Raw genomic sequence first — 114,264 nt, forward strand, 5'->3', positions numbered from 1 at the left:
ATATAGCTTGGCTAATCGCCACACCGGATATTGTGGAGCTGCCGCCGCCCATTCCCTGCGCAGGACGTCCCACCATGGAAGAGTTAGGACTTGCGCGCACACTGCTTCCCTGGCTACGCCAGCTTGGCCAACCGCCGTTGAGCGCATTGAACGGCAGCCGGGCGATGCGCATGGGGCATTATCACGAACGCCTATGGCACACGCTGTTAAACCACGCACCGAATACACGGCTGCTGGCCCGCAACGTGCGTATCAGCCGAAAGCGCAATACGCTCGGCGAGCTGGATATGCTCTACCGAACGCGTGCTAACCCGGCACCGGTGCATTTGGAAGTGGCAATCAAGTTCTACCTGGGGCTGCCGGAGGGGCCTGGCGCTGCCACCAGCCAAAGCCGCTGGATTGGCCCCGGCGGGTTAGACAGCCTAGCGCTGAAGTGCGGCCATTTGCGCCGCCATCAATTGCCACTTTCCACCACGGCACCCGCGTTGGAAACACTCGCTCACTGGCTGACGCCACGGGACATTGGGGTTTCAAGTAGTGAGTTAGGCGAGCAGCTAACCCAGCGACTGGCAATGCCGGGCGTACTCTATTATCCCTGGCACGCGGCAATGCCAGCGCCCGAAGGCGCGACAGCCGATCACCGCCGTGGGACGTGGTGTTACTTACGCGATTGGCCTGCGCTGGCGGCGAGTGTAACCGAAAGGCCTGAAATGGCATGGCTGGAAAAACCTCACTGGCTAGCACCGCCCCTTCACAGCGCCTTTCGCCCGATGGCAGAACAGTTGCCCGCCATTTTCGAAAAGGTGCATGCCTGGCGCTCACCCCAGCAAGTGATGCTGTATTACCCGCAGCAGCAGCGCTATGAGCGGCTGTTTTTGGTGCCCGACAACTGGCCGCGCCAAGTACCTCTTCCGCCGGTAATACGCTAGCGACGATACGTTTAAACCACCACAAGGTTATCGCGGTGAATCAGCTCGTGGGCTTCCACGTAGCCAAGAATCGCTTCAATCTGGTGGCTGGGCTGGCCTGCCAACTGGCGCGCTTCATCGGCGCCGTAGTTAACCAAGCCCTTGGCCACTGAGGCGCCCTGCTCATCCACACACACCACCATATCACCGCGCTTGAAGCTGCCCTGCACATTGCGCACGCCGACCGCTAATAGGCTAGAGCCTTTATCGCGCAGTACTTTCACCGCACCGGCATCCAGTACCAGCGTGCCGCGCACCTGCAATTGCCCCGCCAACCAACGTTTGCGTGCCGCCATAGGCACTTGATCCGGGCGCAACAGCGTGCCTAACGACTCGCCCGCCATAATCCGGTTGATAACATCAGGCTGGCGTCCACTGGCAATCACCGTGACCGCCCCAGAGCGCGCCGCTAACTGCGCCGCGCGCACTTTGGTGGTCATACCGCCCCGCCCCAGCGCTCCCCCGCTTCCTGCCATAGCGGCTAGGCGCGGGTCGTCCGCGCGCCCTTCGGCAATCATCTGGGCGTTGGGGTTGTGCCGCGGGTCGGCGTCAAACAAGCCTTCCTGGTCGGTCAATAGCAGCAGCGCGTCCGCTTCCAGCAGATTGGCGACCAGCGCCCCTAGCGTATCATTATCGCCGAAGCGGATCTCGTCGGTTACAACGGTGTCGTTTTCATTGATTACCGGCACCACGCGCATCTCCACCAGCGTACGCAGCGCCGAGAGCGCATTCAGGTAGCGCTTGCGGTTGGAAAGGTCATCGTGGGTAAGCAAAATCTGCGCGGTGAGCATGCGATGACGGGCAAAGTGCTGTTCATAGCACTGAGTCAGGCCATTCTGGCCTACCGCGGCGGCGGCCTGCAGTTCATGCACGGCGCTGGGGCGCACCTGCCAACCCAGGCGCACCATACCTGCCGCCACGGCGCCTGATGAGACCAGCACCACTTCGACGCCCCGCTGGTGCAAGGCGGCGATTTGATCGACCCAGCCGCCAATGGCGGTTTCATCCAGCCCGCGCCCATCGTTGGTGAGTAGCGCACTGCCTATCTTCACCACTACCCGCCGTGCACGGCTCAACGCGCCGCGTCCTAGGATTTGCTCGTTACTTTCCATGCCACCCCGCCTCAATCCGACACTTACAAAAGGGGCCACGCGAACGCAGCCCCTTTTTTGCTTATCAACTTAAGCTTACTACTGAAGACACCCGCGCCATACCACTAAGGGGCGTATTCGACTTCAACTTCATAATCATCATCGTCAAAATCGTCATCATCTTCATCGTCACGCTTGCGACGACGACCCAGGCGCGCCTCGGTGCGCGCGACCGACTCCTCTTCCATTCGGCGACGCATTTCCTGCTCGCGCGCCAGCGCCTCTTCATCTTCGTTCTCTAGACGACGCTGCTCGGTCAACCAGCGGTAGGCCGCCTGCACCAGCTTATCGGTGCCATCGCTACTGATCGCGGAAATGCGGAATACCGGGCCTTCCCAATTCAGTGCCTGGATAATTGCCTGGGCGCGCTCTTCGCGCTCATCTTCTGGCAGCAGGTCGAACTTGTTCAACACCAGCCAACGGGGGCGCTCAGATAGCGCGGGGGAGAACTGACCCAACTCGTGAACAATCGCCTTGGCGGCCTCGACCGGGTCAGACTCATCGAACGGCGCCACATCGACCACATGAAACAGCAGCCGCGTGCGCGTCAGGTGCTTCAAAAAACGTAGCCCTAAACCAGCGCCTTCTGAGGCCCCTTCAATCAAGCCGGGTACGTCGGCCATTACGAAGTGCTCGTGCATACCCAGTTTCACCACGCCCAAGTTGGGTACCAGAGTGGTAAACGGGTAGTTGGCGACTTTAGGTTTGGCCGCAGACACCGAGCGAATCAGCGTGGATTTGCCCGCGTTGGGCATTCCCAGCAGCCCCACATCGGCCATGACTTTCATTTCCAGGCGCAGGTTACGGCGATCGCCTTCGGTGCCCGGCGTGGTGCGCCGCGGTGCGCGGTTGGTCGACGACTTGAAGTGAATATTACCCAGCCCACGTCGGCCCCCTTCGCCTACCAACACCACTTGACCAATGTCGGTCACATCGGCGATGACTTCCAGGGTATCTTCATCAATGACCGTGGTGCCCACCGGCACTTTGACGTGCAGGTCTTCACCGGCTTTGCCGCTCATCTGACGGCCCATGCCGCCCTGACCGTTTTGGGCCTTATAGAAGCGCTGGAATTTAAAATCGATCAGGGTGTTGAGCGCATCGTCACCAATCAGGTAAACGCTGCCGCCATGGCCGCCATCGCCCCCATCGGGGCCGCCCCTGGGCACATATTTTTCGCGGCGAAAGCTCAGACAGCCATTGCCGCCTTTGCCTGCCTCAATAATAATCGAGGCTTCATCGACGAACTGCATTGGATTCTCCCGGCCGCTTCCGCCGCCCTAATATGCACTACTTTTTTTCCAACTCGTTGCCCAACCCTTTATGCCCACCAGCATACTGATAAAGACATGGTGGTAAAAACATCGTGGTGAAGCGTATTGGAAAAGAGATTTAACCGACAAAAAAGCCCCGCCATAGCGGGGCCTTTTTCTCGTCACCAAACTTGCACAGTCACGAGCATAGCATTCGCCGTTTAGGCAGAAACAATGCTAACAAACTTGCGGTTTTTGGGACCTTTGGTCTCAAACTTCACAAAACCGTCGCTCAGTGCGAACAGCGTGTGGTCACGGCCTAGGCCTACGCCTGTGCCCGCGTGGAAACGCGTGCCGCGCTGACGCACGATGATGTTACCCGCAGTCGCCGCTTGGCCACCGAAGAGTTTTACACCTAAGCGTTTGGACTCGGAATCGCGACCGTTACGCGTGGAGCCAGCTGCCTTTTTATGTGCCATTGCAAAATCCTCCTAAGGGAATTGACCGCTTACGCAGAAATTCCGGTAATTTTGACTTCAGTGAACCACTGGCGGTGGCCCTGACGCTTCATGTGGTGCTTACGACGACGGAACTTGATGATGGTCACTTTATCGCCACGGCCGTGGGAAACCACCTCGGCAGAGACTTTAGCACCACTGATCATCGGCGCACCGATGTTGAAGTCATCGCCGTCTGCAACCATCAGCACTTCGTCAAACTCGATCGTTTCGCCGGTGGCGACTTCGATTTTCTCAAGCTTGAGCGTTTGACCTTCTTGAACGCGGTACTGTTTGCCACCGCTTTTAATAACTGCGTACATGTCGCTCTCCGGACTTGTCGTTAATGCCGCTTTCGGCAGCGCTCATCGCCTTACGCTCTTATCGACCTGCTGCGAGTGGCGCCCCTTTTGGAGCCATCTGACAGGGAGCATGATGAGTGGGTCGCGGATTATAACGACTATCTACGCTTACCGCAAGACCACAGGCCGTTGTCAATTGCTAAGTCCGTTAACGACTAAAGTGTAACCGTCGCTCGTATCTTGACGCCCAACAGGCAGCCCCATAGCATGACCCCAACACATGACCACATCTACTCCACAAATACGGGCGGCACTTACCGCCTCCATCTGCCGCGATGAACGGATTCCATGACCGCCAACGTCTCCTCAGCCCAGCCCGTCAGCCCAACGCCTTCACCGCTGCACGCCGTGGTGGCCGATGACTTCGCCGCCGTCAACCGCACAATTGTCGAGCAGCTCAATTCCAAAGTACCGCTGGTTGAAACCATCGGCCAGTACATTACCGAAAGCGGTGGCAAACGGTTGCGCCCTTTATTGGCACTACTGGCCGCCCGCTCGCTCGACTACACCGGCGACAAGCATATACCGCTGGCCACCTTAATAGAGTTTATGCACACCTCCACGCTGTTACACGATGACGTGGTGGATGAATCGCATATGCGGCGCGGCAAGAAAACCGCTAATGACGCCTGGGGCAATGCACCCTCGGTATTAGTAGGCGACTTCCTCTACGCCCGCTCGTTTCAGATGATGGTCGATGTGGGCTCGATGCGCATTATGGCGATTCTTTCCGGCGCCACCTGCATCATCGCCGAAGGCGAAGTGCTGCAGTTGACCAATATCGGCAACCCCAGTATTTCTGAAGAAGATTACTTCGAGACCATTTTGGGTAAAACCGCCATGCTGTTCGAAGCGGCTTCCCACAGCGGTGCGGTGCTGGCAGAAGCAACGCCGGAGCAAGAGCAAGCACTCCAGTATTATGGCCGCTACCTGGGTCTCGCCTTCCAACTGATTGACGACCTGCTGGACTACCAGGGCGACGCCGATGCCATGGGCAAAAACGTTGGCGACGATCTAGCCGAAGGCAAGCCGACGCTGCCGCTGATCCACGCCATGGAGCAAGGCACGCCGGAACAGGCCAAGCTGATTCGCCAGGTGATTCGCGATGGCGGGCTTGAGCAACTCGACGCCGTGCTGGAAATTATTCACGCCACCGGCGCACTCGACTATACCCGCCAGCGTGCCGAAGAGATGGCCGATAAAGCCTTACAGCAGTTAGAAGCCTTGCCACCCAGCGCCTACCGCGACAGCATGGCCCAGCTGGCTCGCTTAGCGGTTGATCGCCAAGCATAAAAATTGGTAGTTCGCGCCGCCGAGGACTTGAAAAAATACGTCTGGCTAAGTATGATCCACCTCCGTTGTTGAGCACAGCTCGACAACCTTCGGAATATAGCTCAGCTTGGTAGAGCGCTGCCTTCGGGAGGCAGAGGTCGTAGGTTCGAATCCTGCTATTCCGACCAAGAACACTATTAAAAACGGCCACTTAGCTAACACAGCAAGTGGCCGTTTTTGTTTGTGGTAGTTCTAGGTGACAGATAGTTAGCACTCACTGCTACTTCCTATTAAACGCGCCATTCAAAAATAAAATAGCCTGCTAACAACTATGCTACGATTGGCATTTATGCTTTGAACCCTTCTTCTCTTCTAAAGTGGGCCAAGACTATTAGCCAATTAACACACATTAAGGCCGTACTCCTTTTTGCCAGCACCATGACCGTGATGTCGGGGGCGATTATTGCGCCTGCGCTGCCGGGTATTAGCCGCCACTTCCCTGATCAGCCCCAAGTGATCATTCAACTGATCCTGACCATTCCAGCGCTGATGATTACGCTTTTAAGTCCATTAATGGGTTATCTCGCCGACCGTTTTGGGCGCAAGAAACTGCTTCTAATGATGCTGTGTATCTATGGCTTTGCTGGGGTATCAGGCTTTTTTATTGATCGTGTGGATTTGTTGTTAAGTTCACGGGCACTGATGGGCATTGCCGTGGCGGGCATCCTCAGCATTAGTACTACGCTGGTGGGTGATTACTTTGATGGTACCGAGCGGGTACGCTTCCTGGGCTTGCAAAGTAGCTGCATGGCGTTGGGCGGGGTTATTTTTATCAACCTTGGCGGACTCCTTTCTGACTGGAGCTGGCGCGGCCCGTTTTTACTCTACTTAACCGGCGTACTTTTACTGCCTTACGCTTGGGCAATTCTACAAGAACCCAAGTCCAGCGATGGAGCTGGCAGTAATACTGGCAGTGCGCCGGTGAAGGTAGATTATATGCGTACAGGCATTGGCTACCTTATTGCCATGATCAGTATGGCGATGTTTTATATGTTTCCAGCGCAACTGCCTTTTTTGCTCTCGCAACAGGGGCAAATCAGCGGTGTAGCGATAGGCATTGCACTCTCTATGTCAGCACTGACGGCCAGCATCGTGGCCTTTGGCTACGGCTACTACAAACCGTTTCTGTCGGTGATGACGATCTATGTCTTAGGGTTCTTGCTGGCGGCGACCGGCTTTTTAATCGTCGGCTTCACCCAAAGCTACGCCATGGCCATTGTCGGCGCGGCCATTTCCGGTTTTGGCCTTGGCGCCTTTATGCCGAATACCACCACGTGGTTGATGCGAATCACCCCGCAGCGTGTCCGCGGCCGAGTGTTTGGTGGCTTTACCTCGACCTTCTTTTTCGGCCAGTTTGTCTCCCCGGTGGTGGTCGCCCCGGCGGTCATCTGGCTGGATTCGCTGCGTAATGTGTTTACCGGCATGGCAGTGGTGTGCGGCCTGCTGGCCGTCGCCCTGATCGTACTGGGCAAGACGACGCTTAAGGCAGACAGCCAACTTTAACAGGCGGCGAGTACGCCGCCTGGATTCATGCGGGCGGGTGAATCAACCCAACGACACTGACCAGAATCAGCACTGCGCCCAGCACGCGAAAAAATAGCCCGGTGTCCGCTTTCAGCATATAGCGGTGGGCTTTCTCGCCCGCCAAGTGACCAATGAATGCACAGGGCAACAGCCACAGCTGGTGGATAAGCTGGAGGTCTACGCCTGCGATCAGGAACGAGACCATCTTGATGACCACCAGAATAAACCACAGCACAAACATGGTATCCCGCAGCTGCTCCTTGGCCACATGAGCAGCGAATACCGCCACAATTAGCGGCGCGCCAATCAGTGAAGTACCGCTGACATAGCCCCCGAGCGCCAGTAGCACGTAGTCGACATATTTGTTTTTACTCTTGAACGGTCTGTTGAGGACGTAGCCAATGGCATAAATGAACACAATGCCGAAAATAATGCTGGTCATGACTTGAGCGGGCAGCGTTAACAGCCCCACCACCCCAATCAGCTTGGGGATGATCATGATTTTCAGGGCTTTGAATAGGTACCTCCAATCGATATTGCTCTCAGGGGAATCGGCTCCCACACCCTCTTTCTGCAGTTGGCGATGGCCGTTCCAGGCAATCCAACTGGAGAAAATCAGCAGATGAATAGCAATAATCGGTAAGAACACCAGAGGTTCGTTTGTCACTAGCAGTAGGAACGGCAGCGCCAGTACAGCGCCTCCAAACCCTAGGCTGGTGCGCACAAAACCGCTCCAGGCAAATATCAGTCCGATCAGCGCATACTGGTACCAGAGTAAATCTGTCATAGCTCGCGTTAGGGTCCTAAATTATGGGTTGGGATTTCCCAGCGACCACCAGCTTGGCAATAGCGAGCGCACGCTGGCCTGGGCAAAACGATCATCCATTAATACCACAACGCCCTCATCTTCAGGACTGCGAATCACTCGCCCTGCGGCCTGCACCACCTTGATCATGCCGGGAATGCGGTAGGTATAGTCGTCACCTTGACCAAAGCGCGCGTTTAGCCGTGCTTTAAGCGCTTCGTTAAAATCGTTAAACGGCGGCAGACCCAGCGTGGCAATAAAAGCGCCAATCAGCCTATCACCGGGCAGGTCGATACCTTCCGCAAAGGCGCCGCCCAACACCGCAAAGCCGATGCCTTTTCCGCCGGGCGTAAAGCGCGCTAGAAACGCCTCCCGCGCTGCCTCGGGCATGCCACGGGTTTGGCTGAAAACGGGGACGCCTGGGTGCGCCTCGCGAAAGTGGTTCAGCGCGGCTTCCAGGTAGGCAAAGCTGCTGAAGAACGCCAAGTAGTGGCCTGGCTTGCGCTGATACTGCTGCGCCATGGCCGCCACCATCGGCTCAATCGACGCCTCTCGATCATGAAAGCGGGTCGAAATATCGCTGCGAATACGCACTTCAAGCTGGCACGCTGAGAAAGGAGAAACAACCTCGCGCCAGGGCGTATTCTCCGGCAAACCCAATAGATCCCGGTAGTAGTGAGCGGGATTTAATGTGGCTGAAAACAGCACCACGGAGTGCGCGGTGTTAAACCGTGCAGCCAGAAAGTCGGCGGGTATCAGGTTGCGCAACCCGAGCACTGCTCGCCCGCGGCCATGGCGAGTAATATCACACAACGAGTGCTCACCAAAGCGCTCTGCCAAGCGGCAAAACGCCAGCGCCTCAAACAGCAGTTCTTGAAGCTCAAAACTGGTTTGCTCGGGGTGCTCGCCAAGATAATCAGTGATGGCAGACCCTACTTGCTGAGCGGCGGCCACGAGCTTATCGGGCAGTGCCGTTAGCAGTCGGTAGGCTGGCTTGCCCTGACCACCCTCATTTTCCAGCCCCGCGTCTTTAACCACATTTTGCCACTGGCGGGCTAAGCGCCCCAAAGGCCCCGCCAGCGCTTTGGGTGATGACCGGCGTATCCGATTGAAGCGTTGCTGATCGAGCTTAGCGCTGTACATGCCGCGGGCGCGCTCCACCAGATTATGCGCTTCATCAACCAGTACGCCCGTTCGCCAATCGTTGGCCTGGGCCAAACCGTGCAGCAGGGCGTGGCTATCGAACCAGTGGTTAACGTCACCGACGATCATATCCGCCCAGCGCGCTAGTTCCTGGCTGAGATAATAGGGGCAAACATCATGGGCCAACGCCACCTCGCGCAGCGCTTCGCGATCCAGCCACCCCTCTTCCACCGCCGCTTGACGGGCAACAGGTAAACGATCGTAAAAACCGGCAGCGAGCGGGCAAGACTCGCCATGGCAGGCGCGATCGGGGTATTCGCAGGCCTTATCACGCGCCACCAGCTCAAGCACACGCAAGGGCTGGGCTTCATCGCTCTGGCTGGCGCGCAGCGTGGCGAGAGCATCCAACGCCAAACGACGGCCGGGGGTTTTCATGGTCAGAAAAGCGATGCGATCCAGCTGCTGTCGCGGCATCGCTAAAAGCATGGGGAACAGCGTGCCCAGCGTTTTACCAATGCCGGTGGGCGCCTGGGCGAGTAGGCAGCGCCCGGTGCTGGCGGCTTTATAAACGTCTTCGGCAAGTTCGCGCTGGCCGGGGCGGAATGCAGCGTGGGGAAAGCGCAGGGTTTGTAGGCCAGCGTTCCGGCGCTGGCGATGGTCCGCCTCCTGTTTCGCCCAGCTAAGAAAGCGGCGGCACTGGGAGGCAAAGAACGCCTGCAGCTCGGCGGCGCTGGCGTCTTGGCTCAGTAGCGTCTCTTTACCGCTGGCGATATCCAGATAAACCAGCGTTAAGGTGATCTGCTCAAGGCTTCGCTCAGCGCATAGCAGTGCGCCGTAGACTTTCACCTGTGCCCAGTGGAGGGCGCGCTGATTAGCTGACATGCGCTCCAAGCTGCCGCGATGGGTTTTAATCTCTTCCAGGCGAATAGCCACGGGGTCAAAACCATCCGCTCGGCCCGTGACGACCACTCCCTCAAAGACACCCGACAGCGGAAGTTCGGCAATATAGTCTGCTCCGCGTCGGCTAGCGACAAGGGAGTGCCCTTCGATGCCTTCCCGCGCGCTGGGCGCTGGGGTAAAGCGATGATCGAGATCCCCTTCACGGGCAGTGAAATCACACAGTGCCCGCACCGCCACGCGATAGGTCGTACTCATACCTCAAGCTCGTCGCTGGCGACCCAGCGCACGTAACACACTGCGACGGGCATCTCATGACGGTGAAAAAACGTCAGCCAGCGGCGCTGGTTATCCTGCAACCGATCACCGGGGCCTTTGACTTCGATCATCCGGTAGCGCGGTTCGCCAGCCGGCGCGTCAGGCATAAACTGAATCAAGTCCGGCAGCCCTGCCCGGTTGGCTTTCAGATCACCCAGCAGCCGCTCAAAACAGTGTCGAAGGTGCTCAGGTGGGATACATGCCAGTGCGAGCTCAATGAGCGCTTCATCAACGATTGCCCAGTGAACAAACGGCGATGAAAGGCCCGCTTTCTCGCGCCAAGTCGTCTGAATGACTTCGCGGTAGCTGCCGTCTTCCAAGCTCCCTAGGCATGCATCGAAAAGGTCACGCCGACGCGCCACAAAATCGTCGCGATACAAATCCGCTGGGCCATTATGAAAAGGGTGGAAGAAAGCGCCCGGCAGTGGTGCGAAGATTGCCGGCCAACAGAGCAAGCCAAACAGTCCCGTGATCAGGCTGTTTTCCACATAGCAGACGGGTGCCTGGGGTTCACTGAGGGTTTGAGCCACGGCGCGCTCAACGCTTTGCGGCCCAGGCAATTGCAAGTCCCAACGCTCATGGGCGGGCTCCGGGACACTCGGCGAAGCAGGTAGTTTAAGCTGTCGCCGCAAGCGTGGTAGCAGCCGCGCCAGTGCTTGGTGCTCTGTCTCATTGGGGCTGCTATTGAGTGCCTTGCTCGCCAATTCAAAAGCAGCCTGATGCTCGCCCTGCCTTTCCAACACCCGAAGCTGGCGTATCCGCGCTTCGCTGCTGCCCGAATCGCGATAAAGCGTCAGCGCCAGCGCTGCATCTCCGCTACGCTCTGCCTCTCGGCCCAACTGCAGCAGTAACCGTGCACGCCGCGTAGCGAGCCAACGGTTATCCGCGCGCGGCGGCACCTCAATATGTAGATCAGTGGGCAATTCTCCTGCATCAAGACGTTGACGCAGTTGATGGAGCGCTAAGTAGGTATCCACTTCCTGGCGCGATTGGAATGCGCGAGAGCGCAGCGTAAAGGGTACCGTCTCAAAGCGCTGCAGTCCCAGCTCGGTCAACACGAACTCCGCCCAGTCCTGGCGCAGGTTGCCAAAGAACATCAGCCGCAGCCGGTCGCAGGTCTCCATTACCTTGAGACGCACGATTTGATCGCTGGCATCAGGCCACCATGCTTGTAAGGGTGCGGTGTGTGGCAGTTGGCTCGTTAAGGTGTCGTAGAGCATAGTTTTAGCGCTAGACACGCTCAGCCCAGCGGCGTGAATCTCATCGGCTAAAATGTGGCGAAGCTCGGCGAGTCGCAGCTGGTTAAATAGCTCATCGACGCTAAGCGCTGGATCATTATCGACCCAGCCCAGCGCGACCAATGACGCTATCGCCTCAGCGCTGTCACCTACTTCGGTATAGCTTAATTTGCTGAGCCTAAACAGCTCACCTTTACGCATGACCATGCGCACCAGAAGCGCTTGAGAGGCCTGGGGCAAGCTTTCGAACTGCTCAAGAAAAGTAAGCTCTTCTGCAGCAAGCAGATCAGCATGGCGTTCTCCAACCCAAGCCAAAACGAAGCGAAAGTTCGTCAGGTAATAGAAGGGGTCGTCGAGGGAGGCGGTTGGCGTAACAAAAGCACTGTTCATTCATCCATTGTAACAGTGCTATCGTTTTGCCGTCATGGGGATTAACGGGCTTGGCTATGAAAGCGCTTTTACCCCACCCGGTGCTGCTTGAGCACGGTAAGGCTTCGCTCTTCTTCGCTTAATGCTTCTGTGCCTTGGGTTGGCACAGGCGCTTGGCGGGTACCGACTAGCACATACCATTCCGCTTCTGAAAGGTAGGTTTGGCACCAGCGGCCGAGTTCGGCGGCGCTCTCCTCGCGGCTAGAGTCGCCGCAGCGGTAGTCGTTCGCCAAATGAAGCAGATCTTGGCGGGCAGTACGCGCACGGGCATTGCCCCCGTGTACTTTTACCAGCGGGCAGCGTCGGTCATAGGCGGCGTTGGTTAACGCATTAAGCCAACGCTCCAATTCATGTGCCTGAATTCCACCATACACTGCCACGCTTGAGCTCCCTGCCCGTTGAAAGGGCAATAGCCTGCCCGATTTAGGGGCCGCTGTCACGGTTAACCTTTACCCTTATTTAAATGTAGTTCCAGGCCGTTTTATAGCGCCTGTTTAAAACCTTGTAACACGTTGACTACATTGACACCGATTTCATCTACCGCATAGCCTCCTTCCATCAGAAACACACAGGGCAAGCCCGCTTGCGCCAAACGTTCACCTAACAGAGTGAAGTCCGCGCTGGTAAAAGTGAAGGCACTTATCGGGTCGCCCTCAAAGATATCGACCCCTAGCGATACGATTAAACACTCGCACTCAGCGGCTTTCACCTGCGCCAACGCCTGCTCCAGTGTGGCCATCCATTTGGTCACGCTGGTACCGGGCGGCAACGGGTAATTAATATTAAAGCCCTCGCCCTTACCTTCGCCGCTTTCATCAGCGTAGCCCAAGTAATACGGAAAGGTTACCTCAGGGTCTCCGTGTAATGAGATAAATAGAACATCGTCACGCTTGTAGAAAATCTGCTGGGTACCATTGCCGTGATGAAAATCGACGTCAAGAATGGCGACCCGGCGCTTGCCTGCATCCAGCGCCCGCTGGGCGGCAATAGCGGCGTTATTAAAAAAGCAGTACCCGCCGAACTGATCAAACGCGGCGTGGTGGCCTGGCGGTCGGCACAGGCCAAAACTGGGTTCGCCGGTTTGTAGCGTATGCTCTACCGCACCCAACGCCACGTCTTTACTCGCCATCGCGGCTTCAAAGGTACCTTCTGAAATGGACGTTTCTGCTGCCAGCGCGTAATAGCCTAGCTGACCGCTAACAGATTGCGGAATGCGATCCCCCCGCATGGTTCGGGCGGGCCAAATATTGGGAATCGCCTCTCCCTCATGTCCAGCCGCTTGCCACGCTTTCCAGCAGTTGGCTAGAAACGTCACATACTCTTGATCGTGCACCGCTAGCACCGGTGCCAGCCCGTAGGCGGCGGGCGCTCGAATATCGCCAAGCCCAGAATGGCGGAGATGCTTTAGCACTAAATCCAGGCGTTCCGGGCACTCAAACGGGGTGACCAACGCGCCGTCATGTAGCTCTGTGCGCGCTTGTCGTAAGCGGCTGTCCTCTGAATAAAACGTCAGCATTCCGACTCCTTAATGGGCATCTAACTGAATAGGCCACTGTTTGGCCCAGCGGCGTTTTTGGCTCGGCGTTTGCTGCTTTAACTGATACTCAGCTCGGCTGGCAGCGGCGCGGTCTTCAAACGGCTCGGCGCCCAGCAGCGCAATGGGCGGATTAGCACGGGTATAACGCGCCCCTTTGCCCGTGCAGTGGGCTTGATAGCGCTTCGCGAGGTTATTGGTAATGCCTGTGTAAGTACCGCGCTGGCACTCCAGCAAATAGAGATACCACTGAGGTTCGGCTTTTCCAGGCTGGGCAATGCCACTATTCACCGCAACATACCTTCAATTTACGCCCGCTACCACATAAGCATGGGTCGTTTCGGCGTGGCTTTACGCGGGCAAGCGTCGGGGCGCCATCGATATACCACCAACGTTGTTGCTCTTTAACGAAGCGGGAAACCTCCTCTAATACATGCCACCCTTTTTGCTCTCGCCTTCGTTCATAAAAATAGGCCTTAAAATGAACATAGCCGCTATCTCCAAGCGGTGGCTCTGCTGAGACAATGGTTAGCGACTTCCACTCAGTATCGGGATCCTGCCCAAGTTCAGATGGCCGTGTGGTGGGGTGCCACGTGGCCAGTAGGTAGTCGCTTAAGCCTAATGCAAAGGCCGAATAGCGAGAGCGCATTAGCGCTTCAGGGGTAGGCGCTATCTCGCCTTGATGGTACCGGCCACAGCAGCTACTCAGCATTAAATCGCTACCACAGGGGCAACTTACATCAGTCGTGCGGGTCATAGCTTAGGCTCTTTAACGTCATCTTCTATAGCCTAACCGATACATCCTATGCGCGTCGCCCGACGTGTATCACTATTGTTTCGATTTTCATGCCACGTTAGGTATATAGTAGTGGGGCAATACATTCAGACGACGGAGTACGAATCACGATTGATCATTCTTTCCAAAATTTTTGGAGGTTCTCCTATGAAGGTCTTTAAACCGGAATGGCAGTGCACGTTTAGCGTAAACGAAGGCGCGGAAGAATCAGCAACTTGGAAAGAGAAAATCGCGTGGCGGCTCAGGGGAGTTGCGGATCGACTGGAAGGTGGCGGGCGCACGGTAAAAATCGATTACCGCGTGACGCCAGCCGTTAGCCCACAGGAAGTGGACACTTGCTTAGGCAAGGGCTTCGAAGTAACTCAGCGCCTGTTGACGCAGTTAGCCCAACAGCAGGCGTGCGAAGATGTGATGCGCCATGCAAAAGCTGAGCTGTTTGAACAACATCCTCAGCACTGAAATGGTAACGCCAAAAATCCCACCCCTTTAACCGGGTGGGATTTTTATTGGGTGACCATTAACTTCCTTCAGCAGGCCTTTCGAGCGCCTTACCCATTTTGGTTAGAAAATCCTCGCACGCTTCGAGCTGTTCAATATCGATATACTCATCGGGCTGATGCGCCTGGGCAATGCTGCCAGGACCGAGAATAATGGTTTGTAAGCCCTGGCCCTGGAACTGCCCTGCTTCTGTAGCGTAAGCCACCGCATGGTCGCAGCACCCTGCTGGCAAATGGTCTTTGGCTAAGCGAAGCACCTGGTCGTTATCGCGGTCGGCCAAGCCCGGCACTGTCACGTTTAGCGGCTCAGTGGTGATGTCAACGTGCTTACCTTTGGCCTTAAGTTCGCCGGTTAGCTGTTCACAAAACGTTTCAAAGCGCGCGTATATCTCATCGAAGGTGTCGGTCGGCAGGTGGCGAATTTCCCACTCGAACTGACACTCCCGCGCCATAATATTGATGGCCGTTCCGCCTTTGATTTTACCCACATGTAGGCTGGTGTGAGGCACGTTAAAGGCTTCATCAACTCGCCCCTCTTCGACCAACGCCGCCATGGTGTCTTCAATAAAGGTGACGAGTCTTGCCGCCACGTGAATGGCCGAGGTGCCTTGATTCACTTGGCTGCTATGGGCTTCCTGGCCAGTCACCGTAGTGCGCAGGTTGGTAGCGCCTTTCTGCGCGACCACAGGTTGCATGCTGGTGGGCTCGCCAACAATCACATGGGCGGTGGTGGAGTAGTGTTCGTAAAAGCGCTTAATAAGGCTGGGCGCACCCACGCAGCCGATCTCTTCATCGTAAGAGAAGCCAAGATAAATGGGCTGCTGCAGAGGCGCTTTCACCCAGTTAGGCACCATCGACAAGACACAGGCGACAAAACCTTTCATATCGCAGGTACCCCGCCCGTAGAACCGCCCATCATCACCGTCGCGCAGGGTGAAGGGATCGCTCGACCAAGGCTGTCCTGCCACGGGGACCACATCGGTATGCCCGGAAAGCATTACCCCTCCTGGGGCATCTGGGCCGATTCTTGCAATCAAATTGGCCTTGGTGCCGCAGGGGCTCATCACCCGCTCGGCGCTAACGCCAACCTCGGCCAAATAGCCTTCAACATACTCAATCAGCGCCAAGTTGGATTCGCTGGAGGTGGTGTCAAAGGCAACCAGTTTTTCGAGTAGAGCGATAGCGTGAGGCATTATGTTCTCTTTCCAAAATAGCTTTTCAGCAACAGCTTTTTAAAAATAGCTTACCGCTAACCCTAACACCCTCCCGACACTTCGCCTACTCCCCGTCATTAGCCATGAATGTCATCGCGTGTTCACCTCGCATTCATCAAAACGTCATCGTCACTTTCTACTGTTCAGTGCATCCAATAAAACTTAATAACACACTGCACACCTGATTAAGTTCAGGCCCACAAGGAGCTGTTATGTCTCGTTTATCACTACACGCGCTTGCTGTTGGGGTGGCGACTGCCAGCCTAAGTCTATCCGCCCAGGCCGCCACGGAAATTAGCTGGTGGCACGCCATGGGCGGCCAGCTCGGTGAAATCCTTGAAGGCATCACCGAGGATTTTAACCAGTCCCAAGACGAGTACCAGGTCACGCCCAGCTACCGCGGCACCTATGCCGAAACCATGACCGGTGCCATTGCCGCTTTCCGTGCAAACGAACAGCCACATATCCTGCAGGTGTTTGAAGTTGGTACCGGCACCATGATGAACGCCAAAGGCGCCATCTATCCGGTATATGAACTGATGGAAGAGCACGGTCGCGCTTTCGATAACGACGCCTTCCTGCCCGCCGTGGTCGGTTATTACACCGACACCAATGGCAACATGCTCTCTTTCCCGTTCAACTCTTCTACGCCAATCATGTACTACAACCGCGACGTGTTTGAAGAAGCGGGCCTTGACCCTGAGCAGCCGCCCGAAACATGGGAAGCGCTGGCCGATGCCTCTCGTCAAATCGTCGAATCCGGGGCGGCTAGCTGTGGTTTCACTTCTTCTTGGCCTAGCTGGGTAATGCTGGAAAACTTCTCTGCCATGCATAACTCGCCGCTCGGCACATTGGAAAACGGTTTTGGCGGCATGGAGACCGAGCTAAATTTCAACAATGAACTGGTCGCCCGCCATTGGGATAACCTACACGACTGGCAGGAAGAGAACATTTACCGCTGGGCTGGCCCCGGCACCGGTCCGGATTCCGAGCCGATGTTCTACTCCCAGGACTGTGCGATTTTCTTTGGCTCTTCAGCTTCCCGCGCCGATGTCGCCGCCAACTCAGAATTTGAAGTCGGCTTTGGGATGCAGCCCTACTACGACGACGTAGAAGGCGCACCGCAGAACTCGATTATCGGTGGCGCTACGCTCTGGACACTTCAAGGCCACAGCGATGATGAGTATGAAGCCGTTGCCGCTTTCTTTGAGTACCTCTCTCAGCCTGAAGTACAGGCAGAGTGGCATCAGCAGACCGGCTACTTACCCATCACCCAAGCCGCTTGGGATTTGAGCAAAGAGCAGGGCTACTACGAAGAGAACCCCGGTGCGGATATTTCTCTGCAGCAGATGACGCTCAACGAGCCGACCGAGAACTCGAAAGGCCTTCGTTTTGGTAACTTCGTACAGATTCGCGACATCATTTCCGAAGAGATGGAAGCCGTAATGACCGGTGGTAAATCAGGACAGGAAGCCGCAGACGACGCGGTAGAACGCGGTAATGCGCTGCTGCGTGACTTTGAATCCGCCAACCAGTAAATAAGCACTTACTTCGCCGCCTTCCCTTAGGGTAGGCGGCGCTTTCGTTTACATGCGAGCTGCCCATGCAAACTAAACGCATGACGTTTCCAGGGCGATGGCTGCCTTTCGCGCTGCTGGCGCCCCAGGTAATAGTTACTCTGATCTTTTTTATCTGGCCTGCGGGCCAAGCGCTGTACCAATCGCTACTGCGTGAAGACGCTTTTGGGCTGCGCTCTACGTTTGTGGGCCTGGAAAACTTTGCCCGTCTATTTCGCGACGGTAGCTACCTCAATTCGATGTCGGTGACCGCCATATTCGCTGTTGGCACCACGCTGGTATCAATGTCGGTGGCGCTACTGCTGGCTAGCACTGTGAACCGGATGATTCGTTCACGCAGCACCTATACCACGCTCCTCGTTTGGCCTTACGCCATTGCGCCTGCGATTGCCGGTGTTTTGTGGTGGTTTATCTTCAACCCTTCCATCGGCATCGTGCCCTATATGCTGGAAATGGTCGGTTACCAGTGGAACCACCGAAACTCGGGGAGCGACGCCATGCTGCTGGTAATTCTTGCCGCGGCCTGGAAGCAAATCTCTTACAACTTTCTGTTCTTTTTGGCGGGTCTACAGTCTATTCCGCAATCGCTCATTGAGGCAGCCTCAATTGATGGCGCCAGCCCTATCAAGCGATTCTGGACGATCATTTTCCCACTGCTTTCACCCACAACCTTCTTCTTGATGGTGGTTAACGTGGTGTACGCCATGTTCGACACCTTCGGCATTATCCACGCCACTACACAAGGCGGACCGGCTCAGTCGACCAATATCTTGGTTTACAAAGTTTACGCCGATGGCTTTGTAGGCCTCAATTTGGGTTCTTCCGCAGCTCAGTCGGTGATCCTCATGGTGATTGTGGTGGTGCTCACGGTGATTCAGTTCCGCTTTATTGAGCGGCGCGTGAACTATTAACAAACGTACTATTAAATCGGCCTCGTTGGAGTGTTGTCATGGTTGAAAATCGCCCATGGGCCAATTTTTTCGCCCATACCGTGTTAATCATCGGCGTCGCGCTGGTGGTCTTTCCGGTTTATATCGCCCTGGTGGCCTCGACCCAGGCGCCGGGTGAGTTAATGCGTGGCACCCTACCGCTGCTGCCCGGCAGCCATGGAATCGAAAACTATACCCAGATGTGGCAATCGGGCATATCGTCAGCGAACTCCCCGCCTGCCGCGCTGATGCTTTGGAACAGCTTTGTGATGGCCATGGCCATCACCGTGGGAAAGCTGTCCATTTCGCTACTTTCCGCCTTTGCGATTGTCTACTTCCGTTTCCGTTTTCGGATGTTCTTCTTCTGGCTGATCTTCGTCACCCTGATGCTGCCGGTTGAGGTGCGCATTATCCCCACCTTTCAGGTGGTCGCGGACCTTAATATGCTCAATAGCTTTGCCGGGCTGTCGATACCATTGATTGCCTCAGCCACCGCGACTTTTCTATTCCGTCAGTTCTTTATGACCATTCCCGAAGAGATGCTCGAAGCCGCCCGGGTGGACGGCGCCGGGCCGTTCAAATTCTTTAAAGACATATTAATGCCGCTCTCCGTGACTAACATCGCGGCGCTGTTTGTGATCATGTTCATTTATGGCTGGAACCAGTATCTCTGGCCACTGCTGATCACCACTGACCCCGACTACACCACCATCGTGATGGGCATTCAGCGCATGACCTCGGAAGAGAACCCACAATGGCATTTGGTGATGGCCGCAGTGGTGATGGCCGCGCTGCCGCCAGTATTAGTGATTCTGTTTATGCAACGCCTGTTCGTGAAAGGCCTGACCGAGACGGAGAAATAAGCATGGCCAGCATTACCTTGGAAGGGCTAAAGAAAACCTACACCGGCAACGTGAACGCGGTAAAAGGCATCGACTTACACATTGAAGACGGTGAATTCGTAGTGCTAGTCGGGCCTTCCGGCTGCGGAAAATCTACCCTGCTACGCATGGTAGCGGGGCTTGAAACCATTACCGAAGGCACGCTCAAAATCGGTGACCGAGTGGTCAATAAGCTAGAGCCCGCCGAGCGTGATATCGCCATGGTGTTTCAGAACTATGCGCTCTACCCGCACATGACGGTGTACAACAATCTAGCCTACGGCCTTAAAAACCGTGGGTTTAAAAAAGACGAGATTGAAAAGCGCGTGCGCATTGCTGCCAAGATGCTCGAGATCGAGGATTTTCTGGATCGCAAGCCGCGCAAGCTCTCAGGTGGCCAGCGCCAGCGGGTAGCCATGGGTCGCGCTCTGGTGCGCGAGCCTGCGGCCTTTCTGTTTGATGAGCCGCTTTCCAACCTGGATGCCAAACTGCGTGTGCAGATGCGCGTGGAGATCAAGCAATTACAGCGACGACTGAAAACCACCAGCCTCTATGTGACCCACGATCAGTTGGAAGCCATGACCCTGGGCGATCGCTTAGTGGTACTAAACGCCGGTCAGATTGAGCAAGTGGGCACGCCAATGGAGATCTACGCCCGCCCTGCCACCATGTTCGTGGCCGGCTTTATCGGTTCGCCCGCCATGAACATGCTGCCGGTGGATTACCTCAAAGCCCAGGGTGCCAACGGCCTGCTGGATAACCTGCCCGAAGGTACCGATATCGTCGGCATTCGACCGGACGATATGCACCTGGCGCCGCCGACTACGCCTTACCTAACTGTCGACTCTACGCTTGCGCTGTTTGAAGCCGCCGGTGCCGAAAGCCACCTGTACGTGACCCTCGCTGATAGCGACCAGCCCACGGTCATCCGCGTGTCGGGCCAGCCGCCGGTAGCCGAAGGCGAAACCCTGCGATTTTTTGTGACCCGGGACGCGCTGCATCCTTTCAACAGCGCCACGGGGAAACGCACAGGGGATTGAACGCCTCCCTCCCAAAAAACAAGTCAACGGAGAAACCATGCGCTACGTTTGAGATAAAGCTTACGGATCTCCCTTGATGAGTACTGAACCTGCATCCATTGATGACCTGTATCGTGAGCACTCCCGGCGCGTGCAGGCGACGCTGATACGCCTGCTGGGGGATTTTGAGCTGGCCGAAGAAGCCATGCAGGACGCCTTTATGGCGGCTGTTCAACAGTGGCCAGTTAACGGCAAACCTGATAACCCCACGGCATGGCTAATTCGCACCGGCTACCACTGCGGAATCGACCAAATCCGCCAGCGCAGTACTGCTCGCCGTCGGGCTCACTTGCTATTACCCACAGAGCGGTTACCTACAGAAGAGACGCTGGATCTTGAGCTAACGGCTATCGAAGACGACGCCTTGCGGCTGCTATTTACCTGCTGCCACCCAAGTTTGAGCATGGAAGCACGGATTGCCCTGACGCTTCGCGAAATATGCGGTTTGACCACTGAGCAAGTAGCCAGCGCGCTACTGATGAAGCCTCCGACGCTGGCTCAGCGTATCGTACGAGCCAAACGTAAAATTCGCGATGCGCATATTCCTTATGCCGTGCCTACCCAGGAAGAGTTACCCGAGCGCCTACCCGATGTGCTCCAAGTTATCTATCTGGTCTTCAATGAGGGCTACTCACGCAGCACGGGCGCCAGCGTGGTCGATATCAGCCTAACCCAAGAAGCCATGCGACTGGGCAATGAGCTGGCACGGCTACTGCCCCAGGGTGAGGTATTTGGGCTGATGGCCTTGATGCTGCTTAACAATGCCCGCCGGGATGCGCGCCAGGATAACGACGGAGAACTGGTGACATTGGATGCTCAGGACAGACGCCTATGGCACCAAGAGGATATCCACGTCGGCATAGCGTGGCTGGAACAGGCGCTGGCGCTCACCCCTACCGGGTACTACACCCTTCAGGCATCGATTGCCGCCGTACACGCCCAGGCCAGCCGCGCCGAGCAGACCGATTGGGGGCGTATCGTCAGGCTCTACGATGTCCTCTGCCGAGGTTTTCCATCCCCCATCCTGGCGCTGAATCGTGCGGTCGCCATTGCCATGAATGGTGCGCCCGACACCGGCCTGAAGTTACTCGACGACATCGCCCATCACCCGCAAATAAGCCGCTATCATCTCTTTCATGCCGCAAAAGCAGATTTACTGCGCCGCCAAGGCCAGCATGAGGCCGCACGTAACGCCTATCAGCAAGCGCTACTGTTGGCCACTCTGGAGCCAGAAAAACGGTTTTTGAACAGGCGATTGGCAGAGCTCGAAAATTCCCCATAAAAAAATGCTTAGGCTATGTCGATTCAAGACGATGCCAAACGACTAGAGAGAGTCACTACCCTGACCAACCAGGAGGCTCTCTCAATGAAATTCATGCTGATACGCCGTGCCGATGCCAATACAGAGAATGGTGCTATGCCATCCCAGGAAATGCTTGCCGCCATGGCTGCTTATAACCAGCGCATGACCGAGGCAGGCGTGTTTTTGAGCGGCGATGGCTTACATCCGACCAGTGACGGGTGTCTGATCCGGTTCAAAAACGGTGAGCCCACCATCATCCCCGGGCCTTTGTATCCAGCCAGTGAGCGTATTGCCGGTTACAGTGTGCTCGAAGTCCCCTCCCTACAGGCGGCCATTGAGTGGGCCCAGCAGTGGCCCACCCAGGATGCCGATGGCAACGTGACCCTGGAGCTGCGGCGCTACTTCTCGCTGGAGGATTTTGAGCCCGGCGCCGGACTCGAGCAGCACCGTAACCTTGCTCGTGTACCGAATGCCATGAACGTGCACGTTGCCTTTCCCGGCACCTGCGGGGAGGCCATGCAGTTCTATGCCGATGTCACCGGAGGGCAGCTGGAGTGCCTGCTGACCTATGCTGAAACGCCCGCAGTTGAACACTCACCGCCGGAACTCCACGACCGCATTATCCATGCTTCGCTGAATCTACGGGGCCGCCGCTTGATGGGCGCCGATATGGCGGCTGACTGCTATACACCACCGCAAGGGGTAGAGGTTCAATTGGAGTATCAGGATATCGAGCAGGCCGCACGAACCTTTGCTCAACTAGCGGAGGGTGGAAAGATCATCATGCCTTTCGAAGCGACCTTCTGGTCACCAGGGTTCGGCATGGCAACCGACCGTTTTGGCGTCGGCTGGATGATAAATGTCTCGTCAGACAACTGTCCCTTGACCACAGAAGGAGACTCCCCATGAAGTACGTTGCGCTGGTGTATTACCAAGAGCAGATTATCAACGCCATGAGCGAACAGGCATGGCAAGACCTCAATCATGAGTGTATCGCCGGGGTAGAGCGCTTGAGCACCAACGGCCACTACCTAGCCGGACAAGCGTTACAGCCAGTAGAAACCGCTACCACCGTGCGTGTACGCGATGGCGAGACGTTAATCTCCGATGGTCCCTTTGCGGAAACCAAGGAGCAGTTGGCCGGCTTCTACCTGCTCGAAGCCCACGACTTGAATGAGGCGCTGCAGCTGGCTAGCCGCATCCCACCAGCCCGGCTGGGCAGCATTGAGGTACGCCCCGTTCGAGAACTCTCCCCTAAAGCACAATAAAACAGTAATAGGAGAACAGCCATGAGCAAGCTTACACACCCTTATGTAGATGGTTTCGTCGCTGCCGTACCCAGCGCTAATAAAGATGCGTTTATTGAGCATGCCCGTGCCGCGGCCGTTGTATTCAAGGAGCACGGCGCACTGCGGATCGTGGAGTGCTGGGAAGACGATGTTCCCGAAGGGGAAGTGACCTCCTTTTCCATGGCGGTCAAACGCAAGGATGACGAAAGCATCATCTTTTCCTGGATAGAGTGGCCATCGCGGGCCGTCCGTGATGAAGGAATGGCCAAGGTCATGCAAGACCCGCGCTTGCAGATGGATGTTAATCCAATGCCGTTTGATGGCAAGCGACTCATTTTCGGTGGTTTTAAAAGTATCATTGATGAGGAGTGACAGGGCACCGGCCGACATAAAAGTTGGAAGCGCTATGCGTGAACCGCCGCCATGGCGCCTTCCAAGCCAATGTCCGACCGACTACCCGCCAACTGAATTTCGATAATCTTGTGCCAACCTACCCACCAGTAGCGGTTTCACTAAACGTTATTACTCATCCTCAAGATCCGCTATTAATGCTTTCATTTCTGCGATCTCTTCCCGCTGGGTCTCGATAATTGAGTCGGCGAGTTCACGTACGCGGGGATCGGTTATCTGAGCACGCTCACTGGTCAGAATGGCAATAGAGTGATGCGGAATCATCGCCTTCATATAGGAAACATCATCCACCGTCTGCTGGCTACGCACCAGCCACAGCGCCCCGGCAAAGACCACGATGCTGCCCACCAAAATAGCCAGGTTCACGCCCTTTTTGGAGTACATATCAAGCATGAAACCCAGCATGACCACTGCCATCGTGGCCCCCATGACAATAGCCATGTAAGTACGAGTTTCACTGAAAGTGACATGGTCTAGCTGGTAAGTGTTCAGGTACATCAACCCCAACATGATCACGGTCGCCGTCACGATCATAGCGCCGAAACGTAAATACATTTTCATCGCATTCCTCCTTGAACCAATTATCGGAGTTACGAGTGTAGATACCGATTCGCTATCCTGGCGAATGACAACGGTGCAACCAAAGGATGCTTTTCATGTCCCGCAACGATCACCAGGAAAGAAGCTCCCCATTGCTATGCCAAAACCCACCACTGTTATCTAGTGTCAGTGCTTCAATACGGGCAGCAATCCCTAAAGCAGCTTCTTGCGGGCTTATTAATCCACCAAAATTGACCATGCGTGTTTGCACATAGCCTGGGTGAAGCTGGGCTACCGCAATACCTTTGGGCTTCAGATCTACTGCCAGCGATTTACCAAACGCATTCAGCGCTGCTTTAGAGGCTCGATAACCATAGCGCCCACCGGAGTCGTTATCAGCAATTGAGCCCATTCGACTAGTGATATTGGCGATTTTGCTGCCTTCGGCAAGGTTGGGGAGCAGCGCCTCGACCACCCGCAACGGCGCATAGGCATTAATTTCCATCTGCTCTCGGATACTGTCGAGATCAATATCGCCAAGCGATTCATCACGCAGCATGCCTGCATTGTTAATTAACAGCGTGATCACTTGCCCGTCGAGCGCCGTTATCAGGCGGACGATATCATCTGGCTGGGTCACATCAATGCTCTCAATCACTTGATTAGCCACGCGTTCGAGCTCTTCCGACGACTGACGGCAAACGCCTATAACCTGCCACCCAGCGTCAAAATAGTGCTCTGCCAACGCTAAACCTACGCCGCGATTGGCTCCCGTAATTACCACTGTCGGCTTCATGTTTGTCTCCCTGTTGCCATTTATAATGCGTCCTACCCAGCCTAGGTGATAATCGCGCGATTGGCTTTCTGACAGTCATGGCATTGCCGTTCGTTATCATTCCTTACCACGTTGTCATCGCTTGTTCATCCATTTGACTCGGCAGTGTCATTCACTCTGCCCACACTGCATAAAAACGTGATAAAGGGATGGATCGCTTATGCGGCTCTGCATCGTCAGTGAAACATGGTCACCGGATATTAATGGCGTTGCCCATACGCTGAGCCGGTTAAGCTACGAACTTCGTCGGCAAGGAGTGCCGGTTGATGTTATTCGTCCTCGCCCAAGAACCCCTAGTCATGCAACGGGGGTGAACAGCGAACTGCAAGTGCAGCGCCTTGCTTTACCCGGCTATTCCGATGTTCAGGTGGGATTAGTCACACCCGCCACATTACGACGCTTTTGGGACCAACATCGCCCTGATGTTATCTACTTAGCAACCCAAGGCCCGCTCGGCTGGGCTGCTCGTCAAGCGGCACGGCGGCTCAATATCCCTCTAGTGGCGGGTTGGCACACGAACTTTGATCACTACTGCGAAGATTATGGTGTTACTTGGCTGGCATCGACCACACGGCGCTACCTTCGCTACTTTCATAATGGCTGCGACCTAACGTTAGTGCCTACCCATCAGCAAGCTAATACGCTTCAACAGCAAGGGATCCGGGATATCCATGTGCTTTCACGTGGGCTAGACGGAGAGCGCTTCTCGCCTGCTCATCGTGATACACAATTGCGCCAGCGCTGGGGCGTAGGCGAACATCAGCCGGTCGCACTTTATGTTGGTCGGTTAGCCGCCGAAAAAAACCTCACCCTGCTCCATGAAAGCCTTCAAGCCATGCGCGAAGTGCGTCCCGATATCGCTCAGGTCATCGTAGGCGACGGCCCTGCGCGGGCACAGCTGGAAAAAGCACTGCCGGACGCGCATTTCACCGGCTTCGTGGGGCAGGAATCGCTGGCTCGCCACTATGCCAGTGCCGATCTGTTTATTTTCCCCTCACTTTCAGAAACCTGGGGGAATGTGGTCGCAGAAGCAATGGCCAGCGGCTTAGCCGTGGTGGCTTATGAGCATGCTGCCAGCGCCGAACTCATTAATAGTGGCTATAACGGTATTACCGTTCCCGCTGGCAATAGCGCTGCCTTTCAGCAGGCAGCGGTCGAGCTGTGCCAGCACCCCGCTGACTACGCGCGCCTAGGTCGAGTAGCGCGCTTACGTGCACTTGAACAGAGCTGGACAGGGATTGCAGAGCAGTTTCTGCGTTATTTACACCAAGCCCAGGAGGCTCACCATGCGCCCGCGTCCGCTTGTCGTATTCGACCGTCTTGATTTACTAGAGTGGCAATTATGCCAGCGCATATCGCGGCTCTCGCTGTATCGCCCCTGGCGCATTACTCTGCAAGCTGCCAGCCGCTTAGGTGATTGGCCGGTATGGGTGCTGCTGATTCTGGCCCAGCCCTGGCTTCAACCAAACGGCTCGTGGCGGTTGATGCAGTACAGCGTTATTGCGCTGTTTGCCATAGCTGTATATCGCCTGGTAAAAACACGACTCTGTCGTGAGCGGCCCTTTATCACCTATAGCGAGGGCATCCTGTGCTGTGAACCGGCACGTGATCGTTATAGTTTTCCCAGCGGCCACACCATGCATGCGGTGATGTTTAGCGTATTAGTAGCCGCTCACACCCCCTGGCTACTACCGGTGATCCTACCGCTATCCCTACTGATTGCGATCTCCCGCGTCGGACTGGGGCTGCACTATGTGAGTGATGTACTGGCAGGCGCTGCATTGGGCTATGCCTTTGCCTTGGTCAGCCTTTATTGGATGGGGTAATGGCCGTTTTCTTCCGACTTATTTTTACCGCTTATTAACCGTGGGCTGGCTTGCATTTGGCTTGCTCTATTTCGAGCGTATGGTGCCTGAGCGAGGCAAAGGCCGTTGGAAGCACTAACGCAAAATGCCTGCTTACGCGGGCATTTTAGTTATTTTTAAATAATTGTTATGGTTAGAGCAGTTGGTTAAATGTCGGGAGGCATGTCATCGCGCTCGTCCATAGTGGCCATGAAAGATGTCTTAAACATCATATACACACCAACCCCCGAAAACCCTAAGAACAAAACAAACATGCATAACATCAATGCCATCGCCATAATCTTGTCCCTGGTCGTGTGCGGTCGTTACGTTGACGTTTTCTAACCGCTACATTTGGTTTTATCGAAAGGATAGACTAAAACACAGGTTTTATCTGTACGAGAGCTGTGTGTACAAAAGCGATGCAAAAAGCTAAATTTTAAAATATATAAAAATCAAGTACTTAAAATATTTTTCGCACGCAAAAAGACCACCCCGTTTTCACGAGATGGCCGTTTTGCACCGACTCCACTCCTTGGTCTGATGAACAGCGCCTCCTTGCGCTGCAACCAGTGAGTGGGCGGATTGTCCTTTAACTTAACTCCCTGTTTGTCTTTCGGCGTCCTGCCTTCCTTTTTTCTCTCAACCCACTCACTTAGTTACTAATAACAATTATCTAAACGGCTAGAGCTAAACAACTGAACTTCTACGCAACTACTCAGTAGCTGCAGGGACTGCGCCAAGCCATGCCAATAATCAACATTAATAATTAAAAACAATAACTTAAAAACAACAAACATCTCCAAATAGGCTAATTTCCCTGCACTTTTGATGTGTAGAACTGGCACATGCGACATAAGCACACGTTATCAAGACACATCTATCTAGCTGAAACACATTAAAATGATGGCGAAACGGCGCAACAGCGATTATTTTTGCTAACGAACCTTCCCACTTTGCTATAAAAAGGCTTTGCTTTAAAAAGTGTCCAGACAGCTCTATCAATGTTTGACGCACGCCCATGCCTTTGAGGAAACCGCTATGAAACGTACTATTGCGCTTGCCATACTCGTCATGACCACACTTCTGTTGGTAAGTGGTTGCAATACCATTCGGGGTGCTGGTGAGGATATCGAACAGGGTGGAGAAGCTATCCAACGCTCAGCGAGCTAAACGTGATGATGACTGTTTACTTATCCCACGGCCTAGAGAGCGGCCCAGGGGCACTTAAAATCCAGGCACTAAAAGGCGTTGCTGAAAAACTAGATGATTGTGAGCCCGTGGTAATGGACTATCGAGGCATGGCAGAGCCCCAGCAACGTCTTCAGCATCTTTTACAGGTGATAGCCGAGCGCGGTGATGACCCTGCCCACTGTGTACTGGCAGGTTCAAGCCTGGGCGGGTGGCTAAGCGCGGCCGTCAGCGCTCAGCAGCCCGTATTAGGCTGTTTTTTGTTAGCCCCCGCGTTAGGCATAGCCGCCTACCCTGAAACGTCGCCCACCATCCAGGCACGCCACACGCACATTGTTCACGGCTGGCGCGATGATATCGTTGCCCCTGAACCGGTGATTGAACGTGCTCGCCTGCAGCGGCTGTCGCTGAGAATGGTGGACGATGATCACCGCTTACACGCCAGCCTCGACACCATTTTGGTCGATTTTGAGCGCTTTCTATGTCAATGCAGCGCGGACTCTCAGAACGACGCATAACCGCTGACCAAAACAAACATTCGACACAAGCAACCAAAACCTATACAAATGGTGTACACCAAAACCAGATAGTGAGGAAATTGCTTATGTTTGGCATGTTTAAGCGCGACCCCAAAAAGAAACTCCAGCAAAATTATGAGCGTAAACTGCAAGCCGCGATGGAAGCGTCTCGTAACGGCGATATGCGCGCCAATGCCACCCTTACCGAAGAAGCTGAGGCGATATTGGCTGAGATTAAACGCCTTGAGCAGTAACGACTGCTTAGCCTTTACTCGTCAGCCAGTGCTGGCAGCAGCGTTTTTAATTTGCGGGTCAGTGTATTACGCCCCCAGCCAAGCAGTTCAGCGGCTTCACCTTTGCGTCCACCGGTATGCTTTAAAGCGGTTTCAATCAGAATCCGCTCAAAATCGGGCACCGCCTCTTCCAAAAGATGGGTATGGCCTTCGGCCAAGGCATGATCCGCCCAGTCGCGAAACGCCGTACGCCAATCGCCATGGGCGCTACTTTCGGAAGCGCTTGGCGAGCGCAGTTCCTGCGGCAAATCTTCAACCAGGATTTCACGCCCCGACGCCATCACCGTCAGCCACCGGCAGATATTTTCCAACTGCCGCACGTTACCGGGCCACGGCAAGCGTGTTAGGTGGGCTTCCGCTTCACTGGTCAGCACCTTGATATCGGTAGTCAGCTCTTTCGCCGCTTCGGCCAGAAAGTGTCGGGTTAAACGTGGTATATCTTCGCGCCTTTCAGCCAGTTTCGGCAGGTGGATACGAATCACGTTCAGGCGGTGGAACAAATCCTCCCGGAAGCGGCCGTCATCCACCAGCACTTCTAGATTTTGGTGAGTAGCGGCGATGATACGCACGTCCACTTTGACCGGCGTATGCCCCCCGACGCGATAGAACTCACCATCCGCCAGCACGCGCAGCAGGCGCGTTTGGGTTTCCGATGGCATATCGCCTATTTCATCTAAAAACAGTGTGCCGCCGTTGGCCTGCTCAAACCGCCCTTGGCGCTGCTGTGCCGCCCCAGTAAAAGCACCCTTCTCATGGCCAAACAGCTCCGATTCGATCAAGTCGCGAGGAATCGCCGCCATGTTCAACGCGATAAAGGGTTTACCGGCACGCGGGCTATGCTGATGCAGCGCCTGGGCAACGCGCTCTTTACCCGTCCCCGACTCCCCGTTGATTAACACCGTGATATGCGAGTGAGAAAGACGGCCAATGGCGCGAAACACCTCCTGCATCGCGGGCGCTTCACCAATAATCTCAGCGTTTAAGCCTTCCGGCACGGCGACCGGTCGTTGGCGTTCCCGGGCGTGGGCCACGGCGCGGCGCACCAGCGCCAGGGCTTCATCAACGTCAAACGGTTTAGGCAGGTATTCAAACGCCCCGCCCTGATAGGAAGCGACGGCGCTGTCTAGGTCGGAATGGGCGGTCATCACGATCACCGGTAGATCGGGATGCGCCTCGCGTACTCTCGCCATTAAGTCCAGGCCGTCGATGCCTGGCATACGAATGTCGGTGACCAGCACGTCGGGAGGGCTTTCCAGTAAACGCGCAAGGGCTGTATCTGCACGCTCAATACACTCAACATCGAGATCGGGCTGCGCCAAGGCGCGCTCCAGCACCCAGCGGATAGCGCGGTCGTCATCGACAATCACCACCCGCGCAACATCGGTACGTGTAGCCTCAGTCATGACGCTTCTCCGGTAAAATTATTACCAATGGAATCAGTAAACGAAATTCGGTATGTCCGGGTCGTGAGTCGCATTCGATCAATCCTTGATGTTGGTGCAAAATCGACTGGGCGATCGATAACCCAAGGCCACTGCCTTCTGCGCGTCCTGACACCATCGGGTAGAACAGCGTTTCCTGCAGCGTATCGGGAATGCCTGGGCCGTTATCAATCACCGAGACTTCACTGACTAAGCGGTGGCGTTCCGCCCCGAGGGTAAACTGTCGCCGGGCGCGGGTGCGCAATATTAAGGTAGGTTCAGGGGTTTGAGCATCGCTCATGGCTTGCACGGCGTTGCGTGCAACGTTGAGTACCGCTTGAATCATTTGAGATTCATCGCCGGAAAGGTCGGGCAAACTGGGGTCATAATCGCGGCTAATAACAACGCTGGGATGCTCGGCAATTAACAGCGCGCGTACACGCTCCAACACCCGGTGAATATTGACCGGCTCATGCTTAAGCACACGGTTAGGGCCCAGCATGGAGTCGACCAAGTCGCGCAGCCGATCCACCTCTTCCACAATGATATGGGTATATTCGCGCAGCGCCGGATCGTCTAAATCCCGTTCTAACAGCTGTGCAGCACCACGAATCCCGCCGAGCGGGTTTTTCACTTCGTGAGCAAGCCCACGGGCCAATATCTTGATGGTTTCTTGGCGAGTGGTCAGCGCCTCTTCACGCGAGATCTGCATTAACCGATCCCGCGGCTCCACTTCTAACAGTAACTCGTCGTCCGATAGCGGCGTTACAGTGTAGTCGACCGTCAGCGGCTCACTGTTCAGCGGCGTAATACGCGCTTCTCGCTGGGTGTAAGGATGAAACGCATCCCGCGCTTTAGCCAATACCTCATCGATGCTGTCAACACCGCCCAGAAGCGTATCTAGGCTGATGCCGTGAACGCGGCTTAAGCTAACCGCTAGTAAGGCTTCAGCGGCAGGGTTCATCCAGCGCACACGCAGCTCGCCGTCCAGCAGCAGTACCGCCGTGGTGAGATGTTCAAGCAAACGCTGATGCATGGTGGTGTCCTGAGAAATTACGTCTTCCATCGCCGTTGCAGACCTACAGGTGGATAATCAATGAGGGAACTGCAAAAAGCGCGCCAATTATGCATTTATGCCTAGTTGCACGGCTTGCGGGCATAGCAATAAAAGAAGATGGATCGTTTTAGCGCAATCACCGCGCCAAATGCCTCCACAACCGCACCAATTTAGTGCATTCGAGATTTTAACCACCCGGTCTAAGGAACCGTAATCGTCACTGCGGGCGTGCGGTGCTGTAAACGCTGGCTACTATCCAGTAGCTCTGCTTGAAGCTCGTGCTGCCCCGCAGGAAGCCCCGTTAACCAGAAAACATCACTGTGCAGCGCGGTCTGGCTAATCTCTCCATTCACTATCAGCCGCACTTGGTGGTCATCGCGCAGCGGAGGCGCAATAGCCACTTCCACCGCGGTGCTTCGCTCCGGCAGCCGTGCGCCTTGCTGGGGCAGTGCAATCGAAAAATGGTCATACGGCATAAAAGGCTGCCCTGGCTTGCCACGTGGGCGCCCAGTAGCGGGCGTGGCTACACTGGCCGTAGCTGCGCTTAACCCAGGCGGCAGGCTTGGCAACGGTGCCAATTCCAACGCCTCCCCGCCGCGGCCAGGGTTATCGGTAAACGTAACGTTGCCGTGCTCATCAATGACCCTGAAAACCGTTTGCCCAAAAGCCGCACCTGACATGATGGCCGCCCCGATGCCCAGCAAAGCGGCCATCAAGAAGCTGATCGTGTACGTGGTTAGCTTGCCCATACTGCTCCTCACACTTGTCACACCCTCAATAACGAAAAACCCCGCCGAAGCGGGGTTTTGATACTATTTTGATCAACTGCGTTTTGATCAACTGCGTCTTTATCAACTGTTACCACCGCTAGGGTGATGGTAGCAGTTAGGTGCTAAAAGCGCTGATTAGCAGCTGTAGTACATATCAAACTCGATGGGGTGCGTCGTCATACGGATACGCTCCACTTCTTCCATCTTGAGTTCGATGTAGGCATCGATCATTTCGTCGGTGAACACGCCACCTTCGGTCAGGAACGCACGGTCAGCGTCGAGGGCTTCCAGTGCTTGATCCAGGCTGTGTGCTACGGTCGGTACTAACTTGCCTTCTTCTGGCGGCAGGTCGTACAGGTTTTTATCCATTGCATCGCCAGGATGGATCTTGTTCTTGATACCGTCGATACCGGCCATCAACATGGCAGAGAATGCCAGGTACGGGTTGGCAGTCGGATCAGGGAAGCGAGCTTCAACACGCTTGCCTTTCGGGCTAGCGGTGTAAGGAATACGGATAGAAGCAGAACGGTTACGGGCACTGTAGGCCAGCATGACCGGCGCTTCAAAGCCAGGTACCAGACGCTTGTACGAGTTGGTAGAAGCGTTAGTAAAGGCGTTTAGGGCACGGGCGTGCTTGATGATGCCGCCGATATAGAAAAGCGCCATTTCAGACAGGCCAGCGTACTCGTCACCGGCGAACTGGTTCTCACCACCTTTCCAGAACGACTGGTGAACGTGCATACCAGAACCGTTGTCGCCTACCAGCGGCTTCGGCATAAAGGTCGCCGTTTTACCATACGCGTGCGCCACGTTGTGGATCACGTACTTCATTTCCTGCACTTCGTCAGCTTTCTTCACCAGCGTGTTGAATTTAACGCCGATTTCGTTCTGACCCGCGTTGGCAACTTCGTGGTGGTGAACCTCGACAGTCTGGCCAATCGCTTCCAGGGTGTTACACATCGCGCCACGAATATCGTGGAAGCTGTCAACCGGGGGAACCGGGAAGTAGCCGCCTTTAACGCGCGGGCGGTGGCCTAAGTTACCGCCTTCTACCTGGTTACTGGTCGCCCAAGCGCCTTCGTCAGACGTGATTTTGTACATGGAGCCCTGAATGTCAGACTTCCAATGCACTTCGTCAAAGATAAAGAATTCAGGCTCAGGACCGAAAAACGCAGTGTCGCCCAGGCCAGTAGACTCTAGATAAGCTTCAGCGCGCTTGGCGATGGAGCGCGGGTCACGATCGTAGCCCTGCATAGTGGCCGGCTCGATGATGTCGCAGCGCAGAACCAGCGTCGCATCTTCGGTGAAGGGGTCGAGATAGCCAGTGCCATCTTCCGGGCGCAGAATCATGTCGGATTCGTTAATGCCCTTCCAACCTTCGATAGAAGAGCCATCAAACATCTGGCCATTCTCAAAGAATTCTTCGTTCACATCGCGAGCAGGCACAGTCACGTGCTGTTCTTTACCGCGAGTGTCGGTGAAACGCAGATCTACCCACTTAACATCATGTTCTTCAATTAGCGCGAGAGTCTTGGCTGACATAGAGTCCTCCGGTATGAGCGTGGCTTAAAGTTAACGACTGTAAGCTACCGATAAATGTGTTGTTCGACAAAATACGCGCTAAACCGCACGTTTGTCATTCTTGTTCGCTCAACGTTTGCCTGACATTAGTGAACAAATCGCTCAGCGAGCATTTCAGACCGGCTATCGTTTTAGCACGTCGTAGGGCTTATGCCTACGGCCCGCTAGCCGCTTGCAAATATAATGCAGAGAACATGCCAACCCTGCACCAAGATGGCATAAAAAATCAGCAACCAATTGTTTTATAAACGTTAAAAAGTGGACAAGGATGCCTCTTGATGACGCATAGCAGCTAAATGCTGGTTCGGCAGCTGTTTAAAAAAGCCATAGCGCACCAATACAGGGCAAAAATAATGTTTTATGCGCCAATAAAGTGCATGAATAATAGTGAGCCCTCTTTTTTGGCTCGCAAGTTTTTTTACTTGCTACCCAAATAAGCCAGATACTACAATAAATTACAATTTGATAGATTTGCTCACAATCGGAGTCGGCAAATGGGGTCGGTTTGCTTTATCGTTGATGCCATGGTGACGGGTAACATGTTGCCACGCCACTTAAAATCCATACGTGATTCTGGCGTAGCCGACCACTTGCTGCCCATTTTGGTAACCAGCACGCAAGCCCATGCGCGTCTCAGCTCGATTGAGCAGCGCTACCACACTCATTGCTTGATCACCCCCAAGCTACCACTAGGCGCACGCCTCAATAAAGCAGCCTTTGCCAGCCAAGCTGAGTGGTTAATTATTGCGCTGCAGAAGCAGCCACTGCCTGCCAGCCTCTGGGGCTCACTCTACCCGCAATTGAACACCTACAACCTTGATGCCTTAATTGTTGGCCTTGCTCAGCCATCATTAGCCAAACGCATCCTGCGCCGCTTATTGGCAAGCACGCTGCTGTTACCGCCCTACATCGCCGTCAGGCGGGCCTGGCTTGAGCGCTTAGGTGGATTTGATCCCGAGCTGGATGACGCCAGCGCGATTGACGATTTTTTACAGCGTTTGCATGACTGCCCCACTCGCTTAAAAACGTACAGCGGCCGCTTGCTTAGCCAGGCTGCTGAACACACATCCGCCATGCTGCCCAACGACCCGGATCTCGCTTACACATCGAAGCGGTAAGCCGTGCCTTTCGATTTATGCACTCACATATTTCCATTACCGAACCTTCAAGCGCTTGCCAAACAGCATCGCTCCCAGTGTGGTGGTATTCGCCAATTTATTAAGGGCCACCGACCCGGCGAGTCCCACGACGATGAGTACCAGCGCATACACCCCAATCGGCAACGACAAAGGCTCAACGACCAGATCGGCAAGCACAAAGAACATGGGGTGGGCCAAGTAAATCCCAAACGAATACGCATTGATGTGGCGCACCCACAATGGCGCCGGGCGCCCAGCCAAATAACGCATGGCGCAAAGCGTAAACAGCACGAAAAATGGAATCACCCACACCTCTTTGGATGAAAACGCCAGCCAACCCGCAAACGTCGCCGCTATAATTAGCGCCACCAACAGCACCAACCACGCCGGGTGCGCCAATTGCTGCATCCAGGTGGGCCGCTCAGCGAGTACACCCTCTTGAGCTAGCGGGTAGTAGCGCACTAGCACCAGCGCCAGGAAAAACACATAGATCCACCCCAGCGGGGCGATCCACAGCAGGTAGCCGGGCAAATCAACATCAAACCAATAAGCCAGCCCCCAATACGCCATGCTGATAACGCAGGCACCCCACAACCATGGCACCGGATTCAATCGCCACAGCTGCCAGCGGGTAAACAGCCAATAAGCCACGTAAAACTGCATCGCAATGATCAAAAAATAGCCATGCCAGCCCGCATAAACGTAATACTCGATAGCATTAGCCACGAACCCCACCGGCTCATCCGACGCCTGTTGGCTTAACCATTCAGCGGTGGAATAAATAAAGCCATACACAAAGTACGGCACCATCACATACTTTACGCGCTGAATAAGAAACCCCTCCGGCACGGATTTATCGTAGCGAACAGCAAACACAAAGACCGATATAAACAGAAATATTGGCGTACCCAGCACCAGCGGCAGGCGCATTAAATCAGTGGCGACATTATCGAGGCGTTGATTGACGTGATCTAATAAATGAAACAAAAAAACGGCTATACAGCCGTAAGCGCGCAACCAATAGATCTCTTCAATTTTTCGCATTGGGCCTCCCGCCGCTACATACGCCTAACCTGCTATCCTGCATGGCTACTTTGTGTAACTGCTCGGCATAACGAGTCTGCATAGCTACGATGAACAACCAGTACCGCCGCGCTGTCCGACTTTATTAAACTAGTTTAATTCCGGAGAAAACGTGTTCATCCCAAAACCACCTTTCCTCTCCTACCGGTTTCGCACCCTACTCACCACTTTTATTGGGTGGCTAACACTCAGCGGCCACAGCTTGGCAAGCGACGTTGAGCATCATTATTTTTCCTCATCCACCCTCGGTTACGATTACCCTTATAGCGTGTATTTACCTGATAATTATGACACCCAGTCGACTACGCCCTATCCCGTCATTTACATGCTGCACGGCTCTTTTGGCACCGACCGCGACTGGGTTTCCCGCGGCAATTTACAACAGGTAGCCGACAGGTTAATTCGCGCAGGGCATATACCCCCGGCAGTTTTCATTATGCCCGGCAGCCGCAGCTGGTGGGTAGATGGCCATAACGAACCCGCCCGTAGCGCGTTTTTTAATGACCTAATGCCCCACGTGGAAGCTACCTATCGCGTTGGGCAAGAACGCCACCTACGTGGCGTAGCGGGGCTTTCCGCCGGTGGTTACGGTGCGCTTAACTTCGCCCTAGAACGGCCTGATTTATTTGCCGCCGTCGCGGCGCTTAGCCCCGCAAGCTACGCCCCCCTACCACCGCGCAACTCCTCCGCCTGGCGCCACCCAGCCTTTATTAATGACCAAGGGCAATTTGACCGCGAGCTTTGGGAAACCCTCAACTACACCGCCCATTTAGAAGAGTACCGCCTGCGTGTCACCCCCCGCGGCACCGATGAAGAAGGCGACCTTCCCCCCGTACCACTGTATATCAGCGCCGGGCGCAGCGACGTTTACGACGCAGAATTTCACGCCCGCTTACTCCGCCAAGCCATGGAGCGCATTCAACCCAACGAGGTACGGCTCGACCTTTACCCCGGCGGCCACACATGGCAGGTTTGGCGCGCCAGCCTACCCGCCGCGCTCAATTTCCTGTTTCAATACGTGGGGCAAACAAACAGCGTAGCGGGAATTGAAAAACAAGCTGAAACACAAGTTGAAACGCAAACTGAAGAACAGATTGAAGAGCAGAATGAAGAACAAGCCAATGAAGCGCGAGCAGAGGCAGCAAGCCCAGGCGGTTTAGAAAGCACCGCCAGCCCTGATGAAGTAAGCAGCTGAACGCACTACACTGAAGCAACATCCAACACGACAAGGAAGACCACAATGCATCAGCATATTGAATGGGACGAACCCGGCAGCGCCAGCGTAGCGGAATACTTTAAAAACGACCCCGACCACAGGGCACCCGACCCAGGCGATATTATTTCCGCACGTTTCCAGGGCATGATGGTACGCATCAAAGTAGAAGCCTACCGCGAAGATGACGCTGTCAGCATTGGCGAAGTTGTCGCCATTATCGACACCAGCGGCGGCCGCCACCAACGCCACAGCAAGCTCGAAGTCGGCCACATCGTACGGGTACCCGACGACAAACGCGCCATGGAAACACCGCCGAAAGAAGATTAACGCGTTAGCGCGTTCCTGATTTCAGTAACAGAGGCCATCCAACGCGATGGCTTTTTTGTGTGAATTTGAATAGCCAAGCAGCCATTCTTGAGTAGCGTAATCGCAACCACATTGATGGCCTTGCGATTACGCGCAGCAATACCAAAGGCACTTATCATATTTATTGCGGATGGGGAGACTCGAACTCCCACATCTTTCTGAGCTGCCTGAGCTACAGCGCAAATTAATCACCTAAGGTGGCAGGCAAACTATCCTCACACTCCGCGTTAGCAACAGTTAACAGAAGCCACCATGTAAATTTATACTCACTTCAATATTGTCGCCTGTTGTCTTCTTGCGTTTACACTAAACAAATGCAAAGTGGTTTAGCGGTTTTAGAGGAGTATCACTATGGCCGTACATTATGAACACGATGCCTATGCCTGGGCCCTGGAGCAAGCTGGGCTACTGCGGGCGGGGAAACTGGAGCAACTTGATCTTGAGCACCTCGCCGAGGAGATTGAGAGCATGGGCAAAAGCGAACGGCGCGCGCTGGTCAGCCAATTGGCTCGTCTGTTAATGCACCTGCTGAAATGGGATCACCAGCCCGAACGCCGCTCACGTAGCTGGCGGTTGACGATCATTGATGCCCAAGCCAAAACGAATCGCTTACTGAACGACAACCCCAGCCTAAAAGCATCATTACCTGAACTGATGAGCGAAGCGTACGAAGATGCACGCCGCGCAGCAGCGATTGAGACCGATAGCGAGCTGCACGCTTTTCCAGAAAAGTGTATGTACAGTTTCGATGAAGCGGTAACGTTTCAACCTGTCGAGCACTAAATCGCATGAAAGCAGTCAGGCCTAACCACTTACTCGCCCAATGCACGTCACTTGTAGCTTGGCATGAGCGCTAGCGCACCCCGAAAGCACCGCACAGCGATACTACCAGTACACATCTTAAATCTAGCAAAACTGCCTGGACGGCAGCGTACTCTCACCCATACTTCTGCGCTTCGTTGACGTTTACCTGAGCTACCTGGGCAGCGCACGAGCAGGATGCCTACGCCTGGGCGCTTGAACATTTCTGAGCTGCCTGGGCGGCAGCGCACGGCCAGCACTCAAGATGCCCTGCGCGACGAATTTTCTGAGCTGCCTGGGCGGCAGCGCACGGCCAGCACTCAAGATGCCCTGCGCGACGAATTTTCTGAGCTGCCTGGGCGGCAGCGCACGGTGAACAGCTTGGTGATGTGGGTTCGCCTTGTTTCTGAGCTGCCTGGGCGGCAGCGCACGGGCATTTGCGCGGCTGCTTGGTGGCGCGGGTTTTCTGAGCTGCCTGGGCGGCAGCGCACGAGGGAGGGGCCGTTGATTTGAATTTACCCTTTTTCTGAGCTGCCTGGGCGGCAGCGCACGACTACATTCGCGATACGGGCGGCAGCTTGTCTTTCTGAGCTGCCTGGGCGGCAGCGCACTCGGTGTTGACGCTGGGGATAGCCGCTGCTTTTTTCTGAGCTGCCTGGGCGGCAGCGCACAATTTCGCATCGGCACGCACTGAAATGGTTAGTTTCTGAGCTGCCTGGGCGGCAGCGCACGACCCCACTGGGTCGGCACGCCAATAGCGTCATTTCTGAGCTGCCTGGGCGGCAGCGCACTCTCGCCCGCCTCACTGGCCTGGCTTTCTAGCTTTCTGAGCTGCCTGGGCGGCAGCGCACTGGAGAATTCCCAGGCGGCGGGGGTGGTGGCGTTTCTGAGCTGCCTGGGCGGCAGCGCACAGGGCAACATCGAGAAGGCCGAAGCCTGGAACTTTCTGAGCTGCCTGGGCGGCAGCGCACATGGGCGTGAATCCCAACAGCGGCCGATTCCATTTCTGAGCTGCCTGGGCGGCAGCGCACGGCACCAAAGGCAAGATAGTCACGCCTGACATTTTCTGAGCTGCCTGGGCGGCAGCGCACGTCCCGCCCGCTGGCTTGCCCGACGACGTAGTTTTCTGAGCTGCCTGGGCGGCAGCGCACGCAGCTTGCCGAGCGCCTTCAAGGCTTCGTTCTTTCTGAGCTGCCTGGGCGGCAGCGCACGTTGAGCCTAGGAACTTGCGCGGGATGCCGGCGTTTCTGAGCTGCCTGGGCGGCAGCGCACATGGGCACGGTAGGCACCGGCAAAAGCCACCTTTTCTGAGCTGCCTGGGCGGCAGCGCACCCAACAAGCGGCCCATCATGTCCGACTTGAAATTTCTGAGCTGCCTGGGCGGCAGCGCACGGGGTGTAGTGAATGACGCATCAGGGTCAGATTTTCTGAGCTGCCTGGGCGGCAGCGCACTAACGCACGGTTGAATTGCTGCTTGGCCTCCATTTCTGAGCTGCCTGGGCGGCAGCGCACTTCGCGATGCGGGAGATTGACGGCATAAGCGATTTCTGAGCTGCCTGGGCGGCAGCGCACCTTAGCGAGCACTTGGAGTCTGCCGAGCTACTTTTCTGAGCTGCCTGGGCGGCAGCGCACCTTGGCGATCTGCAAAGCTGGCTTCCAGTTCCTTTCTGAGCTGCCTGGGCGGCAGCGCACGCTTCGTAGCTAACAGGATTGCGAGCTAGCTTTTTCTGAGCTGCCTGGGCGGCAGCGCACACGCCCGTAACCTGCGCAGCCACCTAGCGTCCTTTCTGAGCTGCCTGGGCGGCAGCGCACGCGATTAGCGGCCCGCCTTGCGCCCAGTCGATTTTCTGAGCTGCCTGGGCGGCAGCGCACGGCGCCAGCGCGCAAACCTTTGTGCTGCGCGTTTTCTGAGCTGCCTGGGCGGCAGCGCACGAGCTCATCAATGACCAGCTCATACGCGGGCTTTTCTGAGCTGCCTGGGCGGCAGCGCACCAAAGAAGCGAGGCGAACCTCCTACCCACATTTTTCTGAGCTGCCTGGGCGGCAGCGCACAGATGACAGCACCGCGCGGCAGGAACAGGAATTTTCTGAGCTGCCTGGGCGGCAGCGCACCGGGTGCTATTGTCCTTGTTGCTGAAGTACTGTTTCTGAGCTGCCTGGGCGGCAGCGCACTGCAAGCAGTGCGCGCGCCGTTCGTGCCAGAATTTCTGAGCTGCCTGGGCGGCAGCGCACAGGCCAACGCCGAACGTGGCACCGGTGTCGATTTTCTGAGCTGCCTGGGCGGCAGCGCACTAGGCGGTCGGCGGCGTCGACGAGGTCTATTTTTTCTGAGCTGCCTGGGCGGCAGCGCACTCGCAGGCCCAAAAACCCGCGCGCTACTTCATTTTCTGAGCTGCCTGGGCGGCAGCGCACCAGGTCGCCTGCCGACATCCAGATTTCATCGTTTTCTGAGCTGCCTGGGCGGCAGCGCACTGCAGTTCGCCCAGGCGCTGCTCGATGTGGGCTTTCTGAGCTGCCTGGGCGGCAGCGCACGCAGCTTATCCAGCACCTCTAACGAATCGTTATTTCTGAGCTGCCTGGGCGGCAGCGCACCCTTCCCGGTCTTTGCCCATCAGCACGCCAGCTTTCTGAGCTGCCTGGGCGGCAGCGCACGATCCCAAGAAGCGCTACTTTCGCGTGCGCACTTTCTGAGCTGCCTGGGCGGCAGCGCACAAGCAGCATGAAAAGGATCGCCGCTTCTTCCTTTTCTGAGCTGCCTGGGCGGCAGCGCACTGTTGGCATCACGGCGGTCCATCATTTGGGACTTTCTGAGCTGCCTGGGCGGCAGCGCACCGCAGAATGCGCACCATGACTTCACCGTCGCGTTTCTGAGCTGCCTGGGCGGCAGCGCACCGTTGGCCTTGAGGGCTTTTGCGTAGGGGTTGTTTCTGAGCTGCCTGGGCGGCAGCGCACCCGAAACGGCGGCGGTGTTCGCGGCCACCGATTTTCTGAGCTGCCTGGGCGGCAGCGCACCGTCGCGCCCGTAACCAGGGCAGGCGGGGCGTTTTCTGAGCTGCCTGGGCGGCAGCGCACTCACCCAACAGATCTAAAAAAGCGCGCTCGAATTTCTGAGCTGCCTGGGCGGCAGCGCACAACCGTAACCAGGGCGGTGTGAGGGCGAAGCCTTTCTGAGCTGCCTGGGCGGCAGCGCACCGTAGCAACTGTTCAATCTCAGCCAGGCTATTTTTCTGAGCTGCCTGGGCGGCAGCGCACACTGACGTTCGCGCGGCTGGCGGTACCGGAGATTTCTGAGCTGCCTGGGCGGCAGCGCACTGACAGGGCGCGCATGTCGCCGGTGTAGCCGTTTTCTGAGCTGCCTGGGCGGCAGCGCACGGTTCGCCCTGGCTGGGCGGCGAAGTGTTCGCTTTCTGAGCTGCCTGGGCGGCAGCGCACGCTGGACGGCGCCAGCGGGTCGCCTAGCTGGTTTTCTGAGCTGCCTGGGCGGCAGCGCACTTATCGCCAATTTGCAAATCGGCAGGGCGGCTTTTCTGAGCTGCCTGGGCGGCAGCGCACTACGAAACAATGCGCGAAAGACGCGCCCCGATTTTCTGAGCTGCCTGGGCGGCAGCGCACCGACCATGGATAGCCAAACAAAAACGGGCTCGTTTCTGAGCTGCCTGGGCGGCAGCGCACTGGCAGCATCGAGTTATTCCGAGTGACGTGGTTTTCTGAGCTGCCTGGGCGGCAGCGCACTTGGATTGTTAACGCCGATACGGCAGAGGAGGTTTCTGAGCTGCCTGGGCGGCAGCGCACTTCGTGCCAAAAGAAACTTTAACCCAGATCACTTTCTGAGCTGCCTGGGCGGCAGCGCACCCAACGGATCAGCGGCAGACGTACCGCCCCCATTTCTGAGCTGCCTGGGCGGCAGCGCACGACTACAACAGAGAGTAACCCCCTCTCTCTCTTTTCTGAGCTGCCTGGGCGGCAGCGCACGCATGCAGACTCGCAAAGCCATCGAGCATTTTTTTCTGAGCTGCCTGGGCGGCAGCGCACACGAAACGTCGGGTCCAATCGGCCTGGGTGTTTTTCTGAGCTGCCTGGGCGGCAGCGCACATAATTCACTAGGTGGTGAAACACCTGCACCATTTCTGAGCTGCCTGGGCGGCAGCGCACTCGGGTGACATTAGCACCGCCATCGACTGGATTTTCTGAGCTGCCTGGGCGGCAGCGCACAGGATCAAACTGGGTGCGGGAATCGATCATGATTTCTGAGCTGCCTGGGCGGCAGCGCACCCTGTCTCAGCGTCGTAACTGTCGCCGATCTTTTTCTGAGCTGCCTGGGCGGCAGCGCACTGCTCAATCAGGTCTTCGCACTCGGCTTGGTATTTCTGAGCTGCCTGGGCGGCAGCGCACGGTAGGAGGGGTATGCTTGTGCATATCAGGTTTTTCTGAGCTGCCTGGGCGGCAGCGCACAAACGGCCAGGCGGGGGTATCAGTTTTCGCTGTTTCTGAGCTGCCTGGGCGGCAGCGCACGATGATGCGCTATCAGCCGCACCCAAGCCGGATTTCTGAGCTGCCTGGGCGGCAGCGCACTTTGGAGCAATACGAGTGAAAAACTCCTCCATTTTCTGAGCTGCCTGGGCGGCAGCGCACTATCGCTCACGCATCCCCCTTAGCCATCATCTTTTCTGAGCTGCCTGGGCGGCAGCGCACAGCCGGTGCGTACTACCAGGCGTTTGAGGCAGTTTCTGAGCTGCCTGGGCGGCAGCGCACGTCACCGGCTTTGAGTTTAGTTTGCTGGATAATTTCTGAGCTGCCTGGGCGGCAGCGCACGACCCCACTGGGTCGGCACGCCAATAGCGTCATTTCTGAGCTGCCTGGGCGGCAGCGCACTCTCGCCCGCCTCACTGGCCTGGCTTTCTAGCTTTCTGAGCTGCCTGGGCGGCAGCGCACTGGAGAATTCCCAGGCGGCGGGGGTGGTGGCGTTTCTGAGCTGCCTGGGCGGCAGCGCACAGGGCAACATCGAGAAGGCCGAAGCCTGGAACTTTCTGAGCTGCCTGGGCGGCAGCGCACATGGGCGTGAATCCCAACAGCGGCCGATTCCATTTCTGAGCTGCCTGGGCGGCAGCGCACGGCACCAAAGGCAAGATAGTCACGCCTGACATTTTCTGAGCTGCCTGGGCGGCAGCGCACGTCCCGCCCGCTGGCTTGCCCGACGACGTAGTTTTCTGAGCTGCCTGGGCGGCAGCGCACGCAGCTTGCCGAGCGCCTTCAAGGCTTCGTTCTTTCTGAGCTGCCTGGGCGGCAGCGCACGTTGAGCCTAGGAACTTGCGCGGGATGCCGGCGTTTCTGAGCTGCCTGGGCGGCAGCGCACATGGGCACGGTAGGCACCGGCAAAAGCCACCTTTTCTGAGCTGCCTGGGCGGCAGCGCACCCAACAAGCGGCCCATCATGTCCGACTTGAAATTTCTGAGCTGCCTGGGCGGCAGCGCACGGGGTGTAGTGAATGACGCATCAGGGTCAGATTTTCTGAGCTGCCTGGGCGGCAGCGCACTAACGCACGGTTGAATTGCTGCTTGGCCTCCATTTCTGAGCTGCCTGGGCGGCAGCGCACTTCGCGATGCGGGAGATTGACGGCATAGGCGATTTCTGAGCTGCCTGGGCGGCAGCGCACCTTAGCGAGCACTTGGAGTCTGCCGAGCTACTTTTCTGAGCTGCCTGGGCGGCAGCGCACCTTGGCGATCTGCAAAGCTGGCTTCCAGTTCCTTTCTGAGCTGCCTGGGCGGCAGCGCACGCTTCGTAGCTAACAGGATTGCGAGCTAGCTTTTTCTGAGCTGCCTGGGCGGCAGCGCACACGCCCGTAACCTGCGCAGCCACCTAGCGTCCTTTCTGAGCTGCCTGGGCGGCAGCGCACGCGATTAGCGGCCCGCCTTGCGCCCAGTCGATTTTCTGAGCTGCCTGGGCGGCAGCGCACGGCGCCAGCGCGCAAACCTTTGTGCTGCGCGTTTTCTGAGCTGCCTGGGCGGCAGCGCACGAGCTCATCAATGACCAGCTCATACGCGGGCTTTTCTGAGCTGCCTGGGCGGCAGCGCACCAAAGAAGCGAGGCGAACCTCCTACCCACATTTTTCTGAGCTGCCTGGGCGGCAGCGCACAGATGACAGCACCGCGCGGCAGGAACAGGAATTTTCTGAGCTGCCTGGGCGGCAGCGCACTATAAGGATGAGAAAACCCGCGCCGCCATGCTTTTCTGAGCTGCCTGGGCGGCAGCGCACGCGGACGCCCTGGCTTGACCTACTTGCAGGACTTTCTGAGCTGCCTGGGCGGCAGCGCACTCACCTTCACGCACGAACAGCGCTGCCCGTTCTTTCTGAGCTGCCTGGGCGGCAGCGCACCCAAGAAGCAAGCCTATCTGGTGCCGCGTGATTTTCTGAGCTGCCTGGGCGGCAGCGCACATCCGCATCACGCCAGCAAAGCGCGGCGTTGATTTCTGAGCTGCCTGGGCGGCAGCGCACCAGGTTCCAGCGCTGCTTCTCGCTAAGGTTGCTTTCTGAGCTGCCTGGGCGGCAGCGCACCGCCATCAATGTGGAACGCACGCAGCTTCTCTTTTCTGAGCTGCCTGGGCGGCAGCGCACGTACCGTGTCCTATTGCCAAATGGCCTTGAATTTTCTGAGCTGCCTGGGCGGCAGCGCACTTTTACAAAGTTGACCATGACGCCTTAGACGATTTCTGAGCTGCCTGGGCGGCAGCGCACACCTGCGTACAACAAGCGGCCTGCTTCACTCATTTCTGAGCTGCCTGGGCGGCAGCGCACCCATTGCTTTGGCATTGATCACGCTTTCCAGTTTTCTGAGCTGCCTGGGCGGCAGCGCACGGGGAATTGGGCGCGTAGCTGCTCGGGTAGCTTTTCTGAGCTGCCTGGGCGGCAGCGCACTGCTCACGGGGATCTGCCGGGTCTCGCCGTTGTTTCTGAGCTGCCTGGGCGGCAGCGCACATCCTGCGCAGCCACAAGCCAGGCATGCGCATTTTCTGAGCTGCCTGGGCGGCAGCGCACACACCGCTTTCGCCAAAGGCGCGCGGGTTTTCTTTCTGAGCTGCCTGGGCGGCAGCGCACTGGGGCGAGATAAGGATGGTTATCTGCGCGTTTTTCTGAGCTGCCTGGGCGGCAGCGCACCGAACGCGCGGACGCCCCGCTAGACACCGTCTTTTCTGAGCTGCCTGGGCGGCAGCGCACGATACTGAGGACTGCGTGGTGCGCCACTGCATTTTCTGAGCTGCCTGGGCGGCAGCGCACGCATCACGGTCAGACCTATGGCGATTCTGCCTTTTCTGAGCTGCCTGGGCGGCAGCGCACCGGGCGCTGCCCCAGTCGTTGGCGTACTGCTGTTTCTGAGCTGCCTGGGCGGCAGCGCACGCGCTCGAAGGCATTAAACAGGGTGGTCGATTTTTCTGAGCTGCCTGGGCGGCAGCGCACGCGATTGAGCGTGAGTATTGCGCTCGCTCCCTTTTCTGAGCTGCCTGGGCGGCAGCGCACAAAGAAGCGCTGACAGGCGGGCGTGTCACCAATTTCTGAGCTGCCTGGGCGGCAGCGCACTTCAACGTGCGGGCGTGGAGCTTCCCGACGAATTTCTGAGCTGCCTGGGCGGCAGCGCACCAAAGGAGCGCGGTAATGAAGGTTTACTACGTTTTCTGAGCTGCCTGGGCGGCAGCGCACGGTTATACAATGTACCACATAACACACGCATATTTCTGAGCTGCCTGGGCGGCAGCGCACTCGAAAGGGTCTGTAACTTCCTTCACGGTGATTTTCTGAGCTGCCTGGGCGGCAGCGCACTAGAGCATACCAAAATTAATGTGCTGATTGTTAAAGAGCTTTAGCCGAAAAAAGCGGTATCACCCTTTTCAGAGTGACACCGCTAAGTGGTTGATTATTGGTGGCCAATTTTCATGCTAGAAAAAAGGGTCAAAACCAGGGCACCGTGGCGTTGGGGCTTAGGCCGTAATGGCTAAACGTGCCTTCCGTTGCAGAAGCCAACGGTTTGCTATGTTCAATAAACAGGCTAAAACGCTGCTGGGTGGAGCGGCTATTGATCTGCACAAAGGGGAGCTCAATGCGTCGTTCAGCCAACTTGGCATAAATCTTCCGCGCCTCTGCTTCTGAAATATCATGCCGTTTGGCGTAACGTTTGGCCCGGCTTTCACTGCCCGTATTAAATTGCTTACGCGCCACGTTTATATGCTGAGTATTTGCAGGTACCGCAAGCACTTCGCTCACCTGGGTGTGGTCGCGCATACCGGTTAGCCAGTCCGCTCTCATTAGCTGCTGCAAACGTGCTTGCGTGCCATGCAAGCGAAGGTGATCGCCCAGTGTGCGAGCGCGAACACCGTGCTTATAGCCTGGGAAACTGGCGCCTACATCTTCGGCATGTAAATCAAACAGCGCCCGGTGCAGCTTGTTATAAAGCGCGCCCATTAACATTGCCGGGGCAAAGTCAGGATCGGGCCTTAAACGAATGTCGATATAGTGATCCATGGTTTACCCCGCTTCGCCGAATACACCACCGCGAATCAGGGTCGCCATCACAAAGTGCTGATCTTCCTTCGTAGGCACTTGGTCCTTGATCATCCAGTTATCTAGGAGTGAATAGAAATCAGCTTTCTGCTTGGGCTGGCGGTACGCTTTACCCTGCGTGGTCACTGAGCCATACGGCTCAACGGCAATCGGCCCAAGATCATCATCGTTTTCATTGGGGTACCAGGTGTCGATGGTACGAATGGCGTTACCCAACTTTTGCGAGTGAATACCGGCAATGTTGCTGACGTGATAAATCGTTTTGCTCTTATCACCCCGGCCCCGCTCAAGAATCAGCTCTTGTGAAGGAAACACTTCTTGGCCACTGCCCACGCGCACATAGGCCACTACCTCTAGCAGTAAGTGCTGTTCCCCCACCAACGCGGCGGCGATAACACCGGCGAGTTCTTTAAGCTCGGCGGTCTCCTCAAAGGCCCGCAACGAAAGCGACAGTGCATCAAACGTCCACTCTTTGGTGGCTTTACCCTGCGCCAATTGGCGAACGCTTACCTCGACTTGCTCAGCGCCCATGCGGTTACGCCACAGAAAGCGGCCATTAGCGAGGTTATTGGCATAGCGATGCGCCAGCTCGCCGAAGCCTTGCGCTTGTTTATACTCGGCAACTGCCTGTTCCAGCTTGGCTTGGTACTCGGCGTTATTACAGGCCGAAGGCGTTCCGGCACCCGCCAATACGCGCAGCGTAAAACGAGCAACTAAGGTGTCTGCATCGTGGGGCAGCGTGGCGACATCCACCGTTTGCAGGTTGGGATTTTCAATCGCTGCGTCTAGCTTAGCGGGGTCTTGGTCTTTGGCTTTCAGGCGGTTGGAAATGGTGCCGCGCACCGACTTTTCGCGCACTTCTACCGGCTGCCACTGCTGATTATCTTGCCGCTTTTCCCAGCTGCTGGCGTAAAGCAGGGCATCGGAAGGATCAAGCTTGCGTTCAAAGGCGAGGACGGAAGCGGTTTTAAGGGTATCGTTTTTAGCCATGATAGAGCTCCTGGTTTACTGGGCAGTGGCGCGAAGGTGGTAATCGTTATTGAGTCGGTAAAGTCCCGCTTCTTCGTCGTTATCAACGTACCAAAGCAGGTCTTCCGGTTGCTTCATGCGGTGGGGGCTGACCCACTCGCCAATGGAGTAGAGGCTTTCAACAAAGCGAAACTGAGTCTTGGCATCGCGAGCATTGGCCACTTCGCCGGGATTAAATAGATCGGAAATAGCGCCGTAACCTACAGGGATAGGCACCAGCCAGCCGCGATAGGGGCGCTGAGCCTGCCAAACGGGCTTCTCGTTGGATTCACCTTCATTTTCCAGGGCGCAGTGGTGATTGAGCCGTGAAAGATCCAGCCACGCATCCAGCAAACTGGCATCCGGGTTCTGCTGTTGCAGCGTCTGGTGGTGCTCGGCGAGGTAGTCATCGCGCAGGGTTAGCGCAAAGCCCGGCAGCCAGCGCCGTTTTAGGCGTTCGAACTGCTTTTGCCGCTTTTCTTCATCGTCATCAAGCGCGACCCATTGCGGGCGTTGCTTGTGGCTTGGCACGGCGCGGTTAGGGATGACGCTACCACCGGCAATACGCATACCTGCAACGATCTCACTGATTTGTTTGGCAATCTCATCATGCTCACTTTCTGCCGCGGCTGAATCAATCGTGAAGATCAGCGTGATATCCAGATGGATGCGCCCTTCTTCTACAATCGCTGCCGTTCCGCCAGTTTTATCCACTGGATTACGGGTGAGATGAAAACCACGGATATAGCCGCCTTCAGTGGCCTGGGCTTCAAAGTCATGGCAGATAACGCCGACGTTACCGAGCGAAACGTTGATGCCTGCTGCATAGAGTTTGCGTTCCAGGGCGTGCATCAATCCCACAAAAGCACTCATGGCAGGAAAGCCCCAGGTCATTGGGCTGGAAATCGCATTAGCGTTTTGTACCCGCAGGCGTGGTAAAACCAGGAGGTTTTTCACTTCACTCATCGTCATCACCTCCTGGCAGGTTGGTTAAGTCTTCCATTAGGTTTTCCATCCAGCGGCGGTCACGATCTAGCAGGCGTTGATGGGTGGCATCTTTTGCCAGCGTTTTCTGCCAGTGGCGAAATTCCACATCACCTAATGGGAGCTTTTCACCCAACGCAGCATTGAGCCAGTTAGCAAAGCGGTGGCGAATCTCGTCTGCCCACTCCACGCTGTTTCGTGCTTCACGAAAAGCGGCATCTTCCTCGGCACGGCCAGGATCTAACCAAAAGGCTTCTTCGGCGACCAATTCGCATTTTTCATCCGCACTCCACCCGGCAGGTAGGCTGTGCATTTGCATGGCAAACAGCGCCAGTTCATCCATCAGCATGGCGGTGTAGTCATCACGTAAATCGCGGGTGTGCATGTCGGTAGAGGGGTTGGTCTCCAGAAAGCGCTTGAGGTCTTTAACAAGGGCGCGCACTTCTGAGCGGCTGCCAAATACGCCTGGATGGGAGAAAACCGATGCTACTTTTAGCGGTGGGCGAATATCACGGACATTCCAACTGGGCGGAAGCGACGCCAACAAATAGTTGTTACCGCCCCGCTCGCTATTCAGCTGCGAGATATTTTGCGGCTTGGTGCCGCCCATTTTTTGTACGGCCAAGTTGGGGTAGCTGTGAACGGGTTGCTCAGCGTAGTTGCCCTCCCGTTTAGCTTTACGTGCCTCTTTAGCCTCTTCGCTAAAGCGGTCATGGTTAATGGTTTGAAATACGCGGTGGGCCAGCGAGGTGGCATAGAGCGGTGCTAATAGATGAAAATTCTCGGCATCACTTTCTACGTCTGCGGCATCATCACCTACCAGCCAGTAGAGCTGTTTGCCTCGGGTATGTGAGGCGTGCTCGCCACGCGGTTCGGTAATCGCCGCAAAGGCGCTGATCCACGCCTGGGCTTGTTCGGGGTTATCGCTTAACGCTTTGGCAAACTCGCTATCATTTTCTAGCGCACGCTCAAGCAGCGATTTTCCCTCGAGCTGCAGCTTCAAGAACTTATAAACATCCAAGGCTGCGGCGTTCCCCACCACATCGCCCGCAAAATTAGCGGGTAGTACATGACTGCCAACAAGGTTGTGGGTATGTAGCGATTCGGGCGGAGCGTAAAGGTTGGAGCCTTTGGCATCGGGGTGGATAGGTTTTAGCGAGTGGGTGACGACTTGCAGTTGACCAACGCGCCTTGCCGCATCGTTGATCCAGGTATCGAATTGGAACTGTTCAACCAGTGCTTGGTATTTTGGATCGTCGGGAGCTAGCTTTTCCGCCTTGGTATCGAAGCGATCTTTTAAAAAAACTTCGACTAATGTTCGGAGTTGCTGCCAACTTCCACTAGGAATGGTAGGCATTATTTATCCTTACGAATTTGGGAATCACTGAAATTCGTGCCAAAATAAGCCCCGAGGCAATACGCCTCGGGGCATCTGGCAGGCCGATCTAAAAATCGGCCTCAAAATATTATGTTTACATGATAGCCAATCATGCTCAGATTCCTCCTATCTGCTCTGACCCTGCAGATTTGGGTAACGACGATATACGAATGTGTTTCAAGCTAGCCAAGGAGGTGTGCGACCACCCCTTGGCTAAATTGATATTAGGGCACCACTCTAAAATTATCAACCAGTTTATTAATTAGTGTAATTAAAATAGAAAATGACTTTGACTGCCCGTGCCACTACCATATTTTTGTTGCCGCCCAGGCAGCTCAGAAAAGTTTCTTAATCAGAGTAACTTACGCTGCCGCCCAGGCAGCGGGCCGGTGTCTATCACCGGCCTTCATTTACTCCGCCAAAATCCCAGCACCGGGTGATATCCCCAGCGTTGGTTTCTAGCCGAGGCGGTTACCGTGCCGAAGGTGCGAGCGGCGCGATCAAGGGAGATATCCAAGTCTTCTGCCAAGTCAGCCAGGGCTGTTAAATAGTCGTTGGCTCCCCAGGGCTGAATCCGCTCGCCCTGCTCTTTTGTCAGGTCTATCCGCACCAGCAGGCTCTCCTCCACCAGAACGTAGAGCTTTTCACCTCGCCTTGCGCCATCGTCTACGCGGTGTAGTGTCCAGGTTTCTCCTCCCTCATCGGGCAGCAGCGCTAGGGTTATTTCAGGTTCGAGCTGCTTGCGAAATGGGTCACGCTGAATCAATACACCGGTTAAGTGCACCTGTGGTACGGCGTACCAACTATAGGCCCCCAGCGGTGGTGGCTTGGGCTGCTTGCCAAGCCTGATCTCTTTTTTGGTTAACGGTTCGGCGGGCTGTTCGATCATCAGTTGATGCAGCCGCTCATGCTCCAAATCGACGAGACTTTCTTTAGCGTGCAGCACTTCCCGCGCCAGCACGCGCGGGCGGGCATCTATCACCTGGTACTCATCTTTAGTTAACAGCGTGGTAAGTGAGTGGCTATTAAGTTTCCAGGCCATCTTCGTTTCGAAGCCTGGCTTATGAAAAGCGGGCTCATCCGCGCGCTCCAGGTGTTTTAGATTGGTCTCTAGCAGCAAAATATTGGCCACTTCACAGGCCTGCTCGCGGTGTCGGCGCACCCGGCCCGCTAGTTGGATAATTGAGCGCATGGAAGAAGGCTCGACAATGGCCCAGTCATAATCGTGGTCGCGGCCCACTTCGGTGACCGGCGAGCCCAGCACGATAAACAGGTGGTCGTTTTCTTCGCTGCTATCCAGCAGGCGGCGGATATCGGGCTGCTGAAACACGCGCTCGGGCTCGGCCCGTTGCAGCGTTTTATCTAACCGGCGCTCAATCTCCGAGCGCATCACCAACGGGTGGCGCGAGTGGTAAACGCAGAGGTGAATGCGCACACCTTCTGGCGCGCCCTGCTGAAACAGTGCCCTGGCCACATCCACCAAGGGGTCGATATTGGCCATGCGAATCAGACCGAAACTGACGCGCTTGCTGGTGTGGGGGTCAACGGAATGATGCTGCTGGTGCATCGCCAATGCATGTTCGCGTAGCAGCGTTGCAACTGCGGGCCTGATTTCTTCTGGCCGTTTACCCAACGCTGGCAACGCTAAAATATCGCCACTGCGTCGCACCGGGCTGGAGGCTAAGCGCTCTAGCCGGCGCTTGGCAAAAGCCTGATGTGTCGCCTTGAAGGTCTCGCTACTGGCGCAGTTTTCATGTTGGCGGTCGTGCTCGTCGAACCAGGCGCAGCAGATATCGACCGCCAAACCCGGTTCGCCTCGGTGGCGTTGAAAGGCTTCGCGACCGCTGCGGTAGGCTTCATACAACCCTTCGACCAACGCGGGCGGCAAGGTGGCCGATGAAAGCAACACCCGTGATCCCAAAAGTCCCGCCCAATTGACGAGCCGAGTAAGCGCGGGCAGGTCGTTAATATCGAAATCGTCGATTTCATCGAGGACTAAATCACTACTCATCAGGCGCAGCATTGGCACGATTTGCCGACCGCCGCGCGTGCTTTCCGTGGCGGGCACCAGGTGGTCAACGGTACATACCAAAATAGGTGCGGCGGTTAGCGCTCGGGTGCCCGGTTCATCGTTCAGTCGGCGCAGTACGGGGTGGCTATCAAAATTGCCATCAAACACCACGTGGGCGTCTTCTTCGATAAGTGCCTGTTTAGATGCCGAGCCACTGGCTTCGGCCTCTTGCTCGTAGTGCGCAAACAGAGCTTTATTGGCGCTGCCGCCTACGCGCACGGCGAGTTCATCTTCACCCAGATTCAGACGCTCACGAAGGGCTTGACCAGTTTGCAGAGTCAGCGTGCGTAACCCCAGCGCAATGCTAAAGCGCGCGCCCTGCTGAGGGTCGGCCAGCGCGTACATAATGCGCCCATTCGCCAAGGTTTTACCGCAGCCGGTGGATGCCATATTGATGCCAAAGAAGCCCTGGCGCTGGCTGCGCGCTCTAAGCGATTGGGCCAGATCAAAGGCTTTATCCTGCCAGCGAAAGCGCGGGTGACTGCTGCGCTTACGAAAACCTTTATGGCGGGCTAAACGGGGCAAGTGGCTGTCGACGCTAGGCAGCGCACGGGCGACCGCGGCGGCGTGCTTTTCGACGCCAAGAATATGCTCATCCAATGGCTGATTGGGTTTGCCGGTTTTGCGCACGGTATTGGCAACCAGTGGATAGTTGGACTCACCACGCACTCGATGCAGTGGGTCTTCCAGGCTTGAGTAGTGGTGATCGGCCAGCATTAAACTTAGCCGCGCTAAGTGCATGACGTAGTGACTCTCCAACCAATGGCCATCTTTGTCCAGCCGCGCCTGTAAACGCGTGGCAAGCTTTGTGGCGCGTTCCCTCCAGCGTGTTGTGCTAACGGGTAACCCGCCACTAAATTGCCAGTAGGGCGCGATGCGATTTGGGTCTTGCGTCTCAGGAATTTCGTTCCACTCGGCGCTAATCGACTCAAATAACGCAGGCAGTTGCTCGGCTTGCAGGTTGATGCTTCCACCCCAGCGCCTGGGAATATCGTTATCGTACGACGGCGGCTTTAAGGGCAGCCGATGGTGACTAAGTACTAGCCAACCAAGCGCAGCGGCAAGCGGCGGCAAATGACTAAACACCGCTGAAGTAGCCTCATCCAGACCATCACGCTCTAACCCCTCCAACCAGTCCTGCTCTTGATAGTCACCTTCGGCCAGGCGCGCCAGCCAAGTGGCATCGTCGTCATTACCCACAAATGCCTGAAACAGGCGTAGCGATATCCACTCATGACGGTATAAGTTGCGGCCTTCCAGCTTGCCCTTAAGCCGTAGCTGAAAGGCGTCGCAAGCTTTTCCCAGGTCGTGCAGTAGCGCAGCTAGCGCGGTGAGCAGGAGAATATCTTCACCGCTATGCCAGTCGTTTTCATCGCGACGACGCAATATATCTCTGGCGGTGGTATTGGTTGGCACTGCGCCATTGATATTAAACCTTGAAGCATCCCCCACTACCCACATCAGTTCGCTGTGGTCGTGACCACGAATCCAGTGGCAGGCGACGGCGGTGTTTTTGCGGGCTTTTTTACGCAGCAGTTTGCGCAGTGTGTCCAGCCCGGCCTGGGTGATCGGCGTTTGCCAGGTGCGGTCGCCCCGGCGTTCGGCAAACTGATCAAGGATGCGGCGCGTTTCTTTAAGGGCGTTTTTGTTGCACTGGGAAATCAACAGCACGTTCATGCTTCGCCACCCCCCGACTCTTGCCCTAGCTCTTGGGCGACTTCCTTGAGCGTATCAATCATAAAGTCGAGGGATTCGGTGCGCGTTAAGCGCTCGATGCAGGCTTGGCGAAATTCCTGCTCTTCATCGCCGCGCATGGCGGAAATAAATGCCTGGGGCAGAATCACCGCGTCTTTTACCAAGTCGGCTACATCAAACACCAGCCCGCCCCGGCGGGTTTTACCGTGGAGTACCGCAAGCCCGTGAGGAATCCCCAGCACCCAGGTGGCGGTCGCCGCCAGGCCGTAAGCAAGGTAGTTGCCGTGATCAAGAAATCGGTTGGCAGGGTCAGTGCCCGAGCCGCGTTTGGCACGGGTGAAGTCCCCGTAATCAACGGCATTCACCGCCAGCTTGAACAGCGTTTTGGTTAAACGTGCTTCTAGGGTCAGCAGGTCAACGGTGCTGGGGGCTTGGGTAATCGCTTCGCGATGATGGGCAAGGGCACTCTGCAGGTGATCAGTGGATATACCAAAGCCTGCATCTTTCATAACACGGCTGGTCCACAGCGCTTCGATACGGGCAAGTCGCGCCTGCTGAAACGCCCGGGCGGCATCCAGGCGCTTTACATCATCGAACCAAAAGCGCACCCAGTATTGCAGGTACTCCGTGGGCCGGTACTCGCTTTGCGGGGTCAGCCAGGCGACATCTACATCGACCTCATTGGCAGCAAATAATGGCGTACCGCCGCCGCCGCAGAACCCAACTAATACGCCTGCCTTGGCAAGCTCGCGCATGGCTGCCTGGGTAATCGAGGTGCCGGTGCCCAGCAGTATCGAGGTGGTGTTGGCAATGGGGATATTCCAATAGCGGGATTTGCTGCCTTCATCGGTGACGTACTCTACGCGGCCACCATTCACCAACACTCGACAATGCTGAAGGTAATAGAGGTTAGCGCGCTTGGAATGAAGAATGGTTTTTAGGTCATTGGGCGAAAAGTCATCCATGCGGCGCTCCTGGTTATCGTCTCTCCTCATCTAATCATTCTTTATGAGCAAACACCATGAATCTTAGTCATACTTCGCTTCGTGTTATTCCACGCTAGCCAGCCGCGAACGCCGTGCTACGCTTAGCGCTATTGATCCCGTTAATAGGCACTTCCTTATGCATGCTTTTCGTCTTCTCTCCGCGCTGGTTACGACGCTGGTGATTGCCCTACCTGTCTCTTTGCAGGCCCACGCACAAACCCAGGCTCAAACCGGCGGGCAGTGGAGTGAGTACGATGATGTGTTTGAGGATGGCGCGCGCCATGCGCATGTTTGGCAGTGGGGCTGGACAGGCATTTACGGCACTAGCCTGGCAGTGAATGCGTACCAGTCGAGTGAGGCAAACGACGCGGATGACCGTTTTGATGCGCGAGTGGGGGTGGTGAAATCTGCGCTGGCGCTGGGCGGTATGCTGACCGACCGCCAGCCGCACCCGGCGGCGTTGGCCGAATATGAGCGTTTGAAAGCCAGCGGCGAGCTAAGCGGTGTGCAGGCGTTGGGGTTACAGCTTTCCCAGGCGGAACGTGAGCGGCGCGGCTGGGGCGCTCGCGTGGGCTCATTGGTGGTTAATGGTGTGGCGGGGGCGGTAATTGCTGCCGATGGTCGTGAAAGCGATGGCGCCATCAACTTCGCGACGGGCATGCTGGTCAACGAGCTACAGATTTGGACACAGCCGAATCAGGCGACCTCTGCGATTAATCGCTTCCAACCCGCTAATCTATCGCTGGGTCCGATGACTATTCCTGGTGAATATGCACTCCATGTAGGGCCACAGCAGCTTGGTGCTACCTGGCGCTACTAGGTTTTTACGCCAACTGCCTGCGCCAATCTCCCCCACTTATTTGTGACTCTAAAAAGCGCTGTCGGCAGTTTTCGGCTAGCGCTTTTTCGTTGTCAGCGCGGCATTAACGCGTAAAATATTCAGCAATTTTTTGGCTTTTCCAAATGTTATGTTATAACCTATTTGAAATTACACGAGGCCGCCTGATGAGTGAGCATACGCACCGCCATAACAAGGAAGGTCCTTGTCACTTCTCCTTGATGTCATTATCGGCTGTTAAACGGCTGTTGTTTGTCACCGTGCCGTTGTTGGTGCTTTGGTGTTTGGTGGTTTGGGCTGGTGGGTGGCTAGGATGAGTCAGCGCTCTTTATCACGCTGTCAGTTGCATAATCTGCATTTGGCTCAAGCGCGCCGCACGGTGCTTGAACACCTTGAGGGCGACTTTCAACCGGGCGCCATTACCGCGCTGATCGGCGCTAACGGGGCCGGTAAAAGCACGCTGATTCAGGCGATTATGGGTGAACTGCGGCCGATTAACGGTGAAGTGGTTTGTACGGTACCCAAAGAGCGCCGGGCGTGGCTGCCCCAACAGTTGGCGTTAGACCTGACCTTCCCGATGAGTGTGGAAGAGCTGGTGATGACTGGCAGTTGGCCCAGCCACGGCGCGTTAACCGGCTACTGTGCAGCGCACTATCGCAAGGGTCGCGAGATCATGGCGCGGCTGGGGATCTCGCACTTGGCCCACCGCCCCTTGGGCGAGCTTTCCGGTGGTCAGCGCCAGCGCGCACTGATCGGCCGCACACTGATGCAGGAAGCCGAACTGCTGCTGCTTGATGAGCCGTTTGCCAACGTGGATAGCGAGACCGTGGATATTTTGATCCGCATCCTGCGCCAGATGGCGGACGACGGCGCGACGATTATTGTCGTGCTCCACGATATGGATCACCTGCAACGCTTGGCCGATGAAGTGTTGATGCTAAACGGCGGCCATGGCCGTTGGGTCGCGCCGAGTGCGCTTACTGATCACCATTCACCCGCGCAAGTGGTGCCGTTTACTCTCGGAGGTCGTCATGCTGGATCTGCTTAATGCGTGGCTGATCAGCCCCTTCGATTACGGCTTTATGCGCCGTGCGGTGGTGGGTGGTTTGGCGCTTTCGCTGGCCGCCCCGCCGCTGGGAGTGTTTTTGGTGCTGCGCGGCATGAGCCTGATTGGTGACGCCATGGCCCACGCCATTCTGCCGGGCGTTGCGCTGGGGTTCCTGCTGGCAGGGTTTTCGCTGCCGATCATGAGCATTGGCGGGGTACTGTTTGGCTTAATGGTCGCGCTGCTGGCAGGGGCGGTCTCAAAAATGGGCGGCCAGCGCGAAGATGCCGCCATGGCGAGCTTCTTTATCATTTCGCTGGCCGCCGGTGTCATGCTGATTTCGATTGGCGGCAGCAGTGTAGATCTTACCCATGTGCTGTTTGGCTCGATTCTGGCAATCAACTCCACCGCGCTACTACTGATTGCAGGCATCAGCACGCTGATTGTGGTGACGCTGGCCATCGTGTTTCGCGCATTAGTGGTGGAGTGTTTAGACCCGCTGTTCTTACGCGGCCAAAGCCGCCGTAGCGGTTGGGTGCACAGCGTGTTTTTGGGGTTACTGGTGCTGAACTTAACCGCCGGCTTTCAAACCCTGGGCACGCTAATGGCGGTGGGCTTGATGATGCTGCCTGCTACCTCCGCACGCTTTTGGAGTAAACGGCTTGAGGGGTTGATCGGCATCGCGATTGTACTGGCCATGGTGGCGAGTACTGGCGGCCTGCTGCTCTCTTTCCATCTGGATATTCCTTCTGGCCCGAGCATTATTCTGCTGGCCGGGGCGGGGTATCTGTTTTCGGCCCTGTTTGGTCGCTATCACAGCTTGGCAGCCAAGCTGCGGCGTAAGACAACGCCATTGGCCGTGGAGCAAGGGTCTTAATCGTCCCTATTTATACTTATCGTAAGGAGTGTTGCATGTCGCTTGCCTATTTATCCTATCGGCCGTCGCGCTGGTTAGTGGGTGTTTCCGCCCTGCTGGCACTGCCTGCCGCTATCGCTGATGAACGCGTTCAGGTGGTGACCAGTTTCTCGATACTGGCGGATATGGTGGAAAACGTAGGCGGCGAGCATGTTGAGGTGACCTCGCTGGTGGCTGCCGACGGCGATGCCCACGTCTACTCCCCCAGCCCCGGAGACGCCCGCTCTCTAGCGAACGCGGATTTGGTGGTGTTCAACGGTCTGCTGTTTGAGGGCTGGATGGAGCGTTTGATTAGCGCCAGCGATTATTCAGGTGCACTGGTCACCGCGACGGATGGCGTTGAACCACTCTCTTTCGCTGAGCATGAAGACCATGACGAGCACGGCCATGAGGAGCATGGGCATGACCAGCACGCTCACGAAGAGCAGGATCATGAAGAGCATGGGCATGACGACCACGCCGATCACGACCATGGTAATGAAGACCCGCACGCTTGGCAGGATATGCAGCAAGCCGAGGTGTATGTCGCCAATATTCGTGACGGTTTAATCGCCGCGGATGCCGATAACGCCGATGCTTACCGCGCCAATGCGGAGCAGTATTTACAGGAAATGGTCGAGGTAGACGCCGAGATTCGTGCGCTAATTGATGAGATTCCGGCTTCCACCAGCGTGATTACCGGCCACGACTCCTTTGGCTACTTTTCCAGCGCTTACGGGGTGAACTTTCTCTCTCCGGTGGGGCTTTCGACCGAAGCCGACCCCAGTGGCGCCAGCATGGCCGCGCTAGTGGATGTGATTGCGCAGGAGAACGTACAGGCGCTGTTTCATGAGAACATGACCAATCAGTCGATCATCAACCAGCTCGCCGAAGAGACCGGCCTGCCGATCGCCGGTACGCTTTACGCCGATGCATTGACCGCAGAAGGCGAAGCCAGCACTTACCTGGGCATGATGCGCCACAATGCCCGTGTGCTGCATGATGCGTTAGCAGAGCCCGGATATATAAAGCCCGGTCATGACGATCATGAGCGTGACCACGATGACCATGACCACAGTGAGCATAATCACTAAGCCGATAGGGTTATAAACGCTGCTCACGTCGTGATAGATATGAGCAGCCATATCACCAATCATCTTTATCACGCTCTTTGCGGCTGGCCATACCCCTAACTTACTTGCCGCACCCACTACCACAGGATCTTGGTATGCGTAAGTTAGTAGCGGTAACAACCTCCTTTCTCATGACCAACTCACTCCTGCTCGGCAGCGCTGCCTGGGCGCTTGAAACAGCCGATAGCGACGCAGTTGAAGCGCTGGTGAACGAGACTATCGCCCCACTGATGGATGAGCACCGCATCCCGGGCATGGCGGTCGCGCTGAGCATCAACGGCCAGCAGCACTACTTTAATTATGGCCTCGCCAATCAAGAAGCGGGGATTCCGGTCGCCGATGAGACGCTGTTCGAGCTGGGCTCCATCAGTAAGATTTTCACTGCGGCGTTAACAGGCTACGCGCAGGCCAGCGGTGCGCTTTCGCTTTCCGACGCGGCCAGCGAGCACCTGCCTGCCCTTGAAGGCAGTGCCTTCGATGAGATCACATTGCTGGAATTGGGCACTTACACCGCGGGTGAACTGCCGCTGCAGTTTCCCGAGGCGGTTAACAACGAAGCGGCAATGGTCGACTACTATCGCCAGTGGCAGCCTGAATCCACGCCTGGCAGTCATCGGCTCTACTCCAACCCGAGCATAGGGCTGATGGGGTATTTAACCGCCCAACGTCTCGGAAAGCGTTATGCAGCATTGATGGAGGAACATCTCTTCTCACCGTTAGGGCTTGACCACAGTTTTTACCAAGTGCCTGAAGCACAGCAGGCGCACTACGCTTACGGTTACTCGAAAGAAGATGAGCCGATTCGGGTGAACCCCGGCGTATTGGATGCTCAGGCTTACGGCTTGAAATCAACTGCTGCAGATGTGCTCACTTTTGTGGAAGCCCACATGAATGACTCAGCGCTGGAAGCCCCCCTACGCCAAGCCCTGACGGCCACGCGCACGGGGTACTTTGAGGTCGGCAATATGACCCAGGGGCTGGGCTGGGAAAGCTACGCCTACCCAGTAACGCTTGAGCAGCTGCTGGCAGGTAACTCACTTGAGATGATATTAGAGCCCAACCCTGCCAACCGCTTAACGCCCCCTTTAGCCCCTCGGCAAGAGGCGCTTTATAACAAGACCGGCTCAACCAACGGCTTTGGCGGCTATGTGGCTTTTGTGCCCAGCGAGCAGATCGGCATTGTGATGCTGGCTAACCGTAACTACCCCAATGGTGCCCGCATAGAAGCAGCGCACCAACTGCTTACCGCACTGGCAGAAGCCCACTGAGTCTCTCTCGCTTAAAACAGTCTAATGCCGCCGTTGGCGGCATTTTTTATGGCATCATCGCTAAGATCAAACAACCTAAAGTTGCATTTTTCGCTGTCAATAAGGAGACTATTACTCCTCCCCGATACTTACCTTCACTGCGAAGAGCCCTTTCCCATGCGTCTAAACGCCGATTTTAGCCACTTTGCCTGTGTTACCCCGGAAGAGTATCAGTGGGTCGATTCCCCCAGTGCGGGGGTCGAGCGCATGATGTTTGACCGAATTGGTGATGAAGTTGCCCGTGCCACCAGTCTTGTTCGCTACGCGCCTAATACGCAATTTGAGCGGCATACCCACGGCGGCGGCGAAGAGATCCTGGTGTTGGAAGGCGTGTTCGCCGATGAGCATGGGCGCTACCCAGCCGGCAGCTACTTACGAAACCCCATCGGTACCGGCCACACGCCACAGATTGGCGAGGAAGGCGCGCTGATTTTTGTCAAACTGCACCAGTTTGACCCCAACGACACGCTCCAGCTGGCGGTACCTGCGCATCGGCTTCCCTGGCAGCCGGATCGTCGCCCGCGCATTGCCTACAAGATGCTGCACACCTACAAGCAGGAGCGCACCAGCCTGGAACGGTGGTCGGCGGGCACCTCCATCACTTACCCCACGCTGCTGGGCGGCCTGGAGTTTTTGATTCTTGAAGGCAGCCTAAGCGATAGCGAGCATAGCTACACGGCGGGCACCTGGTGTCGCTACCCCAGCGGCGCAGCCCCTGCACTCACCGCCGGTGAAAATGGCGTGATGATGTACCTCAAACGCGGTCATCTGCCGCCCGCATAGCTTAGTGCTTAGCTTCGTGATAAGCCCAGAAACGGCAGCAGCGTAAGAGCCGCAATAAGCCCCACGGCTAACAGCACCAGCACCACCTGCAGCGGGTGAGCGGCCAAGCGATGCCACAATGTTTCCGCGTCGCCCCGCTCAACCGCTGCTTGATGCTCACGCTGGACGCGGTCAAGGCGCTCCGCCTGATAGGCGTCTAGCGCGGCGATAGCCGCATCATGCTGATGTGGATTACGTAGCCAGATAGCATCGACCCCCAGGCGGAAAAAGCCCGCCTGGGTTTCATAGGTATCAAAGCCATGGTCGGCCAACAGGTCACGCACTTCCATGGCCTCTTCGTCGGTAACGTGGCGCAGCCGGAACAGTAGTTCAGCCATTGGCGTGCCTCATGCGTCGCTTTTACCCGCCATCAGGTCTGCCTGAATTACTTCGATCCAGTAGCCATCCGGGTCCTTAACGAAGATAACATCCTTCATTTTGCCCTGATCAGCGCGTTTTACGAAGGTGACGTCGTGCTCGTCAAACCATGCCTGTGCCGCTGCCAAATCCGGCACGTTAAAGCAGATGTGCCCAAAGCCCTGGGGCTCGGCATTGCCATCGTGATAGGCGAAATCTTCCTGGTTTTCAGTCCCCCAGTTGTGGGTCAATTCCAACAGCCCCTTCTGGCTAAACGTCCATACGGTACGCGCGTCAGTCTCTTCCGGCACGCTGTCGCTCGGCTCCACGTTGGCTAAAAAGTAGAGCGAGAACTGCATCTCCTCGAAATCCAGCCGCCGCAGTACCTGCATGCCAAACACTTTTGAGTAGAACGCCAGCGCCCGCTCGGGGTCTTTGACCCGCAGCATGGTGTGGTTTAAACGGAATCCTTGGGTTTGAGGCGGTGTATCGACGACACCAGGATGCTGCTCACCTTGAAAACTCATCACGCTCTCCTGTCGCTAATACTGTTCATTGACTCTATTGAGCCTCACATACCGCTTACCATGGGGGCTTTATTGCCAGAATGCTAGCCCTTACAAGCACGTAGGCAGTGTCGTATCGGGGCACCGGTAAGCGCACTAGCAATCCTAAACAAAAACCCTACACTTATTATCCATAAGATTTACAAAAGAAGTTCCCGCCACATGATCGATGCCCCTGATTGAGGGCGTCCTTCAGGAGGTTTTTATGACTGCGATTGATATGACGCTGGGTGATCACTTAACCCTCAAGCAACTTTCCAATGCGCTTCACAACGGCTTTTCGCCCATTGTTGAAGTGGAGTCGATGGATGGGATTTACAGAGTGCGCTTTCATCACGCTAACGGCGTGTCTGACCTCAGTGATAACAAAGGGCACGTCAGTACTTTTCTCGGCACGGGTGAAATCCGCGATACCTTAGGCCAACTTGGCTTGACCCACGGCGTGCTGACCTTCGCTGACCAGTGCGGTGACGAAATGATTGGGATAGAGGGGAAAGCCATAACGCCTGACGAGATGCTCACCTACGGCACGCGTATTTCGTTTCGTTAGATTGCCATCGTCTGTATCCAGGGGTTTACAGGGCTACTCCAGGCAAGGATAGTAAGCGCTCGACAGGGGCGCCCTCCGTTACGGTTGGGCTGAGACGCACCCTTTGAACCTGAACCGGATAACACCGGCGTAGGGAGTCATGGTACCGCTTACCACCTCCCCGCCGGGAGGATGCTATGACCCTACCTCCGCTTGGCGATTACCTTGCAACGCTGCGCGCAGTGACACCGTTAGTCCATTGCATGACCAATTATGTCGCCATGAACAGCACGGCCAACCTGTTGCTAGCCACGGGCGCGTCACCCGCAATGCTGCATGCTCCAGAGGAAGTGGCAGAGTTCACCGCTATTTCTGCCGGGCTGTCGATCAACATTGGTACCATCTCTGCCCACTGGGCGGACGCGATGTTGACCGCAGCGGCCACCGCCAGCCAGCACTCGATTCCCTGGGTATTAGATCCTGTCGCCGTTGGCGCGACCCGCTATCGACAATCGCTGTGCACGCGGTTACTCGCGTTAAAGCCTAGCGTGATTCGTGGCAATGCCTCTGAAATTCTGGCGCTTAATGGGTTAGCCAACCAAGGCCGCGGCGTGGACTCGACAGCTGCCGCCGACCAAGCCATAGACGCAGCGATAGCGCTAGCGCAAAAACATGGCTGCGTTGTCGCGATGACCGGTGAAAGCGACTGGGTGACGAATGGCACACAGCACTATCGTATTAACGGTGGCCACCCCTTAATGCCCCGTGTCACAACGTTAGGCTGCGGCCTTAGCGCACTGGTCACCGCCTTTGTTGCGGCCAACCGTGAAGCCCCGCTGGAAGCCACCGCCGCGGCGCTAGGCTGCTTTGCCGTCGCTGGCGAGCGGGCGGGCAGTACTGCTCAGGGCCCAGGCAGTTTCCAAGTCGCTCTGCTGGATGCGCTTTATCAACTTACCCCTGACGACCTCTCTGCTCATACTCAGTTGGAGTCACTCCATGCCGTATGATCTATCGCTTTATTTGGTGACCGACACTGCGCTTTGCGACGATTATGGCCTAGAGCAGACGGTTGAAGCAGCGGTAAGAGGTGGTGTGACCATCGTGCAGCTACGCGATAAGCATGCCAGCGATGAACAGATGGTTACTCAGGCCAAGCGGCTAAAAGCACTGCTGGCAGGCACCGGGGTGCCGCTCATCATTAACGACCGTTTACAGGTAGCGCTAGAGAGTCAGGCAGATGGCCTGCATGTCGGTCAGAGCGATGCCGCTGTTCAGGAAGCACGCCGAGCGCTAGGTGAACAGGCGATTATTGGCCTGTCGATCAATACCCTCGCTCAGCTCCAAGCGGCGCCCATGGCGTTAATTGATTACGTTGGCATTGGGCCCGTGTTTGCAACAGTGAGCAAACAGGACCACGCCCAGCCTATCGGCTTTGGCGGCTTGGCTTCGCTGGTCAAAGCGTGCCCACTGCCCAGCGTGGCGATTGGTGGGTTGAAAGCTGAGCATGCCATTAGTGTGCAGCGGGCGGGAGCGAACGGATTAGCGGTGATTTCAGCCATTTGCGGCCAACCCGATCCTTTCCAGGCGGCACGCGCCTTTCAGGTCGCTGCTGCGTCATGAACCAAATAGAGCATATCGTTGCTTTCGTGCGAGTCGCCGAGCTGGGTAGCTATACCCGGGCAGCTGAAGCACTCGATATTTCGCGTACCCGCGTGTCGCGTCAGGTCATGGCACTGGAGAAGGCACTCGGGGCGCGACTGATACAGCGCACTACGCGTCGCCTGCATCTCACGGAAGCAGGAGAGCGCTATTTAATGCGCGCCCAGGGTGTGCTGCAAGCGCTCGATGAAGCCGCTGCTGAAGTTGGCCAAGGTACCAGCGATGTGCGCGGCCGTTTACGCGTAAATGGGCCCATGAGTTTTGGTACCCGCTACTTAACGCCACTCGTCACCCAGTTTATGCTTACCCACCCGGCGCTTGACGTGCGCCTGGACCTTAATGACCGTCGCGTTGATCTACTTGAAGAGGGTTATGACGTGGCGATCCGTATCGGCAGCCTGCCCGACTCCAGCCTGGTGGCACGCCGCCTGACCCGCTGCCGTTTGCTGTTTTGTGCCTCCCCTGAGTATCTTGCCACCCACGGCGAACCCGTTAGCGTTAACGACCTTAATGAGCACCGCTGCCTGCGATATCGTAGTGGCCAGCAGAGCGCTGACTGGCAAATTGCTACGCAGTCTTTGACGGTTAATGGCCCACTGGAGAGCAATAATGGTGATGTACTGACCCAGGCTGCTGAAGCGGGCTTAGGCATCGCACAACAGCCCAGTTTTCTGGTCACGGAGAGTATTGTCAGCGGGCGGTTAGTGCCGATTTTAACCGACGAGCCCGCGGTGCGGCTCGACGTTCACGCGCTCTACCCTGCCCGGCGGTATCTGCCCGCCAAGGTGGAGCGCTTTATCGATCTGCTTACCGAGGCGTGGGGAGATCCACCTATTTGGGAACAGGCGATTGGATTGTCGCCTATTACGCAACAGTGATGTGCATAACGCGCTGATTATCTCACCCTGGCCTAGCTGTAAAGTAGCTCCATCAACCACACAGATGGAAGCTCCTCAAATGACGACTCAATCATCACTTACGGCCACTCCCTCTCTACAGCCTTATGCTATTACGCTTCTGCGCATCAGCCTCGGCGTTATGGCCCTCGCTCACGGTTTGCTCAAAGTGTTGGTATTTACCGTACCGGGTACGGTCGGCTATTTTGAGTCACTGGGTTTGCCGGGGGTCTTAGCCTACTTAACCATTGCTGCTGAAGTGGGCGGTGGGATAGCCCTTCTGCTCGGCGTATACACTCGCTGGGTAAGCCTAGCACTGGTACCGGTACTGCTGGGTGCCGCTTGGGTACACTTGGGTAACGGTTGGATGTTCTCGAATGCTGGTGGCGGTTGGGAATTCCCGGTGTTTTGGACGCTGGCCCTCATTACTCAAGCGGGTTTAGGAAGTGGTCACTGGGTGTTAAACCGTCGCTTCGCCTAACCTCATCACCGGCGCTTGCTCCACCGCAAGCGCCGGTACTACCGTGGAGATCTACCCATGTTACCTAGTCTATTTATTTCCCATGGTTCACCCATGCTGGCGCTGAATAAAACATCTGCCCATACGTTTCTGCGTGAACTTGGCAGTCAGCTCTCGCCTAAAGCGGTGGTAGTGGTTTCGGCGCACTGGGAGAGCAGCGAGCTACAGGTCAGTAGCAGCGCCAAACCGAAGACGATTCACGATTTTGGTGGCTTTCCGCAGGCGCTTTTTGATTTGCAATATGCCGCCCCTGGCGACCCTGAACTGGCTGAACGGCTGGCCGTGTTGTTGGGCGCCAAACCGGTAGAGCGCGGCTTCGACCATGGCGTTTGGGTGCCGCTCTCGCTAATGTTTCCAGACGCTAATGTACCTGTCGTTTCATTATCGCTGCCGGTGCGCTGGAGCAGTGCGCAGCTTGCGGCACTCGGTGAACAGTTATCGGTACTTCGGGATGAGGGCATTTTGGTTATCGGCTCGGGCAGCCTGACCCATAATCTATATGAACTGATGGCGCAAGATAGCCCAATGCCCGGTTGGGTAGATGAATTTGCGCGCTGGGTACACGATCACCTGATCGCCAATGACCGTGAGGCGTTGCTAAATTGGGAGAACGCCCCTAGCGCGCGGAAGAATCACCCCACGCCAGAGCACTTTCAACCCTTGCTGGTCGCGATGGGCGCTGGCGGTAACGCCACCCAGCTACACAACAGCGTGGAACACGGCGTACTGGCGATGGACGTTTACCAGTTCGCTTAAGCGTACTGCTAGGCAGTAGGGCGGCGTTTAAGGGTGGTGCGGCGGTCGTGATACGCGACCGCTAATCCGCTGCCCATAATCAGGGCGCTGCCCACCCAGACCCAGAGGTCGGGCATTTCCCCCCAAAACCACCAGCCGAGAAGCACTGCCCAAAGCATCGCCGTGTAATCAAACGGGGCGGCAATGGCGGCTGGGGCGTACCGAAACGCCAGGGTAATAAAGGCGGTCGCCGCAACGCCGAAGATTCCAGAAGTGAAAAAACCGACCCAGTGCCAGGGCTGGGGGGGTTGCCATACCCATGGCAGCGTTAAGCCGGTTACCACGAGTGGCACAAAAGTCATATAAAACAGCATTGCCCATAAGTGTTCACGGGCGCCGTAGCGACGTGCGGTAATCATCATCAACGCATAAAAGAGCGCCGCGGCGACCAGCACCAGCGCGCCTAGCTGGAAGGCATCACCGTTAGGGCGAACCACAATCAGCACACCCACAAACCCGACTAACGAGGCGATCAGTACCGGTGGGTCGATACGCTCTCCTAGCAAGGGCACCGACAGGAGGGTGACAAATAACGGTGCCACAAAGGCGATTGCCGTCGCTTCCGCCAGGGGCAACAGCGTTAATCCCCAGACGAAACAGACCATGGTGGCGGTATAGATCAAACCACGCAGCAAATGAACGCCTGGGCGTTTCGTCCGTAGTTTGCGTAAACCACCCGCAAAATGGGCAAGCAGCGCAATCATTGGTAGCGAGACTAAAGCACGGAAAAAAATAATCTGCAGCGGCGAATGTGTCTCGCCTAACCACTTGGAAACGGCGTCTCCCAGGGCGAGAAAAAGAACCCCCATACACATGCAGAGTATGCCCTTCAGTGAGGTGGTCACCGCTCTCTCCTTAGTTGTTGTTAGCCGGTAATCGCCAGCCAATTGCTTAAAAGCAAAAACCCCGCCCAATAACGAGTGGCGGGGTGATACGCACTTGGGTCAGCGCTTGAACCAACGCCAGCTTAACCAGCTTACAAGCTGGCGTTAACGACCATACAGTCCATCCCCTGGGAGTGCAGTTCGCGACACGCTTGACGGGCGCGCTGTTCATCCAACGCCATTAAGCGAGCGCGGTAAACCGGGTTCTGGCCCTCTACGGTGTCGATAGCCACACGACCACCTAAACTTTGCGCAATACGCTGAGCCGCCTGTTGCGCCAATTGACGAGCCTGGGCCTCCTGGCTAAAGGCGCCTACCTGAACTCCCCAGCCGCCGCCTGTTTCATTGACAGACGCAAGCTGACGTTCGCGCTCAATAAAGGCCTGCAAAGGGTCGGGCTGCGGCATCTCGCTTTCAGGCGTGGGGCGCTGAACGCTGGTTATATCGGCCAACTGTTCTTCAAGGTCCACGGCGGGCGTTGAAGCGGCAGTGTTCGCGGAGGGCGAAAGCGTAGTCGTTTCTACGACGGCCAATAGCGGCTGACGTGGTTCAGGTGTTGGTGGGGAAACCGGCTGAGCGGGAGGGGCAAAGGCCATAAACTCTTGTGAAAAGGTGGTGTCGGCCACCCAGCTACGTTGATCACGTAGTGAAGCTCGCAAGAAGCTGCGGTCCAGCAAATTGGCCATATGGGTATCACGCGACTGAGATGAAAAACCGCCCATCACCACTGCCACTAATCGCCGATTACCGCGCACTGCAGTGGTCGCCACATTAAAACCAGACGCTCTAATAAATCCAGTTTTCAGCCCATCAGCGCCAGGATAATCACGCACCAGACGGTTGTGGCTGGTATGCCGTGTGCCGCGGTAGGTAAATTCCTGGAGACCGAAGTAGTGGTAGTACTGAGGGAAATCCTGCATTACGCGTACTGAGAGCGTCAACATATCCCGTGCGGTGGTGACTTGGCCGTCATCAGGCAAGCCAGAAGCATTGCGGAAGGTGGTCGCGTGCATGCCGAGCTCGCGCGCCTTGGTGGTCATCATCTGTGCAAAACGCGCTTCGCTACCGCCTAGTGCTTCGGCAACCACCGCGGCAACATCATTAGCCGAGCGAACCGCTAGCGCACGTATGGCCGTGTCGACGGGGATAGAACTACCTGCAGCAAGCCAGAGCTTGACGGCTGGCTTTGCTGCTGCAAAACGGGAAACCGGCAAGGGCTGATCTAAACGCAACGTGCCCGCTTCCAGCGCTTCAAAGGTCAAATACAGGGTCATCATTTTGGTCAGCGAAGCAGGATAACGCTGATCGTCAATATTTTCAGCGTAAAGGACTTCGCCATTATCCAAATCCACCACAATGCCTGCATAGCGTGGATTGTCGGCGTGAGCATTGGAGACCATTGCCAGCATGAGCAGCAAAACCACACTCAATGACCATACCGCTGATGCACCGCCAACGGCGATCTGTTTTACCCTCGCATACATACCTGCCCCTTGCTTGTTATCAACGTACTGTGACTGATCCATGGCCTCACTACCATGCCATATTCAAGGTGCAACGCAAGGCTTTCCCTGCTCTGCACGGCCATGCTAGGTACTTTTAATAATAAGCTGAGTATATACGGAGTTAGGCTTAGAAAAAGAGAAGTTACATACGTATCAAAAGAAGATGAATATATGCCATAAAAAAACCGACCCACTGAGGGGTCGGTTTTCGATCGCTACTAAAAAAACCTAGCGCAGAAAATTACTCTTCTGCAGCGGCTTCTTCAACAACCGGACGGTCAACTAGCTCAACGAACGCCATAGGTGCGTTGTCGCCGGTGCGGAAACCGCACTTAAGAATACGGACGTAACCGCCCGGACGCTCGGCATAACGCGGACCTAGTTCGTTGAACAGTTTGCCGACGGCTTCTTTAGAGCGCGTGCGGGCAAATGCCAAACGACGGTTTGCAACGCTATCCTGCTTAGACAAGGTGATCAGCGGCTCGATAACGCGACGCAGCTCCTTGGCTTTAGGCAGGGTTGTCTTAATGACTTCATGCTCGACCAGCGAGACAGACATGTTCTTGAACATGGCCTGACGATGCGAGCTGGTGCGATTCAGATGACGACCACTCTTACGATGACGCATGGTTGTAATTCCTTACCAAACTGGGACTCAAGTCGACGCTCACGCGGAGGCTTTGTCGTCCTTCAGGCTTGCCGGAGGCCAATTTTCCAACCGCATGCCAAGGGACAAGCCGCGAGCCGCCAATACGTCTTTGATTTCATTCAAAGATTTCTTACCGAGATTCGGTGTCTTCAACAGCTCAACTTCTGTGCGCTGGATAAGATCACCGATGTAATAAATATTCTCGGCTTTTAGGCAGTTCGCGCTGCGAACGGTCAACTCAAGATCGTCTACGGGGCGCAATAGAATTGGATCAACATGATCCTCTTCCTCTTCGACTTCCTGTTCTTTATCAGCTTCCAGGTCGACGAAGGCGGCCAGCTGCTCTTGCAGGATGGTCGCACTGCGACGGATAGCCTCTTCCGGATCCAGGGTACCGTCGGTTTCCAGATCGATAATTAGCTTATCGAGATCGGTGCGCTGCTCAACACGAGCGGCTTCAACCGAGTAGGAAACACGGCGGACAGGGCTGAAGGTGGCATCCAGCTGCAGGCGGCCAATGGCACGGGTCTCTTCATCAGAGCCACGCGCGTCAGCCGGTTCGTAGCCACGACCCAGCGCTACCTTAAGCTGAATTTTCAGCTCGGCACCTTCATTGACATGAGCAATGATGTGGTCCGGGTTGACGATTTCGACGCTATGATCAAGCGCAATGTCGCCAGCGGTGACGACGGCTGGGCCCTGCTTGTTCAGCGTGAGCACCGCCTCATCGCGGCTGTGCATCTTGATCGCAACATCTTTCAAGTTCAGGAGGATTTCAATGACATCTTCCTGCACCCCTTCGAGCGCACTGTATTCATGCTCGACGCCAGCAATTTCAGCCTCTACCACGGCACAGCCGGGCATAGACGAAAGCAGAATGCGACGCAGTGCATTCCCCAGGGTGTGACCAAAGCCACGCTCGAACGGTTCGAGCACGATTTTGGCGTGATGTGCGCTGATTTCTTCGACCTTGATGTCGCGAGGACGTAGAAACTCTGTCACTGAACGCTGCATATGAACACCTTTCAGGCTGCCAAACGGATACTTGGTACTCGGTACGACCTGGCGCGGGCGTTACACCCGCACCAGGTTGACAAGAAACAGAAAACTGCTTACTTGGAGTACAGCTCGACGATCAGGTTTTCGTTGATGTCGGCAGACAGGTCACCGCGTTCAGGCAGAGCCTTGAAAGTGCCTTCCATCTTCTTGGCGTCGATTTCGATCCAAGCGATATCGCCACGGTTGGCCGCAATGGACAACGCGCTTTGAATACGTGCTTGGTTTTTCGCCTTTTCGCGAATGGAAACAACGTCACCCGGCTTCACTTGATAGGAAGCTACGTTAACGGTGCGGCCGTTCACGGAAATCGCCTTGTGGCTGACCAGCTGACGCGCTTCAGAGCGAGTCGAGCCGAAGCCCATGCGGTAGACGACATTATCCAGTCGGGATTCGAGCAACTGCAACAATACTTCACCAGTCGCGCCTTTCAGGCGAGCGGCTTCTTTGTAGTAGTTACGGAACTGTTTTTCGAGTACGCCATACATGCGACGTACTTTTTGCTTCTCGCGAAGCTGCAAGCCGTAGTCTGAAAGACGTTGACGACGCTGGCCGTGTACACCCGGGATTTGCTCGGATTTACACTTTTTCTCGAAGGGAGTCACACCACTCTTCAAAAAGAGGTCGGTGCCTTCACGACGAGACAGTTTGCACTTCGGTCCAATATAACGAGCCATGAATCTGTCTCCTTAAACGCGGCGTTTCTTCGGCGGACGGCAGCCATTATGGGGAATGGGCGTCGCGTCTACGATGCTTTGCACGCGGAAGCCGGCGGCATTCAGTGCACGCACGGCGGATTCACGACCGGGTCCTGGACCTTTAACCAGTACGTCTACGTTTTTCACACCATACTCGGCTGCAGCAGTTGCTGCACGTTCGCTTGCCACTTGAGCAGCGAACGGGGTGCTCTTGCGAGAACCACGAAAACCCGAACCACCGGCAGTCGCCCAAGAAAGAGCGTTGCCCTGGCGGTCTGTGATCGTCACGATCGTGTTGTTAAAAGAGGCATGGATATGCGCAATCGCGTCCACTACCTGCTTTTTAACCTTTTTACGGTTACTACGCGGGTTAGCCATGTTGATGTCTATTCCTGTCTTTACGCCAGAACGTGCGTGTTATTTGCGGATCGGCTTACGCGGGCCCTTACGGGTGCGCGCGTTAGTCTTAGTCCGCTGACCACGCAGCGGAAGACTACGACGATGACGCAGACCACGGTAGCAGCCTAAGTCCATGAGACGCTTAATGTTAAGCGTGACATCACGACGAAGGTCGCCTTCTACGGTGTACTTGCCAACTTCAGAACGCAGGGTGTCGACTTCTTCAGAAGACAGGTCCTGGATCTTGGCATTCATGGCAATACCGGCTGCTGCACAGATGTGCTCAGCACGGGTACGGCCAATCCCGAAGATATAGGTCAGCGAGATCGCCGCATGCTTGTTGTCCGGGATATTGACGCCTGCAATACGGGCCATCAGCTTACTCCGAAATTTGAGCGGCTTGCTCGTTTATTCATCTACAAAAGGCGCAACAGCATACCCCTTTTAGCGCCCTAAGGCAAGGGGTATGCTGGCACCGCTTAATACAACCCAGGGGGATTAACCCTGGCGTTGTTTGTGCCGTGGTTCGCTGCAGATGACGCGGACAGCGCCATTGCGACGAATGATCTTGCAGTTACGGCACATTTTCTTTACGGAAGCTCGAACTTTCATCGATCTTTCTCCAAAAACCGGCTCGCGGCACGCCCCCTCACTAACTTAATAGGGGTGGGCGGCGCCTCAGCGCATGATACCGCCGCTACCGTAGCCTTTCAGGTTGGACTTCTTCATCACTGAGTCATACTGATGCGACATGAGATGCGATTGCACCTGGGCCATGAAGTCCATGATGACCACGACTACGATTAACAACGAGGTACCGCCGAAGAAAAACGGCACGTTCCACGCCACAATCAAGAACTGGGGCATCAAGGAAACCGCAGTGATATACAAGGCACCGAACAGGGTCAGACGTGTCATGACCTTGTCGATATAGCGAGCGGTCTGCTCGCCGGGGCGAATGCCCGGCAGGAAAGCGCCTGACTTTTTAAGATTGTCAGCCACATCCTTGGGGTTGAAGACCAGCGCTGTGTAAAAGAAGCAGAAGAATACCACTGCCGCCGCGAAAAGCAAGATGTAAAGCGGTTGACCTGGGCCTAATGCCTGAGATGCACGCTGCAACCACTCCATACCTTCACCGGCACCTACCCACTGACCGATAGAGGCCGGGAAGAGCAGAATACTGGAGGCAAAAATCGCCGGAATAACGCCAGCCATGTTGACCTTCAAAGGCAGGTAGCTACTTTGCCCTGCATACATCTTATTGCCCACTTGACGCCGGGGGTAGTTCACCTTGAGGCGGCGTTGGCCACGCTCGATGAAAACCACGAAGGCGACAGTCGCAATACCTAACGCAGACAACGCTAACAGCGGCAGAACATTCCAGGCCCCTTCATTACGGGCAAGCTCGAAGGCTTGGCCCACGGCACTGGGTAGTCCAGCGACAATACCGGCAAAGATTAGCAGCGAAATACCGTTGCCAATGCCCTTCTCGGTAATCTGCTCACCTAGCCACATCATAAACACCGCGCCTGATACGAACGTAATCACGGCGGTGAAGTAGAAGCTAAAGTCAGCGCTGTACGCGATGCCTTGGCTAGCCAGGCCGACGGACATACCGGTTGCCTGGACAAATGCCAGTATCACCGTGCCGTAGCGGGTGTACTGGCTAATCTTGCGGCGGCCAGCCTCACCCTCTTTCTTGAGCTGCTCAAGATGAGGGGAGACCGCAGTCATGAGCTGCATGATAATCGACGCCGAAATATAGGGCATGATACCCAGGGCGAGGACACTCATGCGCTCCAGGGCGCCACCCGAGAACATGTTAAACATGCCTAGGATGGTTCCCTGTTGCTCCCTAAACAAGGCAGCAAGCTGGTCAGGATTGATACCGGGAACGGGAATGTGGGCACCAATACGGTACACCACGATGGCGAGGAGCACGAAGCGCAAACGCGCCCACAGTTCACTCAGACCGCTGCCCATCGCCGGCATTTTTCCTGACTTGGCCATTTAGTCCTCTACCTTGCCGCCAGCGGCTTCGATCGCTTCACGGGCACCTTTGGTGACCTTGATTCCGCGAACGGTAACCGCCGTTTTCAATTCGCCAGAAAGGATAATCTTCGCGTGTAGCGTAGCATCCTTCAGCACGTTGGCTTCTTTCAAAGATGCCATGGTGACTTCGCCACCGGCAACTTTAGCAAGCTCAGCCAGGCGTACTTCTTCAGAGACCAGCGACTTCGCAGACGTAAAGCCGAATTTCGGCAAACGACGCTGCAAAGGCATCTGACCGCCTTCGAAACCGGGCTTAACACTGCCGCCACTACGTGATTTCTGACCTTTGTGGCCACGGCCACCGGTCTTACCAAGACCGGAACCGATGCCACGACCCACACGCTTTGCAGCGTGTTTGGAGCCCGGAGCCGGGCTTAGGTTATTGAGTTTCATGGATTACTCTCCCTCAACGCGCACAAGGTAAGTTACCTTGTGGATCATGCCGCGTACGGCAGGGGTGTCTTCCAGTTCAACCGTATGACCGATGCGACGCAGGCCCAAGCCTTTCATAGTAGCCTTGTGCTTGGGCATAATGCCGATGGTGCTGCGGATCTGGGTAACCTTGATCGTTGCTGCCATGGTGCCTTACCCCGTGATCGCTTCGACAGACAGACCGCGCTTGGCGGCCACGTCTTCCGGTGCTTGCATGGAGGAGAGACCTTTAACAGTCGCTCGCACCACGTTAACCGGGTTGGTGGAACCGTAGCACTTGGCCAGTACGTCGTGGACACCGGCAAGCTCTAGTACAGAGCGCATGGCGCCACCGGCGATGATACCGGTACCTTCGGAAGCCGGCTGCATGTACACCTTGGAAGCACCGTGACGGGCTTTGACCGGGTACTGCAGCGTATGGCCAGCAAGGTTCACCTTGACCATGTTGCGACGAGCTTGATCCATCGCTTTCTGGATCGCGACAGGCACTTCACGTGCTTTGCCACGACCGAAACCGACACGACCTTTACCATCACCAACGACGGTCAGTGCGGTGAAGCCGAAAATACGACCACCCTTGACCACCTTGGCGACGCGGTTGACCTGCACTAACTTCTCTTGCAGATCACCGCTTTGCTGTTCGTTCTTCGCCATCGTAAAACCCTTTAGAATTCCAGGCCGCCTTCACGTGCGGCGTCGGCCAGCGCCTTGACGCGGCCGTGATACTTAAAGCCAGCACGGTCGAAGGCCACCTGGGTGATGCCTGCTTCTTTAGCGCGTTCAGCAATCAGAGCACCTACTTTAGAGGCCGCATCTGAGTTGCCGGTCGCACCCTCGCGCAGTGCTTTGTCCAGCGTAGAAGCACTGGCTAGCACTTTGCCACCATCCGGCGAGATAATCTGCGCATAGATGTGACGCGGGGTACGGTTGACGCACAGGCGATACACGCCCAGCTCGCGGATCTTCGCGCGAGCGCGGCGGGCACGACGGAGACGAGATTCTTTCTTCGCGTTCATAACCCTGCCTTACTTCTTCTTGGCTTCTTTGCGACGCACCTGCTCGTCGGCGTACCGTACACCCTTGCCTTTATACGGCTCGGGCGGACGGAAAGCGCGGATTTCCGCGGCGCACTGACCGAGCTGCTGCTTGTCCGCGCTTTTCAGCACGATCACGGTGTTCTTCGGCGTTTCCGCTGAGACACCTTCAGGCAGTTCGTAGTCGACCGGGTGCGAGAAGCCCAGTGAAAGATTGAGCGTCTGGCCCTTAGCTTGGGCACGATAACCGACGCCAACAATTTCGAGAGTTCGTGTAAAACCCTCGGATACGCCCGTTACCAGGTTCTGAACTAAGGCGCGGGTAGTACCGGCCATTGCCCAGCTCTTGGCAGACTCACTCGGGGCGAAGGTCAGCTGGCCATCTTCTTGATTAACCACTACATCAGAGTGGATCGTCATAGATAGCGTGCCCTGGCCGCCTTTGGCGGTCAGCTGGTCGGCATTGATTTTAATGTCAACGCCGGCAGGCACTTTAACCGGATATTTCGCTATGCGGGACATTCCAGCCTCCTAGAATACGGTGCAGATGACTTCGCCACCGACACCCGCTTGGCGCGCGGCACGATCGGTCATGACACCCGTTGACGTGGTGACAATCGCGATACCGAGACCATCGGCGACCTTAGGCAAGTTGTCCTTACCCATGTAACGGCGCAGGGACGGCTTGGAAACCCGCTGAATATGCTCAATGACCGGCTTACCCTCAAAGTACTTGAGAGTGATGGTTAGCTCAGGCTTAACACCTTCGGCAACCGTAAAGTCGGCAATGTAGCCTTCTTCCTTTAGCACTCGGGCCACTTGTACTTTCAGCTTGGAGGACGGCATGGTAGCCGTCTCCTTGGTGGCCATCTGCGCATTGCGGATACGGGTAAACATATCCGCCAGAGTGTCTTGCATGCTCATTTAATGTGCGCTCCTGATGATACTACGTGGCGTTACCAACTGGACTTTTTAAGACCAGGAACGTCGCCACGCATGGCGGCTTCACGCAGCTTGTTACGGCCGAGGCCGAACTTGTTGTAAAAACCGTGCGGACGACCGGTGATACGGCAGCGGTTACGCTGACGTACCGGGCTTGAGTCACGCGGCAATTGCTGCAGCTTCAGCGTCGCCTCGAAGCGGTCTTCCTCAGACGTGTTCACATCCGAGATGATTTTCTTAAGCTCTGCGCGCTTGGTGGCATACTTTGCCACCAGCTGCGTACGCTTAAGCTCACGCTCTATCATACTTTTCTTAGCCATGATCCAACCCTTATTTCTTGAAGGGGAAGTTCAGTGCGGTTAGTAGCGCACGACCTTCCTCGTCGGTTTTGGCGGTAGTAGTGATAGTGACGTCCAACCCTCGGATACGATCGATCTTATCATACTCGATCTCCGGGAAGATGATCTGCTCACGCACACCCATGGAGTAATTGCCGCGACCGTCAAAAGACTTCGGGTTAAGACCACGGAAGTCACGCACGCGGGGAATCGCGATGTAAACCAAACGGTCCAAGAAGTCCCACATGCGCTCAGCGCGCAGGGTCACCTTAATACCGATTGGCCAACCTTCACGTACCTTAAAGCCCGCGATGGACTTACGTGCCTTGGTCACCAACGGTTTTTGACCAGAGAGCTTCTCTAGATCGCCGATGGCATTGTCAATCAACTTTTTATCGTTGACTGCTTCGCCGATACCCATGTTCAGAGTCACTTTCGTGATCCGGGGTACCTGCATAACGTTGGCATAGCTGAACTCTTCTTTGAGTTGAGCTGCTACCTCGTTTTGATAACGTTCTTTCAAGTTCGCCATTTTGCTACCCGACTCGCGTTAGGCGTCGATCTGCGTCTGCGTCGACTTGTAGATACGTACCTTGGTACCGTCTTCCTTCACTTGGAAGCCGACGCGATCCGCCTTACCGGTCTCCGAATTGAAGATGGCTACGTTGGACGCGTGAATCGGAGCCTCACGCTCGACGATACCGCCCTGATTTCCCGCCATGGGATTTGGCTTGGTGTGACGTTTAATCATGTTCACACCGGACACCAAGAAGCGGTTTTCTAATACCCGCTTAACGGTGCCACGTTTGCCTTTATCCTTCCCGGCGATGACGATGACTTCATCGTCACGTTTGATCTTTTGCATATCCGCCTCGCTCCTTACAGCACTTCAGGCGCTAAGGAAATGATCTTCATGAACTTTTCATTACGAAGTTCACGAGTCACCGGCCCAAAAATACGGGTACCGATGGGCTGTTCGTTGGTGTTATTCAACAAAACTGCCGCATTTCCATCGAAACGGATGAGCGAACCGTCGGGACGACGGACGCCACTACGGGTCCGGACCACGACCGCTTTTAGCACCTGGCCTTTTTTGACCTTGCCACGCGGAATCGCTTCCTTAACCGTGACCTTGATGATATCACCAACGCGAGCGTAACGACGGTGTGATCCGCCTAACACCTTGATGCACTGCACCCGGCGCGCTCCGCTGTTGTCGGCGACATCCAGCATTGTCTGAGTCTGAATCATCGGTTTTCTCCAAACCTAATCTGACTGCACTGATTGACAAGCCTTGGGATTACCCCTTGGCGTGTTCAACCACCTCGACCAGCGTCCAAGCTTTTTTCTTGGAAAGCGGACGGCACTCTTGAATAGAGACCGTATCGCCTGCCTTAGCCTGGTTCGCCTCATCATGGGCGTGCAGCTTGGTGGAGCGCTTAACGTATTTTCCGTAGATCGGGTGACGCTCGCGCCGCTCGATCATGACGACGATGGACTTGTCCATCTTATCGCTCACCACTTTACCGGTGAGCGTACGCTTTGTGTTTTCTTCGGCCATCTCAATCACCTGCCTTCTCGTTGAGCAAAGTCTTAACGCGGGCGATATCCCGGCGGACCTGCTTGAGCAGATGAGTCTGGCTCAGTTGGCCAGTGGCCTTCTGCATGCGCAGGTTAAACTGCTCGCGGAGGAGTTCGAGGAGTTGCTCCTGGAGCTCTCCTGCGGACTTTTCACGAATTTCCTGGGCTTTCATCACATCACCGTCCGTTTCGCAAAGGTGGTGGATAAGGGCATTTTCTGTGCGGCAAGCTCAAACGCTTCACGAGCGAGCTCTTCCGACACGCCTTCAATTTCATACAGGACCCGACCCGGTTGGATCTGGGCAACCCAGTACTCAACAGAACCTTTACCTTTACCCATACGAACTTCGAGCGGCTTCTTGGAGATCGGCTTATCAGGGAATACGCGGATCCAAATCTTACCGCCACGCTTTACGTGACGTGTGATCGCACGACGGCCTGCTTCGATCTGACGCGCAGTGATGCGGCCGCGACCAGTAGCTTTAAGGCCGTATTCCCCGAAGCTGATCTTGCTTCCGCGATGCGCCAGGCCACGGTTGCGGCCTTTCATCATCTTGCGGAATTTCATACGCTTGGGCTGTAACATCGACTCGCTCTCCCCTTACCTGGAACCTTTCTTCTTGGGCGCGTTGCCGGCAGGCTGTTTGGCCTTGGCACGTACTTCCTCGATACCGCCGAGGATTTCACCCTTGAAGATCCACACTTTGACGCCGATAACGCCATAGGTGGTGTGAGCTTCGTAAGTGGCGTAGTCGATATCCGCACGCAACGTGTGCAGCGGAACGCGACCTTCGCGGTACCATTCGGTACGTGCGATTTCAGCGCCACCAAGACGACCTGACAGCTGAATCTTGATGCCACCAGCGCCAAGACGCATTGCGTTCTGTACCGCGCGCTTCATAGCACGACGGAACATAACGCGACGCTCAAGCTGACCCGCTACGTTAGCAGCGACTAGCTTGGCATCCAGCTCCGGCTTGCGAACTTCTTCGATGTTCACATGCACGGGAACACCCATCATCTGGGTGAGATCGCGACGCAAACGGTCGACATCTTCACCTTTCTTACCAATCACGATACCCGGACGGGCAGTGTGAATGGTGATGCGGGCATTGTTCGCCGGACGCTCGATGTGGATGCGGCTAACAGAGGCGCTTTTAAGACGCTCTTCCAGGAAGCTACGCACTTCGAGATCGTTATTGAGCTTATCGGCGTAAGCGCCGCGCTCAGCATACCAGACAGAAGCATGGTCTTTGACGATGCCCAGTCGAATGCCTGTTGGATTGACTTTCTGACCCATCGGTCGACTCCTACTTCTCGGCTACCTTGACGGTGATGTGGCACGTGCGCTTCAAGATACGATCCGCACGCCCCTTGGCACGCGGCTTGATACGCTTGAGCGTCATGCCCTCATCGACGCAGATGGTCGAGACACGCAGCTCGTCAATATCCATGCCGTTATTTTCTTCCGCATTTGCAATCGCGGATTGCAGCACCTTCTTAACCAGCTTGGCAGCCTTCTTCGGTGAGAAGGTCAGCAGGTCGAGTGCCTCGGCGACAGGTTTACCGCGCACCTGGTCAGCCACCAAACGGGCCTTCTGGGCGGATAAACGAGCGCCAAGCAGCTTAGCTGTGACTTCCATCTCTCAATCCTCTCTGGCTTACCGTTTGGCTTTTTTATCCGCCGCATGCCCGCGATAAGTGCGAGTAGCAGCGAATTCGCCCAATTTGTGGCCAACCATTTCCTCGGAGACGTGCACCGGGACGTGTTGGCGACCATTATGGACCGCGATAGTGAGGCCTACCATATTGGGCAGGATCATAGAACGACGCGACCAAGTCTTAATTGGTTTGCGATCGCTCTTCTCCACTGCAGCCTCTACCTTCTTCAAAAGATGAAGGTCAATGAAGGGACCTTTCTTTAGTGAACGTGGCACAGCCGTTACCTCTTAATGTCTTGGCAATTTAGATCAACGCGTCTTATTACGACGACGAATGATCAGCTTGTCGGTGCGCTTGTTCTTACGCGTCTTGTGACCCTTAGTCGGCACACCCCATGGGGATACCGGGTGACGACCACCACTGGTGCGGCCTTCGCCACCACCGTGTGGGTGATCGACTGGGTTCATCGCGACACCGCGAACAGTCGGACGCACGCCTCTCCAGCGCTTCGCACCGGCCTTGCCAAGTTGACGCAGGCTGTGCTCAGAGTTGCTCACTTCACCCAACGTCGCGCGGCACTCGGCCAACACTTTACGCATTTCGCCAGAGCGAAGACGCAAGGTGGCATAGTTACCTTCACGAGCAACCAACTGGGCGCTTGTACCGGCACTGCGAGCAATCTGCGCACCTTTGCCCGGCTTGAGTTCGATGCAGTGCACCGTAGAACCCAGCGGAACGTTACGCAGCGGCAAGGCATTGCCTTTCTTGATTGACGCGTTAACACCAGATTCCAGCACGTCACCCGCGCTGACACCTTTCGGTGCAATGATGTAACGACGTTCACCATCGGCATACTTCAGCAGTGCAATGTGCGCACTGCGGTTGGGATCGTGCTCCAGGCGCTCAACGGTGGCAGGAATGCCATCCTTGGTACGCTTGAAATCGATCAACCGATAGTGGTGACGATGACCACCGCCCACGTGGCGGGTGGTGATACGACCGTAGTTATTCCGGCCGCCGGACTTGGACTGTTTTTCCAAAAGCGGTGCATAGGCACGGCCTTTAAACAGTTCCTCGCCAACGATCTTGACGACGTGGCGACGACCGGCGGAAGTGGGTTTGGTCTTGACGATTGCCATTATCCGTACTCCTGCCCTTATTCGGCGCCAGAGAAGTCTTCGAGCGTTTCACCCGCAGCCAGGGTCACATACGCTTTGCGGTAACCCTTACGCAGGCCAACGCCGTTCGCAGTACGCTTTGTTTTACCCTTCATGTTCAGAACCTGAACACTACCGACCTTTTTGCCGAAGAGTGCTTCAACGGCCTTTTTGATCTCGGGCTTGGTAGCATCAGATGCTACCTTGAAAACGTACTGGTTGCGCTCGGCTGCCATTGCGGCCTTTTCGGTCACGTGCGGCCCAAGCAGAACCTTAAATACGCGTTCCTGGTTCATGCCAGCTTCTCCTCGAATTTACGCAGGGCGGAGACGGTAATCAGGACCTTATCAAAGGCTACCAGGCTTACCGGGTCAGCTGCCGCGACATCCACCACGTCAACGTGGGGAAGGTTGCGTGCGGCCAAATAGAGCTTCTCGTCGATTTCTTCAGTGACGATCAACACTTTTTCAAGGTTGAGCTCTTTCAGCTTGGCAGCTACCTGCTTGGTCTTAGGCGCATCGACGACGAACTCTTCAATCGCGACTAAACGCTCTTGACGTACCAGCTCAGACAAGATGGAGCGCATCGCTGCACGGTACATCTTGCGGTTAACCTTCTGGGTGTAGTCTTGCGGACGCGCCGCGAAGGTTACGCCACCACTACGCCATAGCGGAGAGCGGATGGTACCGGCACGTGCACGACCGGTGCCTTTCTGACGCCACGGCTTCTTACCACCGCCACGAACGTCGGAACGACTCTTTTGTGCGCGGGTTCCCTGACGACCAGCCGCCAAATAGGCAGTGACAACCTGGTGAACAAGCGCTTCGTTGAATTCTTTGCCAAAAGTGGCGTCGGCTACTTCAACGGTACCCGCGCCTGCAGCAAGATTCAGATTCATTGGTAATTATCCCCTTCAGCCTGCTTTCACGGCGCTGCGAACGATAACGTCACTACCGGGAGCACCCGGTACGGCGCCTTTAATCAGCAGCAGGTTACGCTCGGCGTCGACACGGACGATCTCAAGGCTCTGCACGGTGCAACGGGCGTTACCCATTTGACCGGCCATCTTTTTGCCTTTGAAAACGCGACCCGGAGTCTGACACATGCCGATAGAACCCGGCGCGCGATGCGACAGAGAGTTACCGTGAGTCATGTCTTGGGTACGGAAATTCCAGCGCTTAACAGCACCCTGGAAGCCTTTACCCTTAGAGGTGCCAGTCACGTCAACCATTTGACCAGCTTCGAAGAGGGATACGGTGATTTCGCCGCCCACTTCAGGAATTGTTTCGCCTTCTGCAAGACGAAATTCCATCAGTGCACGACCAGCTTCAACACCCGCCTTGGCAAACTGACCCGCTTGCGCTTTGGTGAGGTGCTTCGCTTTGCGAGAGCCAGATGTGACCTGAATCGCTGCGTAACCGTCAGATTCGACAGATTTAACGCGTGTAACACGATTAGGATCAACTTCAATAACGGTTACGGGCACAGACGCGCCGTCTTCGGTAAAGACACGGGTCATCCCGGCCTTTTTACCGACTAAACCGATAGTCATACTCAGTCTCCTATAGTGTACGGGGCTATCACCCGCTATGGCTGCCCTTTCCAGAGCATTCCACTAGCACATTGTATGGCGCCTCACGGCGCGGCGGCTGCTGCTCATGCCAACTCTTTATAAAGAGCGATGAGCGCTGGGCCGCAAAGTGACTAGTGTAATTAGTTGAGTTTGATTTGCACGTCTACGCCTGCGGCGAGATCAAGCTTCATCAAAGCGTCAACAGTTTTCTCGGTCGGCTCAACAATGTCGAGCACACGCTTGTGCGTACGAATCTCATACTGGTCACGCGCATCTTTGTTGACGTGCGGCGAGATCAGGATGGTGTAACGCTCGCGATTGGTCGGCAGCGGGATCGGGCCACGAACCTGAGCACCAGTACGCTTAGCAGTTTCAACAATTTCCGCTGTGGACTGATCGATCAGGCGATGGTCGAATGCTTTCAACCGAATGCGAATCTTTTGGTTCTGCATTTGCCTTAAACTCCAATGGATGTCGACGGCGCGAGCCGTCTACCCACGCATTCAAAGGATGCGCATTATAGGCACGCCAAAAGCCCATGTCAAACATTTGCTGTTGGTGCGCAGAAAAGGGGGCTCATCAGAGCCCCCTTCATCATTCAAGCATGTAGCTTACTTGACGATCTTGGCCACAACGCCAGCACCGACAGTACGGCCGCCTTCACGAATAGCGAAGCGCAAACCTTCGTCCATTGCGATCGGAGCGATCAAGGTAACAACCATCTGAACGTTGTCACCCGGCATGACCATTTCAACGCCTTCCGGCAGTTCACAAGTACCGGTTACATCGGTGGTACGGAAGTAGAACTGGGGACGGTAGCCCTTGAAGAAAGGCGTGTGACGACCACCCTCTTCTTTGGACAGTACGTAAACTTCTGCTTCGAAGGTAGTGTGCGGGTTGATGGTGCCCGGCTTGGCCAATACTTGGCCACGCTCGACGTCATCACGCTTAGTACCACGCAGCAGGGCGCCAACGTTCTCACCAGCACGACCTTCGTCGAGCAGTTTACGGAACATTTCAACACCGGTAACGATCGTTTTGGTGGTGTCGCGGATACCCACGATTTCCACTTCTTCGCCCGCTTTAACGATGCCGCGCTCTACACGACCGGTAACAACAGTACCGCGACCAGAGATAGAGAACACGTCTTCAATCGGCATCAGGAACGGCTGGTCGATAGCACGCTCCGGCTCAGGAATGTACTCGTCCAGAGCTTTGATCAGGTTAGCTACCGCAGTAGTACCCATGCCGTTCTCATCTTCACCGTTCAGCGCCATCAAGGCAGAACCAGTGATGATCGGCGTGTCGTCGCCCGGGAAGTCGTACTGGTCTAGAAGTTCGCGAACTTCCATTTCTACCAGCTCGAGCAGCTCTTCGTCATCGACCATGTCCGCTTTGTTCAGGAACACAACGATGAACGGTACGCCAACCTGACGAGACAGCAGGATGTGCTCGCGAGTTTGCGGCATCGGGCCGTCTGCGGCAGAACATACCAGGATCGCGCCGTCCATCTGCGCAGCACCGGTGATCATGTTCTTGACGTAGTCAGCGTGTCCTGGGCAGTCAACGTGAGCGTAGTGACGCTCTTCAGACTGATATTCCACGTGGGAAGTAGCGATCGTGATACCGCGCTCGCGCTCTTCAGGAGCGTTATCGATGGTATCAAATTCACGCCAGTCGCCGCCGAAAACCTCAGCAGACACGCGGGTTAGGGCCGCTGTCAGAGTCGTTTTACCGTGGTCGACGTGACCAATGGTGCCGACGTTGACGTGCGGTTTGGAACGTTCAAATTTTTCCTTAGCCACTGCTATAACCTCTTTACGTTAGCTAACGGTTAACCGTTTTGATTGATGACGGCTTCAACGACGCTGGAGGGCGCCTCGTCGTACTTCGAGAACTCCATAGAGTAGCTCGCACGGCCCTGGGTTTGTGAGCGCAGATCGGTTGCATAACCGAACATCTCGCCCAGTGGCACCGTTGCACGAATGACTTTACCAGAAGAAGAGTCATCCATGCCCTGCACCAAGCCGCGACGACGGCTCAGGTCGCCCATGACGTCACCCATAAATTCTTCGGGGGTCACGATTTCGACCTTCATCACCGGCTCCAGCAGCACGGCCTTGGCCTTCCTGGCACCTTCTTTCACTGCCATAGAAGAAGCAATCTTAAACGCAGTCTCGTTGGAGTCCACGTCGTGGAAGGAGCCGTCGAACAGCGACACTTTAACGTCGATCATCGGGTAACCCGCGATGACACCGTTTTTGAGCTGCTCGTAAGCACCCTTCTCAACCGCGGGAACGTATTCCTTCGGAACCGCACCACCCACGATCTCAGAGTTGAACTTGAAGAACAGTTCGTCTTCGCCTTCACCCTTCTCTTCTGCTGTCAGCGGCTCGATACGCAGCCATACGTGACCATACTGACCACGACCACCGGACTGACGCACGAACTTGCCTTCTTGCTCAATGCTGCCGCGAATCGTTTCGCGATAGGCAACCTGCGGCTTACCGATATTGGCTTCAACCTTAAACTCGCGACGCATACGGTCAACGAGGATGTCCAGGTGAAGCTCACCCATACCAGAAATAATCGTCTGGCCGGTTTCTTCGTCGGTTTTAACCTGGAAGGAGGGATCTTCCTGAGCAAGCTTGCCCAGAGCGACACCCATCTTCTCTTGGTCTGCCTTAGATTTAGGCTCTACAGCAACCGAGATAACCGGATCCGGGAACTCCATACGCTCGAGAACAATTTTGTTATCGATGTCGCACAGGGTATCACCGGTGGTGACGTCCTTGAGACCGATACAAGCGGCGATATCGCCCGCCAGTACTTCTTTGATCTCTTCACGGGAGTTGGCGTGCATCTGAACGATACGGCCAACGCGCTCCTTCTTCTGCTTAACGGAGTTATAAACACCGTCGCCAGATTTCAGAACGCCCGAGTAGACGCGGATAAAGGTCAGCGTACCAACGAAGGGGTCGGTGGCGATTTTAAATGCCAACGCCGCAAACGGTGCACTGTCGTCCGCTTCACGGGTATCAACGGTGCCGTTTTTATCATCCAACTCACCTTCGATCGCCTTAACTTCTGTCGGCGAAGGCATGAATTCGATAACGCCATCCAGCACGGCCTGAACACCCTTGTTCTTAAAGGCAGAACCACAGGTAACCAGAACGATATCGTTAGCCAGAGTGCGCGCACGCAGACCAGCTTTGATCTCTTCAATCGTTAGCTCGCCGCCTTCAAGGTATTTCTCCATCAGCTCATCAGAGCCTTCGGCAGCAGCCTCGACCATCTCTTCGCGATACTTTTCTGCTGTTTCTTGTAGCTCAGCAGGAATATCCACGAGGTCATAGGTCATACCCAGACTTTCTTCATCCCACAGGATGGCTTTCATCTGAATAAGGTCGATAACACCTTTAAAGTCCTCTTCCGTGCCCCAGTTAATCTGGATCGGCACAGCATTAGCACCCAGACGCTCTTTCAACTGGTCGACAACCATGAAGAAATCAGCACCGGTACGGTCCATTTTGTTGACAAAGACCATGCGCGGCACTTCGTACTTATTGGCCTGGCGCCATACAGTTTCGGTCTGCGGCTGAACGCCGGAAGAACCGCACAGTACAACAACCGCGCCATCAAGTACGCGCAAAGAACGTTCAACTTCGATCGTGAAGTCAACGTGCCCTGGGGTGTCGATAATGTTAATACGGTGCTCAGGGAACTGCTTGTTCATGCCCTGCCAGAAACAGGTAGTTGCAGCTGAGGTGATAGTGATACCACGCTCCTGCTCCTGCTCCATCCAGTCCATGGTCGCAGCACCGTCGTGCACTTCGCCCACTTTGTGGGAAAGGCCGGTGTAGAACAGTACCCGCTCAGTCGTCGTAGTCTTACCCGCGTCAACGTGAGCGACGATACCGATATTACGATAGCGATTTAGTGGAGTCTTGCGTGCCACGGTGAAACTCCCGTTTGTTGGCGATGCTCGTTAATTTAGCGACGTATGCAAGCGAGGCTTATGCGTCCGCCGCTACCACTGCATGGTAGCGGCTGGGTATTGCAACTAATGCGTTGCAACAACGCGACTCAGCAAACACTTCGCCATGCTGAACAACGTGCATATAAAAACCATAAAGCCGTACTTAAAAACGCCGTGCTTAGAAACGCAGTTTCTAGAAACACCGATTTTAGAAACGGTAGTGCGAGAAGGCCTTGTTGGCTTCTGCCATGCGATGCACGTCTTCGCGCTTCTTAACGGCAGAACCTTTACCTTCCGCGGCATCCAGCATTTCGCCTGCTAGACGCTGCACCATGGTTTTCTCACCGCGACGACGCGCCGCGTCTACCAGCCAGCGCATTGCTAGCGCTTGGCGACGAGACGGACGTACTTCAACCGGCACCTGATAGGTCGCACCACCAACGCGGCGCGACTTCACTTCGACCATGGGCTGGATGGCTTCCAGCGCTTTGTCGAAGATCTCCAGCGGATCTTCTTTACTACGATCGGCAACCTTGTCCAACGCACCGTAGACGATACGCTCAGCTATGGACTTTTTGCCGCTGACCATCAGGTGGTTCATGAACTTCGCCAGACGCTCACTTCCGAACTTAGGATCCGGCAGGATTTCGCGTTTAGCTACTACTCTTCTTCTAGGCATGATAAGCCCTCAATTAAGGATCTTTCAGGTAAACCCGGAACTCATGAGCTTGTACTAAGACAAAGCGTCGCCCGACCTTACTCTTATCAGACCGTCAAATTCGTGATAATCGCTACTCAGCACACCCAATAAAATCGGCCATGCTATACAGCTACCCCAGCCTTATTAGGACTTAGGACGCTTAGTACCGTATTTAGAACGACCCTGACGACGATTTTGAACGCCAGAGGTGTCAAGGGCGCCACGAACGGTGTGATAACGCACACCTGGTAAATCCTTTACACGACCGCCACGAATCAAAACGACAGAGTGTTCTTGAAGGTTGTGACCTTCACCACCGATGTAAGAAGACACTTCGAAACCGTTGGTAAGGCGCACACGGCAAACCTTACGCAGGGCCGAGTTCGGCTTCTTCGGGGTAGTAGTGTAAACGCGCGTACATACGCCGCGCTTTTGCGGACAGGCCTGCAGCGCGGGCACGTCACTTTTAGTGACGGGGCGCTTGCGCGGCTTGCGCACTAGCTGATTAATCGTTGCCATGGTGTTTAGCTGACTCCAATGGTTGCCTTGTCTTTCAACAAGTAGCCTTTTTAACAAATACGTGCAGCGGATGCGGGCGCACCCACCCCACTGTTAAAGGCTGCGCATTCTAAAGGCTGACCCTAGGTGCCGTCAAGCCTTGCTGGCGGTTTTACCAGCAAGGTGACGTTTTTAGGTCAGCAACTTATGCTACTTACTAATTTTACTGCTTGTTTTAAGCACCAAATTTACAGCTCGTCGTCAGAGTCGAGAGCGGTTAACTGGGCACCTAGCTCCTGCTCTACCTCGGTCGCCGAGGGATTGAACAGTTGCTCAACGCCTTCGCGCTTGCGACGACGTTCTGCGTGGTGAGTCAAGCCAGTACCTGCCGGTATCAGACGACCCACTACCACATTCTCTTTTAGACCGCGCAGATAGTCACGCTTGCCGGTCACCGCTGCTTCGGTCAATACGCGGGTGGTCTCCTGGAAGGAGGCCGCGGAAATGAACGACTCGGTGGCCAAGCTGGCCTTAGTAATACCCAGCAACATGCGTTGGTACTTGGCTGGGAATTTCTTCTCTTTTTCAAGACGTTCATTCTGTTCCAGCACACGCACAAGCTCGGCTTGATCGCCCGTGATGAAATCAGAGTCGCCTGAATCAGCAATCTCTACCTTACGCAGCATCTGACGCACAATCACTTCAATGTGCTTATCGTTGATACCAACGCCCTGGAGACGGTAAACGTCTTGTACTTCTGCCGTAATGTACTTGGCGAGCTCCTCAACACCCAATAAACGCAGGATGTCATGGGGGTTGCTCGGGCCATCAGAAATGACTTCCCCCTTCTCAACCGTTTCGCCTTCAAAGACGGCAATTTGACGCCACTTCGGAATCAAGGCTTCAAACGGATCGCCGGATTCCGGGGTAATCATCAGGCGACGCTTGCCTTTAGTCTCTTTACCAAAGCTAACGACACCGCTGATTTCCGCCAGGATAGACGACTCTTTCGGCTTACGCGCCTCAAACAAGTCAGCAACGCGTGGCAGACCACCGGTGATATCTTTGTTCGCCGAGGCTTCTACCGGGATACGGGCAACGACTTCACCCACACCGATAGTGACACCATCGTCGACCGAAATAATCGAGTTGCCTGGCAGCAAGTACTGCACCGGCGTGTTGGAACCGGATACGGAAACATACTCACCAGCGCTGTCTTGCAGCATAACCATCGGGCGCTTATCGCGACCAGCCATGGGGCGCGCTGCAGACTCGATCACCTCAATAGAGGACAAGCCAGTCATCTCATCGACGCTACGGTGCATGGTGACACCTTCGTCAAGATCGATGAACTGCGCCTTACCCTCTACTTCGGCAACGATCGGGTGCGTGTGCGGGTCCCACTTGGCGACTATGGCACCGGCATCCACGACGTCACCGTCGCGTACCGAGAGTTCGGCGCCGTAAGGCAGCTTGTAGTACTCGCGTTCACGACCATGGTCATCCGCAACAGCCAAGGCGCTCGAACGAGAGACCACCACTAGCTTGCCGTCACCACGCTCAACATGCTTGATGTTGTGCAGGCGAACCTTGCCGCCGTGCTTCACTTGTACGCTATCCACGGCTGATGAACGCGATGCTGCGCCGCCGATGTGGAAGGTACGCATGGTCAGCTGGGTACCCGGCTCACCAATTGACTGGGCAGCGATAACGCCGACAGCTTCACCGATGTTGACCTGGTGGCCACGGGCCAAGTCACGGCCGTAACAGGAGGCACACACGCCATGTGCGGTCTCACAAGTAATCGTGGAGCGTACGATAATTTCGTCGACGCCCATGGTGTCGAGCTCTGCACACCACTTCTCGTCGAGCAATGTCCCTTTAGCGATCAATACTTCGCCGCTGCCCGGATGCACGACATCCTGCGCAACCACGCGACCTAGTACACGCTGGGAGAGCGGTACAATGATGTCGCCGCCCTCGATGATCGGATGCAGCGTCAGGCCATTTTCAGTACCACAGTCCACTTCAGTGATAACCAAATCCTGCGCCACGTCGACCAAACGACGCGTCAGGTAACCGGAGTTGGCCGTTTTCAGAGCCGTATCCGCCAGACCTTTACGTGCACCGTGGGTCGAGATGAAGTACTGAAGTACGTTCAGACCTTCACGGAAGTTGGCAACGATCGGCGTTTCGATGATCGAGCCATCCGGCTTGGCCATCAGGCCACGCATACCGGCCAACTGACGAATCTGTGCAGCCGAACCACGCGCACCAGAGTCGGCCATGATGAAGACGCTGTTGAACGAATCTTGCTCAACCTCGTTGCCATCACGATCGATAACGGTCTCTTTCGAGATGCCGACCATCATCGCCTTAGCGACTTTATCGTTCGCCTTCGACCAGATATCGATAACCTTGTTGTACTTCTCACCCGCTGTTACTAGGCCAGAAGAGAACTGGTCTTCGATCTCTTTAACTTCGGCTTCCGCCGCGTCAACGATTTCGGTTTTCGCTTCGGGGATAACGAAGTCGTTAACACCGATAGAGGCACCGGACCAAGTCGCCAAGCGAAAGCCGGTGTACATCAGCTGGTCAGCGAAGATGACGGTCGGCTTAAGGCCGGCACGACGATAGACTTCGTTGATCAGGCTGGAGATCGCCTTCTTCTTCATCGGCTGATCGATCAGCGCGAAGGGGACACCTTCCGGAAGAATGCGGAACAGCAGTGCACGGCCTACCGTCGTATCGTAAATACGGCGGTGGAAGCTGCGCTCGCCGCTCTCTTCTTCGATATCGATTTCGTCCAGACGCACTTTGACCCGGGCGTGCAGCGATACAGACTGGGTACCAAACGCGCGCTCGACCTCGTTAAGGTCAGAGAACACCATGCCTTCGCCTTTGGCGTTGATCTTTTCGCGGGTCATGTAGTAAAGACCCAGAACAACATCTTGCGACGGCACGATGATCGGCTCGCCGTTAGCGGGCGACAGCACGTTGTTGGTGGCCATCATCAGCGCACGCGCTTCAAGCTGGGCTTCCAGGGTCAGCGGTACGTGTACCGCCATCTGGTCACCGTCAAAGTCGGCGTTGTAGGCGGCACATACCAGCGGGTGTAGCTGGATCGCTTTACCTTCGATCAACAGCGGCTCAAACGCCTGGATACCCAGACGGTGCAGCGTGGGTGCGCGGTTAAGCAGTACCGGGTGTTCGCGGATAACATCGGCGAGGATGTCCCACACTTCCGGCAGCTCACGCTCGACCATCTTCTTGGCGGCTTTGATCGTTGAGGCGTAGCCCAGCGACTGCAGCTTGGAGTAGATGAATGGCTTGAACAGCTCGAGCGCCATTTTCTTGGGCAGACCACACTGGTGCAGGCGCAGGGTCGGACCGACGGTAATCACCGAACGGCCCGAGTAGTCGACGCGCTTGCCCAGCAAGTTCTGACGGAAACGACCCTGCTTACCTTTGATCATGTCGGCGAGCGATTTCAGCGGACGCTTGTTAGAGCCCGTGATCGCGCGGCCACGACGACCGTTATCCAGCAGTGCATCGACTGCTTCCTGCAGCATCCGCTTCTCGTTGCGCACGATAATATCCGGTGCATTGAGATCCAGCAGACGCTTCAAGCGGTTGTTACGGTTGATCACACGACGGTAAAGGTCGTTGAGGTCAGAGGTCGCGAAACGGCCACCGTCCAGTGGTACCAACGGACGAAGGTCCGGCGGCAACACGGGCAGCACTTCCATAACCATCCACGCCGGCGCATTGCCAGAGTGGTAGAAGGCTTCCAGCAGCTTCAGGCGCTTAGAAAGCTTCTTGATCTTAGTTTCAGAGTTGGTCTGCGGAATTTCTTCACGCAGGTGGTTAATCTCTTCTTCCAGATCGATATCTTTGAGTAGCTCTTGAACGGCTTCGGCCCCCATACGGGCATCGAAGTCATCGCCGAACTCTTCTAATGCTTCGAAGTACTGCTCATCGTTGAGCAGCTGACCACGCTCCAGCGTGGTCATGCCGGGATCGATGACGACAAAGCTTTCGAAATACAGCACGCGCTCGATATCACGCAGGGTCATATCGAGGAACATGCCGATACGCGACGGCAGTGACTTCAGAAACCAAATGTGTGCCACCGGCGAGGCGAGTTCGATATGCCCCATGCGCTCACGGCGCACGGCAGCTTTGGTCACTTCAACGCCACACTTTTCGCAAATAATGCCGCGGTGCTTCATGCGCTTATACTTGCCGCACAGGCACTCGTAGTCCTTTACCGGGCCAAAAATCTTGGCGCAGAACAGACCGTCCCGCTCCGGTTTAAAGGTACGGTAGTTGATGGTCTCAGGCTTCTTCACCTCGCCAAATGACCAGGAGCGAATCATGTCCGGCGACGCCAGGGTAATCTTGATCGCGTCAAACTCTTCGGACTGAGACTGCGATTTGAGTACTTTCACCAAATCTTTCATGTGACGGCTCCTAGCTCTCTAACTCGATATCGATGCCCAGCGAGCGGATTTCCTTCACGAGTACGTTGAAGGATTCCGGCATGCCTGCCTGCATGGTGTGGTCGCCATCCACGATGTTTTTATACATCTTGGTGCGGCCTTCGACGTCGTCCGACTTGACGGTGAGCATCTCTTGAAGCGTGTAAGCGGCGCCGTAAGCTTCCAACGCCCACACTTCCATCTCACCGAAGCGCTGACCACCGAATTGTGCCTTACCACCCAAGGGCTGCTGGGTAACCAGCGAGTAAGAACCGGTAGAACGCGCGTGCATCTTGTCGTCTACCAAGTGGTTAAGCTTCAACATATACATGTAGCCGACGGTAACCGGACGATCAAAGGCGTCACCGGTACGGCCATCGAATAGGGCCATCTGACCCGACTCAGGAATGTCTGCCAGCTTCAGCAGGTGCTTGATTTCGTGCTCTTTGGCACCGTCAAACACCGGTGTGGCCATTGGCACACCCCCTTTGAGATTCTTCGCCAGAGCGATGATCTCATCGTCAGTCAGGGAATCGAGATCTTCAACACGCGTACCTTGCGTATTGTAAATCTGCCCCAGGAAGTCACGAATCTCGGCCACTTGCTGTCCGCGCGCATCGCGCAGCATGGCTTCGATCTTGACGCCCAAGCCACGTGCCGCCATACCCAGGTGAGTCTCAAGGATCTGACCAACGTTCATCCGCGACGGTACGCCCAGCGGGTTTAGCACCACATCAACCGGCTCGCCCTTCTCGTCAAACGGCATATCTTCGATGGGCATAATCGCCGAGATAACACCTTTGTTACCGTGACGACCGGCCATCTTGTCGCCTGGCTGGATGCGACGCTTAACGGCCATGTAGACCTTGACAATTTTCAGCACGCCCGGCGCGAGGTCATCGCCCTGGGTCAGCTTGCGCTTCTTATCTTCAAAGCGCTCATCCATCTCTTTACGACGGATTTCAAGCTGCTCATCGGCCTGAGCCAGCAACTCGTTGTATGACTCATCCTGCATACGCAGTTTGAACCACTGCTGACGCGGCAGCTCGTCGAGGTACTCCTCGTCCAGCACGTCGCCTTTCTTAAGGTTCGGGCCACCGTTAACCGCCTGACCATCCAGGGTACGCTTTAGACGCTCAAAGGTAGCGTCTTCAGCAATGCGGTAGGTCTCCTGAAGATCCTTACGCACCTCATCAAGCTGCATGCGCTCAATGGTCAGCGCGCGGGAGTCTTTATCAACGCCGTCGCGGGTAAACACCTGTACGTCGATAACCGTACCTTTCATGCCGGTGGGGGCACGCAGGGAGGTGTCTTTAACGTCAGACGCTTTCTCGCCGAAGATGGCACGCAACAGCTTCTCTTCGGGCGTCAGCTGGGTTTCACCCTTCGGCGTTACCTTACCGACCAGAATGTCGCCGGGGCCGACTTCAGCACCGATGTAAACAACGCCCGCTTCATCCAGCTTGGAGAGCGCAGACTCGCCCACGTTCGGAATATCAGAGGTAATCTCTTCAGAACCCAACTTGGTGTCGCGAGACACACAGGTCAGTTCCTGAATGTGGATCGTAGTGAAACGGTCTTCTTGAACAACCCGCTCGGAAAGCAGGATGGAATCCTCGAAGTTGTAACCGTTCCAGGGCATGAACGCGATGCGCATGTTCTGACCCAGTGCAAGGTCACCCATATCAACAGATGGGCCGTCGGCGAGGATATCGCCACGCGCCACATTGTCGCCAGGCCGCACGATGGGGCGCTGGTTCATACAGGTGTTCTGGTTCGAGCGGGTGTACTTGGTCAGGTTGTAGATATCAACACCGGCTTCACCGCCGATAATTTCATCTTCATTAACCCGCACCACGACACGACGCGCATCAACGGAATCAATAACACCGCCGCGATTGGCCACCGCACAGACGCCGGAGTCACGGGCAACAAAGCGCTCCATGCCCGTACCTACCAGCGGCTTATCAGCACGCAAGGTCGGTACCGCCTGACGCTGCATGTTAGAACCCATCAAGGCGCGGTTGGCGTCATCGTGCTCCAGGAACGGAATCAATGCCGCTGCAACGGAGACGACCTGACGTGGCGATACGTCCATTAGCGTCACTTGCTCAGGACGCATAAAGGTCGTTTCACCGCGGTGACGTACCTGAACCAGGTCATCACTTAGCTTGTTGGACTCATCTACCGCTGCTGACGCCTGGGCGATAACAAAGTCGCCCTCTTCGATCGCCGAGAGGTGAACGATGTCGTCAGTCAACTGGCGGTCAACCACTTTACGGTACGGCGTTTCAAGGAAACCGTAGCTGTTAGTGTGGCTGTAGGTTGCCAGCGAGTTAATCAGACCAATGTTCGGGCCTTCTGGCGTTTCGATCGGGCAAAGACGTCCGTAGTGCGTGGCGTGAACGTCACGTACTTCGAAGCCAGCGCGCTCACGGGTCAAACCACCGGGGCCGAGTGCAGACACACGACGCTTGTGGGTAACCTCAGAAAGCGGGTTGTTCTGATCCATAAACTGCGAAAGCTGGCTGGAACCAAAGAACTCTTTCACCGCCGCCGCGACCGGCTTGGCGTTGATTAAGTCTTGCGGCATCAGGCCTTCGCTTTCCGCCATGGAAAGACGCTCTTTGACGGCACGCTCTACGCGCACCAAGCCAACGCGGAACTGGTTTTCGGCCATTTCGCCTACACAGCGAATACGACGGTTACCCAGGTGATCGATATCGTCAACGTCACCGAAGCCGTTACGGATATTGATCAGCTCGCGCAGCACATCCAGGATGTCTTTGCGATCCAATACGCCGGAGCCGGTGTCAGTGTCACGACGCAGACGACGGTTGAACTTCATGCGGCCAACGCCCGACAGGTCGTAGCGGTCCTCAGAGAAGAACAGGTTGTTAAACAGCGTCTCGGCGGACTCTTTGGTCGGCGGCTCGCCTGGGCGCATCATGCGGTAAATTTCGACCAACGCTTCAAGCGCGGAGTTAGTCGCATCCAGACGCAAGGTGTCGGAGATGAAAGAACCGCAATCAAGGTCGTTGGTGTACAGGGTTTCAATCAGCGCAATGCCGCCCTGAGCCATACGTTCGAGCACTTCCGGGGTGATCTCGGTGTTGCACGGGCAGATCAATTCACCGGTCTTCGTATCGATTTGATCTTTAGCCAGGGTTTTGCCGAACAGGTACTCCATCGGCACATCCAGACGCTCAAGGCCGGCTTTTTCTAGCTGGCGAATGTGCTTCTGGGTGATACGACGCCCTTCTTCAACAATCACATTACCTTCGCCATCCTTGATGTCGAAAGTCGCCGTCTCGCCGCGCAGACGCGACGGTACCAGCTCCACAGAGAAACCGGATTTCTCGATGTGGAAGACGCTGGTTTCAAAAAACTCAGCAAGAATCTCTTCGGTGTTCATTCCCAGCGCACGCATAAGTACCGAGGCCGGCAGTTTGCGGCGACGGTCAATACGTACAAAGACGTTGTCTTTAGGGTCGAACTCGAAGTCTAACCAGGAGCCACGGTAAGGAATCACGCGGGCTGAGTAGAGCAACTTACCAGAGGAGTGGCTCTTACCTTTGTCGTGATCGAAGAACACACCGGGCGAGCGGTGGAGCTGGGAAACGATAACCCGCTCAGTACCGTTAATAACAAAGGTACCGTTCTCGGTCATCAGGGGGATTTCCCCCATGTAGACTTCCTGCTCTTTGATATCTTTAATTGCTTTGTTCGAGGAGTCGCGATCATAGATGATCAAGCGAACCTTAACACGCAGCGGGGCGGAATAAGTCACGCCGCGCAGCTGACACTCCTTGACATCGAACGCCGGCGTGCCGAAACGGTAGCTGACGTACTCAAGCGCCGCATTGCCGGAGAAGCTCTCAATCGGAAACACGGACTTAAACGCCGCGTGTAGACCAATTTCGTGACGCTCGTCGGGCGAACGATCTTGCTGGAGGAAGTCGTAATAGGAATCAAGCTGGATCGCCAGCAAGTAAGGCACATCCATCACTTGGGGCAGTTTGCCGAAATCCTTGCGGATGCGTTTTTTCTCAGTATATGAGTAAGCCATCTGTATTCCCCAGCTTGTTCACCATGGGTGACCGATGCGTGGTCATCGCTGCCCGGCGGGCTTCGTCAGACACAGACAGCAAGCTCCTAAATCGGTAGCTCGCCGTCGAAAATCTAGTTCGATAACTCAGTCGTCGATAACACTGTCGTAGATCACACTATTTCTACGTTTCTGTTGTTTCTGCTGTATGCAAACAGCACTGCTGCCTTTATATATCAAACATCAGTAACAACAGAAAAAGGCCGGCAGCGGGATATCCCGCCGCCAGCCGTGGAAGCTTACGCAGCGCGTAAAGCCGTCCGCACAAGTTTTACTTGAGCTCGACGGTTGCGCCCGCTTCTTCCAGCTTAGCTTTAGCTGCTTCAGCGTCGTCCTTAGACAGACCTTCTTTGATGGTCGCCGGAGCGCCGTCAACAGCACCTTTAGCTTCTTTCAAGCCAAGGCCAGTGATCTCACGTACTGCTTTGATCACGTTAACTTTCTTGTCGCCAGCAGCGGTCAGAACGACGTCAAATTCAGTCTGTTCTTCAGCTACTTCGCCGCCAGCAGCAGGACCAGCCATGACGGCAGCCGCTGCAGAAACGCCGAATTTCTCTTCCATTGCTTCGATCAGCTCGACAACTTCCATTACGGACATGTCGGCTACAGCATTGATGATATCGTCTTTAGACAGTGCCATTGTTTCATTCCTAACTTTGCGGGAGTCTCGGTCAGCCGAGAACTCAGGATTCATTGCTCGGTTCAGGCAGCGTATCGATCAGATCGTTCACGCCGCCTGCAAGAAACACTGCTTAAGCAGCTTCGGCTTCTTGCTTCTGGTCGCGTAGTGCGGCCAGAGTACGAACCAGCTTGCCAGCGGAGGCTTCTTTCATTACCGACATCAACTTGGCAATTGCTTCGTCGTAAGTCGGTAGGGTTGCCAGACGGTCGATGTCAGCAGCCGGAATCAGCTCACCTTCGTAGGCCAACGCTTTTACTTCGAAGTTCTTGTCCGTTTTAGCAAACTCTTTGAACAGACGAGCGGCAGCGCCCGGATGATCAGTAGAGAAGGCCAACAACGTAGGACCAACGAAGCTATCGTTTAAGCACTCCCACTGAGTGCCCTCGAGAGCGCGGCGAGCCAGCGTGTTACGAACAACACGTAGCTCTACACCATTCTCACGTGCTTGCTTGCGCAGATCGGTCATTTTACCAACCGTAACGCCGCGAGAATCAGCAACTACGACGGAGAGTGCGCCCTTGGCCGCTTCACTGACCTCGGCAACAATCGCTTTCTTGCCTTCAAGTGCTAGTGGCACAGTGATCACTCCTTCGTGCCGGAACCCAGGAAGGTTCCGGTGGTTACCATCTCTTCCCGCGTCTTATTGCAAATAACGTATTGCAACGCGGGAAGCCTTGGGGATGGTGCTCACCAGAAAGCCGTTTAAGCTTTAACCAACTGGCGGCCACACCATCTGCGCAGGCGCTTCTGAGGCAATTAAGCCGCGCTTGTATGTACCGTAAAGCGTACTTGCCAAGCGCGGCACCTGCGGTCTTTGACGATGCCCCGGCAGTTTTAACAACCAAACGGGGGACCGCAAAGTTCTTGCTCAGTTTTTACTACAAACTTCTTACTTCAAACCTGTTACTTCAAACCTATCGATCTTTTGTCTTACACGAAAACAGACTTGTTTTACGCGAAGGAAGTGTGATCGATGGTCAAACCCGGACCCATAGTAGTGGACATGGTCATTTTCTTAAAGTAAATGCCTTTCGACGCGCTCGGCTTGAGGCGTTTCAGGTCAGCAACCAGTGCTTCAAGGTTGCCGTTAATCGCGGCAGCATCAAAGTCCACTTTACCCAGGGTAGTGTGGATAATGCCGTTTTTGTCGGTACGGAAACGTACCTGACCCGCTTTGGCATTCTTAACCGCTGTCGCCACATCAGGCGTTACAGTGCCAACTTTCGGGTTAGGCATCAGGCCACGCGGACCAAGAATCTGACCCAGCTGACCAACAACGCGCATGGCATCAGGTGAAGCGATAACGACGTCAAAATCCATCACGCCTTTCTTCACTTGCTCAGCCAAGTCGTCCATACCTACGATGTCAGCGCCAGCTTCTTTAGCGGCATCGGCATTGGCACCTTGGGTGAAGACCGCAACACGTACATCTTTACCTGTACCGTTAGGCATGACGGTAGCGCCACGCACAACTTGGTCAGATTTACGCGGGTCAACACCCAGGTTGATAGCAATATCAACAGACTCTTTGAATTTAACAGTAGACAGCTCGGAGAGCAGCGCTACCGCTTCTTCAATAGAGTAAGCTTTAGTAGTGTCTACTTTCTCGCGAATAACTTTCGCACGCTTAGACAGTTTAGCCATGATCAGAGACCCTCCACGTTAAGGCCCATGCTGCGAGCACTGCCAGCAATGGTGCGTACAGCGGCGTCAAGATTCGCAGCCGTTAAATCAGGCTCTTTGGTTTTGGCGATCTCTTCGAGCTGCTCACGCGTCACGGTGCCAACCTTCTTCTTGTTCGGCTCACCAGAACCTGACTTGATACCAGCCGCTTTTTTCAGCAGCACGGCAGCAGGCGGTGTCTTGGTGACGAATGTGAAGCTACGGTCAGAGTAGACAGTGATCACGACTGGCGTCGGCAGGCCCGGCTCAATTTCTTGAGTCGCGGCGTTAAACGCTTTACAGAATTCCATGATGTTCACGCCGTGCTGACCCAGTGCTGGGCCTACCGGCGGACTTGGATTGGCTTTACCTGCAGCAACCTGCAGTTTGATGTAAGCCTGTACTTTCTTGGCCATCTTTAACACTCCAATTGGGTGATAACGCCCGAAGGCTCCCCGGTACCAGCGAAATAACTACTTAGTCATTTCGCACGAATCAAATACGCTTACTTTTTTACTCTTTCTCAACCTGCAAGCTTACTCTTTTTCAACCTGAGAAAATTCTAACTCAACAGGTGTAGAGCGCCCGAAGATCAGCACGCTGACCTGCAGACGACTCTTTTCATAATTAACCTCTTCGACGACACCGTTGAAGTCGGCAAACGGCCCATCGACAACGCGCACTGACTGACCCGGCTCAAACATCGTTTTAGGCCGCGGCTTATCAGTACCGTCTTTAACGCGCAGCAAAATAGCATCTGCTTCACGTGATGTAATCGGGGCTGGCTTCTCTTTTGTACCACCGATAAAACCCATAACACGCGGCGTCTCATTGACGAGGTGCCATGTTTCGTCGGCCATTTCCATCTCGACTAGTACGTAACCGGGATAGAATTTGCGCTCACTCTTACGACGCTTGCCGTCACGCATTTCGACGACTTCTTCTGTCGGCACCAGAATTTCACCGAAGCGATCTTCCATGCCATACATTTTTACACGCTCGATAAGCGAGCGCATAACATGCTTTTCAAACCCAGAATAAGCGTGAACGACGTACCAACGTTTGGACATGAAAACTCCTAACCAATGACGCCGGACATTGCCCAGCCAAGAAGAGTGTCGATCAACCACAGCATCAACCCCACCACCAAAACAGCCACCAGCACAATGGCGGTAGTCTGAATGGTTTCGGGACGGGTCGGCCATACAACGCGCTGAATCTCTTTCTTGGCGCTTATGGCAAGCTCCACTAAATTACGACCTTTGGTAGTGGTCAGTGCAATCAAACCCGCAATCACACACAACACCACCACACCAAGCACGCGGTAGAGCAGGCCAATATCGGCGAAATAGGTATTACCAACGACAGCAACGACAAGCAGCGCTACGACCGCCGCCCATTTGAGCCCGTCATGGCGCGTCTGTTGCACCTCGGCGCCATGTTTTACAGAACCAGGCTTCATAAAAACGAGACTCCTCAGGGTGCGGCGAACGATAAAAGAATTTGGAAAAAGACATACCAACCTGGGGAAGGTTGGCAGGCCAGGAGGGAATCGAACCCCCAACCTGCGGTTTTGGAGACCGCTGCTCTGCCAATTGAGCTACTGGCCTGTATCGTCATCTGCATAAACGCGCTTAAATACGCCTACACAACAGCGGGCGCCATGGTAGCGGACAAAATCGCTCCTGACAACCCCTTCTTTATACTCAGGCCATGCAAATCCTCACCTGAGCACAGAGACAAAAAAAGCGAGCAGCGCTCGCTTTTTTCACAACTTGCTTCTTGCTTCTTGCTTCTTACAAAATATGGAGCTCATGGACGGAATTGAACCGTCGACCTCACCCTTACCAAGGGTGTGCTCTACCCCTGAGCTACATGAGCTAAACACATCAACACTGGAGCGGGCGGCGGGAATCGAACCCGCACCATCAGCTTGGAAGGCTGAGGTTCTACCTTTGAACTACGCCCGCAGCACCTGCCTATGAATGACAATCCGCTGCGCGTGTCGCCTTGTAGACGATGCCCGCTACCGGCTTTTCATTCAGCAACACTGACAAAAATCACTGCTGCTTAATTCTGGTGGAGAGAGAAGGATTCGAACCTTCGAAGCTTTCGCGGCAGATTTACAGTCTGCTCCCTTTGGCCACTCGGGAATCTCTCCAACGTGGCGGCATATTATGCCAGCCTTCAAGAATGTGTCAAGACTGTTAACGACGCTGTTATGAAAAATCCTGATTTTAAAATTTCTTTTTAAAACCAAGGTAACTAACGCTTAATTACCAACACTTGAAACATCGCAAAGCGCTTACGCCTCGCCCTTGAACGCGCTGCATTCTGTCAAAGCAGCATTGAGAATGCAAGACCTGCACGAATCTTTTCTAGCGACACGGGCTCTGGCACACGCGGCGCGCCGGACATTTTGCCCGCCCGCTCAGCAAAGGTCATGGGGAAACAGGCCTCTAAACCGCCGTAAACCATATCCGGCCATACCGCATGAGGCACCTGGACGCCTCGTGACACCACGCGAGCATCCCCTCCGGTTAATAGCATCGGCAGCGCTACGCTCTCCTGGTCGCACACCTCACTATAAATACGATTAATCGCACTGACGGCCGCCATAAAGATACCGTGATTGACGGCATCCACCGTGCGCCGCCCAGGCTCTAACAGCTCGTCGGCCTCACTTTCCGGGTCAATCGCCACGTTACGGGTACCGAGCTTTAAGCTCTCTTTCATTAAGCGTAAGCCGGGGATAATAAATCCGCCAAGATGCGTGCCGCCGGGCAATACAAAGTCAATTGTAATGGCACTGCCACAATCCACCGCGCAGCAACCGCCTGCTAACTGATAGCCCGCCAGCGCGCCCATCCAGCGATCAACACCTAAGCGCCCCGGCTCTTCATAGCCATTAACCACGCCCAGCGCTTCATGAGCAGAGTGCGCCACGTGCACATGACGCACACGACTACGCAGCAACGCGACCGTTTCTTCCAATACCGCCGCTCTGGCGACGCTGGAAATGCGTACGGCCTCCACCACGTCAAGATCGGGGATATCCGCCCCAGGACGCCACTCTTCTCGCGTCCATACCGCGCCGCGCGAACGTATCTCGCTGCTCACGGCATCCTTCAGCCGCCATTTCGACAGCGTGTTGCCGATATCTAGATCCAGAATCATAAACGCCTACGTACGCTGATCTCACCGCCGGCTAGGCGTCGCGAGTGACCATTTTCGGTAACCCATAGGTTACCACTCTCATCCACTTCACCCGCGATGGCATCGCTGGTTTGCTGCCCCTGGATGACACGGATAGGCAGTCCAGCATAGGCATGGCGTTGATTCCAAGCATCGCGCCATGCGCTAAAGCCGATACGCTCGAAATCAGCCAGCATCACCAGCAACCCCGCGACTACATCGGACGCCAGCTGATTACGTGAGATATCAGGCAGCCGCTCGAAAAGCGCAGCAACGGGCTGGTCGATGGCGGCTCGCTGAGCATCGGGTAGCCATAAGTTCATGCCCATACCAATGACCACTTCGCAGGGGCCCGCTGCATCCCCCGTCACTTCAATAAGGATACCGGCCAGTTTGCCGAGCTCATCGCTATCTGCATCGCCCTGCTCAGACAGCAAGATATCGTTAGGCCATTTTAACTTAGGCGACACGCCGTGCTGCTCTAACACCTGAGCAACCACCACACCTACCGCCAGGCTTAAGCCTTCCAGTACCGCGATACCTGACTCAAAGCGCCAGCCTAACGAGAGCATTAAGCTCTGCCCCCAGGGCGTAGACCATACACGACCGCGCCGCCCACGACCCGCCGTCTGTAGCTCAACCAGACACACCTCACCGTGCCCGGCCCCCTGCTCAAAGCGCTGACGCAGATACTCATTACTAGAGGGTAATTGATCCTCAACAAACAGCCGCGCAAGGTGATGACGCGCCTGGGCGGGTAAGCGCTCGACGATTTTAGCGCCTTCTAAAGGCTCAAGCCGCTGCGCTAGTCGATAGCCACGCCCTTTAACGGCGACCAGCTCGACCCCTAGCGCTTCCAGTTTTTTTAACTGTTTCCACACCGCCGCACGGGAAATACCCAGCGTTTCACCTAGCTGCTCGCCAGAATGAACCTCGCCATCGCTTAACAAACGCATCAGGTTGCCGATGGTCATGCTCCTGCCCCAGTGGGAAAAACGCTATTCTAGCGGATGGAGGCTCACACCGAAAACTTTCGGGGCGCGACCAAGGTCGATAAGCACGCCAGTAATATCAGCGAAGCCTTTGACATGGTAGAATACCCGTTGGACGCAAGCCCTGAGCCAATATGGTCGGCAAATTGCCAGCCCTTGCGACCCGCATTTTCCGACCCGTGGACAAACGGGTGTTCACAAGAGTTCTCTCTCAGCATGCAAAACCAGCAAAACTCCAGCGCGGTTAATAACCTGCGCAACGTCGCGATCATTGCCCACGTTGACCATGGTAAAACCACCCTGGTCGACAAACTCCTGAGCCAGTCCGGCACCCTTGACCGTAAAGCAGAAGGTCAAGAACGCGTCATGGACTCAAACGATCAGGAAAAAGAACGTGGCATTACCATTTTGGCCAAAAACACGGCCATTCAATGGCAAGATAGCCATGGCAACGACTACCACATCAACATCGTTGATACGCCTGGGCACGCCGATTTCGGTGGTGAAGTTGAGCGCGTCATGTCGATGGTCGATTCGGTGCTACTGTTAGTAGATGCCGTTGATGGCCCGATGCCACAGACACGCTTCGTTACCCAGAAAGCATTCGCCCAGGGCCTGCGGCCGATCGTGGTGGTCAACAAAATTGACCGTCCCGGCGCACGCCCTGATTGGGTTATCGACCAGATTTTTGATCTGTTTGACAACCTGGGCGCATCCGATGAACAGCTCGATTTCCCGATCATTTACTGCTCTGCCTTAAACGGCATTGCCGGTATGGATCCTGAAGATCTGTCTGACAACATGGATCCCATGTTCCAGGCCATCGTTGATATTGTTGAGCCACCCCAGGTTGAGCTCAACGGCCCGTTCCAGATGCAGATCTCCGCGCTGGATTACAACAGCTACGTTGGCGTTATCGGCCTTGGCCGCATCAAGCGCGGCGCGGTGAAACCGAACCAGCAGGTATCGGTGATCGGCGTTGACGGTAATGTGCGTAAGGGCAAAATCGGCCAGGTCATGACCCATATGGGTCTTGAGCGTGTGCAGACCAACGAAGCGACTGCGGGCGATATCGTCTGTATCACAGGCATCGACAATCTGTCGATTTCGGATACGCTATGCGATCCGGCCAAGGTCGAAGCCCTGCCGCCGCTGTCTGTCGATGAACCGACGGTTTCCATGACCTTCCAGGTAAACGATTCACCGTTCGCCGGTAAAGACGGCAAGTTTGTGACCAGCCGGAATATCAAGGATCGCCTTGAACAAGAGCTGATTCACAACGTGGCGCTTCGCGTTGAGCAAGGCGAAACGCCTGAGAAATTCAAGGTTTCTGGACGCGGCGAGCTACACCTTTCGGTGCTGATCGAAACCATGCGCCGTGAAGGCTTCGAGTTGGCCGTCGGCCGCCCGGAAGTTATCATCAAGGAAATCGACGGCGAGAAGCAGGAGCCGTACGAAGAAGTCATCATCGACTGTGAAGAGCAGCATCAAGGCTCGATCATGGAAGAGCTTGGCTACCGTAAAGGTGAGATGACCAACATGCTGCCGGATGGTAAGGGACGGGTTCGCCTTGACTTCATCATTCCTGCGCGCGGTTTGATCGGCTTCCGTGGTCAGTTTTTAACCCTGACCTCTGGCACCGGCATTCTGACCAGTCGCTTTGATCACTACGGCCCGCTGAAGCCTGAAGCCTCTATCGAGCGTCGTAACGGCGTATTGGTATCGATGGTTGACGGTAAAGCCCTTGCCTACGCACTTTATGCGCTGCAAGAGCGCGGCAAGCTGATTATCGATCACGCCACGGAAGTTTACGAAGGCATGCTGATCGGTATCAACAACCGCGCCAACGACATGGTGGTCAACCCCACTAAAGGCAAGAAGCTCGATAACATGCGCTCCACCGGTAACGATGAAAACATCGTGCTAACGCCGCCGGTTAAGTTCTCGCTGGAGCAAGCGATCGAGTTCCTGGACTCTGACGAACTCGTCGAAGTCACGCCGGTGCATATCCGCCTACGTAAAAAGCTGCTTAAAGAGACCGAGCGTAAGCGTTTCAGCAAGAAGTAACGTTTATCGCTTTGTTCAATACAAGCAAGAGAGCCCGCGCAAGCGGGCTTTTTTATGGTAGCTCAGTCGCTTATTACGGCGCGCTTACTTGCCAAGCCTCTCCCCTAAACGCAGCCTAAACGCTAATACGCTGGAAAGGCGGCGCGTTCTATCGCACAGTAGCGTTAAATTCAGCGCGTCCAAGGCACGCTGGCACTCTTATATTCATACAAGTGTTTGGATACCTATCCCCATCCCTGCACCTAAACATGGACACTCTTACCCATGAGCGGTCATAACGTCTGGACGCATAAAGGCACGTTTCTTCTCGCCGCCGTTGGTTCCGCCGTCGGCCTGGGCAATCTTTGGCGCTTCCCCTACCTCACCGGCGAAAACGGCGGTGGTGCGTTTATTTTGGTCTACGCTCTGACGATCTTTGCAGTTGGCATCCCTATTTTAATCGCTGAGATCATGCTCGGGCGCACCAGCCGTCAAAGCCCGATTATGGGCATGCGCCACCTTACTAAAACCCATCGCACGTCGCGTGCCTGGGAAACCATCGGTTGGCTGGGTGCTGCCTCGGCATTTTTAATCTTAAGCTTCTATTCGGTGATTGCCGGTTGGGCGATTCACTACACCTGGTTAATGCTGACCGGCTCTCTGGTCGGTGCCGATGCGCAAACCATTGGCGATGGCTTTGACGCGCTGCTGGCGGCTCCTGGCCTGATGACGCTCTACCACACCGTTTTCATTGCGGCATCGGCGCTAATCGTCGGTATGGGCATTCATAAAGGTATTGAATCTGGGCTACGTATTATGATGCCCGCCCTATTCGGGATTCTGCTAGTAGTGCTGGCCTACAGCGTTGTTAACGGTGATGTAGGTGCCGCCGCCAACTTCTTATTTACTTTCAATATCGCCGACCTGAGCCTAGAGGGCTGGCTGCAAGCCATGGGGCAGTCGTTCTTTACCCTGAGCTTGGGCATGGGGGCCATTATGGCTTACGGCGCTTATATGCCCAGCGACGTATCGCTGACCCGTACCGCTTTCGCCGTCGCTATTGTAGATACCGCCGTGGCCATGGTGGCAGGGTTAGCTATTTTCGCCCTGGTGTTTGGTGCCGGCTTAGAAACAGGCCAAGGCCCTGGGCTGATGTTTGTCACCCTACCACTTGCCTTCGCGGAGATGCCGTTTGGCGCGCTGGTAGGCGGCGTGTTCTTTATCCTGGTACTGGGCGCCGCCATCAGCTCCTCCATTTCGCTGATCGAGCCTGTCGCGGCATTTTTGGTAGAGCGCTTTGATATGACTCGCCCCCAGGCCGTTACGATTATGGTGATTGCCGCCTGGGCAATGGGTCTATTGACTGTCGTCAGCTTTAACGTGTGGGCCGAGGGGACGATATTCCATAGCCTGTTTGGGCGTAGCGCCTTTGACGTTATTGAGCTACTCACCAATATCTTCATGCCGATTGGCGGTCTGTTGATTGCCCTGTTTGCAGGCTGGGCGCTGACCCAAAGCAAGGTCATGAAAGAGCTGGGCTCTACGGTCGCATGGTTTAAATTTTGGCGGTTTTTGGTGCGCTTTGTGGCCCCAGCCGCCGTGGCCTTTGTGTTTTTGCGCACTATTCCTCAGGTGGAGGGCTATTTCATCCCCACCCTAGGCGCGCTGCTAATTGTCGGTGCATTTGCCGCCAGCCAGCGGTGGCTTAAAAAACCATGACTAATAACTTAATAAAAGTGCGCAGGCGGCTTATTAGCCGCCTGCATCGCGTGGAGACACCATGAACCCTCTTATTGATGTACAGCGAATCAACAAAGCGTTCGGCGGCTTACAGGTGATTAACGACTGCTCCATTCAGGTGGAAAAGGGCTCAATTACCGGCATGATCGGCCCCAATGGCGCAGGCAAATCAACCCTGTTCAATCTTATTGCCGGCTCCCTGGCGCCCGACAGCGGTCACGTTCTACTGGATGGAGAAGACATTACGACGCTCAGCGCCGACCAACGGTTTCATAGGGGCTTACTGCGCACCTTCCAGATCGCCCACGAGTTCAGCCAGATGAGCGCGCTGGAAAACCTGATGATGGTACCGCCCAAGCAAGCCGGTGAAGACCTTTTCAGCGCTTGGCTCAAGCCTGGCAAGGTACGTCGGGAAGAAGCCGAGGTACGTCGCCGAGCGCTAGAGGTAATTGATTTCGTCGGGCTACACCATGTGCGGAATGAATTGGCGGGCAATTTATCCGGCGGGCAGAAAAAGCTTTTAGAGCTTGGCCGCACCATGATGACAGATGCCAAGGTAGTGCTGCTTGACGAAATCGCCGCCGGGGTGAACCGCACCCTGCTGGGCGATTTGATCGGCAATATCGAGCGACTCAACCGTGAGATGGGATACACCTTTCTCGTCATCGAGCACGATATGGAGATGATAGCCCGGCTCTGCGACCCGGTGATCGTGCTTGCCCAGGGTAGCGTGATGGTAGAAGGCCACATCAACGAGATTCAAAATAACCCTGAGGTAATCGAAGCCTACTTTGGCACCGATGCCGCTTAAGAGTGACCGTTTCGCTACTCACCAATGACTACAATGATGTCGCTTTACGTAAGCGACCTTGCTGAGAAACTTTGCTTATGTCATCAACAACCAGGCCATTAATCGACGCGCGCGATGTGCACGGCGGCTATGGCGGCATGAACATTCTTAACGGGGTAAACATGACGCTGGAGGCCGATGAGGTCGGTGTCATCGTTGGCCCCAACGGGGCTGGCAAGTCCACCATGCTAAAAGCGATCTTTGGTCTACTGCATGTCAGTCAGGGCGAGATACTGCTTAATGGTCAGCCGATCCAGAACTTACCCCCTAACCAGTTGGTGCAACGTGGCATGGGTTTTGTCCCCCAGGAGAAGAACGTTTTCCCGAGCCTTTCGGTGCAGGAAAACCTGGAGATGGGTGCGTTTTTAAAGCCGCAGAACGTTAAGCGCATGCTGGCTCAGGTGTATGAGTTTTTCCCACCGCTGTATGAAAAACGCCGCCAGCCTGCCGGTGAGCTCTCCGGTGGGCAGCGCCAGATGGTTGCCATGGGGCGCGCTTTGATGGCCGAGCCGAGCCTGCTGTTACTTGATGAGCCCACCGCGGGACTGTCGCCACTCTACATGCATGAAATCTTTGACCGCGTCAAACAGATCAACGCCGCAGGCGTGGGCATTTTGATGGTGGAACAGAACGCCAAGCAGGCGCTAGCGATCGCCGATAAGGGCTTTGTGCTGGCCGCTGGCCAAAACCGCTTTACCGACACCGGGGCTGCGTTACTCGCCGACCCGGACGTCGCCAAAAGCTTTTTGGGCGGCTAGCCCCAGGGAGAAACGTGTGAACGAACTGGCTTTTTTCATTAATAATGTGTTGATTTCGGGCAGCGTGAGCGGCTCCATTTACGCTATTGGTGCCATTGGCGTAACGCTGATTTTCAGCATCATGCGCTTTGCCCATTTTGCCCACGCCGACATGATGACTTTCGGTGCCTTTATGGTGCTGCTGCTCACCACGCTGTTCCCGGCGGCAGGCGCCAGTCTTGGGGTGCCGACGGGGGTCTTGATGCTGCCGCTGGCGATGCTGCTCACCGCCGTCTTGGCTGTAGGGATCGACAAAACCTTTTATAAGCCGCTGCGTGCTCATGGGGTAAAGCCCATCGTGCTGGTGATTGGCTCGCTAGGTGTGACGTTGATTTTGCAGGGGCTGATCCGCCTGTTTTCCGGCACCGGTGGGCAGAGTCTTTATGTGGATGACCGCAAAGAAATCTTTCGCCTTGCGCTGCCCTTCGAGGGCGCCCGCGCGCCGATTGTCATCACCGAACCGCAGATTTATCTGTTTGTGATTACCCTCGTTGCTGTCGTCGCACTCCATCTTTTCCTTAACCGTTCGCGGCTGGGTAAGGCGATGCGCGCCATGTCGGATAATCCTGAACTGGCCCAGGCATCGGGCATTAACACCAATACCATTGTGGCAGTGACTTGGATGATTGCAGGAGCGCTAGCCGCCATCGCTGGCACGCTGCTTTCCCTGGACGTCACCTTCAAGCCCGACTTGAGCTTCTTCCTGCTGCTGCCTATTTTTGCCGCTGCCATTGTCGGCGGTGTTGGCCACCCTTATGGCGCCATTGCTGGCGGCTTTGTGGTCGGTTTTGCCGAAACACTGGCGGTGTTTAACTGGAATGTTCTACTTCGCCCCTTCCAGGAAAGCTTCCCCGCGTGGCTGGAACTGCCGTCAAATCTCGCCTTCGTGGGCACGGAGTACAAGATTGTAGTGCCGTTTTTCATTCTGATAGCCATTCTGGTGTGGCGCCCCACCGGACTGTTCAAGGGCAAGGTGATCTAATGAGCCATTCAGCTAAAACACGCAACCCTGCCTACACGCCCCAAGACGCAACGCCAACTCGCCGGTTTCCGCTGCGTGAATTGTTCCTGTTTGGCGTGTTGCTGGCGGCCATTCTGGCGGTTTATGCCCTCATGGGCGCAGCATACAGCACGCGAATGCTCGTTGAAGCCGCTTGTTATGCCATCCTCGCGTTGGGATTAACCATTCAGTGGGGCTATGCCGGGCAGTTCAATGCCGGTGTGATGGGGTTTGTCGCCCTAGGCGGCTTCTGTGCGATGCTCTTCAGCGTTCCGGTTAACGAGGCCTTCTGGGGCACCGCGCTACCCGGCGAACTAGGCCGTGTGCTGTTGTATGGTGTGGCCGCCATTCTGCTGATCGTCGCTGTTAGCAAACTGGATCGCCTGGGCATGCCCAAGCCCCTACGTACGCTTATCGTAGTCGTGTTAGGCCTTGTGCTTTATCTCGCGGTGATTAGCCAGCTACGTGAAGTTACTGATGCGATTGAGAGCCAGGCAGGCTTTGTCGGCGGGCTAGGATTACCGCCCTGGACCGGCTGGATTGTGGGTGGCGCGCTGGCCGGTGGCGTCGGTTACTTTATTGGTCATATCTGCCTGGGCTTACGCAGCGATTATCTGGCCATTGCCACCCTCGGCATTGCCGAGATCATCAAGGCGTTTTTAAAGAATTCCGACTGGCTGACCCGCGGCACCGCCACGGTGTCGCCGTTACCCTGGCCTACCCCAGGGCCTGCTGAACTGGGGTTTACGCTCTCCCGCGCCATCTACCTTTCGTTTACAGCGGTGATCATTGCAGTGATCTTCTTTCTGCTTAATCGCGCTTACAACGCCCCATGGGGCCGTATGATTCGAGCGATTCGCGATAACGAAGTGTCCGCTGCCGCCATGGGCAAAGATATCAACAAGCGTCGCCTGGAGATTTTCGTGCTGGGCTGCATTCTGATGGGCTTGGGCGGTGGCATACTGGGCACTTTTAACAGCCTCTTTGACCCTCAGGGCTATTTGCCGCTCAACCATACCTTCTTGGTGCTGGTGATGGTGATTCTTGGCGGGCCGGGCAACAACCTGGGCACTATTTTCGGCGCGGTGGCGGTGTATATCATCTGGATTATGTCTGAGCCGCTGGCGCTATTTTTGATGCAGCTAGCTGTGGCGTTTGGGGAGGGTACGCTTGGTTGGGATGCCCCAAGCAATATGGATAGCCGCGCCTTGCAGGCACGGGTACTGGTGATTGGCTTGCTAATTACCATGGTGCTGCGTTTTGCGCCCAAAGGGCTGCTGCCTGAGAAAGTCAAAAGCCATAGCTGAACCTCTCAAATGCTGACCCATATAAAAACAGGGCTAATGACGGCCTTTCAAAAACTCTCGATACCGAGTGTGAGGGCAGATAGAAGCGAGGGTCTTTTGTCATGGATGACAAAAGTAGCGCCCACGGATGGGTTCACAGCGCCCTCGCGGAAACCTGCCCTCAGCACGGTGGCTTGCAGATTGCCAACTACGATAACCCAACAATAAGAATGCCCGGCTGAAACCAGCCGGGCATTCTTTTAATACTAAGCCTAAAAATTAAAGATCAACCTGACCTTTGCTGGTAAAGGTGCCGTCTTCTACAGCCATTTCTACCACCACGCCCGGTACATCACCGTTATCGTCAAACTCATGCGAACCAGACGCGCCTTCGTAGTTGATGTCGGTACCCGCGGCGATCAACTCAACCGCCTTCTCCCATTCGCCGGGCAGAATGACCTCACCGGGGGCAGTGGCGACGCTGCGCAGTGCTTCAGAAAGACCTTCACGGTCAGCACTACCGTTTTGCTCAATCGCCAACGCGATCAGGAAAGCAGCATCGTAAGCCTGGGCGGCGAACACAGCACTGGGATCCAGCTCAGCAGCTTCGGCGGCTTCGATAAAAATATCGGTGCCGGGCAGGTCAGGACTGCCGGGGCGCGTGGCGATCATACCGTCCAGCACGTCCGCACCGATGGCTTCAATCAGGCTATCGCCGACCATGCCGTCAGCGCCTACGTACTGGGTAAACATGCCGCTTTCATAGGCTTGACGCAGTACCGTTTGACCCGACGTATCGGCATAAGCCAACACTACCAGTGTTTCAACGCCGCTCACTGAAAGCGAGCCTAACTCAGAACGATAATCCGCGCGGTTATCTTCGTGGGCAAGGTTCTCAGTAATCTCTCCACCGCCCGACTCAAATGCAGCGCTAAAGGCGTCCGAAAGCCCCTGACCGTAGTCGTTATTCACGTAGGTAACGGCGACTTCATCAATGCCTTTTTCGAGCAGCAGCTTAGCGAGCATTTCCCCCTGGAAAGCGTCTGACGGTACGGTGCGGAACACCAGATCGTTATCGTCCAGTTCTGATACGGCAGGCGCCGTAGAGGCAGGCGATACCATCAATACGCCACCGGGAATGGCCGCGTTGTTGGCTGCAGCAATAGTTGCACCCGTACATAGGGCACCCACAATCGCCGTCACATTTTCAGAGTTCACCATCCGGTCAGCGGCGTTTGAAGCGGCCGATGCATCCGAACAGGTGGTATCGCCGGACGGCATCTCCAACGTTTGGCCATCTAGAATACCGCCCTGCTCATTGACCTGTTCAACGGCTAGCTGCGCCCCTGCAAAAATCGATGGCGTTAAACTTTCGATTCCCCCGGTAAAGCCGCCCAAGAAGCCAACTTTGACCTCTGCCTGTGCGAATCCCGTCATTGCCAGGGTGGAGGCCGCCACAGCTGTGGCTAATGCGCGCTTATTGATCATATTATTTGTCGCTCCCAGTGTCGTAAGAGATGATGCATTTTTTTAGTATGCCTCAGCGATCAATCACTAAGGCTGCTATTAATCTGGAACTGGAACGCCAAAAACACAAGCAACGCTTTCTAACGCTCGTCGTCTTCCTCTAGAAAGCGCCTGCGTTCAGCAAGCTGCTTTTGAAGGCGTTTGTGGCGATAAAGCCGCACCAGCGCAATCGTTAACGCGGTAACTAGCATCGCAGCCAACACCCAACCCTGCCAGGGGCGAGCGGCGTTACCCATCACCGTTTCCAACGTAATTATCAGCATTAAGCCAATCGCCTGGGAGCCGATCGCTAGCGCGCGCAGCCTATCAAAAGCAGGTGGGGGCATAACATCTCCGTAATTTGTAGCTCGCATGGTATGGTCTGCCAGTGTACCTGCTTCACGAGAAAATCATGAATGCCATCGCTCTCGGCCCACTGCTGATTTCATTACCGCGTCTTTATGCCATCGGCTGCGCGCTGCTGTTGCTACTCTGTGCACGGTTACTGCTAGGCCTTCCCCGGCGTGACCAGCAGCGCTGGTTTACCGGGCTTATCATTGTTTGGTTAGTCGGCGCCCGATTGGGCCACCTTATGCTTAACCTGGATAGCTATAGCGCCGCCCCGCTTGAAGCGCTCAAAGTGTGGCAGCCCGGCTACCACGGCCTATGGGGCATGGCCGCAGGCTTGGTATGGACGGCCTGGACGCTACGTGCACGCCTGCTAGCTATGGGAGGGGCGATGGCCATGCTGATTGCCGCCTCCAGCTTATGGCTGGTACTAGTCACCTTGGCGCCCCTGGGTAAAGACTTTGCCGTTGCCTCCCTACCGGAAGTCACCCTTGAGGATGTGGAAGGCAATCAGGTGGATCTACCGTCGCTCACCGACAGCGGTGACCTGATTATCGTCAACTTATGGGCTACCTGGTGCCCGCCCTGCCTGCGTGAAATGCCGCTGCTCGAGGAGGCCGCTCAGCGCGATGGCGTCAGCGTGGTGGTGGCAAACCAAGGCGAAGACCTGCTCCCCATGGTGCGCTATTTAGATGAGCAGCAGCTTGAATTTCGCTATGCGCTGCGCGACCCCAACCAACAATTAATGGCCCTTTTTGAAGCGCCGGGGCTACCCACTACCGTGCTATTCGATGACCAGGGAAATACCTTAGATGTGCATGTGGGCGAGCTTACCCGCGCCCATCTAGACCGCTGGTTAAAAGATTGATGCCGATACACCTTAATCCCCCCGCTGCTTTGCGTTAGAATCCCCCGCCCTGTTGCCGCCGGTGCTCCCCCCGGCGGCAGTCGACCCGTTTTGCAGACTCCTCCGAGGCATCATGAGCGATTTTTCTCCCGGCCAACGCTGGATTAGCGACGGTGAAGCTGAGCTTGGGCTCGGCACCGTGCTTAACTGCGACGCCCGTAGCGTTACCATTTTGTTCAGTGCCAGTCAGGAAACCCGTACCTACAATACCCGCCAAGCCCCGCTCACCCGCGTTATGTTCGGCAGCGGCGACCGCGTGCTCTCCGCCGACGGCTGGCAGATGGTGGTTGATGACAGCAAAGAGTCCGGTGGCCTGATTACCTATATCGGTGAAGACAGCGATGGCAACCTGCGCGAACTGCCCGAAGCCAAGCTCGCTGATACCATGCAGTTCGACCAGGCCCGTGACCGCCTGCTAACCGGCCAGGTCGATCGCAACGACTGGTTTGATTTGCGCTTTCGTACCCTGCACCACTATCAGCGTATTGAGCAGCACAGCGCGCTGGGCTTTTCCGGGCCGCGTATCGACCTGATTCCTCACCAGCTCTATATTGCCAATGAAGTCGCCAACCGCCATGCGCCCCGCGTGCTGCTGGCGGACGAAGTGGGCTTGGGTAAAACCATCGAAGCCGGCCTGATTCTGCACCGCCTGCTGCTCAATGGCCGCGTTGAACGCGCGCTGATTCTGGTACCCGACAGCCTCACGCATCAGTGGCTGGTCGAGCTACTGCGCCGCTTTTCGCTCAACGTCACGCTGTTAGATGAAACCCAAAGCCAAGCCCACGGCAGCTACAACCCTTTTGAGAGCGCGCAGCTGGTGCTAGCCAGCCAGGGCTGGCTGTTCGCCAACCCGCAACGCCAGGAGCAGGCGTTGGCCAGCCAGTTCGACCTGCTGATCGTCGACGAAGCGCACCATCTCGACTGGAGTGAAGAGGGCAGCGGGCCCGGCTACCGGTGCATCGAACAGCTCTCGGCGGTGATTCCCGGCCTGCTCCTGCTCACCGCTACTCCGGAACAGATGGGCATCAAGAGCCACTTTGCCCGCCTACGGTTGCTAGATAGCGAGCGCTACCATGACCTGGAGCGCTTCAAAGCCGAAGAGAGTCACTACACCGAGGTCGCACGCGCCATCGATGCCTTGGAGGCACTGCCCGGCAACCCTGATGCGAGTGCTCACGTCTCTGCAGTAGCCGATGACCGCGACAGCCAGGCGCTGCTGGCCACGCTATGTAACGAGGAGGCTAGCCAAGCGCAGCAGGACGCCGCTCGCACCCAGCTCAGTGAAGCGCTGCTGGATCGCCACGGCACGGGGCGCGTGATGTTCCGCAACAGCCGCCGCCACGTAGGCGGCTTCCCGGAACGGCGCTTAAACCTAGCGCCGTTAGCATTGCCTTCGGCCTACCGTCGT

The 114,264-nt window shown here is 55.7% G+C and carries 114 protein-coding genes, 5 tRNA genes, 1 CRISPR repeat array and 1 riboswitch (2 of these 121 running past the window's edge); of the genes, 42 read left to right on the forward strand and 77 right to left on the reverse strand.

From position 1 onward, the window contains the following. Positions 1–929 carry the 3' portion of a DUF1853 family protein gene (locus tag V8L70_RS07415; protein ID WP_101147063.1) on the forward strand. Its footprint begins 109 nt before the window's first position, so only the last 929 of its 1,038 coding nucleotides appear in the window; its start codon lies off the left edge, out of view; its stop codon occupies positions 927–929. Between the two features lie 11 nt (positions 930–940). On the opposite strand, the gene proB is transcribed toward V8L70_RS07415, so the two are convergent. The 4 genes from proB to rplU all read right to left on the reverse strand — a co-directional run bounded on the left by proB (position 941) and on the right by rplU (position 4,192). Next, positions 941–2,080, reverse strand: coding sequence for a glutamate 5-kinase (gene proB, locus V8L70_RS07420; RefSeq protein WP_101147064.1), 1,140 nt, complete (start codon positions 2,078–2,080; stop codon positions 941–943). Positions 2,081–2,184: 104 nt separating this feature from the next. After that, positions 2,185–3,372, reverse strand: coding sequence for an Obg family GTPase CgtA (gene cgtA / locus V8L70_RS07425; RefSeq protein ID WP_101147065.1), 1,188 nt, complete (start codon positions 3,370–3,372; stop codon positions 2,185–2,187). Positions 3,373–3,593: 221 nt separating this feature from the next. Continuing rightward, the gene (rpmA, locus tag V8L70_RS07430; RefSeq protein WP_008957069.1) at positions 3,594–3,851 is read right to left on the reverse strand and encodes a 50S ribosomal protein L27; all 258 of its coding nucleotides are present in this window, start codon (positions 3,849–3,851) and stop codon (positions 3,594–3,596) included. Between the two features lie 29 nt (positions 3,852–3,880). Further along, positions 3,881–4,192, reverse strand: a complete 312-nt coding sequence (rplU, locus tag V8L70_RS07435; protein WP_022520761.1) for a 50S ribosomal protein L21 — start codon at positions 4,190–4,192, stop codon at positions 3,881–3,883. Positions 4,193–4,519: 327 nt separating this feature from the next. On the opposite strand from rplU, the gene ispB reads away from it, so the two are divergent. The 3 genes from ispB (at position 4,520) to V8L70_RS07450 (ending at position 7,066) form a co-directional block, all read left to right on the forward strand. Then, on the forward strand, positions 4,520–5,524 hold the full coding sequence (gene ispB / locus V8L70_RS07440; protein ID WP_008957067.1) for an octaprenyl diphosphate synthase: 1,005 nt from the start codon (positions 4,520–4,522) through the stop codon (positions 5,522–5,524). 90 nt (positions 5,525–5,614) lie between these two features. After that, positions 5,615–5,691 (forward strand) — tRNA-Pro (locus tag V8L70_RS07445). Positions 5,692–5,941: 250 nt separating this feature from the next. Further along, positions 5,942–7,066: an MFS transporter gene (locus V8L70_RS07450; protein WP_101147066.1), complete on the forward strand. Its 1,125-nt coding sequence runs from the start codon at positions 5,942–5,944 to the stop codon at positions 7,064–7,066. Between the two features lie 25 nt (positions 7,067–7,091). Here V8L70_RS07450 and V8L70_RS07455 read toward each other — a convergent pair whose 3' ends face one another. From V8L70_RS07455 to V8L70_RS07485, 7 genes are all read right to left on the reverse strand, one after another. Further along, on the reverse strand, positions 7,092–7,874 hold the full coding sequence (locus V8L70_RS07455) for a sulfite exporter TauE/SafE family protein (protein ID WP_101147067.1): 783 nt from the start codon (positions 7,872–7,874) through the stop codon (positions 7,092–7,094). Between the two features lie 21 nt (positions 7,875–7,895). Beyond that, positions 7,896–10,190: an ATP-dependent DNA helicase gene (locus V8L70_RS07460; protein WP_101147068.1), complete on the reverse strand. Its 2,295-nt coding sequence runs from the start codon at positions 10,188–10,190 to the stop codon at positions 7,896–7,898. Continuing rightward, a complete protein-coding gene (locus V8L70_RS07465; protein WP_101147069.1) occupies positions 10,187–11,878 on the reverse strand; it encodes a VRR-NUC domain-containing protein in 1,692 nt (563 codons plus the stop codon). The genes V8L70_RS07460 and V8L70_RS07465 overlap by 4 nt, the downstream gene beginning before the upstream one ends. Positions 11,879–11,946: 68 nt before the next feature. Next, a complete protein-coding gene (locus V8L70_RS07470) occupies positions 11,947–12,297 on the reverse strand; it encodes a hypothetical protein (RefSeq protein WP_035565219.1) in 351 nt (116 codons plus the stop codon). A 101-nt stretch (positions 12,298–12,398) separates the two neighbouring features. Then, positions 12,399–13,433, reverse strand: a complete 1,035-nt coding sequence (locus tag V8L70_RS07475) for a histone deacetylase family protein (RefSeq protein ID WP_101147070.1) — start codon at positions 13,431–13,433, stop codon at positions 12,399–12,401. Positions 13,434–13,442: 9 nt separating this feature from the next. Beyond that, a complete protein-coding gene (locus V8L70_RS07480; protein ID WP_101147071.1) occupies positions 13,443–13,742 on the reverse strand; it encodes a GIY-YIG nuclease family protein in 300 nt (99 codons plus the stop codon). Next, complete coding sequence (locus tag V8L70_RS07485) at positions 13,735–14,208, reverse strand: YchJ family protein (protein WP_101147072.1); 474 nt, start codon at positions 14,206–14,208, stop codon at positions 13,735–13,737. The genes V8L70_RS07480 and V8L70_RS07485 overlap by 8 nt, the downstream gene beginning before the upstream one ends. 186 nt (positions 14,209–14,394) lie before the next feature. On the opposite strand from V8L70_RS07485, the gene V8L70_RS07490 reads away from it, so the two are divergent. Then, positions 14,395–14,706: a hypothetical protein gene (locus tag V8L70_RS07490; protein WP_008957053.1), complete on the forward strand. Its 312-nt coding sequence runs from the start codon at positions 14,395–14,397 to the stop codon at positions 14,704–14,706. Between the two features lie 58 nt (positions 14,707–14,764). Here the strand turns inward: V8L70_RS07490 and argE are convergent, their stop codons facing one another. Further along, positions 14,765–15,937, reverse strand: a complete 1,173-nt coding sequence (gene argE / locus V8L70_RS07495) for an acetylornithine deacetylase (RefSeq protein WP_101147073.1) — start codon at positions 15,935–15,937, stop codon at positions 14,765–14,767. A 233-nt stretch (positions 15,938–16,170) separates the two neighbouring features. On the opposite strand from argE, the gene ugpB reads away from it, so the two are divergent. The 8 genes from ugpB to V8L70_RS07535 all read left to right on the forward strand — a co-directional run bounded on the left by ugpB (position 16,171) and on the right by V8L70_RS07535 (position 23,388). Further along, a complete protein-coding gene (gene ugpB, locus V8L70_RS07500; protein WP_336269161.1) occupies positions 16,171–17,496 on the forward strand; it encodes a sn-glycerol-3-phosphate ABC transporter substrate-binding protein UgpB in 1,326 nt (441 codons plus the stop codon). A gap of 65 nt (positions 17,497–17,561) precedes the next feature. Further along, positions 17,562–18,446, forward strand: a complete 885-nt coding sequence (gene ugpA / locus V8L70_RS07505; RefSeq protein ID WP_008957050.1) for a sn-glycerol-3-phosphate ABC transporter permease UgpA — start codon at positions 17,562–17,564, stop codon at positions 18,444–18,446. 38 nt (positions 18,447–18,484) lie between these two features. Beyond that, complete coding sequence (gene ugpE, locus V8L70_RS07510) at positions 18,485–19,327, forward strand: sn-glycerol-3-phosphate ABC transporter permease UgpE (protein ID WP_035565202.1); 843 nt, start codon at positions 18,485–18,487, stop codon at positions 19,325–19,327. A gap of 2 nt (positions 19,328–19,329) precedes the next feature. Then, positions 19,330–20,385 (forward strand): sn-glycerol-3-phosphate import ATP-binding protein UgpC, encoded by a 1,056-nt coding sequence (locus tag V8L70_RS07515; protein WP_101147076.1) that lies wholly within the window; start codon positions 19,330–19,332, stop codon positions 20,383–20,385. A 76-nt stretch (positions 20,386–20,461) separates the two neighbouring features. Continuing rightward, entirely contained in the window at positions 20,462–21,706 is a 1,245-nt protein-coding gene (locus V8L70_RS07520) for an RNA polymerase sigma factor (protein WP_101147077.1), read from the forward strand. Between the two features lie 15 nt (positions 21,707–21,721). Continuing rightward, positions 21,722–22,636 (forward strand): YciI family protein, encoded by a 915-nt coding sequence (locus V8L70_RS07525; RefSeq protein ID WP_232774932.1) that lies wholly within the window; start codon positions 21,722–21,724, stop codon positions 22,634–22,636. Further along, positions 22,633–22,995, forward strand: a complete 363-nt coding sequence (locus tag V8L70_RS07530; RefSeq protein WP_336269165.1) for a YciI family protein — start codon at positions 22,633–22,635, stop codon at positions 22,993–22,995. Before V8L70_RS07525 ends, V8L70_RS07530 begins: the two co-directional genes overlap by 4 nt. A gap of 21 nt (positions 22,996–23,016) precedes the next feature. Continuing rightward, positions 23,017–23,388, forward strand: a complete 372-nt coding sequence (locus V8L70_RS07535) for a DUF1428 domain-containing protein (RefSeq protein WP_336269166.1) — start codon at positions 23,017–23,019, stop codon at positions 23,386–23,388. 150 nt (positions 23,389–23,538) lie between these two features. On the opposite strand, the gene V8L70_RS07540 is transcribed toward V8L70_RS07535, so the two are convergent. Continuing rightward, complete coding sequence (locus V8L70_RS07540; protein ID WP_035565191.1) at positions 23,539–23,988, reverse strand: DUF305 domain-containing protein; 450 nt, start codon at positions 23,986–23,988, stop codon at positions 23,539–23,541. A 109-nt stretch (positions 23,989–24,097) separates the two neighbouring features. Continuing rightward, entirely contained in the window at positions 24,098–24,763 is a 666-nt protein-coding gene (locus V8L70_RS07545; RefSeq protein WP_101147080.1) for an SDR family oxidoreductase, read from the reverse strand. Between the two features lie 199 nt (positions 24,764–24,962). On the opposite strand from V8L70_RS07545, the gene V8L70_RS07550 reads away from it, so the two are divergent. From V8L70_RS07550 to V8L70_RS07570, 5 genes are all read left to right on the forward strand, one after another. Beyond that, complete coding sequence (locus V8L70_RS07550) at positions 24,963–26,126, forward strand: glycosyltransferase family 4 protein (protein ID WP_176303369.1); 1,164 nt, start codon at positions 24,963–24,965, stop codon at positions 26,124–26,126. After that, a complete protein-coding gene (locus V8L70_RS07555; RefSeq protein WP_176303370.1) occupies positions 26,089–26,628 on the forward strand; it encodes a phosphatase PAP2 family protein in 540 nt (179 codons plus the stop codon). The genes V8L70_RS07550 and V8L70_RS07555 overlap by 38 nt, the downstream gene beginning before the upstream one ends. A gap of 1,059 nt (positions 26,629–27,687) precedes the next feature. Continuing rightward, positions 27,688–27,819: an entericidin A/B family lipoprotein gene (locus tag V8L70_RS07560; protein ID WP_008956940.1), complete on the forward strand. Its 132-nt coding sequence runs from the start codon at positions 27,688–27,690 to the stop codon at positions 27,817–27,819. Between the two features lie 5 nt (positions 27,820–27,824). After that, positions 27,825–28,355, forward strand: a complete 531-nt coding sequence (locus V8L70_RS07565; protein WP_035564130.1) for a YqiA/YcfP family alpha/beta fold hydrolase — start codon at positions 27,825–27,827, stop codon at positions 28,353–28,355. A gap of 86 nt (positions 28,356–28,441) precedes the next feature. Next, the gene (locus tag V8L70_RS07570; protein WP_144408617.1) at positions 28,442–28,609 is read left to right on the forward strand and encodes a DUF6435 family protein; all 168 of its coding nucleotides are present in this window, start codon (positions 28,442–28,444) and stop codon (positions 28,607–28,609) included. 14 nt (positions 28,610–28,623) lie between these two features. On the opposite strand, the gene ntrC is transcribed toward V8L70_RS07570, so the two are convergent. From ntrC to glnA, 4 genes are all read right to left on the reverse strand, one after another. Further along, the gene (gene ntrC / locus V8L70_RS07575) at positions 28,624–30,051 is read right to left on the reverse strand and encodes a nitrogen regulation protein NR(I) (protein WP_101147083.1); all 1,428 of its coding nucleotides are present in this window, start codon (positions 30,049–30,051) and stop codon (positions 28,624–28,626) included. Next, positions 30,044–31,105, reverse strand: a complete 1,062-nt coding sequence (glnL, locus tag V8L70_RS07580; RefSeq protein WP_035586359.1) for a nitrogen regulation protein NR(II) — start codon at positions 31,103–31,105, stop codon at positions 30,044–30,046. Before glnL ends, ntrC begins: the two co-directional genes overlap by 8 nt. Before the next feature lie 221 nt (positions 31,106–31,326). After that, positions 31,327–31,875, reverse strand: coding sequence for a DUF4124 domain-containing protein (locus tag V8L70_RS07585; protein ID WP_101147084.1), 549 nt, complete (start codon positions 31,873–31,875; stop codon positions 31,327–31,329). 156 nt (positions 31,876–32,031) lie between these two features. Further along, the gene (gene glnA, locus V8L70_RS07590; RefSeq protein ID WP_101147085.1) at positions 32,032–33,438 is read right to left on the reverse strand and encodes a glutamate--ammonia ligase; all 1,407 of its coding nucleotides are present in this window, start codon (positions 33,436–33,438) and stop codon (positions 32,032–32,034) included. A 533-nt stretch (positions 33,439–33,971) separates the two neighbouring features. Here glnA and V8L70_RS07595 point away from each other — a divergent pair. Continuing rightward, on the forward strand, positions 33,972–34,595 hold the full coding sequence (locus tag V8L70_RS07595; RefSeq protein ID WP_101147086.1) for a hypothetical protein: 624 nt from the start codon (positions 33,972–33,974) through the stop codon (positions 34,593–34,595). A gap of 36 nt (positions 34,596–34,631) precedes the next feature. Here V8L70_RS07595 and V8L70_RS07600 read toward each other — a convergent pair whose 3' ends face one another. After that, positions 34,632–35,660, reverse strand: coding sequence for an acyltransferase family protein (locus V8L70_RS07600; RefSeq protein ID WP_101147087.1), 1,029 nt, complete (start codon positions 35,658–35,660; stop codon positions 34,632–34,634). A 151-nt stretch (positions 35,661–35,811) separates the two neighbouring features. Here V8L70_RS07600 and V8L70_RS07605 point away from each other — a divergent pair, with 151 nt between their 5' ends. The 3 genes from V8L70_RS07605 to V8L70_RS07615 all read left to right on the forward strand — a co-directional run bounded on the left by V8L70_RS07605 (position 35,812) and on the right by V8L70_RS07615 (position 38,064). Further along, positions 35,812–36,894, forward strand: coding sequence for an alpha/beta hydrolase (locus tag V8L70_RS07605; RefSeq protein ID WP_232774933.1), 1,083 nt, complete (start codon positions 35,812–35,814; stop codon positions 36,892–36,894). 45 nt (positions 36,895–36,939) lie between these two features. Continuing rightward, complete coding sequence (locus V8L70_RS07610; protein ID WP_101147088.1) at positions 36,940–37,242, forward strand: hypothetical protein; 303 nt, start codon at positions 36,940–36,942, stop codon at positions 37,240–37,242. 390 nt (positions 37,243–37,632) lie between these two features. Beyond that, entirely contained in the window at positions 37,633–38,064 is a 432-nt protein-coding gene (locus tag V8L70_RS07615) for a DUF29 domain-containing protein (protein WP_101147089.1), read from the forward strand. Positions 38,065–38,305: 241 nt separating this feature from the next. Continuing rightward, a CRISPR array of direct repeats spans positions 38,306–45,895; the repeat unit is 28 nt; unit sequence TTTCTGAGCTGCCTGGGCGGCAGCGCAC. Positions 45,896–46,024: 129 nt separating this feature from the next. On the opposite strand, the gene cas6f is transcribed toward V8L70_RS07615, so the two are convergent. The 6 genes from cas6f to cas1f all read right to left on the reverse strand — a co-directional run bounded on the left by cas6f (position 46,025) and on the right by cas1f (position 54,734). Then, positions 46,025–46,594 (reverse strand): type I-F CRISPR-associated endoribonuclease Cas6/Csy4, encoded by a 570-nt coding sequence (gene cas6f, locus V8L70_RS07620; protein ID WP_101147090.1) that lies wholly within the window; start codon positions 46,592–46,594, stop codon positions 46,025–46,027. Positions 46,595–46,597: 3 nt separating this feature from the next. After that, positions 46,598–47,623, reverse strand: coding sequence for a type I-F CRISPR-associated protein Csy3 (gene csy3 / locus V8L70_RS07625; protein WP_336269168.1), 1,026 nt, complete (start codon positions 47,621–47,623; stop codon positions 46,598–46,600). 15 nt (positions 47,624–47,638) lie between these two features. Further along, the gene (gene csy2 / locus V8L70_RS07630; protein WP_101147092.1) at positions 47,639–48,607 is read right to left on the reverse strand and encodes a type I-F CRISPR-associated protein Csy2; all 969 of its coding nucleotides are present in this window, start codon (positions 48,605–48,607) and stop codon (positions 47,639–47,641) included. Next, positions 48,600–49,982, reverse strand: a complete 1,383-nt coding sequence (csy1, locus tag V8L70_RS07635) for a type I-F CRISPR-associated protein Csy1 (protein ID WP_101147093.1) — start codon at positions 49,980–49,982, stop codon at positions 48,600–48,602. The genes csy2 and csy1 overlap by 8 nt, the downstream gene beginning before the upstream one ends. A gap of 427 nt (positions 49,983–50,409) precedes the next feature. Further along, the gene (gene cas3f, locus V8L70_RS07640; protein ID WP_101147094.1) at positions 50,410–53,751 is read right to left on the reverse strand and encodes a type I-F CRISPR-associated helicase Cas3f; all 3,342 of its coding nucleotides are present in this window, start codon (positions 53,749–53,751) and stop codon (positions 50,410–50,412) included. Continuing rightward, on the reverse strand, positions 53,748–54,734 hold the full coding sequence (gene cas1f, locus V8L70_RS07645) for a type I-F CRISPR-associated endonuclease Cas1f (RefSeq protein ID WP_101147095.1): 987 nt from the start codon (positions 54,732–54,734) through the stop codon (positions 53,748–53,750). The genes cas3f and cas1f overlap by 4 nt, the downstream gene beginning before the upstream one ends. Before the next feature lie 157 nt (positions 54,735–54,891). Here cas1f and V8L70_RS07650 point away from each other — a divergent pair, with 157 nt between their 5' ends. The 6 genes from V8L70_RS07650 to V8L70_RS07675 all read left to right on the forward strand — a co-directional run bounded on the left by V8L70_RS07650 (position 54,892) and on the right by V8L70_RS07675 (position 60,756). Further along, on the forward strand, positions 54,892–55,575 hold the full coding sequence (locus V8L70_RS07650; protein WP_101147096.1) for a hypothetical protein: 684 nt from the start codon (positions 54,892–54,894) through the stop codon (positions 55,573–55,575). Positions 55,576–55,906: 331 nt separating this feature from the next. After that, a complete protein-coding gene (locus V8L70_RS07655) occupies positions 55,907–56,641 on the forward strand; it encodes a metal ABC transporter ATP-binding protein (RefSeq protein WP_101147098.1) in 735 nt (244 codons plus the stop codon). Beyond that, the gene (locus tag V8L70_RS07660; protein WP_101147099.1) at positions 56,625–57,515 is read left to right on the forward strand and encodes a metal ABC transporter permease; all 891 of its coding nucleotides are present in this window, start codon (positions 56,625–56,627) and stop codon (positions 57,513–57,515) included. The genes V8L70_RS07655 and V8L70_RS07660 overlap by 17 nt, the downstream gene beginning before the upstream one ends. Before the next feature lie 35 nt (positions 57,516–57,550). Then, complete coding sequence (locus tag V8L70_RS07665) at positions 57,551–58,627, forward strand: metal ABC transporter solute-binding protein, Zn/Mn family (protein ID WP_101147100.1); 1,077 nt, start codon at positions 57,551–57,553, stop codon at positions 58,625–58,627. A gap of 170 nt (positions 58,628–58,797) precedes the next feature. Further along, positions 58,798–59,934 carry a class C beta-lactamase gene (gene ampC / locus V8L70_RS07670; RefSeq protein WP_431313164.1) on the forward strand — a complete coding sequence of 379 codons (1,137 nt, stop codon included), beginning with the start codon at positions 58,798–58,800 and terminating at the stop codon, positions 59,932–59,934. Positions 59,935–60,090: 156 nt separating this feature from the next. Next, a complete protein-coding gene (locus V8L70_RS07675; protein WP_101147102.1) occupies positions 60,091–60,756 on the forward strand; it encodes a cupin domain-containing protein in 666 nt (221 codons plus the stop codon). Positions 60,757–60,764: 8 nt separating this feature from the next. Here V8L70_RS07675 and V8L70_RS07680 read toward each other — a convergent pair whose 3' ends face one another. After that, a complete protein-coding gene (locus V8L70_RS07680) occupies positions 60,765–61,133 on the reverse strand; it encodes a DUF6164 family protein (protein WP_101147103.1) in 369 nt (122 codons plus the stop codon). 9 nt (positions 61,134–61,142) lie between these two features. Next, on the reverse strand, positions 61,143–61,679 hold the full coding sequence (gloA, locus tag V8L70_RS07685; protein WP_101147104.1) for a lactoylglutathione lyase: 537 nt from the start codon (positions 61,677–61,679) through the stop codon (positions 61,143–61,145). Between the two features lie 244 nt (positions 61,680–61,923). Here gloA and V8L70_RS07690 point away from each other — a divergent pair, with 244 nt between their 5' ends. The 6 genes from V8L70_RS07690 (at position 61,924) to V8L70_RS07715 (ending at position 66,078) form a co-directional block, all read left to right on the forward strand. Then, on the forward strand, positions 61,924–62,268 hold the full coding sequence (locus tag V8L70_RS07690) for a hypothetical protein (RefSeq protein WP_101147105.1): 345 nt from the start codon (positions 61,924–61,926) through the stop codon (positions 62,266–62,268). A 54-nt stretch (positions 62,269–62,322) separates the two neighbouring features. Further along, positions 62,323–62,421: riboswitch (TPP riboswitch) on the forward strand. Positions 62,422–62,444: 23 nt separating this feature from the next. Then, positions 62,445–63,254, forward strand: a complete 810-nt coding sequence (gene thiM / locus V8L70_RS07695; protein ID WP_101147106.1) for a hydroxyethylthiazole kinase — start codon at positions 62,445–62,447, stop codon at positions 63,252–63,254. Beyond that, positions 63,244–63,867: a thiamine phosphate synthase gene (gene thiE, locus V8L70_RS07700; RefSeq protein ID WP_101147107.1), complete on the forward strand. Its 624-nt coding sequence runs from the start codon at positions 63,244–63,246 to the stop codon at positions 63,865–63,867. The genes thiM and thiE overlap by 11 nt, the downstream gene beginning before the upstream one ends. Next, positions 63,864–64,784, forward strand: a complete 921-nt coding sequence (locus V8L70_RS07705) for a LysR family transcriptional regulator (RefSeq protein WP_101147108.1) — start codon at positions 63,864–63,866, stop codon at positions 64,782–64,784. The genes thiE and V8L70_RS07705 overlap by 4 nt, the downstream gene beginning before the upstream one ends. A 64-nt stretch (positions 64,785–64,848) precedes the next feature. Continuing rightward, a complete protein-coding gene (locus V8L70_RS07710) occupies positions 64,849–65,283 on the forward strand; it encodes a DoxX family protein (RefSeq protein WP_101147144.1) in 435 nt (144 codons plus the stop codon). A 57-nt stretch (positions 65,284–65,340) separates the two neighbouring features. Continuing rightward, positions 65,341–66,078, forward strand: coding sequence for a DODA-type extradiol aromatic ring-opening family dioxygenase (locus tag V8L70_RS07715; RefSeq protein ID WP_101147109.1), 738 nt, complete (start codon positions 65,341–65,343; stop codon positions 66,076–66,078). 8 nt (positions 66,079–66,086) lie between these two features. Here V8L70_RS07715 and V8L70_RS07720 read toward each other — a convergent pair whose 3' ends face one another. From V8L70_RS07720 to V8L70_RS07955, 48 genes are all read right to left on the reverse strand, one after another. Then, positions 66,087–66,962 carry a DMT family transporter gene (locus V8L70_RS07720; protein WP_232774935.1) on the reverse strand — a complete coding sequence of 292 codons (876 nt, stop codon included), beginning with the start codon at positions 66,960–66,962 and terminating at the stop codon, positions 66,087–66,089. A gap of 131 nt (positions 66,963–67,093) precedes the next feature. After that, a complete protein-coding gene (locus V8L70_RS07725; protein WP_101147146.1) occupies positions 67,094–68,485 on the reverse strand; it encodes a D-alanyl-D-alanine carboxypeptidase in 1,392 nt (463 codons plus the stop codon). Between the two features lie 262 nt (positions 68,486–68,747). Then, a complete protein-coding gene (gene rplQ / locus V8L70_RS07730) occupies positions 68,748–69,134 on the reverse strand; it encodes a 50S ribosomal protein L17 (protein ID WP_008959150.1) in 387 nt (128 codons plus the stop codon). Positions 69,135–69,173: 39 nt separating this feature from the next. Further along, the gene (locus V8L70_RS07735; RefSeq protein ID WP_008959151.1) at positions 69,174–70,169 is read right to left on the reverse strand and encodes a DNA-directed RNA polymerase subunit alpha; all 996 of its coding nucleotides are present in this window, start codon (positions 70,167–70,169) and stop codon (positions 69,174–69,176) included. Between the two features lie 98 nt (positions 70,170–70,267). Beyond that, a complete protein-coding gene (rpsD, locus tag V8L70_RS07740) occupies positions 70,268–70,888 on the reverse strand; it encodes a 30S ribosomal protein S4 (protein ID WP_008959152.1) in 621 nt (206 codons plus the stop codon). Between the two features lie 12 nt (positions 70,889–70,900). Beyond that, complete coding sequence (rpsK, locus tag V8L70_RS07745) at positions 70,901–71,287, reverse strand: 30S ribosomal protein S11 (protein WP_007111985.1); 387 nt, start codon at positions 71,285–71,287, stop codon at positions 70,901–70,903. Between the two features lie 39 nt (positions 71,288–71,326). Then, positions 71,327–71,683, reverse strand: a complete 357-nt coding sequence (rpsM, locus tag V8L70_RS07750; protein ID WP_007111986.1) for a 30S ribosomal protein S13 — start codon at positions 71,681–71,683, stop codon at positions 71,327–71,329. A 123-nt stretch (positions 71,684–71,806) separates the two neighbouring features. Continuing rightward, positions 71,807–71,920, reverse strand: a complete 114-nt coding sequence (gene rpmJ, locus V8L70_RS07755) for a 50S ribosomal protein L36 (RefSeq protein WP_008959154.1) — start codon at positions 71,918–71,920, stop codon at positions 71,807–71,809. Positions 71,921–71,986: 66 nt separating this feature from the next. Continuing rightward, positions 71,987–73,318 carry a preprotein translocase subunit SecY gene (secY, locus tag V8L70_RS07760; RefSeq protein ID WP_101147110.1) on the reverse strand — a complete coding sequence of 444 codons (1,332 nt, stop codon included), beginning with the start codon at positions 73,316–73,318 and terminating at the stop codon, positions 71,987–71,989. Continuing rightward, positions 73,319–73,753 (reverse strand): 50S ribosomal protein L15, encoded by a 435-nt coding sequence (gene rplO / locus V8L70_RS07765; protein WP_101147111.1) that lies wholly within the window; start codon positions 73,751–73,753, stop codon positions 73,319–73,321. Positions 73,754–73,756: 3 nt separating this feature from the next. Beyond that, a complete protein-coding gene (gene rpmD, locus V8L70_RS07770) occupies positions 73,757–73,939 on the reverse strand; it encodes a 50S ribosomal protein L30 (protein ID WP_008959157.1) in 183 nt (60 codons plus the stop codon). Positions 73,940–73,945: 6 nt separating this feature from the next. Continuing rightward, complete coding sequence (gene rpsE / locus V8L70_RS07775; RefSeq protein WP_007111990.1) at positions 73,946–74,446, reverse strand: 30S ribosomal protein S5; 501 nt, start codon at positions 74,444–74,446, stop codon at positions 73,946–73,948. A gap of 11 nt (positions 74,447–74,457) precedes the next feature. Continuing rightward, the gene (gene rplR / locus V8L70_RS07780) at positions 74,458–74,808 is read right to left on the reverse strand and encodes a 50S ribosomal protein L18 (RefSeq protein WP_008959159.1); all 351 of its coding nucleotides are present in this window, start codon (positions 74,806–74,808) and stop codon (positions 74,458–74,460) included. Between the two features lie 9 nt (positions 74,809–74,817). Next, entirely contained in the window at positions 74,818–75,348 is a 531-nt protein-coding gene (gene rplF / locus V8L70_RS07785) for a 50S ribosomal protein L6 (protein ID WP_101147112.1), read from the reverse strand. 9 nt (positions 75,349–75,357) lie between these two features. Further along, positions 75,358–75,750, reverse strand: coding sequence for a 30S ribosomal protein S8 (rpsH, locus tag V8L70_RS07790; protein ID WP_008959161.1), 393 nt, complete (start codon positions 75,748–75,750; stop codon positions 75,358–75,360). A 32-nt stretch (positions 75,751–75,782) separates the two neighbouring features. Next, positions 75,783–76,088: a 30S ribosomal protein S14 gene (gene rpsN / locus V8L70_RS07795; RefSeq protein WP_008959162.1), complete on the reverse strand. Its 306-nt coding sequence runs from the start codon at positions 76,086–76,088 to the stop codon at positions 75,783–75,785. A 10-nt stretch (positions 76,089–76,098) separates the two neighbouring features. Continuing rightward, positions 76,099–76,638, reverse strand: coding sequence for a 50S ribosomal protein L5 (rplE, locus tag V8L70_RS07800; protein WP_007111995.1), 540 nt, complete (start codon positions 76,636–76,638; stop codon positions 76,099–76,101). Positions 76,639–76,656: 18 nt separating this feature from the next. Further along, complete coding sequence (gene rplX, locus V8L70_RS07805; RefSeq protein ID WP_007111996.1) at positions 76,657–76,971, reverse strand: 50S ribosomal protein L24; 315 nt, start codon at positions 76,969–76,971, stop codon at positions 76,657–76,659. A 14-nt stretch (positions 76,972–76,985) separates the two neighbouring features. After that, complete coding sequence (rplN, locus tag V8L70_RS07810) at positions 76,986–77,357, reverse strand: 50S ribosomal protein L14 (RefSeq protein WP_008959163.1); 372 nt, start codon at positions 77,355–77,357, stop codon at positions 76,986–76,988. A gap of 49 nt (positions 77,358–77,406) precedes the next feature. Continuing rightward, entirely contained in the window at positions 77,407–77,667 is a 261-nt protein-coding gene (gene rpsQ / locus V8L70_RS07815) for a 30S ribosomal protein S17 (RefSeq protein WP_007111998.1), read from the reverse strand. A 1-nt stretch (position 77,668) separates the two neighbouring features. Next, positions 77,669–77,860, reverse strand: a complete 192-nt coding sequence (gene rpmC, locus V8L70_RS07820; RefSeq protein WP_007111999.1) for a 50S ribosomal protein L29 — start codon at positions 77,858–77,860, stop codon at positions 77,669–77,671. Continuing rightward, on the reverse strand, positions 77,860–78,273 hold the full coding sequence (rplP, locus tag V8L70_RS07825) for a 50S ribosomal protein L16 (RefSeq protein ID WP_007112000.1): 414 nt from the start codon (positions 78,271–78,273) through the stop codon (positions 77,860–77,862). The genes rpmC and rplP overlap by 1 nt, the downstream gene beginning before the upstream one ends. Before the next feature lie 15 nt (positions 78,274–78,288). Continuing rightward, positions 78,289–78,987: a 30S ribosomal protein S3 gene (rpsC, locus tag V8L70_RS07830; protein WP_008959164.1), complete on the reverse strand. Its 699-nt coding sequence runs from the start codon at positions 78,985–78,987 to the stop codon at positions 78,289–78,291. A gap of 10 nt (positions 78,988–78,997) precedes the next feature. Continuing rightward, positions 78,998–79,330 carry a 50S ribosomal protein L22 gene (gene rplV / locus V8L70_RS07835; RefSeq protein ID WP_007112002.1) on the reverse strand — a complete coding sequence of 111 codons (333 nt, stop codon included), beginning with the start codon at positions 79,328–79,330 and terminating at the stop codon, positions 78,998–79,000. 18 nt (positions 79,331–79,348) lie between these two features. Next, on the reverse strand, positions 79,349–79,624 hold the full coding sequence (gene rpsS, locus V8L70_RS07840) for a 30S ribosomal protein S19 (protein WP_008959165.1): 276 nt from the start codon (positions 79,622–79,624) through the stop codon (positions 79,349–79,351). A 33-nt stretch (positions 79,625–79,657) separates the two neighbouring features. Further along, the gene (rplB, locus tag V8L70_RS07845; protein WP_008959166.1) at positions 79,658–80,488 is read right to left on the reverse strand and encodes a 50S ribosomal protein L2; all 831 of its coding nucleotides are present in this window, start codon (positions 80,486–80,488) and stop codon (positions 79,658–79,660) included. A 17-nt stretch (positions 80,489–80,505) separates the two neighbouring features. Then, positions 80,506–80,802 (reverse strand): 50S ribosomal protein L23, encoded by a 297-nt coding sequence (gene rplW / locus V8L70_RS07850; protein WP_008959167.1) that lies wholly within the window; start codon positions 80,800–80,802, stop codon positions 80,506–80,508. Next, complete coding sequence (rplD, locus tag V8L70_RS07855; protein ID WP_008959168.1) at positions 80,799–81,404, reverse strand: 50S ribosomal protein L4; 606 nt, start codon at positions 81,402–81,404, stop codon at positions 80,799–80,801. The genes rplW and rplD overlap by 4 nt, the downstream gene beginning before the upstream one ends. A 15-nt stretch (positions 81,405–81,419) precedes the next feature. Further along, positions 81,420–82,058: a 50S ribosomal protein L3 gene (gene rplC / locus V8L70_RS07860; protein WP_008959169.1), complete on the reverse strand. Its 639-nt coding sequence runs from the start codon at positions 82,056–82,058 to the stop codon at positions 81,420–81,422. Positions 82,059–82,219: 161 nt separating this feature from the next. Further along, the gene (gene rpsJ / locus V8L70_RS07865) at positions 82,220–82,531 is read right to left on the reverse strand and encodes a 30S ribosomal protein S10 (RefSeq protein ID WP_007112007.1); all 312 of its coding nucleotides are present in this window, start codon (positions 82,529–82,531) and stop codon (positions 82,220–82,222) included. 159 nt (positions 82,532–82,690) lie between these two features. Then, positions 82,691–83,884 carry an elongation factor Tu gene (gene tuf, locus V8L70_RS07870; protein ID WP_101147113.1) on the reverse strand — a complete coding sequence of 398 codons (1,194 nt, stop codon included), beginning with the start codon at positions 83,882–83,884 and terminating at the stop codon, positions 82,691–82,693. Positions 83,885–83,913: 29 nt separating this feature from the next. Beyond that, positions 83,914–86,037, reverse strand: coding sequence for an elongation factor G (gene fusA, locus V8L70_RS07875; protein ID WP_101147114.1), 2,124 nt, complete (start codon positions 86,035–86,037; stop codon positions 83,914–83,916). A 229-nt stretch (positions 86,038–86,266) separates the two neighbouring features. Then, a complete protein-coding gene (rpsG, locus tag V8L70_RS07880) occupies positions 86,267–86,737 on the reverse strand; it encodes a 30S ribosomal protein S7 (protein WP_101147115.1) in 471 nt (156 codons plus the stop codon). A gap of 165 nt (positions 86,738–86,902) precedes the next feature. Further along, positions 86,903–87,277, reverse strand: coding sequence for a 30S ribosomal protein S12 (gene rpsL / locus V8L70_RS07885; RefSeq protein WP_008959173.1), 375 nt, complete (start codon positions 87,275–87,277; stop codon positions 86,903–86,905). A 227-nt stretch (positions 87,278–87,504) separates the two neighbouring features. Further along, positions 87,505–91,719, reverse strand: a complete 4,215-nt coding sequence (gene rpoC, locus V8L70_RS07890) for a DNA-directed RNA polymerase subunit beta' (protein ID WP_101147116.1) — start codon at positions 91,717–91,719, stop codon at positions 87,505–87,507. A 10-nt stretch (positions 91,720–91,729) separates the two neighbouring features. Continuing rightward, positions 91,730–95,806, reverse strand: a complete 4,077-nt coding sequence (gene rpoB, locus V8L70_RS07895; RefSeq protein ID WP_101147117.1) for a DNA-directed RNA polymerase subunit beta — start codon at positions 95,804–95,806, stop codon at positions 91,730–91,732. 310 nt (positions 95,807–96,116) lie between these two features. Continuing rightward, the gene (gene rplL / locus V8L70_RS07900; RefSeq protein WP_008959176.1) at positions 96,117–96,485 is read right to left on the reverse strand and encodes a 50S ribosomal protein L7/L12; all 369 of its coding nucleotides are present in this window, start codon (positions 96,483–96,485) and stop codon (positions 96,117–96,119) included. A 112-nt stretch (positions 96,486–96,597) separates the two neighbouring features. After that, positions 96,598–97,104: a 50S ribosomal protein L10 gene (gene rplJ / locus V8L70_RS07905; protein ID WP_008959177.1), complete on the reverse strand. Its 507-nt coding sequence runs from the start codon at positions 97,102–97,104 to the stop codon at positions 96,598–96,600. A 374-nt stretch (positions 97,105–97,478) separates the two neighbouring features. Continuing rightward, on the reverse strand, positions 97,479–98,171 hold the full coding sequence (gene rplA / locus V8L70_RS07910; protein WP_101147118.1) for a 50S ribosomal protein L1: 693 nt from the start codon (positions 98,169–98,171) through the stop codon (positions 97,479–97,481). Between the two features lie 2 nt (positions 98,172–98,173). Further along, complete coding sequence (gene rplK, locus V8L70_RS07915; RefSeq protein ID WP_007112017.1) at positions 98,174–98,605, reverse strand: 50S ribosomal protein L11; 432 nt, start codon at positions 98,603–98,605, stop codon at positions 98,174–98,176. Positions 98,606–98,725: 120 nt separating this feature from the next. Continuing rightward, positions 98,726–99,259: a transcription termination/antitermination protein NusG gene (gene nusG / locus V8L70_RS07920; protein WP_101147119.1), complete on the reverse strand. Its 534-nt coding sequence runs from the start codon at positions 99,257–99,259 to the stop codon at positions 98,726–98,728. 8 nt (positions 99,260–99,267) lie between these two features. Beyond that, positions 99,268–99,651: a preprotein translocase subunit SecE gene (secE, locus tag V8L70_RS07925; RefSeq protein ID WP_101147120.1), complete on the reverse strand. Its 384-nt coding sequence runs from the start codon at positions 99,649–99,651 to the stop codon at positions 99,268–99,270. A 72-nt stretch (positions 99,652–99,723) separates the two neighbouring features. After that, a tRNA-Trp gene (locus V8L70_RS07930) sits at positions 99,724–99,799 on the reverse strand. Positions 99,800–99,995: 196 nt separating this feature from the next. Further along, a tRNA-Thr gene (locus V8L70_RS07935) sits at positions 99,996–100,070 on the reverse strand. Between the two features lie 15 nt (positions 100,071–100,085). Further along, a tRNA-Gly gene (locus tag V8L70_RS07940) sits at positions 100,086–100,159 on the reverse strand. A 107-nt stretch (positions 100,160–100,266) separates the two neighbouring features. Next, positions 100,267–100,350, reverse strand: a tRNA-Tyr gene (locus V8L70_RS07945). 176 nt (positions 100,351–100,526) lie between these two features. Then, on the reverse strand, positions 100,527–101,366 hold the full coding sequence (locus tag V8L70_RS07950; protein WP_336269182.1) for a type III pantothenate kinase: 840 nt from the start codon (positions 101,364–101,366) through the stop codon (positions 100,527–100,529). Beyond that, complete coding sequence (locus tag V8L70_RS07955) at positions 101,363–102,358, reverse strand: biotin--[acetyl-CoA-carboxylase] ligase (RefSeq protein WP_101147123.1); 996 nt, start codon at positions 102,356–102,358, stop codon at positions 101,363–101,365. Before V8L70_RS07955 ends, V8L70_RS07950 begins: the two co-directional genes overlap by 4 nt. Positions 102,359–102,592: 234 nt before the next feature. On the opposite strand from V8L70_RS07955, the gene typA reads away from it, so the two are divergent. The 6 genes from typA to V8L70_RS07985 all read left to right on the forward strand — a co-directional run bounded on the left by typA (position 102,593) and on the right by V8L70_RS07985 (position 110,116). After that, positions 102,593–104,443 carry a translational GTPase TypA gene (gene typA / locus V8L70_RS07960; protein ID WP_336269183.1) on the forward strand — a complete coding sequence of 617 codons (1,851 nt, stop codon included), beginning with the start codon at positions 102,593–102,595 and terminating at the stop codon, positions 104,441–104,443. A gap of 264 nt (positions 104,444–104,707) precedes the next feature. Continuing rightward, positions 104,708–106,141 (forward strand): sodium-dependent transporter, encoded by a 1,434-nt coding sequence (locus tag V8L70_RS07965; protein WP_101147125.1) that lies wholly within the window; start codon positions 104,708–104,710, stop codon positions 106,139–106,141. A 61-nt stretch (positions 106,142–106,202) separates the two neighbouring features. Beyond that, positions 106,203–106,973 carry an ABC transporter ATP-binding protein gene (locus tag V8L70_RS07970; protein WP_101147126.1) on the forward strand — a complete coding sequence of 257 codons (771 nt, stop codon included), beginning with the start codon at positions 106,203–106,205 and terminating at the stop codon, positions 106,971–106,973. Positions 106,974–107,050: 77 nt separating this feature from the next. Next, positions 107,051–107,770, forward strand: coding sequence for an ABC transporter ATP-binding protein (locus V8L70_RS07975; protein ID WP_101147127.1), 720 nt, complete (start codon positions 107,051–107,053; stop codon positions 107,768–107,770). A 16-nt stretch (positions 107,771–107,786) separates the two neighbouring features. Next, positions 107,787–108,791 carry a branched-chain amino acid ABC transporter permease gene (locus tag V8L70_RS07980; protein ID WP_101147128.1) on the forward strand — a complete coding sequence of 335 codons (1,005 nt, stop codon included), beginning with the start codon at positions 107,787–107,789 and terminating at the stop codon, positions 108,789–108,791. Beyond that, the gene (locus V8L70_RS07985; protein WP_101147129.1) at positions 108,791–110,116 is read left to right on the forward strand and encodes a branched-chain amino acid ABC transporter permease; all 1,326 of its coding nucleotides are present in this window, start codon (positions 108,791–108,793) and stop codon (positions 110,114–110,116) included. Before V8L70_RS07980 ends, V8L70_RS07985 begins: the two co-directional genes overlap by 1 nt. Positions 110,117–110,374: 258 nt before the next feature. Here V8L70_RS07985 and V8L70_RS07990 read toward each other — a convergent pair whose 3' ends face one another. After that, on the reverse strand, positions 110,375–111,583 hold the full coding sequence (locus V8L70_RS07990; protein ID WP_008959189.1) for an ABC transporter substrate-binding protein: 1,209 nt from the start codon (positions 111,581–111,583) through the stop codon (positions 110,375–110,377). Between the two features lie 119 nt (positions 111,584–111,702). Continuing rightward, on the reverse strand, positions 111,703–111,948 hold the full coding sequence (locus V8L70_RS07995) for a hypothetical protein (RefSeq protein WP_101147131.1): 246 nt from the start codon (positions 111,946–111,948) through the stop codon (positions 111,703–111,705). Between the two features lie 65 nt (positions 111,949–112,013). On the opposite strand from V8L70_RS07995, the gene V8L70_RS08000 reads away from it, so the two are divergent. Both V8L70_RS08000 and rapA read left to right on the forward strand, forming a co-directional pair. After that, positions 112,014–112,817 (forward strand): TlpA disulfide reductase family protein, encoded by an 804-nt coding sequence (locus V8L70_RS08000; protein ID WP_101147132.1) that lies wholly within the window; start codon positions 112,014–112,016, stop codon positions 112,815–112,817. A gap of 112 nt (positions 112,818–112,929) precedes the next feature. After that, a protein-coding gene (gene rapA / locus V8L70_RS08005; protein ID WP_101147133.1) for an RNA polymerase-associated protein RapA crosses the window boundary here: on the forward strand, positions 112,930–114,264 show its start. It continues 1,611 nt past the right edge of the window; only the first 1,335 of its 2,946 coding nucleotides appear in the window; its start codon is at positions 112,930–112,932; the stop codon falls past the right edge of the window.

It is taken from the genome of Vreelandella arctica (assembly GCF_037070215.1).
Taxonomy (GTDB): domain Bacteria; phylum Pseudomonadota; class Gammaproteobacteria; order Pseudomonadales; family Halomonadaceae; genus Vreelandella; species Vreelandella arctica.

Bases quoted from the DNA above. Each gene is read 5' to 3' on its own strand.
- csy1 (WP_101147093.1), bottom strand. From the start codon at position 49,982: ATGCCTACCATTCCTAGTGGAAGTTGGCAGCAACTCCGAACATTAGTC.
- V8L70_RS07995 (WP_101147131.1), bottom strand. From the start codon at position 111,948: ATGCCCCCACCTGCTTTTGATAGGCTGCGCGCGCTAGCGATCGGCTCC.
- V8L70_RS07705 (WP_101147108.1), top strand. From the start codon at position 63,864: ATGAACCAAATAGAGCATATCGTTGCTTTCGTGCGAGTCGCCGAGCTG.
- rplA (WP_101147118.1), bottom strand. From the start codon at position 98,171: ATGGCTAAACTGTCTAAGCGTGCGAAAGTTATTCGCGAGAAAGTAGAC.
- V8L70_RS07530 (WP_336269165.1), top strand. From the start codon at position 22,633: ATGAAGTACGTTGCGCTGGTGTATTACCAAGAGCAGATTATCAACGCC.
- nusG (WP_101147119.1), bottom strand. From the start codon at position 99,259: ATGTCCAAACGTTGGTACGTCGTTCACGCTTATTCTGGGTTTGAAAAG.
- V8L70_RS07990 (WP_008959189.1), bottom strand. From the start codon at position 111,583: ATGATCAATAAGCGCGCATTAGCCACAGCTGTGGCGGCCTCCACCCTG.
- V8L70_RS07985 (WP_101147129.1), top strand. From the start codon at position 108,791: ATGAGCCATTCAGCTAAAACACGCAACCCTGCCTACACGCCCCAAGAC.
- V8L70_RS07565 (WP_035564130.1), top strand. From the start codon at position 27,825: ATGATGACTGTTTACTTATCCCACGGCCTAGAGAGCGGCCCAGGGGCA.
- rpsM (WP_007111986.1), bottom strand. From the start codon at position 71,683: ATGGCCCGTATTGCAGGCGTCAATATCCCGGACAACAAGCATGCGGCG.
- ntrC (WP_101147083.1), bottom strand. From the start codon at position 30,051: ATGACTGAGGCTACACGTACCGATGTTGCGCGGGTGGTGATTGTCGAT.
- rplP (WP_007112000.1), bottom strand. From the start codon at position 78,273: ATGTTACAGCCCAAGCGTATGAAATTCCGCAAGATGATGAAAGGCCGC.
- rpsJ (WP_007112007.1), bottom strand. From the start codon at position 82,531: ATGCAGAACCAAAAGATTCGCATTCGGTTGAAAGCATTCGACCATCGC.
- V8L70_RS07555 (WP_176303370.1), top strand. From the start codon at position 26,089: ATGCGCCCGCGTCCGCTTGTCGTATTCGACCGTCTTGATTTACTAGAG.
- ugpB (WP_336269161.1), top strand. From the start codon at position 16,171: ATGTCTCGTTTATCACTACACGCGCTTGCTGTTGGGGTGGCGACTGCC.
- rpsQ (WP_007111998.1), bottom strand. From the start codon at position 77,667: ATGGCCGAAGAAAACACAAAGCGTACGCTCACCGGTAAAGTGGTGAGC.
- rplK (WP_007112017.1), bottom strand. From the start codon at position 98,605: ATGGCCAAGAAAGTACAGGCTTACATCAAACTGCAGGTTGCTGCAGGT.
- V8L70_RS07560 (WP_008956940.1), top strand. From the start codon at position 27,688: ATGAAACGTACTATTGCGCTTGCCATACTCGTCATGACCACACTTCTG.
- rplQ (WP_008959150.1), bottom strand. From the start codon at position 69,134: ATGCGTCATCGTAAGAGTGGTCGTCATCTGAATCGCACCAGCTCGCAT.
- rplL (WP_008959176.1), bottom strand. From the start codon at position 96,485: ATGGCACTGTCTAAAGACGATATCATCAATGCTGTAGCCGACATGTCC.
- V8L70_RS07490 (WP_008957053.1), top strand. From the start codon at position 14,395: ATGAAGGTCTTTAAACCGGAATGGCAGTGCACGTTTAGCGTAAACGAA.
- rplO (WP_101147111.1), bottom strand. From the start codon at position 73,753: ATGAAACTCAATAACCTAAGCCCGGCTCCGGGCTCCAAACACGCTGCA.
- V8L70_RS07955 (WP_101147123.1), bottom strand. From the start codon at position 102,358: ATGACCATCGGCAACCTGATGCGTTTGTTAAGCGATGGCGAGGTTCAT.
- rpsD (WP_008959152.1), bottom strand. From the start codon at position 70,888: ATGGCTCGTTATATTGGACCGAAGTGCAAACTGTCTCGTCGTGAAGGC.
- rpmD (WP_008959157.1), bottom strand. From the start codon at position 73,939: ATGGCAGCAACGATCAAGGTTACCCAGATCCGCAGCACCATCGGCATT.
- ugpE (WP_035565202.1), top strand. From the start codon at position 18,485: ATGGTTGAAAATCGCCCATGGGCCAATTTTTTCGCCCATACCGTGTTA.
- V8L70_RS07680 (WP_101147103.1), bottom strand. From the start codon at position 61,133: ATGGCTGAACTACTGTTCCGGCTGCGCCACGTTACCGACGAAGAGGCC.
- thiE (WP_101147107.1), top strand. From the start codon at position 63,244: ATGCCGTATGATCTATCGCTTTATTTGGTGACCGACACTGCGCTTTGC.
- proB (WP_101147064.1), bottom strand. From the start codon at position 2,080: ATGGAAAGTAACGAGCAAATCCTAGGACGCGGCGCGTTGAGCCGTGCA.
- rplV (WP_007112002.1), bottom strand. From the start codon at position 79,330: ATGGAAGTCACAGCTAAGCTGCTTGGCGCTCGTTTATCCGCCCAGAAG.
- V8L70_RS07965 (WP_101147125.1), top strand. From the start codon at position 104,708: ATGAGCGGTCATAACGTCTGGACGCATAAAGGCACGTTTCTTCTCGCC.
- cas6f (WP_101147090.1), bottom strand. From the start codon at position 46,594: ATGGATCACTATATCGACATTCGTTTAAGGCCCGATCCTGACTTTGCC.
- V8L70_RS07570 (WP_144408617.1), top strand. From the start codon at position 28,442: ATGTTTGGCATGTTTAAGCGCGACCCCAAAAAGAAACTCCAGCAAAAT.
- rplU (WP_022520761.1), bottom strand. From the start codon at position 4,192: ATGTACGCAGTTATTAAAAGCGGTGGCAAACAGTACCGCGTTCAAGAA.
- V8L70_RS07950 (WP_336269182.1), bottom strand. From the start codon at position 101,366: ATGATTCTGGATCTAGATATCGGCAACACGCTGTCGAAATGGCGGCTG.
- V8L70_RS07540 (WP_035565191.1), bottom strand. From the start codon at position 23,988: ATGAAAATGTATTTACGTTTCGGCGCTATGATCGTGACGGCGACCGTG.
- V8L70_RS07970 (WP_101147126.1), top strand. From the start codon at position 106,203: ATGAACCCTCTTATTGATGTACAGCGAATCAACAAAGCGTTCGGCGGC.
- rplC (WP_008959169.1), bottom strand. From the start codon at position 82,058: ATGACTATCGGTTTAGTCGGTAAAAAGGCCGGGATGACCCGTGTCTTT.
- V8L70_RS07520 (WP_101147077.1), top strand. From the start codon at position 20,462: ATGAGTACTGAACCTGCATCCATTGATGACCTGTATCGTGAGCACTCC.
- ampC (WP_431313164.1), top strand. From the start codon at position 58,798: ATGACCAACTCACTCCTGCTCGGCAGCGCTGCCTGGGCGCTTGAAACA.
- V8L70_RS08000 (WP_101147132.1), top strand. From the start codon at position 112,014: ATGAATGCCATCGCTCTCGGCCCACTGCTGATTTCATTACCGCGTCTT.
- V8L70_RS07455 (WP_101147067.1), bottom strand. From the start codon at position 7,874: ATGACAGATTTACTCTGGTACCAGTATGCGCTGATCGGACTGATATTT.
- V8L70_RS07975 (WP_101147127.1), top strand. From the start codon at position 107,051: ATGTCATCAACAACCAGGCCATTAATCGACGCGCGCGATGTGCACGGC.
- V8L70_RS07650 (WP_101147096.1), top strand. From the start codon at position 54,892: ATGCATGCTTTTCGTCTTCTCTCCGCGCTGGTTACGACGCTGGTGATT.
- rpoB (WP_101147117.1), bottom strand. From the start codon at position 95,806: ATGGCTTACTCATATACTGAGAAAAAACGCATCCGCAAGGATTTCGGC.
- rpsE (WP_007111990.1), bottom strand. From the start codon at position 74,446: ATGGCGAAGAACGAACAGCAAAGCGGTGATCTGCAAGAGAAGTTAGTG.
- gloA (WP_101147104.1), bottom strand. From the start codon at position 61,679: ATGAGTTTTCAAGGTGAGCAGCATCCTGGTGTCGTCGATACACCGCCT.
- ugpA (WP_008957050.1), top strand. From the start codon at position 17,562: ATGCAAACTAAACGCATGACGTTTCCAGGGCGATGGCTGCCTTTCGCG.
- rpsC (WP_008959164.1), bottom strand. From the start codon at position 78,987: ATGGGTCAGAAAGTCAATCCAACAGGCATTCGACTGGGCATCGTCAAA.
- V8L70_RS07655 (WP_101147098.1), top strand. From the start codon at position 55,907: ATGAGTCAGCGCTCTTTATCACGCTGTCAGTTGCATAATCTGCATTTG.
- thiM (WP_101147106.1), top strand. From the start codon at position 62,445: ATGACCCTACCTCCGCTTGGCGATTACCTTGCAACGCTGCGCGCAGTG.
- rpsH (WP_008959161.1), bottom strand. From the start codon at position 75,750: ATGAGCATGCAAGACACTCTGGCGGATATGTTTACCCGTATCCGCAAT.
- V8L70_RS07675 (WP_101147102.1), top strand. From the start codon at position 60,091: ATGCGTCTAAACGCCGATTTTAGCCACTTTGCCTGTGTTACCCCGGAA.
- V8L70_RS07545 (WP_101147080.1), bottom strand. From the start codon at position 24,763: ATGAAGCCGACAGTGGTAATTACGGGAGCCAATCGCGGCGTAGGTTTA.
- V8L70_RS07600 (WP_101147087.1), bottom strand. From the start codon at position 35,660: ATGCGAAAAATTGAAGAGATCTATTGGTTGCGCGCTTACGGCTGTATA.
- cgtA (WP_101147065.1), bottom strand. From the start codon at position 3,372: ATGCAGTTCGTCGATGAAGCCTCGATTATTATTGAGGCAGGCAAAGGC.
- secY (WP_101147110.1), bottom strand. From the start codon at position 73,318: ATGGCCAAGTCAGGAAAAATGCCGGCGATGGGCAGCGGTCTGAGTGAA.
- rpmJ (WP_008959154.1), bottom strand. From the start codon at position 71,920: ATGAAAGTTCGAGCTTCCGTAAAGAAAATGTGCCGTAACTGCAAGATC.
- V8L70_RS07485 (WP_101147072.1), bottom strand. From the start codon at position 14,208: ATGACCCGCACGACTGATGTAAGTTGCCCCTGTGGTAGCGATTTAATG.
- rpmA (WP_008957069.1), bottom strand. From the start codon at position 3,851: ATGGCACATAAAAAGGCAGCTGGCTCCACGCGTAACGGTCGCGATTCC.
- V8L70_RS07465 (WP_101147069.1), bottom strand. From the start codon at position 11,878: ATGAACAGTGCTTTTGTTACGCCAACCGCCTCCCTCGACGACCCCTTC.
- V8L70_RS07585 (WP_101147084.1), bottom strand. From the start codon at position 31,875: ATGGGCAAGCTAACCACGTACACGATCAGCTTCTTGATGGCCGCTTTG.
- V8L70_RS07450 (WP_101147066.1), top strand. From the start codon at position 5,942: ATGACCGTGATGTCGGGGGCGATTATTGCGCCTGCGCTGCCGGGTATT.
- rplD (WP_008959168.1), bottom strand. From the start codon at position 81,404: ATGAATCTGAATCTTGCTGCAGGCGCGGGTACCGTTGAAGTAGCCGAC.
- glnL (WP_035586359.1), bottom strand. From the start codon at position 31,105: ATGCATCAGCGTTTGCTTGAACATCTCACCACGGCGGTACTGCTGCTG.
- V8L70_RS07595 (WP_101147086.1), top strand. From the start codon at position 33,972: ATGGGGTCGGTTTGCTTTATCGTTGATGCCATGGTGACGGGTAACATG.
- V8L70_RS07475 (WP_101147070.1), bottom strand. From the start codon at position 13,433: ATGCTGACGTTTTATTCAGAGGACAGCCGCTTACGACAAGCGCGCACA.
- V8L70_RS07460 (WP_101147068.1), bottom strand. From the start codon at position 10,190: ATGAGTACGACCTATCGCGTGGCGGTGCGGGCACTGTGTGATTTCACT.
- argE (WP_101147073.1), bottom strand. From the start codon at position 15,937: ATGCCTCACGCTATCGCTCTACTCGAAAAACTGGTTGCCTTTGACACC.
- typA (WP_336269183.1), top strand. From the start codon at position 102,593: ATGCAAAACCAGCAAAACTCCAGCGCGGTTAATAACCTGCGCAACGTC.
- V8L70_RS07515 (WP_101147076.1), top strand. From the start codon at position 19,330: ATGGCCAGCATTACCTTGGAAGGGCTAAAGAAAACCTACACCGGCAAC.
- V8L70_RS07715 (WP_101147109.1), top strand. From the start codon at position 65,341: ATGTTACCTAGTCTATTTATTTCCCATGGTTCACCCATGCTGGCGCTG.
- csy2 (WP_101147092.1), bottom strand. From the start codon at position 48,607: ATGAGTGAAGTGAAAAACCTCCTGGTTTTACCACGCCTGCGGGTACAA.
- secE (WP_101147120.1), bottom strand. From the start codon at position 99,651: ATGAAGCCTGGTTCTGTAAAACATGGCGCCGAGGTGCAACAGACGCGC.
- V8L70_RS07615 (WP_101147089.1), top strand. From the start codon at position 37,633: ATGGCCGTACATTATGAACACGATGCCTATGCCTGGGCCCTGGAGCAA.
- V8L70_RS07690 (WP_101147105.1), top strand. From the start codon at position 61,924: ATGACTGCGATTGATATGACGCTGGGTGATCACTTAACCCTCAAGCAA.
- V8L70_RS07550 (WP_176303369.1), top strand. From the start codon at position 24,963: ATGCGGCTCTGCATCGTCAGTGAAACATGGTCACCGGATATTAATGGC.
- V8L70_RS07610 (WP_101147088.1), top strand. From the start codon at position 36,940: ATGCATCAGCATATTGAATGGGACGAACCCGGCAGCGCCAGCGTAGCG.
- rpoC (WP_101147116.1), bottom strand. From the start codon at position 91,719: ATGAAAGATTTGGTGAAAGTACTCAAATCGCAGTCTCAGTCCGAAGAG.
- rplF (WP_101147112.1), bottom strand. From the start codon at position 75,348: ATGTCCCGCATAGCGAAATATCCGGTTAAAGTGCCTGCCGGCGTTGAC.
- rplW (WP_008959167.1), bottom strand. From the start codon at position 80,802: ATGAACCAGGAACGCGTATTTAAGGTTCTGCTTGGGCCGCACGTGACC.
- V8L70_RS07710 (WP_101147144.1), top strand. From the start codon at position 64,849: ATGGAAGCTCCTCAAATGACGACTCAATCATCACTTACGGCCACTCCC.
- V8L70_RS07735 (WP_008959151.1), bottom strand. From the start codon at position 70,169: ATGCAGCGTTCAGTGACAGAGTTTCTACGTCCTCGCGACATCAAGGTC.
- rpsG (WP_101147115.1), bottom strand. From the start codon at position 86,737: ATGCCTAGAAGAAGAGTAGTAGCTAAACGCGAAATCCTGCCGGATCCT.
- V8L70_RS07525 (WP_232774932.1), top strand. From the start codon at position 21,722: ATGTCGATTCAAGACGATGCCAAACGACTAGAGAGAGTCACTACCCTG.
- rplR (WP_008959159.1), bottom strand. From the start codon at position 74,808: ATGAACGCGAAGAAAGAATCTCGTCTCCGTCGTGCCCGCCGCGCTCGC.
- cas1f (WP_101147095.1), bottom strand. From the start codon at position 54,734: ATGGATGACTTTTCGCCCAATGACCTAAAAACCATTCTTCATTCCAAG.
- rpmC (WP_007111999.1), bottom strand. From the start codon at position 77,860: ATGAAAGCCCAGGAAATTCGTGAAAAGTCCGCAGGAGAGCTCCAGGAG.
- rpsN (WP_008959162.1), bottom strand. From the start codon at position 76,088: ATGGCTAAGAAAAGTATGATAGAGCGTGAGCTTAAGCGTACGCAGCTG.
- V8L70_RS07535 (WP_336269166.1), top strand. From the start codon at position 23,017: ATGAGCAAGCTTACACACCCTTATGTAGATGGTTTCGTCGCTGCCGTA.
- csy3 (WP_336269168.1), bottom strand. From the start codon at position 47,623: ATGGCTAAAAACGATACCCTTAAAACCGCTTCCGTCCTCGCCTTTGAA.
- rpsK (WP_007111985.1), bottom strand. From the start codon at position 71,287: ATGGCTAACCCGCGTAGTAACCGTAAAAAGGTTAAAAAGCAGGTAGTG.
- rplN (WP_008959163.1), bottom strand. From the start codon at position 77,357: ATGATTCAGACTCAGACAATGCTGGATGTCGCCGACAACAGCGGAGCG.
- V8L70_RS07665 (WP_101147100.1), top strand. From the start codon at position 57,551: ATGTCGCTTGCCTATTTATCCTATCGGCCGTCGCGCTGGTTAGTGGGT.
- ispB (WP_008957067.1), top strand. From the start codon at position 4,520: ATGACCGCCAACGTCTCCTCAGCCCAGCCCGTCAGCCCAACGCCTTCA.
- rplB (WP_008959166.1), bottom strand. From the start codon at position 80,488: ATGGCAATCGTCAAGACCAAACCCACTTCCGCCGGTCGTCGCCACGTC.
- rplE (WP_007111995.1), bottom strand. From the start codon at position 76,638: ATGGCGAACTTGAAAGAACGTTATCAAAACGAGGTAGCAGCTCAACTC.
- rpsL (WP_008959173.1), bottom strand. From the start codon at position 87,277: ATGGCAACGATTAATCAGCTAGTGCGCAAGCCGCGCAAGCGCCCCGTC.
- V8L70_RS07725 (WP_101147146.1), bottom strand. From the start codon at position 68,485: ATGTATGCGAGGGTAAAACAGATCGCCGTTGGCGGTGCATCAGCGGTA.
- rplX (WP_007111996.1), bottom strand. From the start codon at position 76,971: ATGCAAAAGATCAAACGTGACGATGAAGTCATCGTCATCGCCGGGAAG.
- V8L70_RS07660 (WP_101147099.1), top strand. From the start codon at position 56,625: ATGCTGGATCTGCTTAATGCGTGGCTGATCAGCCCCTTCGATTACGGC.
- glnA (WP_101147085.1), bottom strand. From the start codon at position 33,438: ATGTCAGCCAAGACTCTCGCGCTAATTGAAGAACATGATGTTAAGTGG.
- cas3f (WP_101147094.1), bottom strand. From the start codon at position 53,751: ATGAACGTGCTGTTGATTTCCCAGTGCAACAAAAACGCCCTTAAAGAA.